At 66.5% G+C, this 108,622-nt stretch carries 119 protein-coding genes and 1 tRNA gene (2 of these 120 only partly in view); 68 read left to right on the top strand and 52 right to left on the bottom strand.

Annotated features, from left to right (window positions below; translation table 11 throughout):
• The 10 genes from dapC to DSM104443_RS05080 all read left to right on the top strand — a co-directional run.
• Nucleotides 1-830 carry the 3' portion of a succinyldiaminopimelate transaminase gene (gene dapC, locus DSM104443_RS05120; protein WP_171090094.1) on the top strand. Its footprint begins 391 nt before the window's first position, so the window shows 830 of its 1,221 coding nt (coding positions 392-1,221); the start codon falls outside the window, past its left edge; it ends in the stop codon at nt 828-830.
• Nucleotides 827-1,432, top strand: coding sequence for an adenylate/guanylate cyclase domain-containing protein (locus tag DSM104443_RS05115; protein ID WP_171090092.1), 606 nt, complete (start codon nt 827-829; stop codon nt 1,430-1,432). Before dapC ends, DSM104443_RS05115 begins: the two co-directional genes overlap by 4 nt.
• On the top strand, nt 1,429-2,250 hold the full coding sequence (dapD, locus tag DSM104443_RS05110) for a 2,3,4,5-tetrahydropyridine-2,6-dicarboxylate N-succinyltransferase (protein ID WP_171090089.1): 822 nt from the start codon (nt 1,429-1,431) through the stop codon (nt 2,248-2,250). Before DSM104443_RS05115 ends, dapD begins: the two co-directional genes overlap by 4 nt.
• Nucleotides 2,251-2,277: 27 nt before the next feature.
• Nucleotides 2,278-3,438, top strand: a complete 1,161-nt coding sequence (locus DSM104443_RS05105; protein ID WP_171090087.1) for a PilT/PilU family type 4a pilus ATPase — start codon at nt 2,278-2,280, stop codon at nt 3,436-3,438.
• Nucleotides 3,439-3,455: 17 nt separating this feature from the next.
• Nucleotides 3,456-4,382, top strand: coding sequence for an RDD family protein (locus DSM104443_RS05100; protein WP_171090085.1), 927 nt, complete (start codon nt 3,456-3,458; stop codon nt 4,380-4,382).
• 4 nt (nt 4,383-4,386) lie between these two features.
• Complete coding sequence (locus DSM104443_RS05095; protein ID WP_171090084.1) at nt 4,387-4,923, top strand: Mpo1 family 2-hydroxy fatty acid dioxygenase; 537 nt, start codon at nt 4,387-4,389, stop codon at nt 4,921-4,923.
• Between the two features lie 2 nt (nt 4,924-4,925).
• Nucleotides 4,926-5,267, top strand: a complete 342-nt coding sequence (locus DSM104443_RS05090; RefSeq protein WP_212756949.1) for an Mpo1-like protein — start codon at nt 4,926-4,928, stop codon at nt 5,265-5,267.
• Nucleotides 5,221-6,351 carry a succinyl-diaminopimelate desuccinylase gene (dapE, locus tag DSM104443_RS21820; protein WP_246232520.1) on the top strand — a complete coding sequence of 377 codons (1,131 nt, stop codon included), beginning with the start codon at nt 5,221-5,223 and terminating at the stop codon, nt 6,349-6,351. Before DSM104443_RS05090 ends, dapE begins: the two co-directional genes overlap by 47 nt.
• A complete protein-coding gene (prmB, locus tag DSM104443_RS05085; protein ID WP_246232514.1) occupies nt 6,348-7,235 on the top strand; it encodes a 50S ribosomal protein L3 N(5)-glutamine methyltransferase in 888 nt (295 codons plus the stop codon). Before dapE ends, prmB begins: the two co-directional genes overlap by 4 nt.
• Nucleotides 7,236-7,454: 219 nt before the next feature.
• On the top strand, nt 7,455-8,813 hold the full coding sequence (locus DSM104443_RS05080; RefSeq protein ID WP_171090077.1) for a di-heme oxidoredictase family protein: 1,359 nt from the start codon (nt 7,455-7,457) through the stop codon (nt 8,811-8,813).
• A gap of 62 nt (nt 8,814-8,875) precedes the next feature.
• Here DSM104443_RS05080 and DSM104443_RS05075 read toward each other — a convergent pair whose 3' ends face one another.
• Both DSM104443_RS05075 and DSM104443_RS05070 read right to left on the bottom strand, forming a co-directional pair.
• Entirely contained in the window at nt 8,876-9,577 is a 702-nt protein-coding gene (locus tag DSM104443_RS05075; RefSeq protein WP_171090075.1) for a ribonuclease activity regulator RraA, read from the bottom strand.
• A 194-nt stretch (nt 9,578-9,771) separates the two neighbouring features.
• Nucleotides 9,772-10,533, bottom strand: a complete 762-nt coding sequence (locus DSM104443_RS05070) for a class II aldolase/adducin family protein (RefSeq protein ID WP_171090073.1) — start codon at nt 10,531-10,533, stop codon at nt 9,772-9,774.
• Nucleotides 10,534-10,616: 83 nt separating this feature from the next.
• Here DSM104443_RS05070 and DSM104443_RS05065 point away from each other — a divergent pair, with 83 nt between their 5' ends.
• From DSM104443_RS05065 to DSM104443_RS05055, 3 genes are read left to right on the top strand one after another with little or no spacing between them, the layout of a single operon-like run.
• A complete protein-coding gene (locus DSM104443_RS05065; protein ID WP_171090071.1) occupies nt 10,617-11,000 on the top strand; it encodes a VOC family protein in 384 nt (127 codons plus the stop codon).
• Nucleotides 10,997-11,629 carry a pyridoxamine 5'-phosphate oxidase gene (gene pdxH, locus DSM104443_RS05060; protein WP_171090069.1) on the top strand — a complete coding sequence of 211 codons (633 nt, stop codon included), beginning with the start codon at nt 10,997-10,999 and terminating at the stop codon, nt 11,627-11,629. The genes DSM104443_RS05065 and pdxH overlap by 4 nt, the downstream gene beginning before the upstream one ends.
• The gene (locus DSM104443_RS05055) at nt 11,602-12,246 is read left to right on the top strand and encodes a gamma-glutamylcyclotransferase (protein ID WP_171090067.1); all 645 of its coding nucleotides are present in this window, start codon (nt 11,602-11,604) and stop codon (nt 12,244-12,246) included. Before pdxH ends, DSM104443_RS05055 begins: the two co-directional genes overlap by 28 nt.
• Nucleotides 12,247-12,308: 62 nt before the next feature.
• Here DSM104443_RS05055 and DSM104443_RS05050 read toward each other — a convergent pair whose 3' ends face one another.
• The 7 genes from DSM104443_RS05050 to DSM104443_RS05020 form a co-directional block, all read right to left on the bottom strand.
• Nucleotides 12,309-13,121 (bottom strand): hypothetical protein, encoded by an 813-nt coding sequence (locus tag DSM104443_RS05050; protein ID WP_171090065.1) that lies wholly within the window; start codon nt 13,119-13,121, stop codon nt 12,309-12,311.
• 128 nt (nt 13,122-13,249) lie between these two features.
• The gene (locus tag DSM104443_RS05045; RefSeq protein ID WP_246232891.1) at nt 13,250-14,107 is read right to left on the bottom strand and encodes an NAD(P)-dependent oxidoreductase; all 858 of its coding nucleotides are present in this window, start codon (nt 14,105-14,107) and stop codon (nt 13,250-13,252) included.
• Nucleotides 14,108-14,129: 22 nt separating this feature from the next.
• A complete protein-coding gene (locus DSM104443_RS05040; protein WP_171090061.1) occupies nt 14,130-14,432 on the bottom strand; it encodes an antibiotic biosynthesis monooxygenase family protein in 303 nt (100 codons plus the stop codon).
• Between the two features lie 4 nt (nt 14,433-14,436).
• The gene (locus DSM104443_RS05035; RefSeq protein WP_171090059.1) at nt 14,437-15,954 is read right to left on the bottom strand and encodes an amidohydrolase family protein; all 1,518 of its coding nucleotides are present in this window, start codon (nt 15,952-15,954) and stop codon (nt 14,437-14,439) included.
• A 39-nt stretch (nt 15,955-15,993) separates the two neighbouring features.
• A complete protein-coding gene (locus DSM104443_RS05030; RefSeq protein ID WP_171090057.1) occupies nt 15,994-16,566 on the bottom strand; it encodes a cysteine hydrolase family protein in 573 nt (190 codons plus the stop codon).
• Nucleotides 16,566-16,784: a DUF2917 domain-containing protein gene (locus tag DSM104443_RS05025; protein WP_171090056.1), complete on the bottom strand. Its 219-nt coding sequence runs from the start codon at nt 16,782-16,784 to the stop codon at nt 16,566-16,568. Before DSM104443_RS05025 ends, DSM104443_RS05030 begins: the two co-directional genes overlap by 1 nt.
• Nucleotides 16,781-16,969, bottom strand: coding sequence for a hypothetical protein (locus DSM104443_RS05020; protein WP_171090054.1), 189 nt, complete (start codon nt 16,967-16,969; stop codon nt 16,781-16,783). Before DSM104443_RS05020 ends, DSM104443_RS05025 begins: the two co-directional genes overlap by 4 nt.
• 94 nt (nt 16,970-17,063) lie before the next feature.
• On the opposite strand from DSM104443_RS05020, the gene gcvA (DSM104443_RS05015) reads away from it, so the two are divergent.
• Nucleotides 17,064-17,951, top strand: a complete 888-nt coding sequence (gcvA, locus tag DSM104443_RS05015) for a transcriptional regulator GcvA (RefSeq protein WP_171090052.1) — start codon at nt 17,064-17,066, stop codon at nt 17,949-17,951.
• Nucleotides 17,952-18,062: 111 nt separating this feature from the next.
• Here gcvA (DSM104443_RS05015) and DSM104443_RS05010 read toward each other — a convergent pair whose 3' ends face one another.
• From DSM104443_RS05010 to DSM104443_RS04965, 10 genes are all read right to left on the bottom strand, one after another.
• The gene (locus tag DSM104443_RS05010; protein WP_171090051.1) at nt 18,063-19,478 is read right to left on the bottom strand and encodes a PA domain-containing protein; all 1,416 of its coding nucleotides are present in this window, start codon (nt 19,476-19,478) and stop codon (nt 18,063-18,065) included.
• The gene (locus DSM104443_RS05005; RefSeq protein ID WP_171090049.1) at nt 19,468-19,926 is read right to left on the bottom strand and encodes a post-PEP-CTERM-1 domain-containing protein; all 459 of its coding nucleotides are present in this window, start codon (nt 19,924-19,926) and stop codon (nt 19,468-19,470) included. Before DSM104443_RS05005 ends, DSM104443_RS05010 begins: the two co-directional genes overlap by 11 nt.
• A gap of 234 nt (nt 19,927-20,160) precedes the next feature.
• Entirely contained in the window at nt 20,161-21,963 is a 1,803-nt protein-coding gene (locus DSM104443_RS05000) for a pseudouridine synthase (protein ID WP_171090047.1), read from the bottom strand.
• Nucleotides 21,953-22,684: an SMC-Scp complex subunit ScpB gene (gene scpB, locus DSM104443_RS04995; protein ID WP_171090045.1), complete on the bottom strand. Its 732-nt coding sequence runs from the start codon at nt 22,682-22,684 to the stop codon at nt 21,953-21,955. The genes DSM104443_RS05000 and scpB overlap by 11 nt, the downstream gene beginning before the upstream one ends.
• A gap of 4 nt (nt 22,685-22,688) precedes the next feature.
• On the bottom strand, nt 22,689-23,480 hold the full coding sequence (locus DSM104443_RS04990; RefSeq protein ID WP_246232885.1) for a segregation and condensation protein A: 792 nt from the start codon (nt 23,478-23,480) through the stop codon (nt 22,689-22,691).
• 77 nt (nt 23,481-23,557) lie between these two features.
• Complete coding sequence (locus tag DSM104443_RS04985; RefSeq protein ID WP_171090041.1) at nt 23,558-24,424, bottom strand: alpha/beta hydrolase family protein; 867 nt, start codon at nt 24,422-24,424, stop codon at nt 23,558-23,560.
• 46 nt (nt 24,425-24,470) lie between these two features.
• Complete coding sequence (locus DSM104443_RS04980; RefSeq protein WP_171090039.1) at nt 24,471-25,679, bottom strand: tryptophan--tRNA ligase; 1,209 nt, start codon at nt 25,677-25,679, stop codon at nt 24,471-24,473.
• Nucleotides 25,680-25,682: 3 nt separating this feature from the next.
• The gene (locus tag DSM104443_RS04975) at nt 25,683-26,348 is read right to left on the bottom strand and encodes a site-2 protease family protein (RefSeq protein WP_171090037.1); all 666 of its coding nucleotides are present in this window, start codon (nt 26,346-26,348) and stop codon (nt 25,683-25,685) included.
• Entirely contained in the window at nt 26,348-26,986 is a 639-nt protein-coding gene (locus DSM104443_RS04970; RefSeq protein WP_171090035.1) for an L-threonylcarbamoyladenylate synthase, read from the bottom strand. The genes DSM104443_RS04975 and DSM104443_RS04970 overlap by 1 nt, the downstream gene beginning before the upstream one ends.
• Before the next feature lie 41 nt (nt 26,987-27,027).
• Nucleotides 27,028-27,819, bottom strand: a complete 792-nt coding sequence (locus DSM104443_RS04965; RefSeq protein ID WP_425509621.1) for a PHP domain-containing protein — start codon at nt 27,817-27,819, stop codon at nt 27,028-27,030.
• Between the two features lie 109 nt (nt 27,820-27,928).
• On the opposite strand from DSM104443_RS04965, the gene DSM104443_RS04960 reads away from it, so the two are divergent.
• The 9 genes from DSM104443_RS04960 to DSM104443_RS04920 all read left to right on the top strand — a co-directional run bounded on the left by DSM104443_RS04960 (nt 27,929) and on the right by DSM104443_RS04920 (nt 33,821).
• Nucleotides 27,929-28,591, top strand: a complete 663-nt coding sequence (locus DSM104443_RS04960) for a hypothetical protein (RefSeq protein ID WP_171090031.1) — start codon at nt 27,929-27,931, stop codon at nt 28,589-28,591.
• Between the two features lie 48 nt (nt 28,592-28,639).
• Nucleotides 28,640-29,197 (top strand): septation protein A, encoded by a 558-nt coding sequence (locus DSM104443_RS04955; RefSeq protein ID WP_171090029.1) that lies wholly within the window; start codon nt 28,640-28,642, stop codon nt 29,195-29,197.
• Nucleotides 29,197-29,496 carry a YciI family protein gene (locus DSM104443_RS04950; RefSeq protein WP_171090027.1) on the top strand — a complete coding sequence of 100 codons (300 nt, stop codon included), beginning with the start codon at nt 29,197-29,199 and terminating at the stop codon, nt 29,494-29,496. Before DSM104443_RS04955 ends, DSM104443_RS04950 begins: the two co-directional genes overlap by 1 nt.
• On the top strand, nt 29,496-29,762 hold the full coding sequence (locus DSM104443_RS04945; protein WP_171090025.1) for a BolA family protein: 267 nt from the start codon (nt 29,496-29,498) through the stop codon (nt 29,760-29,762). The genes DSM104443_RS04950 and DSM104443_RS04945 overlap by 1 nt, the downstream gene beginning before the upstream one ends.
• A gap of 17 nt (nt 29,763-29,779) precedes the next feature.
• Nucleotides 29,780-30,628, top strand: a complete 849-nt coding sequence (locus DSM104443_RS04940; RefSeq protein ID WP_171090024.1) for a peptidylprolyl isomerase — start codon at nt 29,780-29,782, stop codon at nt 30,626-30,628.
• Nucleotides 30,629-30,927: 299 nt separating this feature from the next.
• Entirely contained in the window at nt 30,928-31,725 is a 798-nt protein-coding gene (locus tag DSM104443_RS04935) for a hypothetical protein (RefSeq protein WP_171090022.1), read from the top strand.
• Between the two features lie 20 nt (nt 31,726-31,745).
• Nucleotides 31,746-32,306: an RNA polymerase sigma factor gene (locus DSM104443_RS04930; protein WP_171090020.1), complete on the top strand. Its 561-nt coding sequence runs from the start codon at nt 31,746-31,748 to the stop codon at nt 32,304-32,306.
• Nucleotides 32,299-33,246, top strand: a complete 948-nt coding sequence (locus DSM104443_RS04925; RefSeq protein ID WP_171090018.1) for a hypothetical protein — start codon at nt 32,299-32,301, stop codon at nt 33,244-33,246. Before DSM104443_RS04930 ends, DSM104443_RS04925 begins: the two co-directional genes overlap by 8 nt.
• Nucleotides 33,243-33,821, top strand: a complete 579-nt coding sequence (locus DSM104443_RS04920) for a hypothetical protein (protein ID WP_171090016.1) — start codon at nt 33,243-33,245, stop codon at nt 33,819-33,821. The genes DSM104443_RS04925 and DSM104443_RS04920 overlap by 4 nt, the downstream gene beginning before the upstream one ends.
• 34 nt (nt 33,822-33,855) lie before the next feature.
• On the opposite strand, the gene DSM104443_RS04915 is transcribed toward DSM104443_RS04920, so the two are convergent.
• The 3 genes from DSM104443_RS04915 to pdxR form a co-directional block, all read right to left on the bottom strand.
• The gene (locus DSM104443_RS04915) at nt 33,856-36,558 is read right to left on the bottom strand and encodes a TonB-dependent receptor (RefSeq protein ID WP_171090014.1); all 2,703 of its coding nucleotides are present in this window, start codon (nt 36,556-36,558) and stop codon (nt 33,856-33,858) included.
• A 164-nt stretch (nt 36,559-36,722) separates the two neighbouring features.
• Nucleotides 36,723-37,445 (bottom strand): response regulator transcription factor, encoded by a 723-nt coding sequence (locus DSM104443_RS04910; protein ID WP_171090012.1) that lies wholly within the window; start codon nt 37,443-37,445, stop codon nt 36,723-36,725.
• Between the two features lie 189 nt (nt 37,446-37,634).
• Nucleotides 37,635-39,125: a MocR-like pyridoxine biosynthesis transcription factor PdxR gene (gene pdxR / locus DSM104443_RS04905; RefSeq protein ID WP_171090010.1), complete on the bottom strand. Its 1,491-nt coding sequence runs from the start codon at nt 39,123-39,125 to the stop codon at nt 37,635-37,637.
• Between the two features lie 166 nt (nt 39,126-39,291).
• Here pdxR and DSM104443_RS04900 point away from each other — a divergent pair, with 166 nt between their 5' ends.
• From DSM104443_RS04900 to DSM104443_RS04890, 3 genes are all read left to right on the top strand, one after another.
• Complete coding sequence (locus DSM104443_RS04900; RefSeq protein WP_171090009.1) at nt 39,292-39,690, top strand: LytR/AlgR family response regulator transcription factor; 399 nt, start codon at nt 39,292-39,294, stop codon at nt 39,688-39,690.
• Between the two features lie 6 nt (nt 39,691-39,696).
• Nucleotides 39,697-40,218, top strand: a complete 522-nt coding sequence (locus tag DSM104443_RS04895) for a hypothetical protein (protein WP_171090006.1) — start codon at nt 39,697-39,699, stop codon at nt 40,216-40,218.
• A 99-nt stretch (nt 40,219-40,317) separates the two neighbouring features.
• Nucleotides 40,318-40,794: a chemotaxis protein CheW gene (locus DSM104443_RS04890; protein ID WP_171090004.1), complete on the top strand. Its 477-nt coding sequence runs from the start codon at nt 40,318-40,320 to the stop codon at nt 40,792-40,794.
• A gap of 7 nt (nt 40,795-40,801) precedes the next feature.
• On the opposite strand, the gene purL is transcribed toward DSM104443_RS04890, so the two are convergent.
• Both purL and DSM104443_RS04880 read right to left on the bottom strand, forming a co-directional pair.
• Nucleotides 40,802-44,782, bottom strand: a complete 3,981-nt coding sequence (gene purL, locus DSM104443_RS04885) for a phosphoribosylformylglycinamidine synthase (protein ID WP_171090002.1) — start codon at nt 44,780-44,782, stop codon at nt 40,802-40,804.
• Nucleotides 44,783-44,858: 76 nt separating this feature from the next.
• Nucleotides 44,859-45,326, bottom strand: coding sequence for a protein YgfX (locus DSM104443_RS04880; RefSeq protein ID WP_171090000.1), 468 nt, complete (start codon nt 45,324-45,326; stop codon nt 44,859-44,861).
• A gap of 11 nt (nt 45,327-45,337) precedes the next feature.
• Here DSM104443_RS04880 and ygfZ point away from each other — a divergent pair, with 11 nt between their 5' ends.
• Nucleotides 45,338-46,282 (top strand): CAF17-like 4Fe-4S cluster assembly/insertion protein YgfZ, encoded by a 945-nt coding sequence (ygfZ, locus tag DSM104443_RS04875; protein WP_171089998.1) that lies wholly within the window; start codon nt 45,338-45,340, stop codon nt 46,280-46,282.
• 77 nt (nt 46,283-46,359) lie between these two features.
• Here the strand turns inward: ygfZ and DSM104443_RS04870 are convergent, their stop codons facing one another.
• Nucleotides 46,360-46,770 (bottom strand): GNAT family N-acetyltransferase, encoded by a 411-nt coding sequence (locus DSM104443_RS04870; RefSeq protein ID WP_171089996.1) that lies wholly within the window; start codon nt 46,768-46,770, stop codon nt 46,360-46,362.
• A 94-nt stretch (nt 46,771-46,864) separates the two neighbouring features.
• Between DSM104443_RS04870 and DSM104443_RS04865 the strand changes: the two genes are divergently transcribed.
• Both DSM104443_RS04865 and DSM104443_RS04860 read left to right on the top strand, forming a co-directional pair.
• On the top strand, nt 46,865-47,743 hold the full coding sequence (locus tag DSM104443_RS04865; protein WP_171089994.1) for a DMT family transporter: 879 nt from the start codon (nt 46,865-46,867) through the stop codon (nt 47,741-47,743).
• Nucleotides 47,740-48,150 (top strand): SET domain-containing protein, encoded by a 411-nt coding sequence (locus DSM104443_RS04860; protein WP_171089992.1) that lies wholly within the window; start codon nt 47,740-47,742, stop codon nt 48,148-48,150. The genes DSM104443_RS04865 and DSM104443_RS04860 overlap by 4 nt, the downstream gene beginning before the upstream one ends.
• Before the next feature lie 33 nt (nt 48,151-48,183).
• On the opposite strand, the gene ppa is transcribed toward DSM104443_RS04860, so the two are convergent.
• Nucleotides 48,184-48,732: an inorganic diphosphatase gene (ppa, locus tag DSM104443_RS04855; RefSeq protein ID WP_171089990.1), complete on the bottom strand. Its 549-nt coding sequence runs from the start codon at nt 48,730-48,732 to the stop codon at nt 48,184-48,186.
• An 87-nt stretch (nt 48,733-48,819) separates the two neighbouring features.
• On the opposite strand from ppa, the gene DSM104443_RS04850 reads away from it, so the two are divergent.
• Nucleotides 48,820-49,398 (top strand): HNH endonuclease, encoded by a 579-nt coding sequence (locus DSM104443_RS04850; protein ID WP_171089988.1) that lies wholly within the window; start codon nt 48,820-48,822, stop codon nt 49,396-49,398.
• Nucleotides 49,398-50,588 (top strand): DUF4861 family protein, encoded by a 1,191-nt coding sequence (locus DSM104443_RS04845; protein WP_171089985.1) that lies wholly within the window; start codon nt 49,398-49,400, stop codon nt 50,586-50,588. Before DSM104443_RS04850 ends, DSM104443_RS04845 begins: the two co-directional genes overlap by 1 nt.
• Nucleotides 50,589-50,655: 67 nt before the next feature.
• On the opposite strand, the gene gcvA (DSM104443_RS04840) is transcribed toward DSM104443_RS04845, so the two are convergent.
• On the bottom strand, nt 50,656-51,588 hold the full coding sequence (gene gcvA / locus DSM104443_RS04840; RefSeq protein WP_171089984.1) for a transcriptional regulator GcvA: 933 nt from the start codon (nt 51,586-51,588) through the stop codon (nt 50,656-50,658).
• 121 nt (nt 51,589-51,709) lie between these two features.
• Here gcvA (DSM104443_RS04840) and DSM104443_RS04835 point away from each other — a divergent pair, with 121 nt between their 5' ends.
• Together DSM104443_RS04835 and DSM104443_RS04830 are read left to right on the top strand one after the other, a co-directional pair.
• Nucleotides 51,710-51,952, top strand: a complete 243-nt coding sequence (locus DSM104443_RS04835) for a DUF2917 domain-containing protein (protein ID WP_171089981.1) — start codon at nt 51,710-51,712, stop codon at nt 51,950-51,952.
• Nucleotides 51,949-52,167: a hypothetical protein gene (locus DSM104443_RS04830; protein WP_171089978.1), complete on the top strand. Its 219-nt coding sequence runs from the start codon at nt 51,949-51,951 to the stop codon at nt 52,165-52,167. Before DSM104443_RS04835 ends, DSM104443_RS04830 begins: the two co-directional genes overlap by 4 nt.
• Here the strand turns inward: DSM104443_RS04830 and queA are convergent.
• Complete coding sequence (queA, locus tag DSM104443_RS04825) at nt 52,164-53,189, bottom strand: tRNA preQ1(34) S-adenosylmethionine ribosyltransferase-isomerase QueA (protein WP_171089976.1); 1,026 nt, start codon at nt 53,187-53,189, stop codon at nt 52,164-52,166. The genes DSM104443_RS04830 and queA overlap by 4 nt on opposite strands.
• A 57-nt stretch (nt 53,190-53,246) precedes the next feature.
• Here queA and DSM104443_RS04820 point away from each other — a divergent pair.
• Nucleotides 53,247-53,333 (top strand) — tRNA-Leu (locus DSM104443_RS04820).
• Between the two features lie 103 nt (nt 53,334-53,436).
• Here DSM104443_RS04820 and DSM104443_RS04815 read toward each other — a convergent pair.
• The 3 genes from DSM104443_RS04815 to DSM104443_RS04805 are packed head-to-tail and all read right to left on the bottom strand — an operon-like array spanning nt 53,437 to nt 55,088.
• Nucleotides 53,437-53,859, bottom strand: a complete 423-nt coding sequence (locus tag DSM104443_RS04815) for a hypothetical protein (RefSeq protein ID WP_171089974.1) — start codon at nt 53,857-53,859, stop codon at nt 53,437-53,439.
• Nucleotides 53,860-53,886: 27 nt separating this feature from the next.
• Nucleotides 53,887-54,702 carry a hypothetical protein gene (locus DSM104443_RS04810; protein WP_212756945.1) on the bottom strand — a complete coding sequence of 272 codons (816 nt, stop codon included), beginning with the start codon at nt 54,700-54,702 and terminating at the stop codon, nt 53,887-53,889.
• Between the two features lie 38 nt (nt 54,703-54,740).
• Nucleotides 54,741-55,088 carry a hypothetical protein gene (locus DSM104443_RS04805; protein WP_171089970.1) on the bottom strand — a complete coding sequence of 116 codons (348 nt, stop codon included), beginning with the start codon at nt 55,086-55,088 and terminating at the stop codon, nt 54,741-54,743.
• 157 nt (nt 55,089-55,245) lie between these two features.
• Between DSM104443_RS04805 and DSM104443_RS04800 the strand changes: the two genes are divergently transcribed.
• The gene (locus tag DSM104443_RS04800) at nt 55,246-55,635 is read left to right on the top strand and encodes a hypothetical protein (protein WP_171089968.1); all 390 of its coding nucleotides are present in this window, start codon (nt 55,246-55,248) and stop codon (nt 55,633-55,635) included.
• Between the two features lie 215 nt (nt 55,636-55,850).
• Complete coding sequence (locus DSM104443_RS04795) at nt 55,851-56,504, top strand: hypothetical protein (RefSeq protein ID WP_171089966.1); 654 nt, start codon at nt 55,851-55,853, stop codon at nt 56,502-56,504.
• Nucleotides 56,505-56,669: 165 nt separating this feature from the next.
• On the opposite strand, the gene DSM104443_RS04790 is transcribed toward DSM104443_RS04795, so the two are convergent.
• From DSM104443_RS04790 to DSM104443_RS04770, 5 genes are all read right to left on the bottom strand, one after another.
• Nucleotides 56,670-57,434, bottom strand: a complete 765-nt coding sequence (locus DSM104443_RS04790) for a S1 family peptidase (protein ID WP_171089964.1) — start codon at nt 57,432-57,434, stop codon at nt 56,670-56,672.
• 148 nt (nt 57,435-57,582) lie between these two features.
• Complete coding sequence (locus tag DSM104443_RS04785; protein ID WP_171089961.1) at nt 57,583-58,239, bottom strand: DUF3800 domain-containing protein; 657 nt, start codon at nt 58,237-58,239, stop codon at nt 57,583-57,585.
• 192 nt (nt 58,240-58,431) lie between these two features.
• A complete protein-coding gene (locus tag DSM104443_RS04780; protein ID WP_171089960.1) occupies nt 58,432-58,872 on the bottom strand; it encodes a hypothetical protein in 441 nt (146 codons plus the stop codon).
• Complete coding sequence (locus tag DSM104443_RS04775) at nt 58,869-59,564, bottom strand: hypothetical protein (protein ID WP_171089958.1); 696 nt, start codon at nt 59,562-59,564, stop codon at nt 58,869-58,871. The genes DSM104443_RS04780 and DSM104443_RS04775 overlap by 4 nt, the downstream gene beginning before the upstream one ends.
• A 186-nt stretch (nt 59,565-59,750) precedes the next feature.
• On the bottom strand, nt 59,751-60,002 hold the full coding sequence (locus DSM104443_RS04770) for a DUF3606 domain-containing protein (RefSeq protein ID WP_171089956.1): 252 nt from the start codon (nt 60,000-60,002) through the stop codon (nt 59,751-59,753).
• A gap of 186 nt (nt 60,003-60,188) precedes the next feature.
• Between DSM104443_RS04770 and DSM104443_RS04765 the strand changes: the two genes are divergently transcribed.
• From DSM104443_RS04765 to DSM104443_RS04745, 5 genes are read left to right on the top strand one after another with little or no spacing between them, the layout of a single operon-like run.
• On the top strand, nt 60,189-60,434 hold the full coding sequence (locus DSM104443_RS04765) for a hypothetical protein (protein WP_171089954.1): 246 nt from the start codon (nt 60,189-60,191) through the stop codon (nt 60,432-60,434).
• Nucleotides 60,435-60,476: 42 nt separating this feature from the next.
• Nucleotides 60,477-61,001 carry a cyclic nucleotide-binding domain-containing protein gene (locus DSM104443_RS04760; protein WP_171089952.1) on the top strand — a complete coding sequence of 175 codons (525 nt, stop codon included), beginning with the start codon at nt 60,477-60,479 and terminating at the stop codon, nt 60,999-61,001.
• Between the two features lie 4 nt (nt 61,002-61,005).
• A complete protein-coding gene (locus DSM104443_RS04755) occupies nt 61,006-61,182 on the top strand; it encodes a hypothetical protein (RefSeq protein WP_171089950.1) in 177 nt (58 codons plus the stop codon).
• Entirely contained in the window at nt 61,161-63,338 is a 2,178-nt protein-coding gene (locus DSM104443_RS04750; protein ID WP_171089947.1) for an NHLP family bacteriocin export ABC transporter peptidase/permease/ATPase subunit, read from the top strand. Before DSM104443_RS04755 ends, DSM104443_RS04750 begins: the two co-directional genes overlap by 22 nt.
• The gene (locus tag DSM104443_RS04745; RefSeq protein ID WP_171089946.1) at nt 63,335-65,494 is read left to right on the top strand and encodes an ATP-binding cassette domain-containing protein; all 2,160 of its coding nucleotides are present in this window, start codon (nt 63,335-63,337) and stop codon (nt 65,492-65,494) included. The genes DSM104443_RS04750 and DSM104443_RS04745 overlap by 4 nt, the downstream gene beginning before the upstream one ends.
• Before the next feature lie 13 nt (nt 65,495-65,507).
• Here DSM104443_RS04745 and DSM104443_RS04740 read toward each other — a convergent pair whose 3' ends face one another.
• A complete protein-coding gene (locus tag DSM104443_RS04740) occupies nt 65,508-65,741 on the bottom strand; it encodes a hypothetical protein (protein WP_171089945.1) in 234 nt (77 codons plus the stop codon).
• Between the two features lie 176 nt (nt 65,742-65,917).
• Between DSM104443_RS04740 and DSM104443_RS04735 the strand changes: the two genes are divergently transcribed.
• From DSM104443_RS04735 to DSM104443_RS04690, 10 genes are all read left to right on the top strand, one after another.
• Nucleotides 65,918-66,496, top strand: a complete 579-nt coding sequence (locus tag DSM104443_RS04735; RefSeq protein ID WP_171089943.1) for an ANTAR domain-containing response regulator — start codon at nt 65,918-65,920, stop codon at nt 66,494-66,496.
• Between the two features lie 289 nt (nt 66,497-66,785).
• A complete protein-coding gene (locus DSM104443_RS04730) occupies nt 66,786-68,036 on the top strand; it encodes a CmpA/NrtA family ABC transporter substrate-binding protein (protein ID WP_171089941.1) in 1,251 nt (416 codons plus the stop codon).
• A 10-nt stretch (nt 68,037-68,046) separates the two neighbouring features.
• Entirely contained in the window at nt 68,047-68,940 is an 894-nt protein-coding gene (gene ntrB, locus DSM104443_RS04725) for a nitrate ABC transporter permease (protein WP_171089939.1), read from the top strand.
• Complete coding sequence (locus tag DSM104443_RS04720; protein ID WP_171089937.1) at nt 68,937-69,734, top strand: ABC transporter ATP-binding protein; 798 nt, start codon at nt 68,937-68,939, stop codon at nt 69,732-69,734. The genes ntrB and DSM104443_RS04720 overlap by 4 nt, the downstream gene beginning before the upstream one ends.
• 1 nt (nt 69,735) lies before the next feature.
• The gene (locus DSM104443_RS04715) at nt 69,736-70,152 is read left to right on the top strand and encodes a globin family protein (protein ID WP_171089935.1); all 417 of its coding nucleotides are present in this window, start codon (nt 69,736-69,738) and stop codon (nt 70,150-70,152) included.
• On the top strand, nt 70,086-72,878 hold the full coding sequence (locus DSM104443_RS04710; RefSeq protein ID WP_171089933.1) for a nitrate reductase: 2,793 nt from the start codon (nt 70,086-70,088) through the stop codon (nt 72,876-72,878). Before DSM104443_RS04715 ends, DSM104443_RS04710 begins: the two co-directional genes overlap by 67 nt.
• Entirely contained in the window at nt 72,875-73,666 is a 792-nt protein-coding gene (gene cobA / locus DSM104443_RS04705) for a uroporphyrinogen-III C-methyltransferase (protein ID WP_171089931.1), read from the top strand. Before DSM104443_RS04710 ends, cobA begins: the two co-directional genes overlap by 4 nt.
• On the top strand, nt 73,663-74,868 hold the full coding sequence (locus DSM104443_RS04700; RefSeq protein ID WP_171089929.1) for an NAD(P)/FAD-dependent oxidoreductase: 1,206 nt from the start codon (nt 73,663-73,665) through the stop codon (nt 74,866-74,868). The genes cobA and DSM104443_RS04700 overlap by 4 nt, the downstream gene beginning before the upstream one ends.
• Nucleotides 74,865-76,625, top strand: coding sequence for a NirA family protein (locus tag DSM104443_RS04695; RefSeq protein ID WP_171089928.1), 1,761 nt, complete (start codon nt 74,865-74,867; stop codon nt 76,623-76,625). The genes DSM104443_RS04700 and DSM104443_RS04695 overlap by 4 nt, the downstream gene beginning before the upstream one ends.
• On the top strand, nt 76,622-78,181 hold the full coding sequence (locus tag DSM104443_RS04690; protein WP_171089926.1) for a sulfite reductase subunit alpha: 1,560 nt from the start codon (nt 76,622-76,624) through the stop codon (nt 78,179-78,181). The genes DSM104443_RS04695 and DSM104443_RS04690 overlap by 4 nt, the downstream gene beginning before the upstream one ends.
• Here DSM104443_RS04690 and DSM104443_RS04685 read toward each other — a convergent pair.
• The 5 genes from DSM104443_RS04685 to DSM104443_RS04665 are packed head-to-tail and all read right to left on the bottom strand — an operon-like array spanning nt 78,178 to nt 81,638.
• Nucleotides 78,178-78,474, bottom strand: a complete 297-nt coding sequence (locus tag DSM104443_RS04685; protein ID WP_171089924.1) for a GNAT family N-acetyltransferase — start codon at nt 78,472-78,474, stop codon at nt 78,178-78,180. The genes DSM104443_RS04690 and DSM104443_RS04685 overlap by 4 nt on opposite strands.
• Nucleotides 78,471-79,442, bottom strand: coding sequence for an SRPBCC family protein (locus tag DSM104443_RS04680; protein ID WP_171089922.1), 972 nt, complete (start codon nt 79,440-79,442; stop codon nt 78,471-78,473). The genes DSM104443_RS04685 and DSM104443_RS04680 overlap by 4 nt, the downstream gene beginning before the upstream one ends.
• A complete protein-coding gene (locus DSM104443_RS04675) occupies nt 79,423-80,409 on the bottom strand; it encodes an acyl-CoA desaturase (protein WP_171089919.1) in 987 nt (328 codons plus the stop codon). The genes DSM104443_RS04680 and DSM104443_RS04675 overlap by 20 nt, the downstream gene beginning before the upstream one ends.
• Entirely contained in the window at nt 80,378-81,307 is a 930-nt protein-coding gene (locus DSM104443_RS04670; RefSeq protein WP_212756943.1) for an acyl-CoA desaturase, read from the bottom strand. Before DSM104443_RS04670 ends, DSM104443_RS04675 begins: the two co-directional genes overlap by 32 nt.
• A 7-nt stretch (nt 81,308-81,314) precedes the next feature.
• A complete protein-coding gene (locus tag DSM104443_RS04665) occupies nt 81,315-81,638 on the bottom strand; it encodes a metalloregulator ArsR/SmtB family transcription factor (protein WP_246232511.1) in 324 nt (107 codons plus the stop codon).
• A gap of 77 nt (nt 81,639-81,715) precedes the next feature.
• On the opposite strand from DSM104443_RS04665, the gene DSM104443_RS04660 reads away from it, so the two are divergent.
• Complete coding sequence (locus DSM104443_RS04660) at nt 81,716-82,255, top strand: DsbA family protein (RefSeq protein WP_171089916.1); 540 nt, start codon at nt 81,716-81,718, stop codon at nt 82,253-82,255.
• 98 nt (nt 82,256-82,353) lie between these two features.
• Nucleotides 82,354-82,785, top strand: a complete 432-nt coding sequence (locus DSM104443_RS04655) for a globin family protein (RefSeq protein WP_171089913.1) — start codon at nt 82,354-82,356, stop codon at nt 82,783-82,785.
• Nucleotides 82,786-82,824: 39 nt separating this feature from the next.
• On the opposite strand, the gene DSM104443_RS04650 is transcribed toward DSM104443_RS04655, so the two are convergent.
• A complete protein-coding gene (locus DSM104443_RS04650; RefSeq protein ID WP_171089911.1) occupies nt 82,825-84,057 on the bottom strand; it encodes an allantoate amidohydrolase in 1,233 nt (410 codons plus the stop codon).
• Nucleotides 84,058-84,093: 36 nt separating this feature from the next.
• On the opposite strand from DSM104443_RS04650, the gene DSM104443_RS04645 reads away from it, so the two are divergent.
• The 6 genes from DSM104443_RS04645 to DSM104443_RS04620 are packed head-to-tail and all read left to right on the top strand — an operon-like array spanning nt 84,094 to nt 89,513.
• On the top strand, nt 84,094-84,750 hold the full coding sequence (locus tag DSM104443_RS04645; RefSeq protein ID WP_171089909.1) for a paraquat-inducible protein A: 657 nt from the start codon (nt 84,094-84,096) through the stop codon (nt 84,748-84,750).
• Entirely contained in the window at nt 84,747-85,370 is a 624-nt protein-coding gene (locus DSM104443_RS04640; RefSeq protein WP_171089907.1) for a paraquat-inducible protein A, read from the top strand. Before DSM104443_RS04645 ends, DSM104443_RS04640 begins: the two co-directional genes overlap by 4 nt.
• Nucleotides 85,363-87,021: a PqiB family protein gene (locus tag DSM104443_RS04635; RefSeq protein WP_171089905.1), complete on the top strand. Its 1,659-nt coding sequence runs from the start codon at nt 85,363-85,365 to the stop codon at nt 87,019-87,021. The genes DSM104443_RS04640 and DSM104443_RS04635 overlap by 8 nt, the downstream gene beginning before the upstream one ends.
• Nucleotides 87,018-87,605, top strand: a complete 588-nt coding sequence (locus DSM104443_RS04630; RefSeq protein WP_171089903.1) for a PqiC family protein — start codon at nt 87,018-87,020, stop codon at nt 87,603-87,605. The genes DSM104443_RS04635 and DSM104443_RS04630 overlap by 4 nt, the downstream gene beginning before the upstream one ends.
• 10 nt (nt 87,606-87,615) lie before the next feature.
• On the top strand, nt 87,616-88,422 hold the full coding sequence (locus DSM104443_RS04625; RefSeq protein ID WP_171089901.1) for an alpha/beta hydrolase: 807 nt from the start codon (nt 87,616-87,618) through the stop codon (nt 88,420-88,422).
• Nucleotides 88,419-89,513 carry a RuBisCO large subunit C-terminal-like domain-containing protein gene (locus tag DSM104443_RS04620; protein WP_171089899.1) on the top strand — a complete coding sequence of 365 codons (1,095 nt, stop codon included), beginning with the start codon at nt 88,419-88,421 and terminating at the stop codon, nt 89,511-89,513. The genes DSM104443_RS04625 and DSM104443_RS04620 overlap by 4 nt, the downstream gene beginning before the upstream one ends.
• Nucleotides 89,514-89,516: 3 nt before the next feature.
• On the opposite strand, the gene DSM104443_RS04615 is transcribed toward DSM104443_RS04620, so the two are convergent.
• Together DSM104443_RS04615 and DSM104443_RS04610 are read right to left on the bottom strand one after the other, a co-directional pair.
• A complete protein-coding gene (locus DSM104443_RS04615) occupies nt 89,517-91,796 on the bottom strand; it encodes a catalase (protein WP_171089898.1) in 2,280 nt (759 codons plus the stop codon).
• Nucleotides 91,797-91,900: 104 nt separating this feature from the next.
• On the bottom strand, nt 91,901-92,833 hold the full coding sequence (locus tag DSM104443_RS04610) for a hypothetical protein (RefSeq protein WP_171089896.1): 933 nt from the start codon (nt 92,831-92,833) through the stop codon (nt 91,901-91,903).
• Between the two features lie 150 nt (nt 92,834-92,983).
• Here DSM104443_RS04610 and DSM104443_RS04605 point away from each other — a divergent pair, with 150 nt between their 5' ends.
• On the top strand, nt 92,984-93,655 hold the full coding sequence (locus tag DSM104443_RS04605) for an extracellular catalytic domain type 1 short-chain-length polyhydroxyalkanoate depolymerase (protein ID WP_171089894.1): 672 nt from the start codon (nt 92,984-92,986) through the stop codon (nt 93,653-93,655).
• Between the two features lie 4 nt (nt 93,656-93,659).
• Nucleotides 93,660-94,073: a cupin domain-containing protein gene (locus DSM104443_RS04600; RefSeq protein ID WP_171089892.1), complete on the top strand. Its 414-nt coding sequence runs from the start codon at nt 93,660-93,662 to the stop codon at nt 94,071-94,073.
• Nucleotides 94,074-94,149: 76 nt separating this feature from the next.
• On the opposite strand, the gene DSM104443_RS04595 is transcribed toward DSM104443_RS04600, so the two are convergent.
• The 5 genes from DSM104443_RS04595 to DSM104443_RS04575 are packed head-to-tail and all read right to left on the bottom strand — an operon-like array spanning nt 94,150 to nt 98,840.
• Nucleotides 94,150-95,115 (bottom strand): Bug family tripartite tricarboxylate transporter substrate binding protein, encoded by a 966-nt coding sequence (locus tag DSM104443_RS04595; protein WP_171089890.1) that lies wholly within the window; start codon nt 95,113-95,115, stop codon nt 94,150-94,152.
• Entirely contained in the window at nt 95,112-95,876 is a 765-nt protein-coding gene (locus tag DSM104443_RS04590; protein WP_171089888.1) for an amidohydrolase family protein, read from the bottom strand. Before DSM104443_RS04590 ends, DSM104443_RS04595 begins: the two co-directional genes overlap by 4 nt.
• A complete protein-coding gene (locus tag DSM104443_RS04585; RefSeq protein ID WP_212756941.1) occupies nt 95,873-97,039 on the bottom strand; it encodes a CaiB/BaiF CoA transferase family protein in 1,167 nt (388 codons plus the stop codon). Before DSM104443_RS04585 ends, DSM104443_RS04590 begins: the two co-directional genes overlap by 4 nt.
• 2 nt (nt 97,040-97,041) lie before the next feature.
• Nucleotides 97,042-98,013, bottom strand: coding sequence for a tripartite tricarboxylate transporter substrate binding protein (locus DSM104443_RS04580; protein ID WP_171089884.1), 972 nt, complete (start codon nt 98,011-98,013; stop codon nt 97,042-97,044).
• A complete protein-coding gene (locus DSM104443_RS04575) occupies nt 98,010-98,840 on the bottom strand; it encodes an HpcH/HpaI aldolase/citrate lyase family protein (RefSeq protein WP_171089882.1) in 831 nt (276 codons plus the stop codon). Before DSM104443_RS04575 ends, DSM104443_RS04580 begins: the two co-directional genes overlap by 4 nt.
• A 351-nt stretch (nt 98,841-99,191) precedes the next feature.
• Between DSM104443_RS04575 and DSM104443_RS04570 the strand changes: the two genes are divergently transcribed.
• The gene (locus DSM104443_RS04570; RefSeq protein ID WP_171089881.1) at nt 99,192-99,776 is read left to right on the top strand and encodes a hypothetical protein; all 585 of its coding nucleotides are present in this window, start codon (nt 99,192-99,194) and stop codon (nt 99,774-99,776) included.
• A 26-nt stretch (nt 99,777-99,802) separates the two neighbouring features.
• Here the strand turns inward: DSM104443_RS04570 and DSM104443_RS04565 are convergent, their stop codons facing one another.
• On the bottom strand, nt 99,803-100,732 hold the full coding sequence (locus DSM104443_RS04565) for a dihydrodipicolinate synthase family protein (protein WP_212756939.1): 930 nt from the start codon (nt 100,730-100,732) through the stop codon (nt 99,803-99,805).
• A gap of 38 nt (nt 100,733-100,770) precedes the next feature.
• Here DSM104443_RS04565 and DSM104443_RS04560 point away from each other — a divergent pair, with 38 nt between their 5' ends.
• From DSM104443_RS04560 to DSM104443_RS04535, 6 genes are read left to right on the top strand one after another with little or no spacing between them, the layout of a single operon-like run.
• Entirely contained in the window at nt 100,771-101,952 is a 1,182-nt protein-coding gene (locus DSM104443_RS04560) for a CaiB/BaiF CoA transferase family protein (protein ID WP_212756937.1), read from the top strand.
• Nucleotides 101,952-102,737, top strand: coding sequence for an enoyl-CoA hydratase (locus DSM104443_RS04555; protein WP_171089875.1), 786 nt, complete (start codon nt 101,952-101,954; stop codon nt 102,735-102,737). Before DSM104443_RS04560 ends, DSM104443_RS04555 begins: the two co-directional genes overlap by 1 nt.
• Nucleotides 102,737-103,684 (top strand): Bug family tripartite tricarboxylate transporter substrate binding protein, encoded by a 948-nt coding sequence (locus DSM104443_RS04550; RefSeq protein WP_171089873.1) that lies wholly within the window; start codon nt 102,737-102,739, stop codon nt 103,682-103,684. Before DSM104443_RS04555 ends, DSM104443_RS04550 begins: the two co-directional genes overlap by 1 nt.
• A gap of 21 nt (nt 103,685-103,705) precedes the next feature.
• The gene (locus DSM104443_RS04545; RefSeq protein ID WP_171089871.1) at nt 103,706-104,761 is read left to right on the top strand and encodes an Ldh family oxidoreductase; all 1,056 of its coding nucleotides are present in this window, start codon (nt 103,706-103,708) and stop codon (nt 104,759-104,761) included.
• The gene (locus DSM104443_RS04540) at nt 104,758-105,738 is read left to right on the top strand and encodes a Bug family tripartite tricarboxylate transporter substrate binding protein (protein WP_171089869.1); all 981 of its coding nucleotides are present in this window, start codon (nt 104,758-104,760) and stop codon (nt 105,736-105,738) included. Before DSM104443_RS04545 ends, DSM104443_RS04540 begins: the two co-directional genes overlap by 4 nt.
• A gap of 28 nt (nt 105,739-105,766) precedes the next feature.
• Nucleotides 105,767-106,675 (top strand): acyl-CoA thioesterase domain-containing protein, encoded by a 909-nt coding sequence (locus DSM104443_RS04535; RefSeq protein ID WP_171089868.1) that lies wholly within the window; start codon nt 105,767-105,769, stop codon nt 106,673-106,675.
• Here the strand turns inward: DSM104443_RS04535 and DSM104443_RS04530 are convergent.
• On the bottom strand, nt 106,672-108,622 hold the 3' portion of the coding sequence (locus DSM104443_RS04530) for a TonB-dependent receptor plug domain-containing protein (RefSeq protein WP_171089867.1). Its footprint extends 425 nt past the window's final position; only the last 1,951 of its 2,376 coding nucleotides appear in the window; its start codon lies off the right edge, out of view — the gene reads right to left on this strand; its stop codon occupies nt 106,672-106,674. The two genes, DSM104443_RS04535 and DSM104443_RS04530, sit on opposite strands and share 4 nt — an antisense overlap.

Raw genomic sequence — 108,622 nt, 5'->3', positions numbered from 1 at the left:
AGGGCGCCACGCTGTTGGGCGGTGCCCAGCCGTATTTCGTGAACTCCCTCGCGGCGCAGAACCATGCCGCCGACTGGGACTCCGTGCCCGAAGACGTGTGGAAGCGCACGAAGCTGCTCTTCGCCTGCTCGCCGAACAATCCCAACGGCCGCGTGATGACCGCCGCCGAATGGAAGCGGCTCTTCGAGCTCTCCGACAAGCACGGCTTCGTGATCGTCTCCGACGAGTGCTACAGCGAGATCTACTTCGACGAGTCGAAGCCGCCGGTGGGCGCGCTCGCCGTGGCGAAGCAGCTCGGCCGCGAGGGCTACCCGCGCCTGGTCGCCATGGGCTCGCTGTCGAAGCGTTCCAATGCGCCGGGCCTCCGCTCGGGCTTCGCCGCGGGCGACGCCGCGATCCTCAAGGACTTCCTGCTCTATCGCACGTACCACGGCACCGCGATGTCGAACACGGTGCAGTCGGCCTCCGTCGCCGCGTGGGGCGACGAGGCGCACGTGCTGGAGAACCGCCGCCTTTATCGCGAGAAGTTCGCCGCCTTCCGCGACCTCGTGAATCCGGTGCTGCCCCTCACGATGCCCGACGCCGCGTTCTACTTCTGGGCGGACGTGCGCGGCGACGACGAAGCCTTCGCGCGCGACCTCTTCACCGAGGCGCACATCATGGTGCTGCCCGGCAGCTACCTCTCGCGCGACGCCCACGGCACCAACCCGGGCCGCGGCTTCATCCGCATCGCACTCGTCTCCACGGTCGAGGATGCCGTCGAATCCGGCAAGCGCATCGCGCAGTTCGTCCGCGCGCGCAAGCCCGCGGCGGTCGCCTCGCGCGGATGAGGGACGAGTTCTTCGCCCTCATCGACCGCCTGCCCAACGCGGGCGAGGCGGAGCGTCAATCGCTCGAGGCCCAGATCTGGGAGCGCTTCGGCGTGGAGCGCGCGGTGATGGCGCTCGACATGAGCCACTTCTCGCTCACCGTGCGCCGGAGCGGCATCCTGAGCTACCTCGGCTTGATCCGCCGCATGCAGGTGATCACCAAGCCCATCGTCGATGCACACGGCGGGGCCCTGGTCGAGTTCCACGCCGACAACCTCATGGCGGTGTTCCCGGACGTGCCGCAGGCCGTCGATGCGGGTATCGCCATGAACCGCGCCTTCGAGCTGCAGATGAAGCCCGACGGCGGCCAGATGATCGAGGTGGCCATCGGCATCGACTTCGGCCGCTTCCTCTTCGTGGACGGCTGCCGCTGCTTCGGCGACACCGTGAACACGGCCTTCAAGCTGGGCGAGGACCTCGCTCGCGCCGGCGAGATCCTCCTCACCCCGGGAGCGCGAGCGCGCCTCGGCGCCGCCTTCCCCCACCCGTTCTCCGAGCAGCAGTTCTCGATCTCGGGGCTCGAGCTCCAGACCTTCAACGTCCAGCACCGGAATCCGAAATGACCGACCTGCAGCAGGCCATCGATGGCGCGTGGGAAAAGCGCGCCGAGTTCAACCCCGACAACGCCCCCGCGGACCTGCGCAAGGCCGTGGAAGCCGTCATTGCGCAACTGGATGCCGGCAAGCTCCGCGTCTCCGAGAAGCAGGGCGGCGAGTGGATCACCCACCAGTGGGTGAAGAAGGCCGTGCTGCTCTCCTTCCGCCTGCGCGACAACGAGATCATGCAGGGCGGCTACGCCCACTATTTCGACAAGGTCGATTCGAAGTTCGCCCGCTACACGCAGGCCGACTTCGCCGCCGGCGGCTACCGCGTCGTGCCGCCCGCCGCGGTGCGCCACGGCGCCTTCATCGCGAAGAACGTGGTGCTCATGCCTTCGTACGTGAACATCGGCGCCTACGTGGACGAGGGCACGATGGTCGACACCTGGGCCACCGTGGGCTCGTGCGCCCAGATCGGCAAGGGCGTGCACCTTTCCGGGGGCGTGGGCATCGGCGGCGTGCTGGAGCCCCTCCAGGCCAACCCCACGATCATCGAGGACAACTGCTTCGTCGGCGCCCGCAGCGAGGTGGTCGAGGGCGTGATCGTCGGCGAGGGCTCGGTGATCTCGATGGGGGTCTACATCGGGCAGAGCACGAAGATCTACAACCGCGCGACGGGCGAGGTCAGCTACGGCAAAATCCCCCCCGGGAGCGTGGTGGTCTCCGGCAACCTCCCCGACCCCGAAGGACGGTATAGTTTGTATTGCGCGGTGATCGTGAAGCAGGTCGACGCCAAGACGCGAGCAAAAACAAGCATCAACGAGCTGCTGCGCGGCGACTAGAGGGGTCTACACGGAGGCACGTTTTCCATGTTCATCGAGAAGCTCCTGCAGCTGATGTCCGAGAAGAAGGCGTCGGACATCTTCATCTCCGCGGGTTCCCCGCTCAGCATCAAGATCAACGGCACGATCATGCCGGTCAACCCCGCGCCCATGGACGGGGAGCAGTGCAAGAAGATCGCGTACGAGATGCTCACCCCGCGCCAGATCGAGACCTTCGAGAAGGACCGGGAGCTCAACTTCGCGAAGCCCATGCCCGGCATCGGCAACTTCCGCGTCAACATGTTCTGGCAGAAGGGCGCCGTCTCCGTCGTGATCCGCTTCGTGACGGGCGACATCCCGAGCATGGCGAGCCTGAACCTGCCGCCGGTGCTCTCCTCGCTCATCATGGAAAAGCGCGGCCTGATCCTCGTGGTCGGCGCCACCGGGTCCGGCAAGTCGACCACGCTCGCCTCGATGCTCGACTTCCGCAACAACCAGGGGCCCGGCCACATCCTCACGATCGAGGACCCGATCGAATACGTCTTCACGCCCAAGAAGGCCATCTTCAACCAGCGTGAAGTCGGCAACGACACGCTCGCCTTCCACGAGGCGCTGCGCAATGCGATGCGCCAGGCGCCGGACATCATCCTGATCGGCGAGATCCGCGACCAGGAAACGATGCGCATGGCCCTCACGTACGCGCTCTCCGGCCACCTGTGCCTGTCCACGCTGCACGCGAACAACGCCTACCAGGCCATGAACCGCGTGATCAGCTTCTTCCCGCTGGAAGTACGCCCCATGCTGCTGCAGGATCTCGCCGTGTCGCTGAAGGCGATCATCTCGCAGCGCCTGGTGAAGACGATCGAGGGCGGCCGCACGCCGGCCGTCGAAGTGCTGCTCAACACCCGCAACATGCAGGAGCAGATCGAGAAAGGCGAAGTGGGCGAAGTGAAGGAGGCGATGGAGAAGTCCATGTCGCCCGGCTCGCAGACCTTCGAGCAGGATCTCTTCCGCCTGGTGCGCAGCGGCAAGATCTCCACCGAGGAAGCGCTCATGAACGCCGATTCGGCCACCAACCTCGGGCTGCTGCTCGGCAACTCCGGGATCATGCCGATGGCGAGCGAGAAGGCGAAGCAGCCTTCGATGACCTCCGCCGGCGGCTTCGGCGGCTTCAAGATCACCGAAGAGACCGAAGAGAAGTTCGGCTGAGGCCGGGCTCGCGCGCCGTGAGCACCACCACCGCATCGCCCTGGAATCCGCCGAAGGCCCGGCTCGCCGCCGAGGACTCGGGCGAAGCGATCTACGCCGGCTTCTGGCGGCGCTTCTCCGCCTACTGGCTCGACGCGGTGCTGGTGAACGTCATCTCGTTCGCGATCACGTTCGGCCTGGTGACGATGAAGCCGGGGTTCGACCTCCTGGCCACGCTCGTGGGCATCGCCCTCGCCTGGCTCTACTACTCGCTGATGCACAGCAGCAGCCGCCAGGCGACGCTCGGGAAGATGGCCTTCGGCATCAAGGTGACGGATCTCGAAGGCGAGCGCATCAGCTTCCTGCGCGCCACGGGCCGCCACTTCGCCGCCTGGGTCTCCGCGGTCCTGCTGCTGGTCGGCTTCGTCATGGCCGCCTTCACCGAGCGCAAGCAGGCCCTGCACGACATGATGGCCAGCACCCTGGTCGTCCGGAAGGATGCGTCGCCGGAGGAAGCCGCGGCCGGCAGCGGCACCATGAAGCTCACCTGGGGCGTGTGGGTGATGATCGTGCTGCTGGGCCCGCTTCCGATGTGGGGCGGCATCGTCGCGGCGATCTCGATTCCCGCCTACCAGGACTACTTGTCGCGTTCGAAGATGGTGGAAGTGGTCGCCACCGGCAACGCCGCGAAGTCCGCGGTGCAGCAGTTCCACGCGAAGAACGGCAAGCTCCCCGCCACCCTCGAGGAGGCGGGCTTCGTCCAACCCATGTCGCCTAACGTGGGCGCGACACGCCTCTCGGTGCAAGGCCCGAAGGTCGTCATCGGCGTGATGCCCAGGGGCATGCCGCCCTCCGTCGGCGAAGGCGAGGTGCTGTTCACCGCGGACGCGGCGAACCCCGTCACCTGGACCTGCTCGCCCGGCGGCATCAAATCGAGGTTCCTGCCGCCAAACTGCCGGAGCTGACGCCATGCAATCGATCCACGAGACCCTCACCCAATACGCCGCCTACCACCGCGACCGTCGCAATATCGCCACGCATTTCGTCGGCGTGCCGCTGATCGTGTTCTCGGTGGTGCTGGCGCTGAACACGGTGACCTTCCCGTTCGGCTCCATCGTCGTTCCGCTCGCGGTGTTGACGACCGCGGCGGCGATCGTCTACTACGTCGCGCTGGACAAGATGCTCGGCATCACGATGGCCGTCATCCTGCTCCTGATGTGCGCCGGGGCGAGCGAGATCACGGCGCGCGAGAGCATCCCGCAATCGCTCGGCTGGGCGCTCGGCATCTTCGTCGTCGGCTGGGCCCTGCAGTACTGGGGCCACTACTTCGAGGGCATGAAGCCCGCCTTCTACGATGACGTGAAGCAGCTCCTGATCGGACCGCTCTTCGTGCTCGCCGAAGCCTTCTTCCTCTTCGGCGCCAAGCCGGAGCTGCGCCGCTACATCGAAGACCGCGTGGGCCCCACCGTCGCGCGCCGCAGCGACGGCACCTCGCCGACCGCATGACCATGGCCTACGCCACCTTCCGGGAGTTCTACCCCTACTACCTCTCCGAGCACCGCAACCCCACGTGCCGCAAGCTCCACTTCGCCGGCAGCACGCTGGTGCTGGCGTTGATCGTGGCGGCGCTCTTCACCGGCAGGATGTGGATCTTCGCGCTGGTGCCGGTCGCGGGCTACGGCTTCGCCTGGGTCGGCCACTTCGCGTTCGAGAAGAACCGCCCCGCGACCTTCAAGTACCCCGGCTACAGCCTCTTGGGCGACTGGGTGATGTACTGGCAACTGCTGACCGGAAAAATCCCTTTTGAAGAACGAGACGCTAGAGCTGGCCAAGGCGCTGATCGCGCGTAAGTCCGTAACACCGGCCGACGAAGGCTGCCAGCAACTCCTGATCGACCGCCTCGCCCCCCTCGGCTTCAAGCCCGAGGTGATGGCGCATGGCGACGTCACGAACCTGTGGATCCGCCACGGAACCGCGAGGCCGCTCGTCGTGCTCGCCGGACACACAGACGTCGTGCCGTCCGGGCCGGTCGAGAAGTGGCACTCCGATCCGTTCGCGCCGACGATCCGCGAGGGCAAGCTCTACGGCCGCGGCGCCGCGGACATGAAGACCGCCATCGCCGCCTTCGTGACCGCCGCCGAGCGCTTCGTCCGCGACCATCCGGCGCATCCCGGCTCGGTGGCGCTGCTCATCACCTCCGACGAGGAAGGCCCGGCCGTCGATGGCACCGTGCGCGTCGTGGAGGAGCTGAAGCGCCGCGGCGAGACGATCGACTACTGCATCGTGGGCGAGCCTTCGTCCTCGCAAGTCTTCGGCGACACGATCAAGAACGGCCGGCGCGGCACGCTCACCGGCAAGCTCGCGGTGGAGGGGATCCAGGGCCACGTCGCCTATCCGCACCGCGCGAAGAATCCCGTCCACCTCGCCGCGCCCGCGATCGCGGAGCTCGTGGCCACGGAATGGGACAAGGGCAACGCGCACTTCCCGCCCACCACATTCCAGGTCTCCAACATCCACGCCGGCACCGGCGCGCAGAACATCATCCCGGGCCAGGTGCGCATCGACTTCAACTTCCGCTTCTCCACGGAGAGCACGCCGGAGGGCCTCCAGGCGCGCGTGAAGCAGATCCTCGACCGCCACGGCCTCGACTACGGCCTCGAGTGGATCTTGGGCGGCAAGCCCTTCCTCACCAAGCGCGGGCGCCTCGTGGACACGCTCACGAGCGTGGTGAAGCAGGTCTCGGGCGTGACGCCGGAGATCAACTGCACCGGCGGCACGTCCGACGGACGCTTCATCATCGACATCTGCCCGCAGGTGGTGGAGTTCGGCCCGGTGAACCGCTCGATCCACAAGGTGAACGAGGCGGTGGCGCTGGAAGAGATCGAGCCCCTCGCCGAGGTCTATCGCCGGTCCCTCGAAGGCCTGCTCCTGTGACGGTCAGCGAGCTCCTCGACGAGGCGGTCGCGCGCCTGGAGAAGGCGGACGTCTCCTTCGGCCACGGGACCACCAATGTCCTCGACGAGGCGGTGTGGCTGTTGCTGCATTCGCTTCGCCTGCCGCTCGACTCGCTGAACGAGCACCTGCCCGACACGCCGACGGTCGCGAAGGTGAAGTCCTTCCGCGCGCTCGTGGAGCGGCGCATCGCCACGCGCAAGCCCGCGGCGTACCTGCTGAAGGAGGCGTGGCTGGGCGAGCACCGCTTCTACGTGGACGAGCGCGTGATCGTGCCGCGCTCCTTCATCGCGGAGTGGATGCAGCCGCGCCGCTGGGACGAGCTGCCGACGTTCTTCGGCCACCCGAACCGCGAGTCGGTGGGCTCCGTGCTCGACCTCTGCACCGGCTCCGGCTGCCTCGCGATCCTCGCCGCGCTCATGTTCCCGGGCGCGAAGGTGGATGGGGCCGACCTCTCGCAGGACGCGCTCGACGTCGCCAAGCGCAACATCCTCGACTACGGGCTCGCGCGGCGCATCGGCCTCGTGCGTTCCGATCTTTTCGCGGCGCTGGGCGAGCGGACCTACGACCTCATCCTCTCGAACCCGCCGTACGTGAAGGCTTCTTCGATGAAGAAGCTGCCGGCCGAATACCGCGCGGAGCCCACGCTCGCACTGGCGAGCGGCCGCGACGGCCTCGACCACACGCGCACCATCCTGCGCGAGGCGGCGGCGCACCTGAATCCCGGCGGAATGCTGGTGGTCGAAATCGGACACAACCGCAAGGCGCTCGAGCGCGCTTTCCCGCGGCTGCCGTTCAAGTGGCCGGAAACGAGCAGCGGTGCGGGCTACGTGTTCACGCTGCGCAGGGAAGAACTCGCCCTTTAGCGTCACGTTCCAGCGACGCATTGTTCTCCACGTATTCAACGCCATAGCGCGCAGGCGATATTTCGCTGTCGCTCGCGCACGACGAATGGCATTGCCGTTCGCAATTCAACCCGTTGAATCCATGCGCAATGGCGAAGTGGCACGCGTGATGCGTGCTAACCCACCCACAAGAAACCGGAATCCACGGCGCACATACACCAGAAGAGGGAGCGCCACCTCATGAGGAAGCTATCGTTAGTCATCCCCGCGGTTGCAGTGCTCGGTACGGCGATGTTCTATTCCGACATCGCTTCTCCCCAAACGATCTCCAATACTTTCCGCGCGCGCGATCCCGGCGTGCGGAGCGGGCCCGCAGGCGCGGGAGCGCCTCTCACCGGACTCACGGCGAAGGAGATCGATTTCTTCAACTCAGGCAAGCTCGATTTCTCGGAAGTCGAGGAGATCGACGAAGGGCTCGGCCCCACGATGAACCTCGATGGCTGCGGCGGGTGCCACTCGCAACCAGCCATCGGAGGCACCAGTCCCGCGGTCAATCCGCAGGTTGCGTTTGCGAGCAGCCGCGGTATGACCAATCGCATTCCATCGTTCCTCAGCGCCAGCGGACCCATCCGTGAAGCGCGTTTCCTGAAGAACCCCGACGGATCGCCCGACGGCGGCGTGCATGCGCTGTTCACGATCGCGGGCAGTCCCGCCGCACCCGGTTGCCGCCTCGCACAACCGGACTTCGAGGCGGCGGTACGCAACCGCAACGTGAGCTTCCGGATTCCCACGCCGGTGTTCGGCGCCGGGTTGATGGAGCAGATTCCCGACTCGGCGATCCTCGCGAACCGGTCTTCAAACTCCGATGCGAAACGCTCGCGAGGCATCAGGGGGAAGGTGAATCGCAACGGCAACGACGGCACCATTTCGCGCTTCGGCTGGAAGGCGCAGAACCAGTCGCTCCTGCTGTTCGCGGGCGAGGCCTACAACGTCGAGATGGGCATCACCACCGAGCTCTTCCAGGTGGAGCGTGACCAGTCGGCGTCGTGCCAGTTCGCGACGGTGCCGAACGACATCATCAACACGGAGTCCGTCGTGCCACTCGATGCCGTCGGCGCGATCGAGAAGTTCGCGGTGTTCCAGCGGTTCCTGGCGCCCCCCACGCCCTCGGCCAGCACGCCGGGCGGGGCGGACTCCATCGGCCGCGGCCGCGATGCGTTCTCGAACGTCGGCTGCGCGCTGTGCCACACGGCGAGCCTGAAGACGGCCAATTCCGGCGTCGCGGCGCTGCGCAACAAGAACGCCAACCTGTTCTCCGACCTGCTGCTGCACGACATGGGGCCGGGGCTGGCGGATGGCGTTTCGCAAGGCGCGGCGACGGGGTCCGAGTTCCGTACCGCTCCGCTCTGGGGGCTGGGACAGCGGATCTTCTTCCTGCATGACGGCCGGACGAACGACCTGCTGGAAGCGGTCGCCGCGCACCGCAGCGGCAGCTCGCGCGACGGCAACGCCTCCGAAGCCAACCAGGTGGTGAACGACTTCAACGACATGCCGGAGCGCCTGAAGCAGGACGTGCTGAACTTCCTGCGGTCGCTGTAGCCGGGTCCCCGCCTTCGCGGGGACGACGAAGCGATGAACGTCACCCTCGCGAAAGCGGGGGCCTATTTCTTCTTCGTCGCTTCGTAGCGCGCCTTGGTCTCGGCGTTCATCGGATAGAGGCCGGGAAGGGCAACCCCCTTCCCGACTTCTTCCATGATCCAGCCTTCCATCCGCTCCTGCTCCGGAGCGTTGGCGACCATGTCGTCCACGAATGCCGCGGGGATCAGCACCGCGCCGTCGTCGTCGACCACCACGACGTCGTCCGGGAAAACCGCGACGCCGCCGCAGCCGATCGGCTCCTGCCAGTTCACGAACGTGAGGCCCGCCACGGAAGGCGGTGCCGCTGCGCCCTGGCACCACACCGGCAGGCCGGTCGAAAGGACGCCCGCCATGTCGCGCACCACGCCATCGGTGATGAGCCCGGCCACGCCCTTCTTCGCCATGCGCGCGCAGAGGATGTCGCCGAAGATGCCCGCATCCGTCGTGCCCATCGCGTCGGCCACCACGATGCAGCCCTCCGGCATCGCCTCGATCGCGCCGCGCGTGGAGATTGGTTTCGACCACGATTCCGGCGTCGCGAGGTCTTCCCGCGCGGGCACGAAGCGCAGCGTGAATGCCTTGCCCACGAGACGCGGCTGCCCCGCGCGAATGGGGCGCGTGCCGCGCATCCAGACATTGCGAAGGCCCTTCTTCAGCAGCAGCGTCGTGAGGGTGGCGGTGGTGACCTTGGAAAGCGTGGCGACGATTTTCGGATCGAGGGACATTCTGGATCTCTATGGAAGGTAGGACGTGAAAGAGAGACGCCGTTTTTATGGGGGAGGATGGGGAGGAAAAGCGGAGGGTGGAGAGGAAAAGATAGCGGGATCGCGAAGTGGAGAGAAGGCCAGTCACGGTGAAAGAAGGTTTCCTCCCTATCCTCCGCCTTTCCTCCCCCTCCTCGCCCTTCAATAACCCGCGTTCAATGCCTCCAGCCGGCGTTGTTGCGATCAAGCATCCGCAGTAACGCCGGCCAGGCAATCATCCCGCCTGACTGCTTCATGACGATATCCGCGCTCTTGCGGATGCCCTCGATGATCGGCGTGGGCACCGGAATCAAATCCCCGCCACCCGCCTGGGCCCGGATCTGCACCTCGCAAGCCTTCTGCAGGATGTACATGTTGAGGAACGCATCGGCGACGTTCGGCGCGCACGTGAGCAGGCCGTGGTTGCGCAGGATCATGAAGTGGTTGCGGCCGAGGTCGTTCACGAGGCGTACCTTCTCCTCGGGATTGAGCGCGAGTCCCTCGTAGCCGTGGTACGACAGGTTGGAGAGCGGGAAGAGCGACTGCTGCGAGATCGCGCGCAGCCCTTCCTTCTGGCACGACACCGCGACGCCGTCGACCGTGTGCAGGTGCATCACGCACTGCGCATCCTCGCGCGCCTCGTGCACCGCGGAGTGGATGGTGAAGCCCGCGGGGTTGATGTCGAACGGCGAGGCCATCACCTTCTTGCCGGCGAGGTCGATCTTCACCAGGCTCGAGGCCGTGATCTCCTCGAAGAGCATGCCGTACGGGTTGATGAGGAAATGGTGCTCGGGGCCGGGGATGCGCGCCGACAGGTGGGTGAAGACCAGGTCGTCCCATCCGAAGTGCGCCACCAGGCGGTAGGCGGCGGCGAGATCCGTCCGCACCGCCCATTCGGCGGCCGAAACCTGCTCCTTCACGCTGGGGATCGTATCCATCGAATTGCCTCCGATTGGGGTCTTGGGCCCGTTTTTCGTAGAATGACGGTTAGCTTAGCGAAAATCGGACCCAGGCCCACGCCATGTTCAGTATCGACCGCATCGACCATATCGTCCTCACGTGCCACGACGTGGAGCGCACGGTCGCGTTCTACCAGCAGGTCCTGGGCATGGAGCCCGTCACGTTCGCGGGCGGGCGCCGCGGGCTCGCGTTCGGGCGGCAGAAATTCAACCTCCACCAGGCGGGGCGCGAGTTCGAGCCCAAGGCGCTCAAGCCGGGTCCGGGCGCGATCGATCTCTGCCTCATCACGCTCACGCCGCTGGCCGACGTGCAAGCGCACCTGAAGGCCCAGGGTGTCGCGATCATCATGGGGCCGGTGGAGAAGACCGGCGCCACGGGACCGATCCAATCCGTCTACTTCCGCGACCCCGACGGCAACCTGGTCGAGGTCTCGAACTACCCATGAACCTCGCGGACCTTCGCAAGGACTATGCGCTGAAGACGCTCGACGAAGCCGCCGTCGAGCGCGATCCGCTCGCGCAATTCCTCGCGTGGCTCTCCGAAGCGCTCACCGCGCAACTCCCCGAGCCCACGGCGATGACGCTCTCCACCGTGGACGAGCGCGGGCGTCCCGCGGGTCGCATCGTGCTGCTGAAAGGTGCCGAGCCCGAGGGTCTCGCGTTCTTCACCAACTACCAAAGCCGCAAGGGCCACGACCTGGCGGCGCACCCGTACGCCGCGCTCACGTTCCTGTGGAAGGAGCTCGAGCGCCAGGTGCGCATCGAGGGGCAGGTCGTGAAAGTGAGCGCCGCGGATTCCGACGCGTACTTCAACAGGCGCCCGCTCGGCTCGCGCATCGGGGCGCTCGCAAGCCCGCAGAGCGAGGCCATCGAGAATCGCGCGTGGCTGGAGAAGCGCTGGAGCGAGCTCGAGGACGAGCACGGCCTCTCGCCGGAACGCCCGGCGCATTGGGGCGGCTATCGGGTCGTTCCCGATGCGTACGAGTTCTGGCAGGGTCGGCCCAGCCGGATGCACGACCGCGTCGCGTACACGCGCGAAGGAAGTGAATGGCGAATTCGCCGTCTCGCGCCGTAGCGCTGTCGTACGGGCCGAAGCCCGCCGACCCGCTCACGCCCACGGAGCTCCTCGCTTCGCTTCGCGAGGCGCTCGGCCCCTGGAAGCGCGGCACTCCCTTCTGGATCTTCGCGTACGGCTCGCTGATGTGGAATCCGAGCTTCTCGTGGGACGCGAGGCACGTCGCGACCATCCGCGGCTATCACCGCTCGTTCCGCGTGTGGTCGCGCCTGAACCGCGGCACTCCCGACAACCCCGGCCTCGTGCTCACGCTGGAGCGCGGCGGCAGTTGCAGGGGCCTGGTCTACGGCATCGCCCCGGATCGCGTGCAAGAGGAGATGCACGGCATCTGGAAGCGCGAGATGTCGTACGGCTCGTATTGCCCGAAGTGGCTCAACTGTGTCGTCGGCGCGGAGCGGGTGAATGCCCTCGCCTTCACGGTGAACCGCGAATGCTCGGGCTACTCCGGTGAGCTGCCGACCGACGTGATGGTCAACGCGCTTGCAAGTGCCAAGGGCCGTTACGGACCCGCGCACGACTATCTCTTCAAGACCACCGAGACGCTTCGCGAGCACGGCATCCGGGATTCCCGCGTGGAACAGCTCGCGAATCTCGTTCGCGCCCGGCTCGATCCGTAGGACTCCGCGAAGTCGCGCCGGCGGGCGCGTGGAACATCTTTCCGCCGGCGCGAAAATCCTTCTTAGTAGCGAACGGGCAGCGGGTCGTCGGCCATCTGGTCGGTGCGGTCGACGTTGGTCCGCGGCGCGATACTCGTCAGGAGCTGCTTGTTGCTGCGCGAGGCCTGCCTGGCCTTGCTGAGCTCCTTGCGCGTCGCGCGATCCAGCTCCGGGGTGATCGCCGTGGTGCCGGTCACCGTGGTCGGCGCGAGCATGGCGTTCGCCACGACCACCTGGCTGGGATCGACGCCGATCGTGGCCCCATCGAAGCCCACGCCCGCGGGCCCGACGCCGATCACGCTCACGCCATCGGTCAGCAGCGCACGGCCGTTGGCGTCCGTGAGCATGTTGCCGTTGGAGTCGAAGAGCCGCGCCTGCAGGTTCGCAACGCCCGAGGGCACGACGCCCGGGGAGGTGCTGCCATTCGAGGTGCCCGTCGTCGAGCCGTTCGAGGTGCCGGTCGTCGTTCCATTCGACGTGCCCGTGGTCTGGCCCTGGGTCAGGTTCGGCTGCGGATTCGTGCCGTTGCCGGTGTTGCTGCCCTGCGTGCCGTTCGCGGGAACGCCGAACACAACCTGGTTGCCGCCGCTCGTGTTGGCGACGATCCCGGTGGACGAGCCTTGCGTGCCCGTGTTTGCGTTCGTCGAGGCGTTTGCACTCGTCGATGCGTTTGCGTTCGTGGCCGCGTTGGCGGCTGCCCCGGGGGCGGCCACCGCTGCGGTCCCGCCTCCGACACGTGCTCCGCCGCCAGTGGTGGCGCGTTGCGCGAGCGCGGCATTCGCGAACAACGCGAGTGAGACTGCGAGAATGAGGGTCGTAGGCCGTTGCTGACGCATGGTGCACTCCTTCCGAAGGTGAATGATTTCCCTCCGGTAGAGCTGCAAGTGACGTGCCAAGAATTAGGGTCAGACCACCATTTCAATTTCACACGCCTGGAGAAATGGTGGTCTGACCCTAATTCCCGCTAATTTTCGTAGAGGTCCCGGTAACGCTTGAGGACGGCCGCGTCGTCTTCCTCGGCGTAACCGCGACGCACGGTGTCGAGGAAGATCTCGCGTGCGCAATCGGCCATCGGAGTTTCGAGGCCGAGGCTGCGTGCGACGTCGGTGAAGAGGCCGACGTCCTTGGTGAGCACTCGCGCGGCGGCGTGCGGCGTGAAGTCGCCCTCGAGCGCGCGGGCCATGCGGTCTGTGAAGATCCAGCTGCCACCCGAGCTGGCGTTGACGACGTCGCGCACCTGCTTCGCATCGAGGCCCAGCTTCTCGGCGAGCGCCATCGCCTCGCACCCCGCGGCGAGGTTCGCGGCCGCGAGCATGTTGTTGACGACTTTCATGCGCGAGCCATCGCCGGGCCGCATGCTCACCCGGAAGCACTTCGCCGACATCGCGGCCAGCACGGCCTCGCACGCTGCAAACGCGGGCTCGCTGCCGGCAGCCATCACGGAGAGTGTTCCGGCGTGCGCGCGTGCGGGGCCGCCGGAGATGGGAGCATCGAGCATCGGTGTGCCCGCCAGCTCCGCCGCGATCGATTCGGCATCCGCGGGGGCGATCGTGCTGCACATCATCACCACGGCGCCGGCCATGAGGCCCTCGCGCACGCCGCCCTTCCCGAAGAGCGCGTCGCGTGTTTGCGTGGCATCCACGACGAGCGTGATGACGACTGAAGACGAGCGCGCAGCCTCGGCAGCACTGGCACACCCAACCGCACCGAGCTCCACGGCCATCGCCTGCCGCGCGGCCACGATGTCGTGCGCGCGAACGGTGAAGCCCTTGCCGAGCAGCGCACGGACCACGCCGAGGCCCATCGCCCCGGTCCCGACGATGCCGACGGTCTTCAGGAGCGGCTCACGCCTTGGGGAAGCGCGTGTCGCGCAGCACCGTGCACACCTGCAGGTGGTACTCGCTGTAGTAGCTCTCGCGGCCCTTCTGCTTCGCCTGGATGTGCTCGGCGTGCGTGGACCACGCGCGCTGGTGCTCCTCGGTGTCGAACTCGACGATCGTGCAGCGCTCGCCGTCGCCCGCGATGTAGACCTTGTGCTGGATGTAGCCGGGCATCGACCGGACGATCTCGAGCATGCGTTCGAGCGTCGTGCCGTACTCCTCTCCGGCATCGGGACGCAGGCGGTTGCGGAAGACGGTGAGCACCATCGGGTCAGGCTCCTTTGCGGGTGTATCCGTACGCGAGGTTGGTCCGGGCGCCGCCCTCGCGCTCATAGACGTTGCGGAAGTACGCGACGCGGTCGTCGGCGAGCGCCGTGCGCTGCTTCGGCGTGAAGGCATAGAGCCGCGCGTTGGTGTCGCCGAGGATGGCGCGCTTCACCGGACCGTCGGCCGCACCCAGCGGCGCGAAGCCGTAGCGCTTGCGCATGTCTTCTGGAATCTCCAACCGGCGCAGCGCCTCGATCTGCCATTGCGGCGAGCCGGTCCAGATCGCGTCCGTGCCCCAGACGACGTGATCCGCGCCCAGCCCCTTCACCAGCGAGCCCATGAGGAAGGCGCACACGCGCGGATCGGCCATCGTGCTCTGCGCGAAGATCTGGCCCAGGTCCGCGTAGACGTTGCTCACGCCGTATTGCGCGGGGATGTCGGCCAAGTCGTTCACCCACTCGATGCGCCCGGTGCGCTGGAGCTGCGCCCACGCATCCTCCGCCGTGCCGCCGCCCGGGAAGCGATACGCCGAGTGGTAGATCATGAAGTTCAGCTGCGGCCAGTCCTTCGCGGCCTTGCCCACGTCCGCGACCGTGGCGTAGCCCAAGAGGTGCGGGTACTGCTTCTCGATCGACGGCGGGAAGAGCCCCTTGTGCACGCACACGTTGCGAAGGCCCGGGTTGTCCTTGCTCCACTTCACCAGGCGCTCGTAGAACGGGTAGAGGAGCTTCTCGTCGTCGAGGCGGAACGGATGCTTCGCGAGGTGCTTGTTGGTGTTGTCGCCGATCGTGTAGCACTTCCACGAATCGGGCTTGAGCGTTTCCATCTCGCGCTCGGCGCGCTCCAGCCAGCCGTCCTGCCCGGGCGTGAAGATGGCGTGCGAGAACATGCGCTTCGTGCCCGCCTCCTTGTTCACGCGGGCGCGCGCGTCGAACTTCATCTCGTTGGTGAGGAAGGAATCGCGGGGATCCTCCGAGTACGAGCCGCTGATGCACGCGACCTTCGTGTCGCTGTCGAGGAAGATCTCCTTGAAGTAGTTGGCGAACTTCAGGTCCTCGATCGTCTGCGGCTTGCCGGCCAGCGCCGGGTTCCAGCCGGCCTTGCCCACGGCCTCGCGCTGGCGCACGAAGGTCATGATGCGCGTGTCGTCGCGAAGGAAATGCGTGTGCATGTCCATCACGAACTGGTCCTTCAGTGTGTCGGCCCGCGCCTGCGCCATCTCGGGCGTGGCGGCCTCGGCGCGCGAGACCGCGTAGAACGGCCCGTGCGTGTCGTTCATCGCGACGAAGGCCGCCGCCATGCCGCCCGCGGTGGTGAAGAAGCGCCGGCGGCTCATGCCCTGGTGCTTCGCGAGCTCGGAGCCGATCGCCTTCACGCGCGCCTCGAACTCGCGCTGCTTGGCGCTTTGCCGCGACGGCTCGAACTCGTCGGAGGAAACGCTTTGCACCGGGATCGGCGAGCGGAACAGCGACGATTCCGCCGGGGCCAGCGCGTCGATCTCGTCCTGCGTGAGGAAACCCATGGGACCTCCCGGAAGTGTCGGGAGGATATTACTCCGCGCCTATGCGGCGAGCTTCGAGGCTTCCAGGGAGCGCTTCCATTCCTCGAGCGTCGTGACGCGGGCGTAGACGGTGAGCGCGGCCATGAACGACGCATGCACGTCGGCGGCGGGAACCGTGCGGCCGTTGAACGTGAGCGTCCGGGCGGCGCACGCATCGTGGATCACGGTGGACGGCAGGCCGAAGTCCACGGCATGCCGCGTGGCCGCGTCGATGCACATGTTGCTCATCGCACCGCAGATCACCAGCTCCCGCGCGTTGCACTGCCACAGCTCGTCGAAGAGCATGGTGTCGCGAAACGCATTGGGGAAATGCTTCATCACCACCGGCTCCTCGTCGGCGGGCTGCACGGACGGGTGGATCTCCACGCCGGCCGAGCCGGGCAGGAAGAACGTCGCGCCCGCCTTCGTGGACACGTGCTGGATGTGGAAGCGCGGCCAGTCGCGCGCGCGGAATTCCGCGAGGAGCTGCGCCGCCTTGTCCGCGGCCGCTTCCATGCCCTCCAGCGCCATCAGGCCGCCGGGGAAGTAGTCGTTCTGGATGTCGATCAGCAGCAGCGCGGGCGTCTTCTTCATCAATGGATCTCCACGCAGGACGCGCCGACGGATTCGATCACCGCGAGGCCGTCGCCGGAAAGATTGGCGTGCTGGCCGGCTTCGAGCCACACGTCGTCGTTGGAGGCCTCCTCCGTGATCCAGAGGCGGCCGGCGAGCACCGTGATCTCCCGGCCCCGCGCATGCGAAAGACTGAGGATCTCGCCGTCCCGAAGCGTCATCTCGCGGCAAGTGCTCACAGGGCCCTCCCGTTCGTCGGCACGACGCGCTGCTTCATGTCGCGCGCATCGGGTGTGGTGAGGGCGCTGGCGACCGTCGCCGCACCCAGGACCAGCGCGATGATCGCGACCGGTCCCCAGAGGGAGACGGGCGTTCGCGGCCGGTTGGCAAACGCGTGGGCTTCGGGGCAGCAGGGGCAATCCATGGGAAACCTCCATACAAGTGTGAGCATTATTGGCACTTGCCCCCCGGCGTGCCAAACGATATCTTTTGCGTTTCCTTGATAATTCGGCTCACATATGGCCCAACGCCTGCCGCCGCTGGCTACGCTCCGCCCCTTCGAGGCGGCCGCGCGCCTGGAGAGCTTCTCGAAGGCCGCCGACGAGCTTCACCTCACGCACGGGGCGGTGAGCCACCAGGTGCGCTCGCTCGAGGAGCACCTTGGCACCGCGCTGTTTCACCGCCATGGCAAGCGCGTGACGCTCACCCAGGAAGGCCGCGTGTTCGCCGAGCGCATCCGTGCGGCGCTCACCGAGATCGCGATGGCCGCCGATGTGGCGCGCGATGCCCGGCGCGGCAACAGCCTCACCGTGAGCGTCCTGCCCTCCTTCGCCTCGCGCTGGCTGATGCCGCGACTCTTCCGCTTCATGGAGGCGCATCCCGAGATCCAGGTGAACGTGTTCGCCAACAGCGCCATGGCCAACTTCGCGGCCGACGGCGTGGACGTGGGCATCCGCTTCGGCCCGGGCCCGTGGCCGCCGCTGGTCTGCGAGCGCGTGCTGGGCGACGAGTGCTTCCCGGTGGCGAGCCCGAAGTTCAACCGCGGCCGGCTGCCGAAGAAGGCGAAGGAGTTGCTGGGGCTGCGCATCATCCGCGAGGACCGCGACTACTGGAAGGAATGGTTCGAGGCCGCGGGCGTGGAGCTCGAGGCTCCGCTGGGCGGCCCGTCATTCAGCGATGCGAGCTATTCGCTGGTGGCCGCCATCCGCGGTGAAGGTGTCGCCCTCACGCGCCGCTCCCTGGTCGGCGACGACATCGAGCAGGGCCGCCTTGTGCAGCTCTTCCCGCTCGCCATCCCGACGAAGGAGTCCTACTGGATCGTCTATCCGAAGGAGCTCGCCGAGTCCGCGAAGATCAAGGCTTTCGCAGCCTGGATGAAGAGCGAGCTGAAAACCAAAGAGAAGTAGAAGGCCGCGTTGCCAAGGTGCTGCAAATGAATAAAGGGGTCAGGACAACTTATTCGTACGCTTCTTTTTTCGAATAAGTTGTCCTGACCCCTTTATTCATGAACTACGAAGTTACCAGCCGATATCCTTCAGCATCGGCAGCGTCAGGTCCTTCGGCGGCTTCACGGAGTGCGTGAGGTCGGCGTTGATGAAGGGTTCCATCAGCAGGTTGCGCTCGGCGCTCGTGTCCCAGTGCGAGATCGAAGACCCCGGCTGGAACGGCTTCGGGTTGAAGAGCATCGTGCGGCCGAGGCGATCGGCGCCGCGCAGCTGCAGCCAGTTCATCTCGAGCTGCACCTTCACGTCGTCTCCGCCGGCGAGCGCGCCCTTGATGGCGTTGCCCGTGGCGAGCGTCACGCGAACCGACGGGATCTTCACCGTCGCATCGACGCCCGCCATGTCGGCCGGAGGCGTCACGTCGACGTTCTCGACCACGATCATCGCCTTCGCGCCTGCGTCCTGCACGACCTTCGCCTTCACCGCGAAGCCGCACACGCCGCGATCCACCAGCGCGACCTTGCCTTTCACCGCCTTGGCGTTGGCCGTGCTGAGCGCCGTGCAAGCGAGCCCCGTACCGTTGGTCTGGTCGACGACCTGCCCGACCTTCTGCTCCACGCGCTTGTCATCGAGCTGCGCGCCGAACGCGGCTTCACCGACCTGGTAAAGACCGGCGATCGAGAACGGCTTGGTGATCTGCAGCTGCGGCGTGCCGAAGTCCAGCGTGAAGAGCGCCGAGACCCAGGTGTTGAGCCCGGTCCAGACGAGGCGGCGCGAGTTGAGCGCCGAAGCGGCGCGCTGCGCATCCGTCATCTGGTTCCACGCCTTGTTCGCGTCGTTGTCGTACGCGAACTTGTCGTAGATGCTCGGGAAGCCGCCGTTGTAGGCGCCCGTCGTGCCGTTGGTCGTCGTCGAGAACCCGAGGCCGTGGCCGAACTCGTGCAGCAGGACCGTCGAGAGGTCGATCAGCGTGCCCGCATTCCCGTCGATGCCCAGGTAGAACGGCGAGCCCGCGAGGCAGTTGGGCTTGCCCAGCTCGGAGTTGAAGCGCGCGCTGATGTGGACGAAGTCGGGAACGAAGTCCTCGCCGGCGAGCTTGTTGGCCAGGGCGATGTGGTACCAGTGACCGGCCACGACCGTGCCCTGCCCGGGAGCCGCGGGGAAATCGCGGTTCACGAACGTGGGACCGGCCGAGCCCAGCACCGCGGAGTTTGCGTCGCACGCGAGCGGATCCATGCGCGCACCGACGTAGATGTCCACCGTGCTCTGCAGGTTGGCACCCCAGATCGAGGCCGCGTACGCAAAGGCGTTCAGCCGCTGCTCGCCGAGCGTGGTGCCCGGGTTGCCGCCGACCGGCGCCGCGGGCGTCGGATCGTTGAAGCCTTCGCCGGGGCCATCGAAGTTCACGATGAAGATGTTGGCCGCGGAGGCGGGAAGCGCCGCCAGGCCGGCCGTGGCGAAGAGCGCCGCCATCAGTTTCTTAATGGTCATGGCGGTCCTCCTTCACGGTCTTGCGGGTGAGCACGTCGAGTGCCGCCTCGGTACCCGTCACGCACTGCATGACAGGGCGGCCGCTGGCATCGCGGGTGACCACGGAGTTGGACATCGCGCTGTCGTCGAGCGACATGATCACGCCGCCCTTCGGAGAAGTGAACGTGATCGGCGGCGCGGAACGCGCGGCCGCTTTGGACTGGGTGCCCGACGCCTTCAGGGCTTCTTCCGGAGACTGGTCGACCAGCACGCCGGAAACGGGATCCTTGTATGCGCGGAAAGCGGGAGCGGGCGCCTGCGAGTCCCAGCGGGACATCGCGGTGCGCTGCGCATCGCTCGGAGTGACGATACGGACGTTCGGCAACTGCAACGTGTCGGCGTGCGCAAGCGGCGCGCAGGCCAACAGGACTGCACCCAGCAACGGGTGGATTTGTTTTACTGCACTCATCAGTGACCCCCAATTGTGTCGAGAGCTGCGGATGGCTAGCCGGTGCGCACGGCCGTCGCCTGCGGATACCCGGGCACGTCTTCGCGTGACGCGGGCGACACATTTAGCGCTTGTCGGCGCAACGTGTCGATACCCGGCGAACAAAAAAAATCACCTCGCATCCCTGTCCTACAGCGGAATAGCGAGGTGATTCAGTCGTGACTTATGCAGGCCGCGATTTTCGCGGCTTGTGCGTTACCAGATGCGGCGATTCTCGTTCGTGAGCGGTTGCTCATCGCCGCGCTGGTTCTCCTGCGGCTCCTTGAACTTCGGTTGCTCGTCGCCGCGTTGGCCGCCACCGCCGCGCTTGCCACCGCCGCGCGGGCCGCCTTGCTTCTGCCCGCTTCCGGGCCGGCGATCCTGCTGGAAGGGACGCTCCTGCGCCATCGGCACCTCGTGTCCCGAGACGTACGCGCGCAGATGCTCGCGATCGACGGCCGCAACCGGCGGCGGTCCCTGGTTGCCCGCATCGTCGGAGATATCGCGACGCGCGTTGTTCGGCAGCGCGCGATTGCCCGGCTCGAGGCCGTCTCTCGCGCCGCCACCCGGGCCACCACCCTGGCCACCGCCTTGCCCGCCGCGTTGGCCACGTCCGTGGCGTTGTCCGCCCTGGCCGCCTTGGCCACCACCACCTTGGCCTTGCCCGCCTTGACCACCACCACCTTGGCCTTGTCCGCCCTGGCCGCCGTGCCCGCCCTGCGCACCCTGGCCCTGGCCGCCCTTGCCCTTGCGCTTGTTCTTGCCGAATTTCTTCTGCGCGTTCGGCCCGTTGCCCGGTTGTCCCTGTCCCTGGCCGCCGTGCTTGCGATGGCCTTGGCCCTGGCCGTGACCCTGCCCTTGTCCTTGCGGACGCGGACCGCGCTGGCGCTTGCCGCCGCCGCCGAGGTTTGCGATCGAAGAGTGGATGCCAGGCGCTTCGTGCGAGATGCCCGGGGGTTGGAGATCGTCCACTTCGTAGTCGTCCCCATCCGATGAAGAATCCGATGCCGATGCCGAGGCTGCGGCCGGGGGCGCCGACATCATCGGCGGCGGCGAATCCTGCTTCAAGCCGCAGAACTCCATCAGCTGCAGCGCTTCGCCCTCTTCCATCTCCTTCATCATTCCGCGCTTGAGGAAGGTGGGGAGCGTCACCGGGCCGAAGCGAACGCGCATCAGGCGGCTCACCATGAGGCTCACGGCCTCGAACATCCGGCGAACCTCGCGGTTCTTACCCTCGCGCAGCACGACGTGGTACCAGTGGTTCGAGCCCTCGTCGCTGCCGCCGCGGTCCTCGATCATGTCGAACTTGCAGTTCTCGCCCTCGATGTCGACGCCCTCGACGAGCAGCTTCTGGCGGATCTCGTCGGTGAGCTCGCCCATCAAACGCACGGCGTATTCGCGCTCGACTTCGAAGCGCGGGTGCGTGAGGCGGTTGGCCAGCTCGCCGCTCGTCGTGAAGATGAGCAGGCCGCCGGTGTTGAGGTCGAGCCTTCCGACGGAGACCCAGCGCCCGTTGTGCACGCGCGGCAGCTTCTCGAAGACGGTGGCGCGGCCTTCGGGATCGTCGCGCGTGACGATCTCGCCCTCGGGCTTGTGATAGAGGAGCACGCGCGGCGGCGGGTCGCCGAAGCGCAGCGTGATGAACTCGCCGTCCATCTTCACCTTGTCGCCGGGACCGACGAGATCGCCCAGCTTCGCGGCGACGCCGTTGATGGTGATGTGCCCCTGGGCGATGAGGATCTCGATGTTGCGCCGCGAGCCGTGGCCCGACTGCGCCATGATCTTCTGCAGGCGTTCGCGCTTCGACGGGCTGCTGCCGCCCTGGCGCTCCTGCCCACCGGGGCCACCCTTGCCCTTGCCGCCTTTGCCGCCGCGGCGGCGCTTGCCGCCACCGCCGCCGCCGGCACCGCCACCGCCACCGGCGTTGCCCTGGTTGGGTTTGGCCCATTCGGGCACGACGCCGCCCGGCCAATCGAGGCGCTGGGCGTTGCTGTTCTGGCGAGGAGGTCTATCCCGCATGGTCGGGCTCCGTATCTTCTTCGGGGAGGAGGGGTTGCTGCACACCCGCGGGCGCGGGGTCGGGTTCCGTGGCGGGAGCCACGGATTCAAGCGCGGACTGCAGCTCGTCCAGCGCCGGGAGCTCCTCGAGGGAGCGCAGGTTCAAATCGTCCAGGAAGCGGCGGGTCGTCGCGAAGAGCGCCGGGCGGCCCGGGGTCTCGCGGTTGCCGACCTCGTCCACCCAGCCGCGCTCGACGAGCGCGTTCAGCGTGGCGGGCGAGACGGCGACGCCGCGGATGTCCTCGATGTCGCCGCGCGTGACCGGCTGGCGGTACGCGACGATCGCGAGCGTCTCCAGCACGGCGCGCGAATAGCGCGGCGGCTTCTCGTTGGTGATGCGGTCGAGGAACGGCTGGTACTCCGGCTTCACGCGGAAGCGCCAGCCGGTGGACACGGTCGTGAGCTCGACCACGCGGTCGGCCCATTCGTCCTTCATCTCGTCCAGCACCTTGCGGATGTTGTCGGCCGCGACCTCGCCGCCGAACAGGCGCTTCAGCTGCTGCACGGTGAGCGGCTCGGGCGTGGAGAGCAACGCCGCCTCGAGCACGCGCTTCACCTGGGCGATGTCGAAGGTGTCGCTCGTGGCGGCGGCCTCTTCGGCCTCCTCCAGCGGCTGCGCTTCGGCGACGGGCGCGGTGTCTTCCGCGGGGATTTCTTCTTCGGGAGTGGCGTGATCGTTCATGGCTTCACGAGATGGCGAGCAAGGGGCGCTCGGACTTCAGCTTCACGTAGATGGGATCGAAGGGCGTCTGCTGCGTGATGTCGATGAGCAGCTCGCGCGCGAGCTCGAGCAAGGCGAGGAAGCTCACCACCAGGACCGGAACGCCGTGCTCCGGCTGGAAGAGCGTCGAGAACTCGACGAAGGTGCCGGGCTGCAGCTCGCGCAGGATGCGGCTCATGTGTGCGCGCACCGAAAGCTGCTCGCGCGTGATGCGGTGGTGCTTGGTCATCTTGGCGCGGGCGAGGATCGAGCGCCAGGCCTCGGAGAGATCGGCCACGTGCACGCCGGGCAGGCGCTCGGCGACCGTCTGGTCGATGTACACCTCGACCAGCGAAAAGTCGCGGCCCGCCACCGGCATCTCGGAGATCTGCGCGGCGGCCTTCTTCATCTGCTCGTACTCGAGCAGGCGGCGCACCAGCTCGGCACGCGGATCGTCCGGCTCGGCTTCGTTCTCGCGCTTCGGGCGCGGCAGCAGCATGCGGCTCTTGATCTCGATCAGCAGTGCCGCCATCAGCAGGTATTCCGCGGCGAGCTCGAGCTGGTTGGTGCGCATCATCTCGACGTAGCCCATGTACTGGCGCGTGAGCTCCGCCATGGGAATGTCGAGGATGTCGAGCGAGTGCTTGCGAATGAGGTAGAGCAGGAGGTCCAGCGGGCCTTCGAACGCGTCGAGGAACACCGACAGCGCCTCGGGCGGGATGTAGAGGTCCGCGGGCAGCTCGGTGAGCGGCTCGCCGCGGATCCTCGCCACCGGCATCGCGAGGTCGAGCACGGGCTGGCCCGCGTCGCCTTCGGTGGCGATGCGCGGATCGTTCGCAGCCTTGTGTTGCGTCGTCATCGCTTTCCGTAGAGTTGTGCGCCCAGCGCGTTGCTCATGCCCGTCGCGTCGTGGGCGACATCAGGCACTTCCACCAGCTCCCAGTTGAGCTTGGCGCCCACGTCGGCCGATACGCGCGTGGCGGCCTTGAAGAAGTTCTCGCCGCGCTCGACCCGGGTGGCGCCCTGCTTCATCGCGCCGTCGGTCTTCACGAGGTTCTCGTCGTCGGGATCCGTGTCCTTCTCGCCCAGCAGCAGGATGAACTTGCGGCTGAAGGCGTCGCGCACCTGCGCTTCGCCGGACTTCGAACCGATCAGCGAGAACGGGTAGCTCGTCTCGACGCCCTTGTCCTTGCGCCACTCGGGCAGCAGGTGCCAGCCGGGGTTGCCCGCGGCGTAGAGCGAGGCCTTGCTCTGCGGGCGCAGCAGCAGCATGCGCTCCACGAATTGCCCGCCCGCCGAGTGGCCGAAGATCCGGTAGTCGGCCTGGCCGTCGCGCATCTCCTCGAAGAGATGGTCGATCGCGGCGTAGGTCCACTTCTCGGGGTTGTCCGTCTCCGTGACGCCGCCCAGGTTGTACCAGGCCGCCTTCGGATAGTCCTTCTGCGCGAACTCGGGGGCGATCACGAGGAATTTGTAGCGGTCGGCGAGATCGACCCAGATGTCGCGGTAGTGCGAGGCGTTGCGCTTCACGCCGTGCATTACGAACCAGATCGGGCACGTCGAGTCGCAGGCCTTCGGCCGGTACGTATAGACGCGGATCGGACGGTCGGCGTTGCCCTTCCGGTCGGTGAACACGTAGCTCCACTTGCCTCCGGGCACGGGCGTCGCCGCAACGGCGGACGCCGTGACTCCCGCGAATGCAAGGGCGAGGACGATACGCATCAGGGTTTTCATCTGTGTTTATCCGTGTTGATCCGTGGACATCGCCTTAGCCGTAATTGAGACCCATCGCCTCGCGAACGTCGCGCAGCGTCTCGTCGGCCAGGTCCCGCGCCTTTTCGCATCCGTCCTGGATGATGTTGCGCACGAGCGTCGGGTCTTCCTCGTACTGCAGGGCCCGCTCGCGGATCGGCGCAATCTCCTTGTTGATGGCATCGATCACCGGCTGCTTGCACTCGAGGCAACCGATGCCCGCGGTGGTGCAGCCCTTCACGACCCATTCCTTCGTATTCGCGTCCGAGTACACCTGGTGCAGGTTCCACACCGGGCACTTCTCCGGATTGCCCGGATCCTGCCGGCGCACGCGCGCGGGGTCCGTGGGCATGGTGCGGATCTTCCTGGTGACGTCCTCGGGCTTCTCGCGCAGCATGATCGCGTTGCCGTAGCTCTTGGACATCTTGTCGCCGTCCAGGCCCAGCAGCTTGGGCGTCTCGGTGAGCAGCACGTCCGGCTCGACGAGGATCACGCGGCCGCCGCCTTCGAGGAAGCCGTAGAGCCGCTCCTTGTCGCCGAGGGTGAGGTTCTGCACGTCCTCCACCAGCTCGCGCGCCGCTTCGAGCGAGACATGGTCGCCTTGCTCCTGGAATTTCTTGCGCAGTTCGCGATAGACCTTGGCCTTCTTCGGGCCCATCTTCTTCACCGCGGCTTCCGCCTTCTCCTCGAAGCCCTTCTCCTTGCCGAAGAGGTGGTTGAAGCGCCGCGCGATCTCGCGCGTGATCTCGACGTGCGCCGTCTGGTCCTCGCCCACGGGGACCTTGTTGGCTCGGTAGATCATGATGTCGGCCGCCTGCATGAGCGGGTAGCCGAGGAAGCCGTAGGTGTGGAGGTCGTGGCCTCGCTCGCCCAGCTTCTCGATCTGGTCCTTGTACGTGGGCACGCGTTCCAGCCATGCGAGCGGCACGAAGAAGGACAGCAGCATCGTGAGCTCCGCGTGCTGCGGCACGCGGCTCTGGATGAAGAGCGTGGACTTGGAAGGGTCGATGCCCACCGCGAGCCAGTCGACGAACATGTCCCACACCGTCTGCTCGATGACGGACGGATCCTCGTAGTGCGTGGTGAGCGCGTGCCAGTCCGCGGCGAAGAAGTAGCACGGGTACTCGTTCTGGAGCTTGACCCAGTTCTTGAGCGCGCCGTGGTAGTGGCCGAGGTGCATCGCGCCCGTGGGGCGCATTCCGGAAAGTACGCGATCCTGGAACATGCGTTAGACGTTGAGCCCGAAGACGTTGATGGTGAAGTTGGTGAGTGCCAGGACCGGCGGCAGGAAGATCGCCTGGTTCACCGCGGGGATCATCACGAGCAGCAGGACGATGAAGAATCCGTAGCGCTCGATCTGCGCGAACTTGTACGACGCGGCGCCGGGCAGCAGCGCGACCACCATGCGCCCTCCGTCCAGCGGCGGGATGGGAAAGAGGTTGAGGATCGCGAAGACGACGTTCACCGTGACGCCGGCCATGGCGACGGAGAACCAGTAGTCCGCGACCAGCGAGCCCGAGGTTTCGAAGAACGTGAGCAGCAGCTTCGCGACAAGGGCCCAGATCACCATCTGGATCAGGTTCGACACGGGTCCCGCGGCGGCGACCCACAGCATGTCTCGCTTCGGGTCGCGGAGGTTACGCTCGTTCACCGGGACCGGCTTCGCCCAGCCGAACATGTAGCCGGACAGGATGACCGTGAGCAGCGGAAAGGCCACGGTGCCGATCGGATCGATGTGCTTGGCCGGGTTCAGCGTGACGCGGCCCAGCATGTACGCGGTGTTGTCGCCGAAGTGGCGCGCCACGTAGCCGTGCGCGGCCTCGTGCAGCGTGATCGCGAAGATGATGGGGATCGCGTAGATCGCGATCTTGATGAGGATGTTGTAGACGTCCATCAGTGCAGCGCGGCCTTCACGAACCCGAAGGGGCGGATGTCGCCCTTGCCCTCGCGCAGCAGGACCGGCGCGTCTCCCGAGAGGTCGATCACCGTGGTGGGCGCGATGCCGCACGGGCCCGCGTCGATCACGGCGTCCACCTGGTGCTCGAGGCGGGCGCGGATCTCCTCCGCGTCGTTCATCGGCTGGCCATGGTCGGGAAGAATCAGGGTCGAAGAGAGCAAGGGTTCTTTCAATTCGTCGAGCAGCGCGAGCGGCACGGGGTGGTCGGGGATGCGCACGCCGATCGTGTGGCGCGGGTGCAGGAGGCGGCGGGGCACGTCACGCGTCGCCCGCAGGATGAACGTGTAGCTGCCGGGCGTGTTGGCCTTGATCAGGCGGTACTGGATGTTGTCCACCTTCGCGAATACGCCGATCTCCGAGAGCTCGCGGCAAACCAGGGTCAAGTGATGCCTTTCGTCCACGTTGCGGATCTTGCGGATGCGTTCCATCGCGGCCTTGTCGCCGATGTGGCAGCCCAGCGCGTAGCAGGAATCGGTGGGATAGGCGATCACGCCCCCGGCCCGAACGATGTCCACTGCGGCCCGGATCAGCCGCGGTTGCGGGTTGTCCGGATGCACCGTGAAAAACTGCGCCATTGAAAACCGAGCTCCCCGGCTCGTGCCCGCCTAGCGGGCGGCTAATGCGTCCATTTGGACCACACCGGCTTGCACGTGACGGGAAGCATGGGCAGCTTTCCCGGCTCGTAGGGGCTTTCCCCCGGCCCGTGGTAATCGGCGCCGCGCGAGGCGAGGAAACCATGCTCCTCGGCTATCCGGCGCCACGTGGCGTATTGCTCGGGGCGGTGACTGCCTGTCACCACCTCGATCGCTTCGCCACCGAGGCTGCGAAACTCTTCCAGCATCGCGTTGCGGAACGCGGGCTTCAAATCGTAGCGGCCGGGGTGCGCCAGGACTGCGGTGCCGCCGGCGGCCTTGATCCAGTCGATCGCGTCCTTGAGGCTCGCCCATTCATGCGACACGTAGGCGGGCTTTCCCTTCGCGAGGTACTTGTCGAACGCGGCCTGGATGTTCTTCACCTTGCCGCTCGCCGCGAGATGTCGCGCGAAATGCGTGCGGCTCACCATCGATTCGTTCTTGGCCAGCGCGAGCGCTGGTGCCAGCGTATCCGGTATTCCCAGGTTGGCGAGCGCTTCCGCGATGCGGTGCGCCCGAGTCAACCGTCCCGCGCGGATCGCCTGCAAGCCCGCCGACAGCACCGGATTGTCCGGGTCGATCGCGAGGCCCACCACGTGGAGCGTCGTCTTGCCCCAGCTGACCGAGATCTCGACGCCGTTCACGAGCTTCACGCCGACCCTTTCCGCAGCCACTCGGGCTTCGGCCAGGCCATCCGTCGTATCGTGATCCGTCAGCGCTATCGCATCCACGCCGCACTTCGCGGCAAGCTCCATCAACTGCGTGGGGGACAGCAAACCATCCGAGCAGGTCGAATGGTTGTGGAGATCAAAGTTGTCCAAATGAGGCGACTTCGAGGAAACGGTTGATATTGTAGCAAAATCCGTCATTTTCCGAGGGAATTCGATGAGTCTGCAGCCGGTGCAGTTTGGCGATGAAGGGCAGGTCGCGACACGCGAGCTGGCGGTGCGCTACCGCGAGGCGTGCCTGCGCGACGCGAGGCTCGTGGCCCTGCGCCCGGGCTTCGACATGCTCGAGGCCATCGACCGCCAATACGGGGGCTCGCGCAGGCTCGAGCTGGAGGATACGGACGAGCTGGTGGCGGGCCTCCTGAACGACTTGGCGCGCCTGCGTGCGGAGCCCGAGCTGGCGCTCGGGGTGGCGCTCTGGGCCATGCGCCATGAGGTGGAAATGGGGGCGGTGGAGGTCGTCGTCAATGCCCTCGCGCAGCGCTCGAACAACGCGAAATCGCCGCAGGAGCTCTCGGCGGTGTTCGGCCTCATGCAGGGCCTGATCGCGAACGTGACGCCCCTGCTCTCGGCGGACCTGGAGCGCTCGAATCCCGAGCGCCCGTGGCGGATCCTGCACATCAATTTCGCGATCACGGCCATCCGCACCGAGGACCCGGCGATGATGGACTTCGCCTTCGACGCGCTGGACGAGGCGCTGCCCGGCGAGCGCGGCGGTTTCTATTCCGAGGCCCTCGCGCTGGTGCTCGCCCCGGGTGTCGCCCCGGCCGTGCGGGAACGAATCGAGGCCCGTCATCTCAAATGGACAGCAGGCCGTTAGGTCTGTCATAATTATCAGTTACTTAGACCCCGCGCTCGCGATCGCTCCTTGAAGTTTCTCTTCGACTTTTTCCCGGTCATCCTCTTCTTCGTCGCGTTCAAGTTTTCCGACATCTTTGTCGCGACGGGCGTAGCCATGGCCGCAGCGATCGCGCAGATCGCCTACATGGTGGTTCGGCACCGCAAGGTGACGCCCATGCAGTGGGCGAGCATCGGCATCATCGTGGTGTTCGGCGGCGCGACGCTGCTGCTGCACGACGAGACGTTCATCAAGTGGAAGCCCACGGTGCTCTACGGGCTCATGGGTCTCTCGTTCCTCGGCAGCCTCGCGTTCGGCAAGAACCTCATCAAGGCGGTGATGGCGGAAAACATGGAGCTCCCCGAGCCCGTGTGGTTCAAGCTCTGCGTCGCGTGGGGCGTGTTCTTCCTCTTCAAGGCCGCGTTGAACCTCTGGGTCGCCTACACCTTCTCCACCGACACCTGGGTCAACTTCAAGCTCTTCGGCGGCATGGGCCTCATCTTTGCGTTCGTGATCGCGCAGGCGTTCTGGATCTCGCGCTACCTGCCCGACGATCCGCCGGCGCCTCCGGTTGAAAAGGCTCCCTGATGCTCTACGCGATCATCGCCGAAGACGTGCCCGGCTCCCTCGAGAAACGCCTGCAGGTGCGCCCCGCGCACGTGGAGCGCCTGAAGGCGCTGCTCGCCGAAGGCCGGCTCATCCTCGCCGGCCCGCATCCGCTCATCGACAGCGAAGACCCGGGGCCCGCGGGCTTCAGCGGCTCGCTCATCGTCGCGGAGTTCGCGTCGCGCGAAGCGGCGATCGCCTGGGCGAGCGAGGATCCTTACGTGAAAGCCGGCGTCTACGGCGCCGTGACCGTGAAGCCCTTCAAGAAGGCGCTTCCGTGATGAATACCGAGCAGGCCATTCGGGAACGCCTCTCCGTGCTGCATCCCAGCGCGGTGGAGCTTCGCGACGATTCCGATTCGCACGCGGGCCACGCCGGCCATCGTCCGGGTGGCGGATCGCACTGGCAGCTCACGATTGTCTCCGAGGCGTTTCGCGGGCAGCCGCCCGTGGCACGCCATCGAATGGTTTATGAGGCCCTGGGCGACCTCATGAAACGGGATATCCACGCCCTTCAAATCGAGGCGTTCGCGCCCGAGCAACTCTGACCAAGCAAAGGAAGACCATGCAACCCACTTTCAGGAACCTCGCTGTCGCGCTCGCCGCGGGCACGATCGCCCTCGCGGCCGTCGCCCAGGACAAGGCCGAGAAAGCGCCCAAGAAATCCACCACCGCTGCCGCCGCTCCCGCTGCCGGGGGCCGCGTCGTCGTGAACGGCGTCGTGATCCCGCAGAGCCGCATCGACGCGATGAACAAGGAGCTCAGCGCCCAGGGCCAGCCGGATACACCGGAGCGCCTCGCCGCGGTGAAGGACGAGCTCGTCAACCGTGAAGTGCTCGCCCAGGCTGCCGTGAAGCGCGGCCTCGACAAGAACCCGGACGTGGCCGCGCAGATGGAAATGGCGCGCCAGGCCGTGCTCGTGCGCGCGCTCTTCGAGAACGAGATGAAGGCGAACCCGATCACCGACGCCGACCTCCAGAAGCAGTACGAGACCTTCAAGTCGCAGATGGGCACCAACGAGTACAAGGTGCGCCACATCCTCGTCGAGAAGGAAGACGACGCGAAAGCGATCATCGCCGACCTGAACAAGGGCGGCGACTTCTCGAAGATCGCGAAGGACAAGTCGAAGGATCCGGGCTCCAAGGACAACGGCGGTGACCTCGATTGGGGTCCGGCCGCGCGTTACGTGAAGCCGTTCGCCGACACCGTGATGAAGCTGCCGAAGGGCCAGACGACCACGGCCCCGGTGAAGACCGACTTCGGCTACCACGTGATTCGCGTCGACGACGTGCGTCCGCTCAAGGTGCCCGAGTTCGCCGAGCTGAAGGAGCAGTTCCGCCAGCGCGCCCAGCAGGCGCAAGTGCAGAAGCTGGTCGCGGACCTTCGTTCCAAGGCGAAGGTGGAGGAGCGGTAGTCGTCGCTTCGCTTTGCTGAAAAGGGCGCCTTCGGGCGCCCTTTTTGTTTCTTGGGACCCCTTGAACCACGGAGGCACGGAGACACGGAGGGCCACGGAGAAGTCTTGGAATTGCAGTGGCGACCGTCGTCCTAATTTTTCACTGCCCCACCCCTTCACGTTCATTCAAGTATTCCCTCCGTGGCCCTCCGTGTCTCCGTGCCTCCGTGGTTCAAGGGGTACCTCGGCGCAGCCGCTGGAAAACCCTTTCGGCCCTCCCATCCGTTTCATCTCCCAGGACCCCACCGAAAGGACATGAAATGAACCGCCTCCGCCTCCTCGCCGCCGCCCTCGCCGCGACCGCTGCAATCCCCGCCTTCGCCGTCGGCAACCTCGCCGATATCCGCGTCTACGACCGCGCCGCCGGCCGTGAGCTGCCCGTGTACATCCACGAGGGCAAGGCTTACGTGGTCGGCAAGCCCGGCAACGAGTACTCGCTGTCGGTGCGCAACCAGTCCGGCGACGACCTGCTCGCGGTAATGAGCGTCGACGGCGTGAACGTCCTCTCCGGAGAGACGGCGGCGTCGCGCCAGGGCGGCTATGTCATCAGCTCCTGGGATTCGCTCGACGTGAAGGGCTGGCGGAAGAGCCTCGAGCGCACCGCCGCGTTCTACTTCACGTCGCTCGGCGATTCGTATGCCGCGCGCACCGGGCGTCCCGACAACGTCGGCGTCATCGGCGTCGCGCTGTACCAGCGCCAGCGCACCCAGCCGCCGCCGATCGCGTACGACAAGCTGGAGGAAGCTCCGCGCTCGAAGGACTCGGGTGCCAACGGATACCGCGAGCGCCTGGATTCCGCACCGGCTCCCGAAGCGCAGGCGAAGCGTGCGGCCCCGAGCCTGCAACCGGGCGCGCCGCTCGGCACGGGCCACGGACGCCAGGAGGAATCGCAGGCCCGCTACGTCGACTTCCGCCGTGCGACGTCGTATCCCGTGGAAACCGTCACGATTTACTACGACAGCTATCGCAACCTCGTCGCGCGCGGGATCCTCGAACAACCCGTGGCGCGCCGCGATCCGCAGCCCTTCCCCGGCTTCGCGCCCGACCCCTGGCGCTAGGCGTATAGAATCCGGAGGCGATGCCGGACGCCTCCGACGAAGAACTCATGCTCGCCTATGCCGGTGGTGACGCCGGCGCTTTCGACATGCTCTACGCGCGCCACAAAGGCCCGGTGTTCCGCCTGATGCTGCGCTCGGTAAAGACGCGCGGCGAGGCCGAGGAGCTGGTCCAGGACATCTGGATGCGGGTGATCGAGGCCCGCGAGCGCTACGTCCGCACGGCCAAGTTCACGACGTGGCTCTACACCGTCGCGCACAACCGCCTCATCGACCACTGGCGCAAGAAGGGCCTCACGGTCGTCGCGCCGGACAACGAAGACGGCGAAAGCACTGTCGAAGAAGGACGGGCGGGGCCGTTCGACGAGCCGCACCGCATCGTCGAGGCGCGCGACACGCTGGCCACGCTCGAATCCGCGCTCGCCGCGCTGCCCGTGGCCCAACGCGAAGCGTTCCTGCTGCATCACGAAGGCGACATGACCGTGGCCCAGATCGCCGAGGCGACGGGCACCAACGAGGAGGCGGCGAAGAGCCGACTGCGATACGCGATGGACAAGCTGCGGAAGGCGGTGGGCGATGGCTGACCCGCGCGACGACGCGCTTCGGCAGCGCTATCGCGAGCTCGCGACCGAAGAACCTTCGGCCGCGCTCGACGACGCCATCCGCGCCGCGGCGCGCCGCGCCGTCTCGTCCGGCCCCGGCAAGGTTCGCAAGCCCGGTGTCGCGCGCTGGGCCGTGCCCGCGTCGGTGGCCGCTGTGCTTTTCCTGTCGTTCAGCGTGGTGATGCGCCTCGAGAAGGAGGCGCCGCCGATCGCCGAGCCCACGCCCTCATCGATCGTCGCCTCGAAGGAGTCCGCACCGTCGCTGGCGTTCGCACCCAAGGAGGCGCCCGCATCCTCTTCCGCCACCGCGCCTGTCGAGACTGCGAAGGAGCAGGCGCTCTCGCGCGACAAGCTTCGCGAGCAGCCCCGCATGGCCGCACCGCCCGCGCTGCAGAAGGAGAAGAAGGACGCCGTCGTGGTGGAGACGAAGCCTGCCGAGGTGCTCGCCGATTCCTTGGCGACCGCAAAGCCGGAGCCCGCCAGGCCCGCCGCTTCGGTCGCGCCGCCCTCCCCGGCACCCGCATCACCGCCGCCCGCCGTGGCATCCGTTCCTGCGACCGAATCGGCACGCGCCGCCGGGACAACAGCCAATAGCGCGCCGCAAGCGGCGATGGTCCCCGCACCCGCGAGGGTCCAGGAGGAACAACGCAGCGCCCTTTCAGGCCGCCGCGACGAAGCGGCCGGTGCACTGGGCGCCACGCAGCAGCCACGCGCCAAGGCGGAGAGCTACGCGGAGAAGCGAGTCGCCGAAGACGTCGCCGCGCCCTGGCCCGACACGCCCGAGAAGAAGCTCGAGCGCATCGAGGCGCTGCGCAAGGCAAATCGCGACAAGGAAGCCGACGACGCGATAGCACGCTTCCGCCGCGAGCACCCGGACTACCGCATTCCCGACGCGACGTGGGAACGCATTCGCCCGAGATGAGGCGCGACGTCAATACGACCGGGGCCGCGGCCAGGGCCCTGAGCGCTCGCAACCCCGCGGCCTTCGACTGCGTTCACTCGCTGGAAGAGTCGATTCGCCTCCTTGCCGCCATCACCGATCCCCCGAAAGGCCTCGATATCCTTCGGGGCCGCGGACCTTCGTTCGGAGAACGCCTCGACGTACCGATGGTGCCGCTTCCGAAGAGGCCCAACGGTACCGTCGATGCGAACGCCGTTCGTCTCGATTGGGACGATGCGGTGCGCTTCGAGGGCCGATGGACCGCATCGCTCGACCGCGTGAAGCTGGAAGGGACGATGGCCTCGCAAGGCCTGCGCTTGCCCGCGCTCGTTCCGCTCGGCTTCGTCGTCTTCGCCGCGGCGATGGCCCTCGTGAATGGCGCCTACTGGTTGCTGGCGATCCTCGGCCTGCTCGTCGTCGTCGGCATGCCGCTGCTCGTGGCCGCCCTCGGGTCCGCGCGCGTGGCGGCCGAGATCGAGCTCGAGCGCATCATCGGCCAGGCCATCGGCGACCCGGAGAAGTACGCCTCGCGCTGGCGCCGGTGGCAAGACGAGTAGCCGTCACGCCACCAGCGCAAGCGTCAATCACCGCTCAGCGGAACGCCCACGTCACGCTGCCGTAGACGAAGCGGCCGCGCGGATCGTAGTACGACGGATCGAAGCCCACCTGGAAGGAGTTCGGCTGGTTGGTCACCGGCGGATCCGTGTCCATCAGGTTCTTCACGCCGAGCACGAACGTCCAGTTCTTGAAGCCCTTGTACGCGCCCTGCAGGTCCCACAGCGTGAGGGTGCTGACGCGCCGCGTCGTACCTTCGTCGTCGATTGCCGCGGCATCAATGTACGAGGACTGATAAGAGGTACCCAGCGTCGCCTGCCACGGACCGTTGTCGAGCGACAGCGACGCGTAGTGCTTCCACCGTGGCACCACGCCCGTGGTGCGCGCCCCGAACGTGTTCGAGACGAAGCCCGTGTACGACCCGTCGAGGTTCTGCGCATCCTGGCGGCGGTAGTACGTGCCCGTGATATCGAACTTCACGCGCCCGAAGCGAGTCGCCGGCCATGTGGCATGCGCTTCGAGGTCGAAACCTTCGATGTGCACCGCGCCCAGGTTGAGGTACACCTGCGTGATCTGCGAGATGTGGCCGGGCAGGTTCGGATACGCCGCGTCCGGCGGGTCGCGCGCGATGAGGTAGCCGAACTGGTCCTGGTCGCCGAGGATCGTCGTGAACGGAATGCCGTTGGTGATCACGTCGTTCAGCCGGATCTTGAAGTAGTCCGCGCCGACCGAGAACTGCGTCGACGGTGAATACACCACGCCCAGCGTCGTCTGCTCGCTGGTCTCGGGCTTGAGGTCCTTCGTCCCGCCGAACAACACGCCGAACTGCGTGCTGCAGTCCAGGCCCGTGTCGTTGGTGACCGGGCAGCGCACCGGGTCCGTCTGCCCGGCGGGCGTCACGCCGTTGATGCGCGGCGTGTTGAGCTGGTAGAGCGACGGCGCGAGGAAGCCCTTGCCGTACGACGCCCGCAGCAGCACGTCGGGGGTGGCGTTGTAGCGGATGCTCGCCTTCGGATTGGTCGTGCTGCCGAAGTCGCTGTAGTGGTCGTTGCGGACCGCGACGTTCACCTCCAGGTCCTTCAACACCGGGATGTTCAGCTCGCCGTAGAACGCCGTGACATCGCGCGAGCTGCTGACGGGCAGCACGTTGCCGCCGAACCCCGCGATCGTGCCCCCGGCCAGCACCGGCGCGGGGTTCTGGTCGAGCGATTCCTTCCGATACTCCGCGCCGAACGCGAGCGAGATCGGGCCATTCTTCATCTGGTAGATCTCACCCGACATGCGACCCTGTATCCCCTGGTTCTTCGAAGTCGCGTTGAAGGTCTCGCCGTTGTAGTTGGTGGCGAGGATCTCCCGCGAGATCTCGGGCGTGTTGGGCCCGAAGAGGTTCACGCGGCCGCTGCGCAGCAACGGCAGCAACAGGTCGAGGTTCGGGAAGCCGCCGTTCAGTTTCTGCTTGGTGTGGCCCTCGGCATACGTATAGGACGCATCCCAGTCCCACGTGCGCCACGCGCCCTTGAGGCCCACGTTCATCTGCGCGTTCTCGTTGGTGTCGGTCGTGTCGCGCAGGCCGTTCTCGTAGGCGCGCCACCGGACATCGAGCGGCTGGCCATCCACGCCCGCCTCCGCGGCGAGGCCATGCGGATAGAACGGGCTCGTCGGCTGCAGCGTGATCGCCGAGGAGATGTTGAGCCGCGGTCCGTAGGGGAAAAGGCTCGAGATCGGCACCGGCTGGATGCGGTACTGGTTCTCCAGGCGCGAGAAGATCCCGGTCGCGTAGGCCTGCAGCCCGCTGCCCAACTCCACGCGCCCCGAGGCGAAGACGTTCCACTGCGTGTTGTCGGTGATCATCTGCACGCCGGGCTGCGCGGACGGATCGTAGAAGCAGCCGCCCAGCAGCTCGAGGTATGTCGAGGGCGCGCAGTTGTTCGGCGAGCCCGGCACGCCGATCCCGCCGGTGGTGATCAAGCCCGGAAAGGTATTGCTCGAGATCGCCGCCAGGTTGATCTCGGGGCGGAAGGACGTGTTGGAGAAGTTGCGCTTGTTCTGGTCCAGCGGCTTCTGGATGTCGTTCGAGACGGTGAGGAGGACGTTGTAGCGGTCCTTGGACAGGTTGCCGAAGCCGGCGGCCGCATTCACGCGCGTGATCTCGCCGCCACCGCCGCGCGTGGGTGCTCCGTAGTACGCCATCACCTCGGCGCCCTGGTAGTCCTGGCGCAGGATGAAGTTGATCACGCCCGCGATCGCATCCGAGCCGTACACGGCCGAGGCGCCGTCCTTCAGGATCTCCACGCGCTCGATCGCCGAGAACGGGATCGACGAGAGGTTCACGCCCTGCACGCCCTGGATCTCGCCGGCAAAGCTGTCCATGCGCTTGCCGTTGACCAGCACGAGCGTGCGTCCGCCGCCCAGGCCGCGCAGCGACGCCGTCTGCGCCGAGAACGACAGCGAGCCGATCACGTTGGCGAGCGAGACGTTGCCCGCGCTGTTGTTGGCGGAGACGAGGTTCAGCAGCTCGATCGGCGTGGTGGCGCCCGAGCGGTCGATCTCCTCGCGCGTGATGACGGTGACGGGCAGCGCGCCTTCGCCTTCGCTGCGCTTGATGTTGGAGCCCGTGACCTCGATCTTCTCGACCTTCTGCGCCTGCTGCGCCTGGACGTCGCCCACGGCGAGCAATGCGCACCCCATCCCGAACGCGTTCGCGGTGGCGATCGCGAGGGCTTTTCTCCGAACCATCATGTTCAACACTCCCCAGTTAGATAGGTGGACTCGCTATCCATGGGGCGGACGCATCGGTGGCGATCTAATCACGTCCGCGGCGGAGTTTCTTGACGTTGCGTTACCGCCGACGCTTCGTCCCGCGCCCCGCTCGCTTCATCCCGGAATCGGCGCCGCGACTGTGTTCAACGCGCAACAGGGGTCAGCAGGTAGCCGAAGGGACGAACGCTCTTGATGCGGTTGGCATCGGGATCGACGGCGCCGAGCTTCCTGCGCAGGCGGAAGATCTGCGTGTCGACGGCGCGCGATCCCGGCTCCGCGGCCGCCGCGCTCCCGGAGCCCAGCGCCTCGCGCAGCTCCGCGCGGCTCACGACCGTGCCCGCGCGCTCCACGAGCAGCCACAGGCAGCCGAACTCCGTCGGCGTGAGCGCGACCCGCTGCTGCTGGACGCGCATCTCGAGCGAGCGGCGATCGAGGATGAAGTCTCCGTGGCGCAGCGTATGCGCGTTGCCGGTGCCCTGGCCCGGAGGCATCGCGCGGCGGAGCGCGATCTTGAGCCGCGCCCACAGCAGGCGCCACGGCGCGTGCGTGGCCACGTAATCGTCCGCGCCCATCTCGAGGCACAGCACCTGGTCGAGCGGATCGTCGCTGCGGCCCATCACGACGATAGCGAGGCCGAGCCCCGCCTCGCGCGCGGCGCGGCAGAACTCGCGGCCGGCCATGTGTTGCGCCCCGTCATCGATGAGCACGGCATCCGGCTCGTGCCGGCGCAGCGACGCGAAGGCCTCGTCGCCGCGCGGCTCGCAGGTGATGCCCACCTGCTGCTGCGCGAGGTAGGCGGCGAGCGATGCGGCGCGTCCTGCGTCCGCGGTGACGATCAGGATCTCGGGCTTGCCTTCGGCATCCATGCGGCGGCTCCTTCGGAATCGGTGCCGGCCGCATCGCGCCGATGCATCTCGCCCGAATGGATGAACCATGGAAAAGAAAACGCGACGGGCCGGCACGCGAACGATAGACGCGTGGAACCGCCGCGCCACGATATGTGACGTTCCGTCGCATTCGCGGGAGCAGCCGTCCGCGGCGAGGACGAAACCGCGCTAGCGCCGGCGGTGCTCGGCCTCGATGAAGCGAGCGAGCCGTCGCGCGCCCGCGCGGATCTCGCGCTCCGACAGCGCCGCGTAGCCGAGGAAGAGCCCGTTCAGGCCGCCCTGCGTCGGGGCGTGGCGCGAGAGCGGCGCGAGGTGCAGGCCCGCCTTCCATCCACGTTCGCAGAGCGGCGCATCGCGCATCGCCTTGGGCAGGTGCATCGCGACGTTCATGCCGCCGTGCGCCGGTCCGAGGGGATACTCGTCTCGCAGCGTCGCATGCAGCTCGCCCAGCAGCGTGTCGCGGCGGGATTTATAGATGGAGCGCATCCGGCGCATGTGCGAGCTCAGGTGCCCGCCGTCGATGAAGTCGGCGAGCACCGCCTGCTGGATGCCGTGCGTGTGGTCGTCGAGCTGGGAGCGCACGGCCTCGAAGACGGCGCACAACGGCGGCGGGATCACCATGTACGCGAGCCGCAGCGACGGGAACACGGCATTCGTATAGGTGCCGAGGTGGATCACGCGCGAGGCCCGGTCGAGCGCCTGCAGCGGTTCGATATTGCGCGCCTCGTAGTTGAAGTCGCCCTGGTAGTCGTCCTCGACGATCCACGCCCCCGAGCGGTTGGCCCATTCGAGCAGCGCCAGGCGCCGCTGGAGCGACATGCGCGTTCCGCTCGGATACTGGAATGCCGGCGTGACATGCACGAGCGCCGGCTTGGGCGCCAGTTCCTGCCCGGCGGCCACGTCGAGACCCTCCTCATCCATCGGGACCGGGACCAGCCGCGCTCCGGACATCGAGAGGGCCGTGCGCACATTGGGATAGCCCGCCTCTTCCACCCACACGGCGTCGTCGCGCTCCAAGAGCACGCGCGAGAGCAGCTCCACGCCCTGGATGAGGCTGTTGAGGATCATCACCTGTTCGGGCGCGCAGGTGACACCGCGCGAGATGGCGAGGTGGCGCGCGGTCGCCTCGCGCAATGCCGGCAAACCCATCGAAGGCATGTAGCCGAGCAGGTCGCGGCCTCCGGTGCGATAGCGGCGCGTGGTGAGCCGCTGCCAGAGATCGAGCGGAAAGAACTCGAGCGCCGGGAAGCCGGCGAAGAACGCGCGCGGTTGCGGCGAACCGCCGGGCAGGCGCGAATGCAAGGCGCGCTGCGCCCACGCCGAGTAGCTCGCCTGCGCGGCGCGGCTGGCCGGGCGCATCGCGGCGGGCTTGCGGGAAGCGGTGGACGGGAGATCGCGCGAGACGTACGTGCCGTCGCCGACCCGCCGCTCGAGGAAGCCGTCGGCCTGGAGCTGCAGCAGCGCTTCGTCGATGGTGTTGCGCGAGATGCGCCAGTCGCGCGCCAGCTCGCGGGCCGACGGCAGGCGGGACCCGCGTGCCAGGCGCCCGTCGAGGATGGCCTTGAGGCAGCTCTTGTAGACCTGAGAGCGGCGCGTGTGGCCGGCGCTCTCCGGTCCTTCCAGCAGCGTGAAGAGCTGCCCGCCCGCGGCCTTGGCCATCGTCACCGTCTTTCACGCAAAGAAGCCGTCACATTTCGCGACATTCCGGGGCCACGGCGCCCGCCGCCGCTTTTCCCTCTGGAAAACCGCCCTTGCCCCGGTAATGGCCCTGGCAATTCCACCAAATTGGCCCGGTGGCGGTGCCATTATCCCGCATGATGCGTCCATGGAAAGCGCCATCGGATGGGAAGCCGCGCACCGCGGACCGGAAAGCACCTCGAAGCGCCGCCGGCTCGCGTTGAAGTCGGGCTCGCGCACGTTCCTCGTGGACGTGGAGCAGGTCGATTGGGTGGAGGCCGCGGGCAACTACCTCGTCTTCCATGCCGGCCGCGAGCGCTACACGGTGCGTCTCACGATGCGCGAGATGGAACCTCGCCTCGCCGCGGCCAACATCGTGCGCATCCACAAGTCCACGTTCGTGAACCTCGACCGCGTGAAGTCGATCGAGCCCATCCACGCGGGCGACCATCTCGTGACGCTGCAGGACGGCACGGAGCTCGTGATGTCGCGAACCTACCGGCCGCGCGTGAATGCCGCACTCTTCCTCGACGACTCCCCACGGTGACCCCCCATGAAGAAAACGATCGCCTTGCTGTTCGCCCTCCTCGGTGCCGCGACCGCCGCCGCTCAAACGCCTGCGCCCTCGCCCGCGCCCGCTCCGAAACCCTGCACCGCCCCTGAGGCGAAGCAGTTCGACTTCTGGCTCGGCTCCTGGAACGTGTTCCAGCCCGACGGCAAGCAGGCGGGCACCAACGACATCACCGCCGTCTACGGCTGCGTGCTGCACGAATCGTGGAAGGGCCGCGGCGGCTACGAGGGCCAGAGCTTCAACCGCTACGACGCCGAGCGCGGCGTGTGGCACCAGACCTGGGTCGATTCCTCGGGCGGCATCCTCATGATCGAGGGCGCGTTCAAGGACGGCGTGATGACGCTCTCGGACGCGACGTTGCCCGGCAAGAAGGACCCGAAGAAGGTGAACGAGATCGCCTGGTCGAAGAATGCCGATGGCTCCGTTCGCCAGCTCTGGCGCACGTCCGAGGACGGCGGCAAGACGTGGAAAGTTTCATTCGACGGTAAATACGTCCGGAAGTAGCCCCGTCGCCGCGGGACTCTTGCAGATGCAATAGTCCGCGAGCCCACCCTATGTGAAAGGTCACAAGGGCCGCCGGCTGCCGCAACCGACAATGGCGCCATGACTGCCAACACGATCGAGCAGGCTTCCCTGCACGAGTACCTCGCCTATTCGCTCGGCGAGGAAGGCTTCGCCGTGGACATCCTCAAGGTGCGCGAAATCCGCGGCTACGAGCCGCCCACGCGCATCGCCGGGGCTCCGGCCCACATCCGCGGCGTGATCGACTTGCGCGGCACCATCGTGCCCATCGTCGACATGCGCATCCATGCCGGGTTCGCCAATCCAAAGCTGGACGACTCGACGGTCGTGATCATCCTGGACCTCGGACAACGCATGGTCGGCATGGTGGTGGACGGCGTCTCCGACGTGATGCGCATCGGCGCGAAAGACATACGGCCGGTACCCGAGATGAACGGGTTCGACGCGGACTACCTCACGGGCCTCGCCACGCACGACGGCGCGATGCTGATGGTGGTGGACGTGGCCGCGCTCTTCAGGACGATGGCCGGCACCGCCGCGGTGGCGGAAGCCGCCTAGCGGCGCGCTAGCCGATCCACTTCCGCGCGTTGCGGAACATCCGCATCCACGGGGATTCCTCGGGCCAACCTTCGGGCTTCCACGAAAACAGCACCGAGCGGAACACGCGCTCCGGATGCGGCATGAAGATCGTGAAGCGGCCGTCCGGCGTGGTGATGCCGGTGATGCCCTGCGGCGAGCCGTTCGCGTTGTACGGGTAGGTCTCGGTGACCTTGCCGCGGTTGTCGACGAATCGCAGGCTCACCAGGTACTGCGCCGCATCCATCTGCGCCTTGTCCGCGAACACGGCTTGGCCTTCGCCGTGCGCGATCACGATCGGCAGGCGGCTGCCTTCCATCCCGGCGAAGAACACCGACGGCGACTTCTGCACCTCGACCATCGCGAGGCGCGCCTCGTATTGCTCGGAGACGTTGCGCTCGAAGTGCGGCCAGTTCTGCGCGCCCGGGATGATCTCCTTCAGGTTGGACATCATCTGGCAGCCGTTGCAGGCGCCGATGGCGAAGGAGTCGCCGCGCTTGAAGAACGCCTCGAACTCGTCGCGGGCCCGTGAATTGAAGAGGATCGATTTCGCCCAGCCCTCGCCGGCGCCGAGCACGTCGCCATAGCTGAAGCCGCCGCACGCCGCGAAGCCCTTGAAGTCGGAGAGCTTCACGCGCCCGGCGATGATGTCGCTCATGTGCACGTCGAAGGGCGCGAAGCCGGCGCGGTCGAAGGCGGCGGCCATCTCCATCTGGCCGTTCACGCCCTGCTCGCGCAAGACCGCGACCTTGGGCCGCGCGCCGGTCTTGATGAACGGAGCCGCGATGTCTTCCGCGGGCTCGAACGTGAGCTTGGCGTGCAGGCCCGGATCGCTGCCGTCCAACAGGCGGTCGTATTCCTGGTCCGCGCACACCGGGTTGTCTCGCAGGCGCTGGATGTGGTGCGTGACCTCCGACCAGGCGCGATGGAGGTCGATGCGCGACTCGTCGAGCAGAGCCTTGCCGTTCACGACGACGCGGACCTTCGAATCGCGATTGGGATGGCCGATCACGTGCGTGTCGCGAGAGAGGCCCGCTTCGCGGAGCGCGTGCATCACCGTCGCGCGGTCGTCCTTGCGAACCTGGATCACCGCACCGAGCTCCTCGCTGAAGAGGATGCCCAGCAGGCGCTCCTGCAGGTTGCCCGCGAGCACATCGGACTGGCGCTCGTGGCCGTCGACGTCGAGGCCGGCTTGATCCATCGCGAGCGCATCGAGATACATCGTGACGCCGCCGCGCGAGGTGAAGGCCATCTCGCACACCGTGGCGAAGAGGCCGCCATCGGAGCGGTCGTGGTAGGCGAGGATGCGATCGGCGGCGTTGAGCTTCTGGATCGCGTCGAAGAAGCCCTTCAACTTGGCCGGATGGTCGAGGTCGGGCGCTTCATGGCCGATCTCGCCGAACACCTGCGCGAGAGCGGAGGCACCGAGGCGATTCCGGCCGCCGCCGAGATCGATGAGGATCAGCTCCGTCTCGCCGAGGTCGTAGCGAAGCTGCGGCGTGAGCGAGCCGCGCACGTCGGTGACCGGTGCGAAGGCGGAGATCACGAGCGAGAGCGGCGCGGTGACGGATTTGTCCTCGCCGCTCGCCGAATCGCGCCACGCGGTCTTCATGGACATCGAGTCCTTGCCGACCGGGATCGCGATGCCGAGCTGCGGGCAAAGCTCCATGCCCACGGCGCGCACCGTCTCGAAGAGCGCGGCGTCTTCACCCGGGTGGCCAGCGGCGCACATCCAGTTGGCGGAGAGCTTCACGTCGCCCAGCTCGTGGATCGGCGCGGCGGCGATGTTGGTGATGGCCTCGCCCACGGCCATGCGCCCGGAGGCGGGACCGTCGATGAGTGCCACGGGCGTGCGCTCGCCGATCGCCATGGCTTCGCCGCGGAACGTCGTGTAGCCCATCGCGGTGACGGCGCAATCCGCCACCGGGACCTGCCACGGGCCGACCATCTGGTCGCGCACGCTGAAGCCACCGACGGTGCGGTCGCCGATGCTGATGAGGAACGTCTTGTCCGCGACGGTCGGAAGGCGAAGCACGCGGTACGCCGCGTCCTTGAGATCGATCTTGCCGATCGAGACCGCCGTGCCCTTGCGTTCAATGCTCGCCACATCCCGATGCATGCGCGGCGGCTTGCCGAGAAGCACCTCGAGCTGCATATCCACCGGCCGCGAGGACTGCAACGGATCGTCGACGATGAGCTGGTGCTCCTGCGTCGCTTGCCCGACCACCTCGAAAGGGCAGCGCTCGCGCTCGCACATGCGCTTGAAGTCGGCGAGGCGGGACTGGTCGATCGCGAGGACGTAGCGTTCCTGCGCCTCGTTCGACCAGATCTGCATCGGCGTCATGCCCGGCTCTTCGATCGGCACGGTGCGCAGGTTGAACTTGGCACCCACGCCGCCGCCGTGCGCGAGCTCGGGGAACGCGTTCGAGAGACCACCCGCACCGACGTCGTGCACCGCGAGGATCGGATTGGCGTCGCCCATCTGCCAGCAGGCGTCGATCACTTCCTGGCAACGGCGTTCGAGCTCCGCGTTGGCGCGCTGCACGGAATCGAAGTCGAGCGCCTCCGTGTTCTGGCCGCTCGCCATCGAGGACGCCGCGCCTCCGCCCAGCCCGATGAGGAAGCCGGGACCACCCAGCTGGATGAAGAGGGTGTTGCCGTTCAGCGCGTGCTTGGCCGTGTGCTTCGCCGAGATGTTGCCGTAGCCGCCCGCCAGCATGATGGGCTTGTGATAGCCCCGCACTTCGTTGCCGACGCGCTGCTCGTACGTTCGGAAGTAACCGGCGAGCGCGGGGCGGCCGAACTCGTTGTTGTACGACGCGCCGCCGATGGGCCCGTCGATCATGATCTGCAGCGCCGAGGCGATACGCCCGGGCTTGCCGTAGTCCACTTCCCAGGGCTGCACGGCACCGGGGATGCGCAGGTTCGACACGGAGAAGCCGACCAGCCCCGCCTTCGGCTTGCCGCCGATGCCGGTCGCGCCCTCGTCGCGAATCTCCCCGCCCGCGCCCGTGCCCGCGCCGGGGTGGGGCGCGATCGCCGTCGGGTGGTTGTGCGTCTCCACCTTCATGAGGATGTGCGTGGTGTCGGTGTTGTACTTCCACGCGCCGCTCGCATCGGGGTAGTAGCGGTCGATCTCCGCGCCTTCCATCACCGCGGAGTTGTCCGAGTACGCGATCACCGTGCCGCGCGGGCTTTCCTGGTGCGTGTTGCGGATCATCTGGAAGAGCGACTTGTCCTTCGCTTCCCCGTCGACGGTCCACGACGCGTTGAAGATCTTGTGGCGGCAGTGCTCGCTGTTGGCCTGCGCGAACATCATCAGCTCGACGTCGGTGGGATTGCGGCCCATCGCCGTGAAGTTGTCGACGAGGTAGTCGATCTCGTCCGGGGCGAGCGCGAGGCCCATCTCGGCGTTGGCGCGCTCGAGGGCCGCGTAGCCGCCGCCGACGATATCCACCGTGGCCATGGGCTGCGGGGCGTGCTGCTCGAAGAGGCGCTGCGCGTCCTCGAGATGCTCGACGACGGTCTCCGTCATGCGGTCGTGGATCGCGGGGATGAGGCCTTCGAATGCCTTGTCGCGAAGAGGCTTGCCGTCCTTGGCGCGGAAGTAGTACGCCACGCCTCGCTCGATGCGCTCGATCTTGGAGAGGGCGCAGTTGCGCGCGATGTCCGTGGCCTTCGACGACCACGGCGAGACGGTGCCGAAGCGCGGGAGGACCAGGCGGAGTTCGCCCTTGGGCTCGGCCTTCGCGGCGGTGCCGTAGACGAGCAGGCGCTGGAGCACGCGCATTTCGGCGGCATCCAGGGCAGCGTTGCAGGAGACGAAGTGGATGAAGCGCGTGTCGAGCTCGACGGCGGCGCCGAGGCGCGGATCGAGGGAGGCGAGGAGCTTCTCGACGCGGAAGGGGCTGAGCGCGACAGCGCCCGGCAGCGTAACGACTGGCCGCAGGGGCGCGTCATGCGGATTCATGGGTGCAATTATACGGAAAGAAAGAATTAGGGTCAGACCACCATTTCTTCCGCACCCGTGAAATGGTGGTCTGACCCTAATTCTTTCTAGCTCCGGTCTCCCCCCATTTCAGGAGCACCCTCACCCGGCGAAAGCCTTCGGCATCCGCCATGTCGGGGAGCACGACGAAGGTGCGGTCGAAGCGCGCTCCCTCCGGACGCCAGCGCACGATGGTGAGCCAAGGGGCCACGAACGAGCGCGGCTGCACGAGGCCGCTTCGGAAAGTGCCGCCGGCACGCACCGTGATGGCGCCCCAACGGTCGAGACGCATCCCGTGAACGCCCCAGCGGCTCCGGCGTGCGGCGACCGTGAGCAGCGCCTCGCCAGTGAGCCCCAGGACACCGGCCAGGGCGGCCCAATGCCACACGGGTGAAAGGGGCAATTGGAGGAGGACCGCGATCGTGCCGGTACCTGCGAGAACCAGCCCCAGGGCGGCAATGCGAGACGGTACGAGGCGAAGCTCGACCGCGTCGCTATACTTGAAGGAACCGGAAGCCGCATCCATCTCCATATCCCATGCCCGACACTCCACACCGCGCCACGATCACGGCCGAACTCACGCATAACGCGCTGCTCCGCGTTACGGGTGACGACGCGGCCGCGTTCCTGCACGGCCAGTTCACGAACGACGTGGAGGCGCTGCCCGTCGACGCGGCGCAGTGGAGCGGCTGGCTGACCGCGAAGGGCCGCATGCTCGCGAGCTTCCTGCTGGTGCGGCGCGCGGAGGATTTCCTGCTGATGCTTCCCACCGAGATCGTCGAGCCCGTGGCGAAGCGGTTGCGCATGTTCGTGCTGCGCTCGAAGGTGAAGATCGAGGACGTGACGGCGGCTCATGTGCGTTTCGGTGTTGCCGGAGAGGCTGCTCGCCCGGCGATCGCGTCATTCTTCGAAAGCGTGCCCGAGCCCATGCGCGTGACCCGGCGTGACGATGCGATCTGCGTCGCCCTCGAGGCGGAACGCTTCGTGGTGTTCGCTCCCGTTGCGATGGCCGATCGCGTTCGCGAAGCCCTCACGCAGGGCGGCGCCGCCGCTGGTGCCGAAGCGTGGGAGGCGGCGAACATCCGCGCCGGCGTACCGACCATCGTTGCCGCCACGCAGGAGGCGTTCGTCCCGCAGATGGTCAACTACGAGCTGATCGGCGGCGTGAGCTTCAAGAAGGGCTGCTATCCGGGGCAGGAGATCGTCGCCCGGATGCACTATCGCGGTGGACTGAAGCGGCGCATGGCGCTGGCGCACTTTGCTGCCGGCGAGGCACCGAAGCCCGGCGACGCACTCTTCAGCACCGCTTTTGGCGAGCAAGCCGCGGGCGAGATCGCGAACGTCGCCGCGGTACCCGAAGGTGGCTTCGACGCGCTGGTCGTCGCGCAACTGGAGAGCCTCGCCACCAACGATCTCCACTGGAAATCGCTCGACGGCCCGGCGGTAGAACTGAAGCCACTGCCATACGACGTCCCCAAATAAAGGGGTCAGACCACTTTATTCGATCGGTTCAACCGGGCTGTGGCCCGGCGACGATTGAATAAAGTGGTCTGACCCCTTTATTTGGTCGTTGCCCGCATGGCGATGTGCGGGATGCCGGCCTCCATGTACTCCTCGCCCTCGACGGCAAAGCCATGCCGCTCGTAGAAGGCTTTCGCATGGGACTGGGAGTGGAGGTAGACCTCCGGCATGCCGCGACGCTTCGCCTCCGCCATCAGCTCGGTCAGCATCGCGCCGCCGACGCCCGAGCCGCGCCAATCCTTCAGTACCGCCATGCGGCCGATGCGGCCGTCGGGCATGAGGCGGCCCGCACCGATGGGCTGGCCATCGAGGTCGCGTGCGAGGACGTGGACGCATTCCGCGTCGCGTCCGTCCCGCTCGATCTCCACGGGCACGGACTGCTCGTCGACGAAGACGGTGGTGCGGACGTCGGAGAGCATCACGCCCGAGTCGCTCCACGGGACGATCATGACGAAGTAGTCTGGATTCCCGCCCCCCGATTGAGACTCTCGGGGGCGGGCTCCGCGGGAAGGACGGGGGCGAGTGGCCATGTAGAATTCTAGCGTGACGCCTTCCCGCTCGACCCCGGTGGCCGCGCTCGTCGCGATGGTGCTGATCTGGGGCTACTCGTGGGTGGTCATGAAGATCGCCCTTCGCCACGCGCACCCCTTCGACTTCGCCGCCTGGCGCGTGGGCCTCGGCTCCGCGTTCCTGTTCCTCCTCGTGAAGCTCACCGGCCGCAAGCTCTTGCTGCCTCGCTACCGCATGGCGGTGCTGCTCGGCTGCACGCAGGTCGCGCTCTTCGTGGCGCTCTCGCACTTCGCTCTCCTCAAGGCCGGCCCGGGCAAGACCTCCGTGCTGGTCTTCACGATGCCGTTCTGGATGATCGTGTTCGCGCATTTCCTGATCGGCGAGCGGATGCGGGGCACGCAGTGGATCGCCGTAGCGATCGCCTTCGCGGGCCTCACGCTGATCGTCGCGCCGTGGGATCTCACCAGCGTGTACGGAAGCCTGCTTGCGGTCGCGGGGGGCGCGGTCTGGGCGATCTCGGCCGTGATGTCGAAACGCTGGCCCACGCCGGGGACCGATCCGCTCACGTTCACGGCCTGGCAATTGCTCTTCGGGGCGATCGTCCTCGCCGCGCTCGCCGCCACGACATCGGATCGGCCCATCGAGTGGACGCATGAATACATCTACGCCCTCGCCTTCTCGACGATCGCCGCAACGGCCATCGGCTGGTGGCTCTGGACCTACATCCTGCAGAACACCCCGGCCGGCATCGCGGGCCTCAACTCGCTCGGCATTCCGGTTGTCGCGGTCATGTCGTCGTGGGTGCAGCTCGGCGAGCGCCCGCCCGGGCTCGAGCTGGCGGGCATGCTGCTGATCGGTTTCGCGCTCGCCCTTCTCGCCTGGCTCAATCTCAGGAACGCCGCACGAACATGAACTGGAAGAAGACCTACGAAGCGATGTACGTCGCCCCGAGCCGCATCGTCGGCCAGGGGCTCTATGCCGGAACGTCCATCAAGGCGAAGGCGAAGATCGGCGAGTTCGAAGGCGAGCAGGTGAGCATCCGCGAGGCCCGGCGGCGCGCGAAGACGAAGGAGGTCATCGCCATCGTCGAATGCGGCCTCTACGCGCTGGACGCCACGGATTCGAAGCGCGGCTTCCGCTTCATCAACCACTCCTGCGATCCCAACACGTTCACGCGGGTCACCGACACGCGAGCCGAGTTCTACGCCCTGCGCGACATCCGCAAGGGCGAGGAGCTCACGGTGGACTACGAAGAGAGCCACCACAACGGGCAGCTCCCCTGCCAATGCGGCGCGAAGAACTGTCGCGGGAAGATCTGACTGGATTCCCGCCTTCGCGGGAATGACAACGCGTTAGAACGCCGGCTTCTTCTTCTGCGCCTTGTAGCGTTTCACGCCGTTCGTGATTTCCTTCTTCGCCTCCTCGGGCCCCAGCCAGCCTTCGACCTTCACCCACTTGCCGGGCTCGAGGTCCTTGTAGTGCGCGAAGAAGTGCTGGATCTGCGCCAGGGTCTCGGGCGCCAGGTCGCGGGGCGTCTCGACGCCCCGGTAGAGGGGCGTGAGCTTGTCGACCGGCACCGCGAGCAGCTTCGTGTCCACGCCCGCCTCGTCCGTCATCGCGAGCATGCCGACCGGCCGGCAGCGCACCACCACGCCCGGGTGCAGGGGAAACGGAGTGACCACCAACACGTCGACCGGATCGCCATCATCCGAGAGGGTGTGGGGGATGTACCCGTAGTTGCACGGGTAGTGCATGGCCGTGGAGACAAAGCGGTCCACGAACAGGGCCCCGCTCTCCTTGTCGACCTCGTACTTGATCGGATCGGCCTGGGCCGGGATCTCGATGATGACGTTGAAGTCGTTGGGGAGCTTCTTCCCGGAGGAAACGCGGTCGAGGGCCATGGGATTTTTTCCGTGTAATATTGGATCCAGCTTCTGAGGAGCATTATCCAAGTTCTCGATTTGACTGGCAAAAACAGTCTTTCACCCATGAACCGGACGCTTCCCCTCATCCTCACGCTGGACACCCACGGCGTGCCGCACCGCTGGATCACCTGGCAGCAAGCGGTTTGGTACTACGCAAAGGAACGCGTCGCCTGGGAGCTGGGCCAGCATGCCTTCACCGTGTATGGCGGACGCTCGCACATCACCGGTGAACGCTCCAGCATCACCTCCAATTCGATCATCGCGATCAAGGGCAAGGCGCTCGCCTTCAAGGGCTTCAACGCCATCCCGCCGCTGAACAATCGCGAGCTCTTCCATCGCGACCGTTCCATCTGCGGCTTCTGCGGCGGCCATTTCTCGCATTTCAAGCTGACCTGCGACCACATCCTGCCGATGTCGCGCGGCGGCCGCGACACGTGGATGAACGTCGTCACTGCGTGCCGCAACTGCAACCAGAAGAAGGGCAGCCGCACGCCGGAGGAAGCGCACATGCAGCTCCTCTACGCGCCCTACATCCCGAACCGCGCGGAATTCCTCATCCTGGCCAACCGCCGCATCCTCGTGGACCAGATGGAATTCCTGAAGCAGCACGTCTCGGCGAACTCGCGCCTGCACGGCCAATAGTGGCTCGCCCGGCCGCGGCCCGGGCGGCGCTCGGCCTCGTTCTCTCCGCAATCCTCCTGCCCGCGTGGGCGCAATTGCCCACGAGCCTCGGGCGCATCGTCGTGCGCAACGACAGCACCATCGCGCGGCGGGGCGAGGTCATCGAGATCTCGCTCGCGTCGCTGGGCCCCGCGATCAAGTCCGCGGACCTCGAGCGCGTGCATGTCATCGATGCATCGGGCAAGGACCTCCTCGTGCAGCCGATGGATCTCACCGGCGATCACCGCGATGACGCGATCGCCTTCCAGGCCGACGTCGCGGCGAAGGGAACGACCGAATACAGGATCACCCTGGGCGAGAAGCGCGCGTTCAAGCCGGAGGATTTCAGGGTCTACGGCCGCTTCGTGCGCGAGCGCTTCGACGACTTCGCCTGGGAGAACGACAAGGTCGCCTTCCGCATGTACGGCGAGGCGCTCGAGACCTGGGAGCAGGAGCCCCTCACCAGCAGCACCGTCGACGCGTGGGTGAAGAAGACGCCGCGGCTGGTGGTGGACCGCTGGTATCTCGCCGACGACTATCACCGCGACCATGGCGAGGGCGGCGACTTCTACTCGGCGGGCAAGTCACGCGGGTGCGGCGGCAGCGGCCTCTACGCGGGCGGGCGTCTCTACACCTCGAAGAACTTCCGCCGCTCGCGCGTCCTCTCGCGCGGACCGATCCGCCTGCTCTTCGAGCTGGACTACGAAGCATGGGATGTCGGCGGCGTGAAGGTGCGCGAGACCAAGCGGGTCAGCCTCGACGCGGGATCCAATTTCGTGAAGTTCGAAAGTCTCTACGCCACGCAGGATGGTGCTCCCCTGGCCGCCTCCGTCCAGTACGCCGCGGGTATCAAGAAGGCGAAGAGCGGAGCTTTCAGGATCGACGTCGCGGGCGGCGTGGTTCGCAGTTGGGAGACGCTCGACAGTTACGCTCAGGACGGCCACCTGGGCTGCGCGATCGTGATCGACCCTTCGCGCCTCGTTGCCACGCCCGAGGCGGACGGCAACGTGCTGCTCACCTTTCGCGGACCGTCGGCCTATTACGTCGGCACGGGCTGGGACCGCAGCGGCGACTTCCCCGGCGTCGCCGATTTCGACGCGTACGTGAACACGTTCGCGAAGAAGCTCGCGGCGCCGTTGCGAGTGGAAGTCATCGGCAATGAGAGGCAATAAAGCGGTCAGGACAACTTATTCGAAAAAAGAGGCGTACGAATAAGTTGTCCTGACCCGTTTATTGCTCCTAGTTTCCGTCCTTGGCGATTTCCTGCTTGATCCACTGCACGAATTCCTTCGCCTCGGGACGCGAGGCCGCGCCTTTCGAATAGATGGCGTGGAAGGCGCGCGAGATGCGCTGGCTCTTGCCGAAAAGGGCGACCAACCGCTTGTCGCGAAGGTCCTGCTGCAGCAACGACATTCGTCCCAGCGCCACGCCCTGCCCGTGCATTGCCGCGTGGATCACCTGGTCGTACTGGCCGAAGACGAGCGAGCCTTCGTGGGCGAGATCGGCGAGGCCGTGCGCCTCGAGCCAGCTCGGCCAGGAGATGAAGGGGAAGCGGCCGTTGGGGTCGTGCATGTGGAGCAGCACGTGGTGGCGCAGGTCCTCGGGCTTCGCGAGCGGCTGCTTCGCCGCACGATGCTCCTTGAGGTAAGCCGCACTGCAGACAGGCGCCACGTGATCGCCCATGAGCACGATCGCTCCCGGTGGCGCCGCTTCCGGCCGGCAGTCGCGTATCGCGAGGTCGATGCCCTCCCGCTCGATATCCACGACGTCCGTGCTCGCCGCCACGCGCACATCCACGTGCGGATGATCCTTCCGGAAGCGCGCCAGCCGCGGCACCAGCCACATCGACGCGAACGAGATCGTGGTGGTGACCGTGAGCAGGCGTCCCGACCGCGATTCACGGAGGCGCCGCGTCGAATCGCGAAGCTGCTCGAGGATCGGGCCCACCGTCCGGAAGTACGCCTGCCCCGCTTCCGTGAGCGCGAGCGCTTTATGCCGCCGCTCGAACAACGGCACGCCCAGGAACTCCTCCAGCGCGAGGATCTGCCGGCTCACGGCGGACTGCGTGAGGAAAAGCTCCGCCGCGGCCCGCGTGAACGACAGGTGGCGCGCGGCCGCCTCGAAGCCCACGAGGAGGTCCAGCGGAGGCAGCGCCCGGCCGTTTTTAGCCATTCCTAATCCTCATGCAGGGAATGCACCGAATTCGTTTGTCCCTATCCCGGTGCCTATGGAGAATGGCGTCCTGGGAGCGCCCCATTTTGCATGCGCCCCAGGAATCCCACAAGGAGCACCCATGGATCTCAGGACCGAATCGGCCGTACTGGAGCTGCAACCCGGGCAGGTGATCGCCCTCGACGACGCGCAAGGCACCAGCGTGCGTGCGCGCTGCGGCGCCCTCTGGCTCACCGAGGAAGGACAGACGCAGGACTTCGTCCTCGGCGCCGGCGAGCGACGCGTCATCGCCAGCCGCGGCCGCACCCTGATCCAGGCCATGCAGACCTCCTGGGTTTCCATCCGCCCCACGCAGTTCGCTTGAAGAAGAGGAACACCATGTACTACGCCAACACCCCCGAATACCGCACCTGGCGCGCCGAAGGGCTGCGCTGGATCGCGGGCCTGCTCCAGGACGCCGCCGACTCGATCGAACGCTCGCAGAGCGCGCACTATCTCGCCGACGAACGGGCTCCCGAGTACAAGCCCGTCGAGGAATTCCTGTACGACGCGCGCTTCCGCGTCCAGAACGGCTACTAGCCCCGCTCCAGCAGCATCGCGTCGCCGTAGCTGAAGAACCGATAGCGCTCGCGCACCGCGTGCGAGTAGGCGGCGCGAACGTTGTCCAGGCCCGCGAATGCGGACACCAGCATGAGCAGCGTCGACTTCGGCAGGTGGAAATTCGTGAGCAGCCGGTCGACGACCTTGAACTCGAAGCCGGGCGTGATGAAGATTCGCGTCTCGCTCCCCCCTCCGCGTAGCGGGCCTTCGGAGGCCCGCGCTTCGAGTGCTCGCAGCGTCGTGGTGCCCACCGCGATCACGCGACCGTTGTTCGCCCTGGCCTTCGCGATGGCCGTGACCGTCGCCTCCGGAATGCTGTACCACTCCGAATGCATCACGTGTGTCGCGACATCGTCGCCGCGCACCGGCTGGAACGTGCCCGCACCCACGTGCAGCGTCACGTGGCAGAGCGGGATGCCGCGCGATTTCAATCCCTCCAGTGTCGCCGTGTCGAAGTGCAGCCCCGCCGTCGGCGCGGCCACTGCGCCCGGCTCCCTCGCATACACCGTCTGGTAGCGCGATTCGTCCGCGGCATCGGGCTTGTGCGTGATGTACGGCGGCAGCGGCACTTCACCGTGCGCCGCGAGCTGATCGAGCACCGTCGCGCCGCCTTCGAAGCGCAGCTCGTAGAGATCGTCCTTCCGCCCCAGCACCTCCGCTTCGATGCCGCCGGTGAGCACGAGCTTGCGTCCCGCCTTGGGTGTCTTGCTCGCCCGCACGTGGGCCAGGGCGCGATGCTCATCCAGAACGCGCTCGACCAGCACCTCCACCTCGCCACCCGTGTCCTTGTGGCCGCGAAGGCGCGCCTTGATCACCTTGGTGTCGTTGAAGACGAGGATGTCCTGCGGCCCGACGAGGCGCGAGAAATCGTGGAAAGCGAGGTCTTCGAGCGTGCCGGTACGGCCGTCGAGGTGCAGCAAGCGGCTCGCGGAACGATCCGCGGCCGGATGCTGGGCGATCAATTCGGAGGGAAGGTCGTAATCGAAGTCGGCGAGGCGCACCGAACGATTATAATTTGACCTCTTCGCCTGCCCCTCGTCCTGAGGGGCAAGCCCAAAGCCGGGATGGCGGAATTGGTAGACGCACGGGACTCAAAATCCCGCGGTGGCAACATCGTGCGGGTTCGATTCCCGCTCCCGGCACCACATCAAACGCAGGCGACCTGCGTCGGCTGGACGGTGAGAGCGCCCAGGCATTCGAGAGACAGGCTGCCCAGCTTGGAGACTTCATCCGCATCGGCGGCTAAGGCTACTGGGGTTCGATGCGATCGTGCGACTCGCCCGCAGGCGCTATTCCTAAGGGAGTCTGTTGCCTAAACACATTGGAGGCGATCTCTTGGAAAACCTCCGACCGCCTCCTTTCGAAAGCGCGCCGAGAGCGCACCAGATCGACGGTGCAGATGGTCAGGGCGAGTGCCGAAATCATCTGAGCCATTGCCTCCGGTACATCTGCCCTGTCCGCGAGGTAACTGATCGCGAGTTGGGGGAGAAAAAGTAGCAGGCCCAACACCAGAATGACGGTGCCGAGCATGATAAAAGCCAGGCTCACGGCAAAGGCCGTTCCAATTGGCACCAGCAGCGCCAGCTGCACGTAGTGCCAGATCAGTTGCTTTCGTGTTGCAGCCTTTGGTGGAGACCACCAGTCCAGAAGGTCTTCCTCCGTGTGCTCCATGTTGGGTGCCTTCTCCATTGTTCGGCGCTACTTGAACAGGAGAAGCACCAGGACTGCCGCGATGGCCCACAATGCGTTCCGCGCACTTGCGAGGTCCTCGCCGTAGTTGTGCGGTGGCGTGAATGGCTCGGTCACTGCGGCCCCGTCATTCCGCTTGGAATCGCTGGCAAGAGGAGGCGGTGGGTTCCATATGGCGGTCGAATAGCTGAGGTTCCCGGTGGTCGCGGTCGTCGATACGTCGGCCTTCCCGTCTTCGCTTGGCCTCAAGTAGGAAATGATCCCTTTCGCGCTGGGAGCAGCGTAAGGGTCATTCGTGTAGAAACTAACGGAACTCAGGCTCAGAAACATCGAGCGAAGACGTTCGCTCTCGATGGTGGTGGCCAACTTCTCGAACTCCTCCGGAGTCACGAGCACTGTGGCCCACCATTCGTCCTTGTAGCCGATCTCCCAATCATGGACGCTGAATCCAATATTCACATTAAGTGGCTTAGCTCCGCCAAGAAGTGTACGCGGCTGCTCTTGCTCGGGCAGCTTCCGATTCCGTTGCTCCTCGACATCTCGCTCAAACTCTCCGCTATCGATAGCCAGGAAAGACACGTCGATACTCATGCCCGCACTCCACTCGTGCCCGATGACCTGGAATGCCCCTCCGTCTTCGAAAGCGAATGTTCCGCGAATGTAAGCAGTCGTCACGGGGAGAATCTTCTCGCCCAGGCCGGAATATCCTTGGACAACCCTAAGGTCTTGAGCCACCAAATAGGCGGACCGATACGTTCGCTCGAACTTGGTTTCCTTACCGTTTGGCTCCATTAGGAGGAGAGCGCCGCGCGAGTCGCAGTTCACCTTAACGATGCGATCCGAGTTCTCCATTCTGCGAGGCACTAAAACTTCTGCGCGCTGCGCTTGCAACTACCCTGCATCGCGCGGGGGTTTTGCTGCGTTCCAATCGCGACGGCACCACTCACGCGACTGATCAGAACCGTGTACCCCTTGCGATTGCTAGGGAACTCAATTGCTGCCGCGTTAATCTTCGCGGGCTGCGGTGCAGCCCCGTCGATTGAGATGGTCTGGGTTGCCTCATCGAAGATGAGGGTGAACTTCTCTACTTTGATTCCCTTAAAGCTGTACGCCGTCCCCATCTGGTAGCTGCAAGCCAATGCAACCTGGGCTTCAGCCTCAACGGCGCCGATTGCCAAGAGAGCAAACAGAGTCGCGCTGCCAATCTTCATGCGCACCTCCCGTCGGTTTCGCCGATCTGTGGCAGAAGAATACGCCTCTGAGGGCGCAGCCGTTGTGGCGCCAATCCTACCTGCGTATGTAGGGGCAGCGCGCACGCGTTGATCGAGGTGTATCCTGATCCGACAACAAGCCGTCAAGGAGCCCGCCATGCGCACACGCACTCTCATTGCCGCCTTCGGCCTGGCGCTTGCCGCCGGCGCCTCCCAAGCGCAGACCTGCCAGGTGATCGGACAGATCACGTACTGCAACAACCCGGACGGCACCTCAAGCACCAGCCAGAGGATCGGCAACCAGGTGTACACGAACCGCTCTGACGGCTCGAGCTCCACCGCTCAGCAAATCGGCAACCAGACTTACATCAACCGATCGGATGGTTCCTCCGCGACGGTTCAGCGCATCGGCAACCAGACGTACCAGAACAACTCCAATGGCACCCAAGTCACGGGCCAGCGGATCGGCAACCAGACCTACTACACGATGCCCGACGGCCGTCAGGTGACCTGCCAAACGATCGGGAGCCAGCGCTACTGCAACTAGGTGCGTTGACTGGATTTGGCAGAACAGGGGCGCTTCGGCGCCCCTGTTCTTTCGGGGTCTCGATCAGTTGGCGTCGTCGCTTGCGCGCGGGGGCTGACTCCGAGACCGGCCTGCAAGCGGGAGTGGCACTGCGCGTTCAGCGGCCCTTTGCTGTTCGAGCCATCAGTTACCACGGAGTAGGATTTGCCACACAAGTCGGGCAATGGAGGCAAATTGTGACGATGGGCGACGGCTTATTTCTCTCCACTGTCGTTGTGGCGATCTTGCTTTTGTATAGGTGGACGCGTGACCGCTGGCGCTGGCGTCGCATCGCCGCATGGTTCGCGGCGAGCCTTGTCCTCATTGCCGGGACCCTGACGATTACTCTCATTGGATACGAGAAATTCAAGGACCGCCCGACGCCGCAAACCATGTATAGCGGCCTGTCTCCGGGGATGTCGCCCAAGGAAGTGCTCTACATCAAGGGCTATCCTGACAACGTTTATCTCACCGGGACCGACAATTGGACGGAGGTCATCCGTACCGACGCAATCCCGAAGGACAAGACGATTCACAACTATGCGGAATGGTCATTCTCAGAGAATCCTCGCATTGAGGTGGACTTCGCCGGAGAGCCCAAGATAGTTACTAGGATCAGGTGCTATTCCGGCGATCGTCTTTGTCCGCCGGTGGTAGGCCTTTCAACCGGCGTTTCAGAGGAGACAGTGATAGCGCACTTGGGAGCGCCGGCGACGGCGAGCATCGAAGGCGCTACAAAGACGCTGGACTATCCCGATTTGAACCTACAGCTCTGGTTCACCAAGCAACGCCTCTACATGGTCGCTGTAAAAGCGCCTCCCGCCCGGAGTGCAAGACGTCCTAACGGTTGACCGACGGCGGGTATCGAAGCCCACAAGGGGTAGATTTGGGGGTATGCGTGCCAACCCTTCGTCCGAGGGAAGCGGCGCGGTGCTGTGGTTCCCGCTCCCGGCACCACTTACGACGCTTGCGGACTGAGCAGCAGTCTGCACCGAAACTCCCAGCAGGTATGCGCTTCAGCTCGGACCTTCGGCGCTAGAGAGCCTTTCGGTAAGGTCGATCCCAATCAATTTGCCCGCAACGAATACCCGATCAATGCCTTCGATGCTTGCGTTGTCTCTGGGCATCACGTCAATGAGACGGCTGCTATCTGACGTCGTGTCGGCTCGCAACAGTTCCACGTTTGCTCCAAGTATCGGCCAGAGAAGGCTGACCAGTGAGCTGTGCTCCTCGCCCTCCTGGGCTGGAGGGAGGTTAGCGCAGATCACCCCGCATAAGCGGCCGCCCTCCGTAAACACAGGCCCGCCGCTCATCGCATCATCGAATCTGTTGTTTGTTCTGAAGCACGGGAACGGCGCCAGTAGACGATCTCGCCCACCGAGATGGTGTTCCTTGACCTCTCCCACACTCGTACGGGCGTCTCTCGTTATTAGGGTGTTGCCGTCGACGTCCTGAGTCGCAATGCCGGCATAGCCGAAGGCAAACACTCGCTCTCCTATTTTCGGTGGAAGCAGCGTCCATCGCGGAAATCCCGTCGGAAGCCACTCCGCCTCTCCAAGTCGAAGGCGAAGTACGGCCACGTCGGTCTGTTCCTGGGCAAAAAACATGTCAATCAGAAACTGTCTGACCTCTCCTCCAACGTGCTGGCACCCGTAAAGACGAAAGTCGCCCTCGACTTCGCCTTCGCCGGTCGTTCGCAAACCATAGGCCTGCTTGCATGCCGCCATCACGTGCCCAGCAGTGAGCGCCAAGCCTCGACCAATGAGTGTGGCCGTGCCCATGCAATGGGCGACACCCTCATGAATAGTCACAAGCTGGAGGACGAACGGGCCAATGCTTTGAGTCGGATCAGTTGGGTGGAATCCCGGTGGATCGTCTCTAGCCACTCTTGGCCCCACTCTCTCTTGAGCACGCGTTGGCGATCAAGAACTACCAAAACAGCCGGTTGAGGTGCAATCTGGTTCCAAGCAGCTGAACTAGCGAGGCATCATTGTCTTCGAATCGACTCTGGACAACCCCCGCCAGAAAGTCCGCGAATTGCACCCCTTTTGAGTTTTGACTATCGCATGGCTGCGTGTTGAGCTTTGTATTCGCCTTTTTCGTGAACCAAAGCTCCGTCTGCAAATAGTCATGCAGACTGTTGCCGCTTTCAACCTTGATTGATCGCGGATCAGGAACAAGGGTCACAACATCATTGGTTGCCATTCGGTCTAGCAGCGCCAACTTGATCATGTAGTTATAGAGTTTGTTCGAGTCTTTACGGATGTGTTCGAGCACGTTCTGTTTGTTGACTACGATCGCGTGAAGCCCAATCTCCGGATATGCATCACACATCGCACGCGTTTGCTCGACAAAGTAGCGTCGATCATTGGGGGCAAGATCTACCCATTTCAGCTCTTTGCTGGCGGGCCGTTTGGCGTGTTCATAGACCTTCTTGACCACGCGCTTTGGCCGATGTTTGTGTTCTACCGGCGTACAAAGGGCTGAAATGGTCAGAAAGCGGCTAGAACCTCCGTTTCGATAGGGCGCAGAGAACGTCCATCCCAGGTCACCGCTTTCATCGAGATAGATTATTGACGAAGGCATATGTCAGCTTCCCAAGGAAAAGGGGCCCCACATGGGGGCCCCTTTGAATGACTGGATGGACCCTAGGGCCGGCACGCTTACAGCGTGCTTACGATACCCTTTCAGGCGTCGCGGATTGCCTAGGAGTTACCCATCCACCGACATTATGGAGGCAATCCAACGCGCCTTCAATAGCAGCTCTCCTACAAACCGCTACCGCCGCTGAAACTCAAGCAACTCGTCCAATCGCTCGGACGGAATTGCCATCAGAACAGAGTCATTCTCGTCGAGGCGTTCAACCAGCCTCCGGCAGCTATCGGTCATGCTCCGATCGCCAATGCCACCCGCAACCCCTGACACAAAGAAATCATGCAGTGCCATCCGCAGCCCGACTAGGCGAACTATTGCGGCCTCTCGCGATATGGCAAACCGGGACATGACCTCGGCGACAATATCGTTCTTCATTGGCTCTTCATCGCTTCCCGTGCCAACAATGAAGCCGAGATTTAGGCTCACGTTACCTGTTGCCGTGTCATTGAGGGCGTCGGATTTAACGCCGGACAGAATCGTCCGGGCGTGTTTCGGGATTACCGGCCCGGCGACCATGCCCTGGATTCTGTCGATGGCCAGATCCGTGGGGCGCACTTTTTTCATGTCATATCCTTCGCTTTTGTGGGGATCCGAACGGCTCTGCGCGTGCGCGCGGCCGGCATGGGGCCACCCGAATCAAAGGCCACCCACAAACTTCTCAGCCGCTTAGCAACGGCCTTGGTTTTCAGCTCATCCCATTTGGGACATTCGACTGGCGCACGATCCTCACCTTCGAGGCCCAGCCTTTGGGCCAAGAGCGCCAACTCCTCATTTCTATTTTCTACACTACGCAGCCAATCCACGAAACGGCTTATCTGAATTAGCGCAAGTTCCTTGCCTGTACTTTCGTTTTGATCCACCACGCGCGCGACCAGGGCATCGTGAACATCAGTACCTTCGCTCAGCGAACAAGGTGCATCTAATTCGATCTTTCCTTTTCGAACCCTCGAACGAACGACGCTCTTCGCCCTATTGTCAGCAACTCGAAAGGACCAGCGGAAAAGACCCTCACCAATCGATAAGCCGAGGCGCGTCGGAGCATTCCACTGCTCTAACCGATCTCTCAGAAAGTCCGCCAGTTCGCTAGTCTCTATTCCTGACAAGCGATACCGAAGGGCGATTCGCTTGGCGACATCCTCTAGGGGAGCAAATAGATCAGGTAGGGAGGCGCGGACTAGGTCGCCCAAGAGAACCTTGGCGAGACGATCCCATCGTTCATAGGTCACTGCGCGCTCCCGCCGGGTTAGCTGGCTCATGGTCATATGAGACTAACGCCGGAGAGGGTACCGGAGCGACGTAAGGCAGGTAAATTTAGTCGCCAACGCCCGGCGTACCGTTTCCGGCGTTGGACTCTTCAGGGAATGCCCAGCAGGCCCAGCCCCTCCCAAGTCGGATCAGCGGGGCGAAACGGACAAGGCCATGGCTCCCTGTCTTGACATCACTTACGACGCGAGCGCGGACTTCCGTTTCGGCAGGCCCAGGTGCGCGGCGACATCGGCCGAGTTCGAGCCGACGATCGCGACGGCTTGCTGGAGCACTTCGAGCGTGACGCCCCAGCGCGTGGTCCAGTACAGCGCCGTGCCGGGCAAGCTGAGGTCCAGAAAGATCGGGGAATCGTTGCGGCCTTTGGGGGCACGCGCGGCGCGGTCGGGCGTAATCGCCACCGCAGGGGTGGTCAGTTCGGCAGCAGTCATGTCGGTCCTCTGTTGTTTGGGGACTCCTGCGAACGGCCGGAGGGCCGAGCGCAAGGGAAGCGTGACACCCCTTCGCAAACAAGGATGTAGGTGCGCACCTACGAAGGTTACGGTTGCAAGATGGCCCGTGAACCACCTGTGAACCACCTCACAGGCCGTGCGGACGTCGCCCCCTACGATCCGCAGATGGCCAAATTCAACGTCCTTGCTTCCGTCGTCCCCACTCGCCTGGGCGGCTATCTCGTCATGGTCGCGACGGCGCCGCGCACGGCCTGGCCGTTGAGCGGAGAGCTCGACGAGGTGACCGCGGCGAAGAAGGACGAAGCCGAGTCCGTCTGCCGCACGATGATCGACACGGCCATCGCGAAGATCGAAGGCCGCGGCGACGAGGTGTCCGGGATCATCGGCCCGTACTGGCCCGTGCACGACTGAGGTCTCCCGTACACTAGCGGCCATCCTTAAAGGGGAGGCCGCATGCGCAAGGTCCTGCTCATCTTCAGCGAGCTCACCGACGGCGACGTCGAGTGGCTCTCGACTGCCGGCGACCGGATCCACCTCGAGAAGGGTGCGGTGCTGATCGGCAACAACGTGCGCGTCGACAGCATCTACTTCGTGCTCGACGGCCGGCTCGCGATCAAGACCGCGAAGGGCGACGTGATCCGCCTGCTCGAATCCGGCGAGGTGATCGGCGAGATGTCGCTCGTCGATCCGGCGCCCACCGTCGTCTCCGTGGAGATCGACGCCGATGCGACGCTGCTGCGCATTCCCGATTCGAAAGTGCGCGCCAAGCTCGCGTCCGATACGGCTTTCGCCGCGCGCTTCTATCGCGCGCTCTGCGTGTTCCTCGCCGACCGCATGCGCAACACGACGCTGCGCATGGGCTACGGCACGGGCGCCCTCGACAAGCACTCCGCGGACGAGCTGAACGACGACCTGCTCGACACCGTCCACCTGGCGGGTGCGCGCTTCGACCGCATGCTGAAGCGCCTCGCGGGCTAGAGCCATGGCCCGCGACAAGAGCCCCCTGTACCGCGACGCGGCGCTGGCGCGCCTCGCATCCCCCGAGAAGCTCGATGCACGCCTGCAGCTCCTCGGTTATCCGCGCAGCGTGTTGCTCGCCCTCGCGGTGCTGCTCGCCGGCACCGCCGCCTTTGCCGCATGGCTGCTGACGGCTCGCTGAACACCGCGATCCGTCGCGTCCCGGCGGTTCTCCAGCTCGAAAGCGTCGAATGCGGCGCGGCCGCGCTGGCCATGGTGCTTGCGCATCACGGCCGCTGGGTGCCGCTCGAAGTGCTGCGCGTGGCCTGCGGTGTTTCTCGCGACGGCAGCAAGGCGGGCAACATCCTGCGCGCGGCTCGCACGTTCGGATTGATCGCGCGCGGCTTCAAGAAGGAACCGAGGGATCTCGCCGAGCTGCCCTTCCCGTCGATCCTGTTCTGGAACTTCAACCACTTCGTCGTGCTCGAGGGCTTCGAGGACGGCCAGGCGTGGATCAGCGACCCGGCGCTCGGCCGCCGCAAGGTTGGTTCCGAGGAGTTCGACTCCGCGTTCACGGGCGTCGTGCTCACGTTCGAGCGCGGACCCGAGTTCCAGCCGGGCGGGGACAAGCCCTCCATCATGCGATCCCTCGCGCAGTACCTCGAGGGCATGCACCCGTCCATCGCATTCGCGATCGTGCTGGGCGTGCTGCTGGTCCCTCCCGGATTGCTGTTGCCGTGGTTCATGGGCCGCTTCGTCGACGAGGTGCTGGTCGGGAAGATGGGCGGCGTTGCGGGGCCGCTCCTGATCGGCCTCGGGTTGGCAGCCCTCGCCCGCTCCGCGCTGCTCTGGATCCAGGCGCACTTGTTGATGGATACGTACGGGCGCGCCGCGGCGCAGGCCTCGCGCCGCTTCGTGGGCCACGCGCTCTCGCTGCCGATGGAGTTCTTCGTGCAGCGCTCGCCGGGCGAGATCGCCTCGCGCGTGGATCTCAACGAGCGCGTGGCCGAGACGATCTCCAACGACCTCGCTCACCTGGCGCTGAGCCTGCTCACCGCGAGCTTCTATCTCATCCTCATGGTGCAGCTCGAGGCCGGTCTCGCGATCATCGTCGTGGCATGCCTCGCGCTCGAGCTCTTCGTCTGGCGCGTGCTCGCCGAGCGCACCGCGGAGATCTCGCGGCAGCTCTCCACGCGCGCGGGCAAGCTTGCGGGCGCGGCCTCGGGTGCGCTCGCCAACATCGAGGGCATCAAGGCCGCCGGACTCGAGCCCGTGCTCTTCGCCCGCTGGATGGGCTTGCAGGTGCAGCTCTCGAATGCCACGGTGCAGGCTCAGCGGCTGTCGCTCACGCTGGGCCAGGTGCCGGGACTGCTCTCGCTCGTCGCGTACCTCGCGGTGCTGGGGCTCGGATCGCTGCGCATCATCGAAGGGACGTTCACGGTCGGCAACCTCGTGGCCTTCCAGGTCCTGCTCGCGGGTTTCACGGCGCCGGTGCACGCGCTCTTCGCGGCCACGCAGCACATGCAGACGCTGACCGGCGACCTCGCGCGCCTGGACGACGTGCTGCACTACAAGGGCGACGCGAAGGTCACGATGACGCGGCCAAAGCAGGAGGCGCCCCTGGAGAAAGCCGCGACGCTCGAATTCCGCGGCGTCACCTTCGGCTACAACCGTGGGGAGCCGCCGCTGGTCGAGGATTTCTCGCTCACGCTGAAGGCCGGGCAGCGGGTCGCACTGGTGGGCGCTTCCGGATGCGGCAAGTCGACGCTGGGTCGCCTCGCCGTCGGCCTCTACTCACCGTGGCAAGGGGAAGTCCTCTTCGACGGCAAACCTCGCTCGGAATGGGACCGCGTCGCGCTCGCCCGCTCGGTTGCGTACGTGGACCAGGACGTCGTTCTCTTCCAGGGCAGCGTGCGGGACAACCTCGCGCTGTGGGATCCGCGCATCGGCGAGGACGCGATCCGCGAAGCGCTTCGCGACGCAGCCCTGGAACAGGAAATCCTCGGACGCCCCGGTGCGCTCGAGGCTCCGCTGCAGGAAGGCGCGCGCAATCTCAGCGGCGGCCAACGCCAGCGGCTGGAGATCGCTCGCGCCCTCGCCGCCTCGCCCTCCATCCTCATCCTCGATGAAGCGACGAGTGCCCTCGACCCGCTGACCGAAGCCACGGTCGACGCGAGCCTCAAGCGCCGCGGCATCGCCTGCCTCGTGATCGCTCACCGCCTCTCGACCGTGCGAGCCGCCGACGAGATCGTCGTGCTCGACACGGGCCGCGTCGTGGAACGCGGCCGCCACGAGGACCTCGTGAAGATTCCCGACGGGCGCTATGCCGCACTGGTGGCGATGGACGCCGTGTCATGAGCCACGATCCCGGGCTCTCGCTTCGCTCGACGACGCTGCCCGCGGCGCTGCGCCTGCTGGAGACGGCGATCGGCATCCGCTTCGAAGCGTCGCCCGAGCTCTCCAGCGCGGTCGATCCCTGGGATGCGGTCGAAGAGACCGCGGCCGGCGCGGGCCTGCTCGCGCGGCGCGTGATCCTCGACGGCCGCTGGTGGGAGGGCGCGGGCCTGCCGATGCTGGCTCGCGTGGCCGAGCGCCGCAGCAAGGCGCGCGCCACCGACCCCGATGTGACGCGCTCACCCGCAGGCACGGGCTGGGTCGCGCTCGTTCCGCATCCGGTCTCCGGCTACCGGATGTATGCGGCCGACTCGAAAGATGAAGTGGAGTGGGTGGTCGATGAAGCGACGGCCGCGCGCCTCTCGCCCTTCGCGTACACGTTCCATCGCCGCTTCGAGCGCCGCGCCCTCGGCACGATCGACGTGCTGCGCTTCGCGTGGCGCCACAACCGCGCCGACGCGAGCACGGTGATCGCCACGGGCGTCGCCGCCGCGCTGGTGGGGCTTCTCACGCCGATCGCGACCGGCTTCCTCATCGACCGCGCGATTCCCACAGCGGCGCTCGGCCTGGTGGGCCAGCTCATCGCCGGGCTCGCGGGCGCGGGTCTCGCGCTCGTCGGGCTCGAGGTGTTGCGTTCGCTCGCGGTGCAGCGCTTCGAAGCGCGCACGACCATCGCCGTGCAGGCCGCGATGCTCGATCGCGTGATCGCCGCGCCGGCCACGTTCTTCCGCGCCTTCGCGAGCGGGGACCTGGCGCTGCGCATGTCCGCGGCCAACGCGGTGCAGCGCTCCATCGCGGGTGCGGCGATCGGCACGATCGTCACCGGGCTCTTCCTGCTCGCCAACACCGCGCTGCTCTTCAAGTACAGCGGCACGCTCGCGGCCGCGTCGGTCGTGCTCATCCTCGCGGCGATCGCGATTCCCGCCGCGGTCGGGCTCCTGCGCCTGAGGTTGGGACGCACGATCGAGGCCCTCGATGGAAAGCTCAATGGCCTCAGCGTCGAATACCTCACCGGCGTTGCGAAGCTGCGCGCCGCGGCGGCGGAATCGCGCGCCTACGACAACTACTTCGTGGACTACGAGACGCTGCGGGCGCTGAACCGGCGCAGCACCAAGCTCGCGAACCTCGAGATGGTGGCGTTGAGCCTGCTCTTTCCGGCCTCGGCGATCCTCCTCTACGACCTCGCGTGGCGCCTCGACATCGGAGCGTTGCGCGGGACCGCGCTGACGACAGGGCAGTTCATCGCATTCCAGGCCGCGCTCTTCGCGGTGCTGGGCGCCGTGCATTCGCTCGTCGGTACCTGGATGGCGGTGCTGCGCCTGAAGCCCTTGTGGGAACGCGCGCGCCCGATCCTCGCGACCGTGCCCGAGAACGACACGGCACGCGGACAGCGCCACGAGCCGCAGGGCCACATCCACCTGCAGGGGATTTCGTTCGCCTATCCCGGCGGCGCGGAAGTGCTGCGCGGCGTCGACCTCGAGATCCGGCCCGGCGAGTTCGTCGCGATCGTCGGCGCGAGCGGATCGGGCAAATCCACGCTGATCCGGCTGCTGCTGGGGTTCGAAGCGCCGGCGCAAGGCCGCGTGCTCTACGACGGGAAAGATCTCGCGACGCTGGACGTGCGCAGGCTTCGCCGCGGCATCGGCACCGTCCTGCAAAGCGGCACGCTGTGGGCCGGCGACCTCTTCACCAACATCGCGGGTGCGGCGAACCTCGACGTGGAGAGCGCGTGGGAAGCGGCGCGCCTCGCCGGCATCGCCGCCGAGATCGAGGCGATGCCGATGGGTCTCTATACGCTGGTGGGCGAGGGACTCTCGACCATCTCCGGCGGGCAACGCCAGCGCGTGATGCTGGCGCGCGCGCTGGCGACGAAGCCGCGCGTGCTGCTGCTGGACGAAGCGACGAGCGCGCTCGACAACGTGGCGCAGGCCGCGGTGCTGGAATCGCTACGGGGATTGGCGGCGACCCGGATCGTCGTCGCGCATCGGCTGAACACCGTGCGCAATGCCGACCGCATCGTGGTGCTCGACGGCGGGCGGATCGCCCAGTCCGGGACTTACGCGGAGCTGGCCGCGGTTCCCGGACACTTCCAGTCGATGCTCTCCACGCAAGGGGCCTGAGCGGCCCCCACGCTCACTTCTTGGTGTCGGCTTGCGCGACCTGGGCGCCGGCGATGCCTGCCGGGTCCTTGTCGTCGCGGCGCGCGCTGACGACGATCTTGTCCATCTTCACCACTTGCTGGGGGTTCACGTCGCTGCGCTTCGCGGTGACGACGATCTTCTCCATCTTGCGGATCTCCTGGCCGCCCGACACCTGGTCGAGTTGCTGGTCGGAGAGTTCGCCGGGCTTCTGCTCTTTGGTCGACATTTTTCGCTGCTCCTTGGGGAATGCGTTGTGATCGTACACCGGCATCTTGCCGCAGGGCAGGCCCCGGCATGAGGGGCGCAGTGGACGGGGGCTTGTCGAATATTCACGCATCCGGCCGCCCGTGGGCGTGGCACGGATGTTGCATTGCAACATAAGTCTCGTGCAAGAAAGCCCCCATGCTCAAGGTGCTGGTCGTCGACAACACTCCCGGGCGGGCCTCCTCCCTCCGCCAGGCGCTGTCGTCGATGCCGGGCGTGGAGGTCGCATGCACGCTCGAATCGCCGCTCGAGCTCTTCGACCGGGTGGCCGAGCACCGGCCCGACATCGTCCTGATCGACACGGATTCGCCCAGCCGCGACGTGCTGGAACAGCTCGCCGCCGTCTCCTCGAGTGCGCCGCGCCCGGTCGTGCTCTTCTCCGACGACTCGCAGAACGACTCCATCCGCGCCGCGATCAAGGCGGGCGTCTCGGCCTATGTCGTTGAAGGCGTGAGCGCCAGCCGCCTGGAGCCCGTGATGCGCGTGGCGATCGAGCGCTTCGAGGCCGACCAGAAGCTGCTCGCGGAGCTCTCCGACGCCAAGTCGCAGCTCGCCGACCGCAAGGTGATCGAGCGCGCGAAGGGCATCATCATGAAACAGCGTGGCTTCACCGAAGAGGAGGCCTTCCGGGCGCTGCGCAACCTCGCGATGGAAAAGAACCAGAAGCTCGGCGACATCGCTCGCCAGGTCATCTCCATCTCCTCACTCCTCGGATGAATAAAGGGGTCAGACCACTTCATTGCCCGGAGCAATGAAGTGGTCTGACCCCTTTATTCATCTTGGTGCATGGCCGCGCCGTTTTGGCGCAGGAAATTGTCACCCCGACTTCGTCCGCAATCCCCTTCCCGTTTCCGGTCAGCGACTTAGTGCATTTGGCACGCCCATTGCGATAAGTAGGCCGAAGCCCGAGCCAACGGCGGCACGGGCACACGACAAAGGCGTCCGTCCCGCGACCATTCGCGGCGACCGACGCCTTTTTGTTTTGCGGTGACACGGGAGACGACGCATGAAGAAGAAGGGGATGAACCATGGCGCACGACGCAAGTTCCTCGCGCAGGGCGGAGCGGCCCTGATGGCCACGCTCACGCCGCAGCTGCGCGCCTCGGTCTGGGCCGCGGGCTCCGACGCGCCCGAGAAGACGGACCTCAAGATCGGCTTCATCCCCCTCACCGATTGCGCCTCCGTCGTGATGGCCAACGTGAAGGGCTTCGACAAGAAGTACGGCATCACCATCACGCCGACCAAGGAAGCCTCGTGGGCCGCGGTGCGCGACAAGCTCGTGAACGGCGAGATCGACGCGGCGCACGTCCTCTACGGCCTCATCTACGGCGTGCAGATGGGCATCGGCGGCCCGAAGAAGGACATGGCCGTGATGATGAACCTCAACAACAACGGCCAGGCCATCACGCTCTCCCAGCAGCTGAAGGAGAAGGGCGCGATCGACGGCGCCTCGCTCGCCGCGCTCATCGCGAAGGAGAAGCGCGAGTACACGTTCGCGCAGACCTTCCCCACCGGCACGCACGCCATGTGGATCTACTACTGGCTCGCCGCGGCCGGCATCAACCCGATGAAGGACGTGAAGACCATCACCGTCCCACCGCCGCAGATGGTGGCCAACATGCGCGTCGGCAACATGGACGGCTTCTGCGTGGGCGAGCCCTGGGGCGCGCGCGCCATCGCCGACAAGATCGGCTTCACCAGCATCACCACGCAGGCGATCTGGAAGGACCACCCCGAGAAGACGCTCGGCACCACGGCCGAGTTCGTCCAGAAGTATCCCAACACCGCGCGCGCCATGACGGCCGCCGTCCTCGAAGCCGGCAAGTGGATCGACGCCTCGCCCGCCAACCGCAAGGAGACGGCGGAGGTGATCGCACAGAAGTCCTACGTGAACACCGACACCGACGTGATCCTCGGCCGCTTCCTCGGCGCGTACGAGGACGGCAACGGCAAGAAGTGGCAGGACCCCGACTACATGAAGTTCTGCAACGACGGTGCGGTGAACTTCCCCTACCTCTCCGACGGCATGTGGTTCATGACGCAGCACCGGCGCTGGGGCCTGCTGAAGGAAGACCCCGATTACGTCGCCGTCGCGAAGAAGGTGAACCAGATCGAGATCTACAAGCAGGCGGCTGCCGCGGCGAAGGTCCCGGTGCCGAAGGACGTGATGCGCACCTCCAAGCTGATGGATGGCGTCGTGTGGGATGGCAAGGACCCGGTGAAGTACGCGGGCGGATTCAAGGTGAAGGTCGCTTGAGGAGGTCCCGATGAGCGCAGTGAGCCGAGTGGTCGTCGCACACCCGTCCGCTTTGAAAGTGAAGGTCACGGTGCCCGGCCCGGGACCGATCGCGCGAGCCGACGCGATCCCCCTGCCGGCGCCGCGGAAGCCCCCGCCTGCTTGGGTGGTGCAAGTGATCGCGATGACCACCGGCCTCGTGGTCTTCGTGGCGCTCTGGGCGTTCGTCGCGAAGTTCGGCCGTATCCCCGATCCGTTGTCGGTGTTCAAGGAAGCCGTCGTGCTCTTCTCGAACCCGTTCTACAAGAACGGGCCGAACGACCAGGGCATCGGCTGGAACATCCTCACCTCGTTGGGACGCGTGGCCATCGGCTTCGGGGCCGCGGCGGCCGTGGGCATTCCGCTCGGCTTCGCCATCGGACGCTTCCGTTTCCTCTCCGACATGGCCGCCCCGATCATCGCGCTGCTGAAGCCCGTGTCGCCGCTCGCGTGGCTGCCCATCGGCCTGCTGCTCTTCAAGAAGGCCGACCCCGCGGCGATCTACGTGATCTTCATCTGCTCGCTCTGGCCGATGATCGTGAACACCGCCGTGGGCGTGCGCCAGATCCCGCAGGACTACCTCAACGTCGCGCGCGTGCTGAACCTCTCCGAGTGGAAGATCTTCACGAAGATCCTCTTCCCCGCGGTGCTGCCATACATGCTCACCGGCGTGCGCCTCTCGATTGGCGTCGCTTGGCTGGTGATCGTCGCCGCGGAGATGCTCACCGGCGGTGTCGGTATCGGCTTCTGGGTGTGGGACGAGTGGAACAACCTCAAGGTCGACCACATCCTCATCGCCATCTTCGTCATCGGCATCGTCGGGCTCGCGCTCGAGCAGATGCTGGTCTTCATCGCGAAACGCTTCAGCCACGGGGTGAACGCATGAGCGCGGACAAATACCTGCAGGTCGAGCAAGTCGGCATGGCCTTCGAGAAGCGCGGCGTGCGCTTCGAGGCGCTGCGCGAGATCGACCTCGTCGTGCGCCAGGGCGAGTTCGTCTCGCTGATCGGGCATTCCGGTTGCGGGAAGTCCACGCTGCTGAACCTGGTGGCCGGCCTCCTGATGCCGACGCAGGGTCACCTCATCCTCGCCAACAAGGAGATCGGCGGCCCGGGTCCCGAGCGCGGCGTGGTGTTCCAGAACCACTCGCTGCTGCCGTGGCTCACCTGCGCGGGCAACGTGTACCTCGCGGTCGAGCGCGTGTTCGGCGGCAAGGAGCCGAAGGCGAAGCTGCAGGAACGCACGATGAAGGCGCTCGAGCTCGTGCACCTCGAGCATGCGGCGCAGAAGCATCCCGAGGAGATCTCCGGCGGCATGAAACAGCGCGTGGGCATCGCGCGCGCGCTGGCGATGGAGCCGAAGATGCTGCTCCTCGACGAACCGTTCGGCGCGCTCGATGCGTTGACGCGTGCCCACCTGCAGGACGAGCTGATGGGCATCGTCGCCACGACCGGCAGCACGGTCGTGATGGTCACGCACGACGTGGACGAAGCGGTGCTCCTCTCCGATCGCATCGTGATGATGACCAACGGACCGGCGGCGACTATCGGCGGCATCCTCGAGGTTGGTCTTCCGCGTCCGCGCGAGCGCCTCGCCCTCGCCACGAATCCCCGCTACATCGAGTGCCGCCGCGAGGTGCTCGAATTCCTCTACGACCGCCAAGCCAGGAGGGCTGCCTGACATGACTCCGAGCCAAGTCGCGTTGGTGCAGACCACGTGGGCGAAGGTGGTTCCGATCGCGCCCACCGCCGCCGCGCTCTTCTACGGCAAGCTCTTCGAGCTGGACCCGGAACTGCGCCCGCTCTTCAAGGCCGATATCGCTTCGCAGGGCGAGAAGCTGATGAAGATGATCGGCGTCGCGGTCGGCGGCCTCGAGGATCTCGGTGCGCTCATCCCCGCGGTAGAAGACCTCGGCCGCCGCCACGTTGGCTATGGTGTCGAGGACAAGGACTACGACACCGTGGCCACGGCCCTCCTCTGGACACTCGAGCAGGGCCTGGGCACCGCGTTCACGCCGGAGGTGAAGCAGGCATGGACCGAGACGTACGTCACGCTGGCCGGCGTGATGAAGTCGGCCGCGGCGAAAGCGGCCGCCTGATCACCTTGGGCGCGAGCGACGCCGGCGAGGTTCGCAGCACCTGCCCGTATTGCGGTGTGGGATGCGGCGTTCGCATCTCGCATGCGGCGGGCCACATCACCGCCGTCGCGGGAGATGAGACGCATCCCGCCAACTTCGGCAAGCTCTGCAGCAAGGGCCTCGCTCTGCCGAAGACGCTCTCGCGCTCCTCGCGTCTGCTGCAACCGCAAGTGCGCGCTTCGCGCGGCGAGCCTCGCGTCCCCGTCTCCTGGGACGTAGCCCTCGACCACATCGCCGACCGTTTCGCGGGCTCGATCGAGCGGCATGGCCCGGACAGCGTCGCCTTCTACATTTCGGGCCAGCTCCTCACCGAGGACTACTACGTCTTCAACAAGCTCGCGAAGGGCCTGATCGGCACCAACAACGTCGACACGAACTCGCGGCTTTGCATGTCGTCGGCGGTCGCGGGCTACAAGGCCACGCTCGGCGCCGACGCGCCGCCCGCTTGCTACGAGGATCTCGACCACGCGGCCTGCCTCTTCATCGCGGGCTCCAACATGGCGTTCGCGCATCCGGTCCTCTACCGCCGCATCGAGGAAGCCCGCCGCAAGCGCCCGGACCTGAAGACCATCGTCGTCGACCCGCGGCGTACGGATACGGCCGCCGAAGCCGATCTCCATCTCGCGATCGCGCCCGGCACCGACGTCGCGCTCTTCAACGCAATGCTGCACGTGCTGCTTGCCGAGAAGCGCGTCGATCGCGGCTACATCGAGGCGCACACCGAAGGATTCGAACCGCTCGAGCGCGAGCTCTCCGCATGCACGCCGGAATGGGCCGCGGGAGTCTGCGAGATTTCGGCCGACGACATTCGTCTCGCGGCCCGCTGGTTCGCCGAGGGACCGACGCTTTCGCTCTACTGCCAGGGCCTGAACCAGTCCACCTCCGGCACCGACAAGAACGCGACGCTCGTGAACCTCCATCTCGCCACCGGGCAGATTGGCCGGCCGGGCGCGGGGCCGTTCTCGCTCACGGGCCAGCCCAATGCGATGGGCGGACGCGAAGTGGGTGGCATGGCGAACCTGCTCTCCGCGCATCGCGATCTCTCCAATGCGGCTCATCGCGAAGAGGTCGCGAAGCTCTGGGGCGTGAAGTCCGTTCCCGACAAGCGCGGGAAGACGGCGGTGGAGCTCTTCGAGGCGCTGAACGAAGGCACGGTGCGCTGCGTGTGGATCGCGTGCACCAACCCCGCCCAGTCGATGCCGGACCAGGCGCTCGTGCGCGCGGCCCTCGCCCGGGCCGAACTGGTGGTGCTGCAGGATTGCTACGCCGACATCGAGACCGCGCGCTTCGCCGACGTGCTGCTGCCCGCGGCCACGTGGGGTGAGAAGGAAGGCACGGTCACCAATTCCGAGCGGCGCATCTCGCGCGTGCGTGCCGCGGTGGCGCCCCCCGGCGAGGCGCGCGCCGACTGGGAGATCGCGTGCGATTTCGCGCACCGTCTCGGCCACCAGCTCGGCCGCGACGGTGAACGGCTGTTCCCGTACACGAGCGCCGAGGAGGTCTTCGCCGAGCATTGCGAGACCACGCGCGGCCGCGATCTCGACATCACGGGACTCTCGTATGCCGTGATCGAGGAGCGCGGCCCGCAGCAATGGCCGTTTCCCGAAGGCGCTGCCGAGGGTCTGGCCCGCCTCTACACCGAAGGTCGTTTCCCGACGGCGAGCGGCCGCGCCCGCTTCCACGTCGCCGGCTACACCGCGCCCGCCGAAGTGCCGACCGAGCTCTTTCCGCTGCGCCTCACGACCGGGCGGCTGCGCGACCAGTGGCACGGCATGACCCGCACCGGCCGCGCCGCGTCGCTGCACGATCACGAGCCCGAGCCGCGCGTCACGATGCATCCCGAGGACCTCGCCACGCGGGGCGTCGAGGACGGCGCGCTGGTGAGGGTTCGCGGCCCGCGGGGCACGCTCACGCTCCGCGCGCGCTCGAGCGACGAGGTGCGGCGCGGCGATCTCTTCATCCCGATGCACTGGGGCGGGCGGTTCCTCGCGGGCGGCGGCGTCAACGCGCTCACCATCTCCCGCTACGACCCGCATTCGTTTCAACCGGAGCTGAAGCACGCGATCGCCGAGGTCGAAGGCGTCGTGCTTCCGCATGCGCTGCTCGCGATGGGCGTCGTCGCGGATCCGGACCGGGCCCTCGCCGCGCTGGCACCGCTGCTCGATCGCTTCGCCTACGCGAGTTGCGGGCTCGCGGGCGGTGAGTATCCCGCGGTGATCCTGCGCGCCGCGTGCGCGAACGCGATCCCGGAGCATCTCGTGGCGCAGGTCGATCGCGTGTTCGGATTCCCCGCGACCCGGGGCGGTCTCTCGTACGACGATCGCAGCGCCGGCTTCTCTCGCGTCGCACGCCGCCTGGGCACGCGCCTCGCGGCCGTGCGCCTGCTGGGTGAAAGCACGGGCAGCGAGTGGCTCGTCGATCTCATCACGCAGGGCACCAACGTCGCGGGGCTCGGCTATCAACTCCTCGCGCCGAGCGCCGTGGCACCCGAGGGCGCCGCCTCTCGCGGTCGCATCCTCTGCACCTGCCACGACGTTCCCGAAGCGCGCGTTGCCGAGGGCATCGAAGCAGGCCTCGACCTCGCCGCGCTCCAGTCCACGCTCAAGTGCGGCACCGGGTGCGGCTCGTGCGTGCCCGCGCTGAAGCGCCTCTGCTCGGCACGCAAGCGCGAGGCGGTCGCCGCATGAAGCGCCCCGGCAAAGCCTGGCTGATCGGCGCCGGCCCGGGCGATCCCGAGCTGCTCACGCTGAAGGCGGTGCGCGCGCTCGGGGAATGCGACGTGCTGTTCGTGGACGACCTCGCGAATCCCGCCGTTCTTGCGCACGCGCGCCCCGATGCGCGGTTCATCGCGGTGGGCAAGCGCGCGCGTTGCAAGTCGACGCCACAAGAATTCATCGAGCGCGCGATGATCCGCTACGCACGAGCCGGCGCGATTGTCGGCCGCGTGAAGGGCGGCGATCCCTTCGTCTTCGGCCGCGGTGGCGAGGAGGTGCTGGCCCTGCGCGCTGCAGGAATCGACGTCGAAGTGGTCTCCGGCATCACCGCGGGCTGCGCCGTGCCCGCCGCCCTCGGCATTCCGGTCACGCATCGCGAGGTCTCCCGCAGCGTGACCTTCGTGACAGCCCACACGCGCGACGGAAGCGGCCCCGACTACGCGGCGCTCGCCCGCGTCGGCGGCACGCTCGTCTTCTACATGGGCTTGAACGCCGTCGACGCGATCTCGAAAGGCCTCGTCGCTGGCGGCCTCTCGCCCAATACGCCCGCGTGCGCGATCGCGAACGGGACGTTGCCGTCGCAGGTCTCGGTCGTCACCACGTTGGATCGGCTTCCGATCGACACCGAGGGTCTCTCGGCACCGGCGTTGATCGTCGTCGGTGAGGTTGTGAGCATGGGAATAAAGGGGTCAGACCACCTTATTGCCCAATACCAAGCAATAAAGTGGTCTGACCCCTTTATTCCCCGGAGCGCCGCATGAAGCCGCGCCTCGTCGTCGTCGGGCACGGCATGGCGGCCGCGAGGACGCTGGAGCACCTCATGGCGATCGCGCCTGGGCGACACGACGTGACGGTGATCGGCGCGGAGCCGGTGCCGGGCTACAACCGCATTCTCCTGTCGCCGGTGCTTGCCGGCGAGATGACGAAGGAAGAGCTGCAGCTCCAGGGCGCGGAGTGGTACACGCGCCACGGCATCCGGCTCAAGCTCGGGCGCAAGGCGACCGCGATCCTGCGCGGGCCGCGCGAGATCGTGACGGATGACGGCGTGCGTACGCCGTACGACACCCTGCTCCTCGCAACCGGATCGCGTCCTGTTCGATTGCCCATCCCCGGTGCGGAGCTCGAGGGCGTGGCCACGTATCGCGACCTCGCCGACACCGAGGCGATGATCCGTGCCTCGGAGGTCTATCCACGTGCGGTCGTGATCGGGGGTGGGCTCCTCGGCCTCGAAGCGGCGAGCGGCCTGCGCACGCGCGGCATGGAAGTCGACGTCGTCCACGTGATGCCGTGGGTGATGGAGCGCCAGCTCGACGAAGCCGCCGCAGCCGTCGTGCAGCGCAAGCTCGAGTCGCGCGGCATCCGTTTCCATCTCGGTGCGCAGACGCTCGCCATCGAGGGCGACCGCAGCGCGCGCAGCGTCACCATCCAGCGTACCGGTGCCGATCCCATCAGCCTCCCCGCGGACCTCGTGGTGATGGCCGTGGGAATCCGCCCCGACACCGCGCTCGCCGGCGCAGCAGGCCTACGCGTCGATCGCGGCATCGTCGTCGACGACACGCTGCTCACCTACGACCCACGCATCTACGCGGTGGGCGAGTGCGTGCGCCATCGCGGCACCTGCTACGGCCTGGTGCAACCGCTCTACGACATGGCCAAGGTATGCGCCACGCACCTGGCCGGCGTGGGCAGCCACTACTATTCCGGCTCCACGCAATCCACGCACCTCAAAGTCACCGGCATCGACGTCTTCTCCGCCGGCGACCTCTCCGACGCCCCGCGCCGCCAGAGCCAGGTGCTGCGCGATCCCGTGAACGGCATCTACCGCCGCCTCGTTCTCGAAGACGACCGCCTCGTGGGCGGCATCCTCGTCGGCGACAGCGCAGGAGCCAGCCGCTACGCCGACCTGATCCGCACCAAGGCGAGCCTCGGACCGCTGCGCAAAGAGCTCATGTTCCTGCGATGACCGACGACTTCACGCCCGAGCAGAAACGCTACCTCGAGGGCTTCGCGGCCGGCCAGGGCATCGCGCGCCTCAACCTGGGTGGCGCCAAGCCGGTGGCGCCCGCCGCAACAGGCCCCGATCGCATCCACGACGAAGCCCGCGCCCGAACCGTGGCCGCGGGCGGAAAGCTCGTCGCCGAAGAGGACGCGAAGGCGAAGAAGAACGGCCTCGACATCTGGGACGAGATCCGCAAGCTGGCGGACGAAGGCAAGTTCCCCAAGGGCACGGACGTCTTCCTGTGGAAATTCCACGGCCTCTTCTACGTGGCGCCCGCGCAGGACAGCTTCATGTGCCGCCTGCGCATTCCCGGCGGCCAGCTCTCGCCGCACCAGATGTCCGGCCTCGCCGATCTCGCCGACCTGCACGCGGGCGGCTACTCGCACGTCACCACGCGCGCCAACCTGCAACTGCGCGAGATCACGGCGAGCCAGACGCCGGGCCTGCTGATGGGCTTGGCCGAGCTGGGCCTCACGTCGAAGGGCTCCGGCGCCGACAACATCCGCAACGTCACCGGCTCGCCCACGTCGGGCATCGACGCGCAGGAGTTGATCGACACGCAGCCGCTGTGCCGCGAGATGCACCACCATATCCTCAACCACCGCGAAATGTACGGCCTGCCCCGCAAGTTCAACATCGCCTTCGACGGCGGCGGGCGCGTGTCGAGCGTGGACGACACCAACGACATCGGCTTCTACGCGGTGCGCGTTCCCGAGGGCAAGTCCGTTCCCGCCGGCGTCTACTACCGCATGCGACTCGGCGGCATCACGGGCCACCACGACTTCGCGCGCGACGAAGGCGTGGTCATCCCGCCCGCCGAATGCGTGAAGGTCGCCGAGGCCGTCGTGAAGGTCTTCGTCGAGCACGGCGACCGCACCAACCGCCTCAAGGCCCGCATGAAGTACGTGATCGACAAGGTCGGGCACGAGCAGTACATGGCCTGGGTCGAGGAGAAGCTCGGCCGCAAGCTCGCCCGCCTGCCCGAGGAAGATTGCGAGGCCCGCCCGCGCGTCGCGCGCGAAGGCCACATCGGTTTCCACGCGCAGAAGCAGCCGGACCGTTTCTATGTCGGCCTCTCGCTGCCCGTGGGCAAGCTCACCTCCGCGCAAATGCGTTCCATCGCCACGCTCGCAGCGCGCTACGACGGATCGATCCGCCTCACCGTCTGGCAGAACCTGCTGATCACCAACATTCCCCGCGAGTCGATCGATGCGGTGAAGCGCGACATCCTGTCCATGGGTCTCGACTGGCAGGCCACGCCGATCCGCGCGGGGCTCGTCGCCTGCACCGGCAATCGCGGCTGCAAGTTCTCGGCTTCGGACACCAAGGGCCACGCGATGACGATCGCGAACTACCTCGAGCCGCGCGTCGCGATGGATACGCCCGTCAACATCCACCTCACCGGCTGCCACCACTCGTGCGCTCAGCACTACATCGGCGACATCGGCCTGCTCGCCGCGAAGGTGGACACCGGCGGCGAGGAGGCGATCGAGGGTTATCACCTGTATGTCGGCGGCGGCAGTGGCGAGGACCAGGCGCTCGCCCGCGAGGTCTATCGCGACGTGCCCGCCGGCGAGGCGCCCGAAACGATTCGCAGGATGCTCGCCGCGTATCTCGCCAATCGCCTCACGCCCGACGAGACGTTCCAATCATTCGCGAACCGCCACGATGCCGAGGCGCTGCGCAACCTGTTCAACCTCAAGATCAGCGCCGCCGCATGATTCCCGTCCTGCCCGACACCGCCCCCTTTTCGCCCGAGCAGCGTGCGTGGCTGAACGGTTTCTTCGCCGGCATGCTCGGCATGGCGGCAGGCAACGGAGCGGCCGCCACGAGCGCCCCCGCCCCGGAAGACGATGGCGAGCTTCCGTGGCATGATCCGGTCCTGGAGTTGCCCCAGCGCCTGGAGTTGTCGAAGGGCAAGCCGCTCCGCCTGAAGCTGATGTCCGCCATGGGCCAGCTCGATTGCGGGCAGTGCGGCTACCTGTGCAAGAGCTACGCGCAGTCCATTGCCGAAGGGGCCGAGAAGGACGTCGGCAAGTGCGTCCCCGGCGGCAAGCAGACGACGAAGGCACTGAAACGGTTACTGGAGGAGGAACCGGCCGGGACGGCGGCGTTGGCCCACGAGGCCCCGACCGCCGTCTTGCCCGACTTTCCCCCCGGACCTTCCCGAGATCGCCCCGCCCGTGCCCGGTTGATCGTGAGCTATCCGCTCACGAAGGGAGACCGCGACACGCGAGCGGTGAGCGTCGCGACGGCCGGCCTGGGCCTCGAGCACGAGCCCGGCGACTCCCTCGGCATCTGGGCGGGCAACGACCCGCAGGTGGTCGAGCTGATCCTGTCGATCCTCAAAACCAAGGGCAACAAGGCCGTGATGCTCGAAGGCGCGACGTGGACCGCGCGCGAAGCGCTCACGTCACGCGTGAGCCTGCGCGAGCCGACGGCGGAGCTCTTCGCGCTGATGGCCGACCACGCCAAGCTGGAGTTCGAAGCACAGCGCCTCGCCCTTCTCGCCGAGGATGACGAGCGAGCGCCGAGCTACGGCATCCGCGACGTCTTCGACACGCTCGTGAAATTCCGCTCGGCTCGTCCGCCCGTGGGTGCCTTCATCCAGTCGCTCTCGCGCATGCAGCCGCGGCTCTACTCCATTGCCTCGTCGGCGAAACGCTACCCGGGCGAGATCCATCTCACCGTGGGCGTCGTCCGCTACGACGAGGGTGGCCGGGGTTACCTCGGCCTGGGTTCTGGCTACTTCGCCGAGCACCTCTCGCCGGGCCGCCCGGTGCCGGTCTTCCTGCAGAAGTCGCACGGCTTCCGCTTGCCGACGAATGCCGCCACGCCGATCGTGATGGTCGGCCCCGGCACCGGCATCGCGCCGTTCCGCGCCTTCCTCCAGGAACGCGAAGCCGCGGGGGCCACCGGCCGCAACTGGCTCTTCTTTGGCGCGCAGCACGAGGCGACGGATTTCCTCTATCGCGACGAGATGGAAGCCTGGCGCGACAAGGGGCTGCTCACGCGCCTCTCGACGGCCTTCTCGCGCGACCAGTCGCAGAAGATCTACGTCCAGCACCGCATGGCCGAGCAGGCCGCGGAGCTCTGGCAGTGGCTGAAGGACGGTGCGTATTTCTATGTGTGCGGCGATGCGAAGCACATGGCTGCTGATGTCGAGCATGCGCTGGTCAGCGTAGCGACCACACAGGGTGGGCTCGACGCGGCGGGTGCCAAGGCGTGGCTTGCGGGGCTGGCGAAGGAAGGCCGCTACCTGCGCGACGTGTACTAGAGCGGGTAGCCGGGCCGCAGGACGTCGTGGTATTCGGGATGCTTCCGCATGAATCCCGCCGCGTAGGGGCAGATCGGGATGACCTTGCGGCCGCACGCGCGCGCTTCCTCCAGCACGTGACGGAGCAGCGCCCCCGCGAAACCCTGGCCTTCCTCGTGCGCTTCGGTGTGCTTGATGAGCAGGGAATCGGTGCCGATGCGGTCCGCTTCGATGAAGGCGACCTCCCGCGCATCCTGGCTGGCGCGATAGCGCTTCGCGGATTCGTCGAAGGAGAACACGAGATTCGTCGTCACGTTGCACGCTCCGCCCGCCCCCGGTAGTAGCCGAGGTTCGAGTCGCCAAGGTCTTCCATCAGGAACCGCGCCACCGGCGCAGCGTACCAGTTGAACCGCGTGCTCACCCGATACCCGATCCGCACCGTCAGTTCCGTGCCGCCCGCGACGGGCCTCAGCACATAGGACGTGTCCCGGACGTCGAAGTAGTGGCCGCCGATCACGACATGCTCATCGAGCGCGTAGGGCGGAAAGGATTCCGGCGTGAAGCGGTACGTCCATCGCAAGTAGCGGTTCTCCACGGAATGCGTGATGACCTCGTCGAACGAAATGTCCTTACCCATCGTGACGTGGCGCACGCGTCCCTCGGGCGTTTCGCTTGTCGCTCCACTTTGTGGAACGGGCACGCCAATCCGGTAGATCCAGGCGCGTTCGACCTCCTCGGGCCGGATGTCGCGCGCATTGAGCAGCTCATTCCACACTCGCTCGGGTGAGGCGTGAATGACGATCGTGCGCTCGACGTTCGCCAGTTCCACCGGGAGCGGCACCTGGGACTCCATGGGCGTGGCAAGGAACGGGAGCATGGCGATCGCGTAGAGCGTCTCTTTCGATTTCGTCACCCTCCGGCAGATGGCGCCCATCGCAAGGCCCGACAGGCCGCCGATGACCGCGAAGAGAGGAACGATGATGATGGCGCAAACGAATCCTTCGATCAGGATCAGCAACGTTCCGATGACGAAGAACACGTTCGCCAGCGCGCCGATGTTGAAATGCCATCCCGAGGCCGTTGGAGACAGCCTTTCCGAGACGTAGACCGCTACGGCTCCAACCACGACCGGGACGAAGTAGATGAACCCGGCCGTCATGGCATGGGTCATGCTGTCCGGGTAGCCCGAGAAGACGAACCGCATCGCTATGCCTACCACCGCGCCCGCGAGGAGCGGCGCGCCCCAGCGCAGCCAACGGCGCTTAGCGGGTTTGTCGTCCATGGATCCTCTCCACCGAGTGCGCCGCGATCGGCGTGATACCGGGCCGCGCCGGCAAACGGTCCGGCGTCTGGATATCCCACGCGAGCCCGCATCGCTCGAGCAGGAGGACGAACTCATAGCCGAGATCGACTTGCCCCGGATAGAGACCGTGGCGCGCCGATGCCGGAAAGGCGTGATGGTTGTTGTGCCAGCTTTCACCCATCGACGGAATCGCCGCCCAAGGGACGTCGTGGGCCTGTACGGCCCCCTTGTCGACGAGCCAGCTCTGCGGGCCGTGCGTGTGGCACAGGTAGCCCACGAACCAGTGCATCGTGACTCCGACCGTCACGCGGACGCACACGCCCCAGATCACCCACGGAACGCCGCCGATCGCGAAGAGCACGAGCGCGACGGGGATCTGCTGCAGCATCCACGTGCGCTGGAGGAAGCGATAGAAGGGATCGTCACCGATGCCGGGGCCGGGATCGAAACCCGGTGGACGATCGAGGTACAGCCGGCAATGCAGGTTCCACCACGCGTCCATCCAGGGGCCGCGTCCATGCTTCAGGAAGTCATGGCAATCGGGCTGGCGCTGGGCCCAGTCGCGAATGTCGTGCGACTGGATCACCCAGAGGGGACCTTGCATGCCGACCAGCGTGCCCGACCACACCATCGCGCGTTCGAGCCACTTGGGACACTTGAATGTGCGATGGATCAAGCGGCGGTGGAAACCGACCGAGTGTCCGGCGCACATGGTCAGCGCGAGCAGCACCACGAATGCGGTAAAGGCGCCCCACGTGAAGTAGAGCGGACCGAGCGCTATCGCAGCGAGGAGCATTCCGCCGTTCCAGGCCGATCGTGCCGGATCCCAGCGCGCGCGTCCCGCCACGGGATCCACGTTCGCGTCGAGAATGAGGGAATTGACCCGATAAGGATCGAGCGAGGCGAGGGCCGCCTCAGGCCGCGGACGAGATGCGCTCTGTTCCATGGATGTACTCAACGGGGTGGATGTCGTCTTGCAGCATCTCGGCGCGCGGCGCACCGACGTTCCATGCGAGGCCCGCGCGCTGGAGGCGTTCGATGACCCAATAGCCCGGATCCAGCTCGTGGGGCTCCAGGCCCATGCGAGCGGATTCCGGAAACGCGTGGTGGTTGTTGTGCCAGCATTCGCCGAGCGTGAGCAGACCCCACCCAGGCAGGTTGGCCGCTTGCACTCCCGCGCCCTCGACCCACCAGCGGCCGGGGCCGGGGTTGTGGCAGTAGTACGTCACGATCCAATGGCCCGCGACGCTCACCGAGACTCGCGCGAAGACGCCCCACGCGACCCAGCCCCATCCTCCGGCCAGGTAGAGGGCAATCGCGAGCGGGACCTGATGAAGCATCCATGTCCTTTCCATGGCTTTGAGCCACGGGTCGGCGAGAAGGTCGGCCTCGATTCGGAACGCCGGCGGCCGATCGAACGCAAAGCGGCAATGAAGTTGCCAGAGCGCATCGACGAGCAAGCCGCGTCTGTGCGAAAAGAAATCGTGGCAATCGAGCTGCCTTTGCGCCCAGTCGCGCGTGTCGTGGATGCGCAGGATGCCGTACGGTCCCGCCATGCCCACGAGCACTCCGAGATAGATGAGCAGCCGCGCGAGCCACGGATTCGTCTCGAAGGTTCGGTGGATGAGATAGCGATGCATCCCGACCGAGTGCCCCAGCAACAGGGTGGTGTAGGTCAGTACGGCAAAGACGAGGATCGCAGCGGGGGTCGCCGTGAGGGGTGCGAGGACGAGCGCCGCGGCGAGCATCGACGTGTTCCAGATCGACTTGGCGGGAGACCACTCGACACGGCCGGCGCTGGCATCGGCCTCGGTTCCATCGACACGCCAGACGTGGTGCCGCACGGTCGCGTCAGCCTTTGGCCGTGCGCTTCTTGAGCGCTCGGGCTTCCTGCTTGAGGGGCCGCCCCACCGGACACACCTCGAAGGCATAGCCAGTCAGGGTGTTCACGAGGTTGTCGCCGTTCAGCTTGTAGAACACGAACTGCCCGCGGCGCTCGCTGGTCACGAGCCCGGCCTTCTCGAGCACGGAGAGGTGCCGCGAAATGGCCGGTGCCGTCATCGCGAAACGTTCTGCGAGATCCGAGGTGGAGAGCTCCACTTCGGAGAGATACGCGAGGATCTGCCGGCGCGGCCGGGAAGCGAGGGCGTCGAAGACGAGGTCGAGTTGCATCATTCATTAATTAGCACATTTGTTAATAATTAAATCCCTGGCGTCCCCCGTTGTCAATGGGGTCGGGTATCCTTTCCGGAATGAAGCGTGTCCTACGCACACCGGTCGGCGCTTCCGACCATGTCATCGGTGAGGCCAGCGCCGCGGTCACCGTGGTCGAGTACGGCGACTTCGAGTGCCCGTACTGCGCGGAAGCCTCCTCGGGGATTCATTTGATGTTGCTGCGCTACCCCGGCAGCGTGCGCTTCGCGTTCCGCCACTTCCCGCAGGAAGACGTCCATCCCCACGCCGTACTCGCCGCCGAGGCTTCCGAGGCCGCGGCCATCCAGGGGAAGTTCTGGCCGATGCACGACCGGCTCTTCCGCCGCCAGCGCAACCTCACGCGCAGCGATCTCAACGCCGTGGCCCGGGAGATCAAGCTCGACCTGGCCGCCTTCTCGCTCGCGATGGACGGCCACGTGAGCCTCACGCGGATCAAGGCGATGGCCGCCGACGGCCGGAAGAGCGGCGTCCGGTCGACGCCGACGATCTTCATCAACGGCAAGCCGTTCGACGTGGCATTCGACCTCCAGCACCTCTACGACGAGATCGACAAAGAGCTGGCGGCGTTGGGGAAATAGGCAGTCTTTCTGCCGAATATTCCGCAATCCGGAACACGGGGGTGGGCGTATCCAAGGGTGGCGGCGATGTTGCCGCTGCATCCGAACCCACCAAGAAAATGACGCCCCAACAGATCGCACTCGTGCAGGACAGCTGGAAGAAGATCGTCCCCATCCGCGACATGGCCGCCCTGCTCTTCTACGCGCGCCTCTTCGAGCTGGATCCCTCGCTTCGCCCGCATTTCCGCAAGCCCCTCGACCAGCAGGGCCGCAAGCTGATGGGCATGCTCGGCACCGCCGTCGGCTGCCTCGGCCGCATGGGCGAGATCACCGCCACCGCCGGGGACCTGGGCCGCCGCCATGCCGCCTATGGCGTGAAGGACGAGCACTACGATTCCGTCGCCGAAGCGTTCCTGTGGACGCTCGAGCAGGCGCTCGACACCGACTTCACGCCCGAGCTGCGCGAGGCTTGGACCGTCGCGTACACGACGCTCGCCAACGTGATGAAGGATGCGGCGAACGATCCCGCGTTCTCGCAGGCCGTTGCCTGACCGTCATTCCCGCGAAGGCGGGAATCCATGGGTCCCCGCCTACGCGGGGACGACGGTGCCGAACCGCCGCATGAATTCGAGGACGGCCCGCCGGGCGAGGTCGACGTCCTCGGCGGTCACGGTCTCGGCGGGGTTGTGGCTTACGCCGCCCGCGCCGCAGCGCACGAACATCATCCCGACGTCGCAGATGCGCGCGAACATCATCGCGTCGTGACCGGCGCCGCTGGGTAGCCGCAGCGGCTCGAGACCCACGGCGGCGATGCTCGCGGCCACGAGGTCCTGCATCCGGTCGGCGCAGCGGATCACGGTCGACTCGCTGTGGCGCTTCATCTCGACGCGCACGCCGCGGCGCTTCGCGATCGCCTCGAGCTCCGCGAAGATGTCGTCCTCGGCGGCGATGCGCGTCGCGTCGTCGCCCGCGCGGATGTCGAGCGAGAACTCGATGCGTCCCGGGATCACGTTGCTCGAGCCGTCGACAACCTTGAGGATGCCGACGGTTCCGACCAGGCGCGAGCCTTCGACGGTCACGCCGCAGCGCCGCTCGATCGCCAGCACCATCTCCGAAGCCGCCGTGAGTGCGTCGTGCCGCCGCTGCATCGGCACCGTGCCCGCGTGCCCCGCCTCGCCGATCACCACCACCGAGTGGCGATTGCCGCCCGAGATCGTCGTGACCACGCCGAGCGCCAGCCCCGCATCCAGGAGCACCGGCCCCTGCTCGATGTGCAACTCCAGGTAGCCCGCGAGCGCCTTGCGGTTCAGCGGATCGGACCCCGCCGCCTCGGGATCGAGCTCCGCGTCGCGCATCGCCTCGCGCATGGAAACGCCATCGGCATCGCGCCGGTCGAGCCACGTGCGGTCGAAGTCGCCGATCATCGCCCGGCTGGAGAGGAAGCCCGTCGCGAAGCGAGCGCCCTCCTCGTCCGCGAAGGCGGCCACTTCGATGGCGCAGGGCAACCGCTCACCGCGGCGATGCAGCTCCGCCACGCAGGCCATGGGAACGAGAATTCCGAGCACGCCGTCGTACTTGCCGCCATTCCTCACCGAATCGAAATGCGAGCCGAGCAGCAACGTCTTCGCATCCCGCGTCGCGCCGTCGTAGCGGCCGATCACGTTGCCGACCGAATCGACGCGCACACGCAGGCCGCTTTCTACCATCCACGATTGCAATTCTTTCGCCGCCGCGCGGTGCGCGGAGGTGAGATAGAGACGCGTGTAGTGGTCGGCGGAGTCGCTGTGGCGGGCCAGCGAAGCGGCAAGATGTAGGACATCCATGGAACGACCGAGTCTAGCACCGGACTAATGGGGGTCATGGAATTACAAACCCGCGATCTCACCGCATGCCCGGAATGCGACGCCCTGCAGCGGATCCCGCAGCTGCGCCGCAGCGCGGCCGCGCATTGCTTCCGGTGCGGCGCCGAGCTGCATCGCTTCCAGCCGGCCAGCCTCGACCGCACGCTGGCCCTGCTCACCGGCGCCGCGGTGCTTTTCATCGGAGCCAACGCCCACGACCTGATTCGCCTGGACTCCAACGGCATCGAGACCTCGGCCAACATCTTCCAGACCATCGCGGCGCTCCGCGACCACGGCATGGCGAGCCTCGCCCTGATCACGCTCTTCTCCGCGCTCCTCCTGCCGGCCGCCGAGCTGGTCGTGATGCTGGCGATGCTCCTGCCGCTCCGCCTGGGAACCGTGCCGCCGTGGCTCGCCGTGACCTTCCGCAGTGCCGAATGGGTTCGGGCCTGGGTGATGCTGGACGTCTACCTCCTCGCGACGATCATCGCGACATCGCGCCTGTCGCAGCTCGCCACGGCCGAGGTCGGGAACGGGCTGTATGCGCTGGGCGGCTATGTCCTGCTGCGTGCGATGGCGATGCAGGCCTATGAACCGAACGAGGTGTGGCGCCGCGTGGCGGAGATCGAATCCGCGCGCGCGACCGATCGCGAACCGGCGGAAGCCCGGCCGTGACCGCCCTCGCCGCCGACCAGGGCCTGTGGTCCTGCCTGACGTGTGAGCAACTCCAGCGCGTGGAGCCCGGGACGGCGCGCGCCTTCTGCTCGCGTTGCGGTGCCGCGATCCACGAGCGCAAGCCCAGCAGCCTCACGCGTTCGGCCGCCTTCCTCGCCGCGGCCGCCGTGCTCTACATTCCCGCGAACCTGGTGCCCGTGGTCACGACGGGGCAGCTCTTCGTCGCGCAGTCCGACACGATCATGAGCGGCGTGATGCACCTGTGGCGCACGGAAGCGAAGCTCCTCGCGGGGATCCTCTTCATTGCGAGCATCGTCGTGCCCGCGTTCAAGATCGCGACGCTGGCCCTGCTCATCGCGATGGCGAAGCGCGGTTCCCTCTGGCAACCTCGCACGCGTGCCATGATCTACCGTGCAACGGCCTACATCAGCCGCTGGTCGATGGTCGACATCTACGTGGGCGCCGTCCTCGTGGCGCTGGTCCAGTTCAAGGTATTCGCATCCGTCGAGCCCGCACCGGGCGCGGTGGCCTTCTGCGCGGTGGTGGTCCTCACGATGCTGGCCTCGATGAGCTTCGACCCGCGGCTTACGTGGGATCCCGTGGAGCATCGCAATGGCTGAGGGCACGACGAACGAACCCGCAATCCCGAGCAGTGAGTCGGCGATTCCGCGCGCGGTCTCCAAGCGGGGCGGGCCGCGCACGCCGCAACTGGTGTGGATCGTCCCGGTCCTGGCCCTCCTGATCGGCGGCTGGCTCGCGATCGAGCACTTCCTCAATCGCGGCCCCGACGTGACGATCACCTTCAAGTCGGCCGAGGGCATCGAGCCCGGGAAGACACGCATCCGCCACAAGGCCGTGGACATCGGCATCGTGAAGTCGGTACGCCTGTCCGAGGACGGGAAGTCCGTCGTGGTGAGCGCCGAGGTGGATCGCCAGACCGCGAGCCTCTTCCTGGTCGAGGACACGAAGTTCTGGGTGGTGCGCCCGCGCATCGCCGGCGGACAGGTCTCGGGCCTGGGCACGTTGCTCGCCGGCTCGTACATCGGTGCCGAGCCGGGAACCTCGAAGTCCTCGAAGAAGGAGTTCGTCGGCCTCGAGACGCCGCCCGTGCTGGTCGCGGATCAAGCGGGGCGCATCTTCACGGTCCGTACCGACGACCTCGGATCGCTCGACATCAACTCGCCGATCTACTTCCGCGGCGTCGTGGTGGGCAAGGTCGTCTCGACCGAAGTTCCGGGCCACGGCGAGGAGGTGCGCGTCGGCATTTTCGTCGAGGCGCCCTACGACAAGCTCGTGAACGACGACACGCGCTTCTGGAACGCGAGCGGCGCGGAGCTTTCGCTCGACTCCAACGGCGTGCGCGTGCAGGTGCAGTCGCTGATCACGGTGCTGCTGGGCGGCATCGCGTTCGAGACGCCGACCGAATCCGTGACGCGTCCCGAGGCGGCGGCGAAGGCGGAGTACTGGCTCTTCGACAACCGCACCAAGGCGATGGCGCCGCGCGAGACGGTGGTCGAGAAGTTCGTCGTGCGCTTCACGAAATCGGTGAAGGGCCTGCAGGTGGGCTCGCCGGTCGACTTCCGCGGCATCACCGTGGGCGAGGTGAAGCGCATCGACCTCGACTTCGAGTCGCAGCAGTCGCGCTTCCTCATGCTGGTGGAGATCGACCTCTACCCCGAGCGGCTGCGCTCGCGCTTCCGCGATCCCGCGCGTGCACCGCTCCCGAACCTCACGCCCCAGCAGCGCATCGGCCGCTTCGTCGATCGCGGCATGCGCGCGCAGCTGAAGAGCTCCAACCTGCTGACGGGCGCGCTCTACGTGAACCTCGAGTTCTTCCCGCAGGCACCGAAGGCCACGGTCGACTTCACGAAGACCCCGCCCGAGATCCCGGTGATGGGCGGCGGGCCCGGCGAGCTGCAGGACTCGGTCGCCGCGATCGCCGCGAACCTCGAGAAGGTGCCCTTCGACAAGATCGCGGCGGACCTGCGCGCCTCGATGGCGGCACTGCAGACCTCGCTCAAGAATGCCGACGCGGTGATGGCGAAGCTCTCCAACGAAGTCGCGCCGGAGCTGCGCATGACGCTCGAGTCCGCCCGCAAGACGCTCGGTACCGCGGAGCAGACGCTGTCGTCGGATTCCCCGATCGGAGGCGACCTCCGCGGCGCCCTGGACGAAGTGCGTCGCGCCGCGGACTCGGTGCGCCAACTCACGGACTACCTCGAACGCCATCCCGAATCGCTGATCCGCGGCAAGCGGACGGAGTCGAAATGAAGCGCGCACTCACGCTGCTGGTCGCTCCCCTCGTGCTCTCCGGCTGCTTCGGCGGCTCGGCGGTGAAGGAGAGCTACTTCAACCTCTCGGCCGCGCCGGGCAACGCACCGTCGCCCGCGACCAGCTCCGGCCCTGCCATCCACGTAGGCGTCGCCACCGTTCCGGAAGCCGTCGACCGCAACGCCATGGTGATTCGTACCGGCCCCAACCGTGTCGAGATCGACGATGCGAACCGGTGGGTCGAGCCCCTGAAAGCGGCCATCCCGCGCGTGCTGGCGGAAGACCTTCGCGCGGAGCTCGGGACGAGTCGCGTCACCTCGGGCCGCTTCGGCCCGTACGCCCCGGACTTCGCCGTGACCGTCGACGTGCAGCGTTTCGATTCGTCGTTGGACGCGGGCGCCACGCTGGAAGCCATGTGGACCGTAACGCCCACGGGCGCGAACGCTTCGGCGGGCGCGCGCAAGTCCGGGCGCACGGCGGTCACGGAGCCGCTGCCCTCGCGCGACGCGGCCGGCATCGCCGCGGCGCACAGCCGAGCGCTCGCGCGCATGGCCGCGGAGATCGCCGCCACGATCCGGCGGTAAACTGCGGGGCATGACCCCCGAGCAGATCGAACGCGAGTACAACAACCGCCAGGCCGTCCCGGACCATCCGAAGTACTTCGCGCGCTGGGACCGCGATTCCGACTACGCCCGCAAGACGCTGGAAGGCCGGCTCGACCTGGCCTACGGCCCGCACGCGCGGCATCGCATCGACTACTTTCCCGCCAGGAACGAGCGCGGCCTGCTCGTCTTCATCCACGGTGGCTATTGGCGCGCCCTGCACAAGGACTCGCACGCGTGGATCGCGCCGCCGTTCGTCGCCTCGGGCCTGGGTGTCGCGAACATCGGCTACCGGCTTTGCCCCGAGGTGCGAATCGCCGACATCATCGACGACGTGGTGGCGGCCACCAACTGGCTCTTCGCGCAGGGCATCGCGAAGGACCGCGTAGTGGTGAGCGGACATTCGGCCGGCGGCCACCTCGCCGCGGCGATCTTCGCTTCGAAGAAGCTGGCGTTCGACCCGAAGCGCGTGATCGGTGGCGTGCCGATCAGCGGCGTCTACGACCTGACCCCGTTGCCGCACTACAGCGCGAACGCCGACCTTCGCCTCGACGACGCCGAGGCGCGCAGCGTCGGCATGATGGACGTCGAGCGCACCATCCAGGCGCCGCTCTTCGTGTGTGCCGGCGGGGATGAGACGTCCGAGTTCCAGCGCCAATCGCGCGACTTCGCCACCGCGTGGGCGCCCCAGGCTCGCGATTGCCATATTCCCGCGGGCTACAACCACTTCTCGATCCTCGACGCTTTCACCGAACGAGGGCAACGGCTCCACGACGCGACGCTGGAGTTGTTCGAATGAGCGATCGGATCCTGGCAACGTATCGCATCAATGCGCCTGAGACGGAGAGCAAGGTGCGCGCCGAGGCGCTGGCCACGGAGCAGAGCGTGGAGATGCCGCTGGCCGCTGTCACCGACCCGCGCGTGCTGCAGGAGATCGTCGCTCGCGTCGAAGCGATCCGCCCGCATGGCGACGGGTTCGAGGTCGTTCTTGGAATAGCACCGGTGACGACGGGCCACGAAGCGTCGCAGCTCGTGAACATGCTCTTCGGCAACTGCTCGATGCAGCCCGAGGTCGAGCTGGTGGATGTGCAATTCCCCACCGGATACGCGAAGGCCTTTCCCGGCCCGCGCTTCGGCATCGAGGGCATCCGCAAGCTGGTCGGCGCGCCATCGCGGCCGCTCACCTGCACGGCGCTGAAGCCGCAGGGCTCGACCATCGAGCACCTCGCCAAGCTCGCGCGCACTTTTGCCAGCGCCGGCATCGACGTGATCAAGGACGACCACGGCCTTGCGAACCAGGCGTTCTCGCCGTTCGCGGAACGCGTGCCCGCCGTGCAGCGCGCCGTGGACGAGGCGAATCTCGAGCACGGCAACCGAACGATCTATGCGCCCACCTTCTCGGGCGGCCCCGCGGCGCTCGCCGAGCAAGTGCGCATCGCCAAGGCGAGCGGCGTGCGCATGGCGCTCGTCGCCCCGATGCTGGTCGGCCTTCCGGTCTTCGCGGAGCTCGTGTGCGACCAGCTCGACATTCCCGTGATGGCGCACCCTGCCTTCGCCGGTGCGAACCGTGTCGCGCCCTCCGTGCTGCTGGGCACGCTCTTCCGGCTCCTCGGCGCCGACGCCACGATCTTCCCGAATCATGGTGGCCGCTTCAGCTACAGCCGCGCGACGTGCCTCGACATCGCCGCGGCGGCGCGCCGTCCCTTCTCCGAGCTCGCGCCGTCGCTGCCCGTCCCCGCGGGCGGGATGACCGTGGACCGCGTGGATGAAATGGTCGCGGGTTACGGAGCGGACACCATGCTGCTCATCGGCGGCGGGCTGCTCTCCGCGGGCGACCGCCTGGGCGATCGCGCGCGAGAGTTCGTGAAGAAGGTCGCCGCCGCGCGATAGGCTTCAGATCGGCGGGGGATCGATCTGCCGGTCCCAGTGGCGGTGCTTGCGCAGCGCGTCGATGAAGGACGCGGCCTGCGAGGCGATCGCCCAATCGGTGTCGTCATCCACCGGAATGCCCGCCTCCTCGAGAACCGCACGGCCCGCGCCGAGCATGAGGATCGGCTTCGCGTGGCGGTACTGGTCCTTCAGGAACTCGAGCGCCTGGCCGAGCGAGCCCAGCTCGTCCGCGCCCTCTTCTCCATCCGGAACGACGACGCCGTCGTGAAGCACCGAGGGCATCGTCTCGAGCGTGCCGTCGGGCGTGATCGTCCCGCCTTTGCCCGCAACGTCACCCAGGCGGGCGGCGAGCGTGTGCACCACGACGCCTTCCTTCTGCAAGGCGGTTGTCGTGGCTTTCACGGATTTCGCATCGACGCCGGGCGCGACGAGGATCGCGACGTGCCTGCCCCGCAGGTCGCCATTGCCGGGGCGCGCGGTGAGCGAGAGCGCCGGAGACTCCTGGACCTCCACTTTCACCGAAGCGACCAGCTTCGGCATCGCCCTCGGCAGCGCCATGCCGAGCCCTTCGGCCACCTGGCCCGCCAGCTCGTCGGTGACGTTGCGAAGCATCGAGAGCGTCCGCTCGCGAATGGCCGGCACCGTCACCTTGGTGAGCTCGAATCGGAACGCGCGGACGATGTGGGCCTTCTCGTACTCCGTCTGGCTGTTCCAGAAGAGCGTCGCCTGCGAGTAGTGGTCGGCGAAGCGCTCGGGCTTGCCGCGCACCTTGTCGCCCTCCATCGGCTGCGGGAAGGACCGAAAGCCCGCAGCGCCCGCCTGGAACGGGCAACCGCCGCCGAGCGAGTTCGGCTCGTACGCCACGCGGCCACGATTCACCGCGTGCCGGTGGATGCCGTCGCGCTGGTTGTTGTTCGCCGGCGCGACCGGGGCGTTGATCGGGATCTCGTGGAAGTTCGGACCGCCCAGGCGCGAGAGCTGCGTGTCGAAATACGAATGGATGCGCCCGGCCAGCAGCGGGTCGTTCGAGAAGTCGATCCCGGGCACGAGGTTCTGCACGCCGAAGGCCACCTGCTCGGTCTCGGCGAAGAAGTTGTCGGGATTGCGGTCGAGCACCATGCGCCCGACCGGCACCACCGGCACCAGCTCCTCCGGGACGATCTTCGTGGCGTCGAGCACGTCGAAGCTGTACTTCTCGGCCTGCGCCTCGGTGAACACTTGCACGCCCAGCTCCCACTCGGGGAACACCCCGGCCTCGATGGATTCCCAGAGGTCGCGCCGGTGGAAATCCGAGTCGGCGCCGGAGATCTTGATGCACTCGTCCCAGTCGAGGGAGTGCGTTCCCGCGACCGGATTCCAGTGGAATTTCACGAAGCGCGACTCGTCCTTCGCGTTCACGAACCGGAACGTGTGCACGCCGAAGCCCTGCATGGTCTTGAGGCTGCGCGGCAGAGCGCGATCCGACATCACCCACATCAGCATGTGGGTCGTCTCCGGCATGAGTGAAACGAAGTCCCAGAACGTGTCGTGGGCGCTGGCCGCCTGCGGCATGCCGTTGTGCGGCTCGGGCTTCACGGCGTGGACCAGGTCCGGAAACTTCATCGCGTCCTGGATGAAGAATACGGGGATGTTGTTGCCGACGATGTCGAAGTTGCCCTCGCCGGTGTAGAACTTGGTCGCGAAGCCGCGCACGTCGCGCGGCGTGTCGGTGGAGCCGCGTTCGCCGGCCACCGTGGAGAAGCGCACGAAGACGGGCGTGCGCTTGCCCTTCGCCGACAGGAACTCCGCGCGCGTGAAGCGGGCGAGCGAGTCGTAGCACTCGAAGTAGCCGTGCGCGCCGGAGCCACGTGCGTGCACGATGCGCTCCGGGATGCGCTCGTGGTCGAAGTGCGTGATCTTCTCGCGGAGGATGAAGTCCTCCAGGAGCGTCGGGCCGCGCAGACCCGCCTTGAGCGAATTCTGGTTGTCCGCGACCGGAGCTCCGAAGTTCGTGGTCAGCACGGCGCCTTCGGCGTCGATGCGTGCGGCTTCGAGCTGCGGCTTGCCGGTCGAGTTGCCCTCCATGAGCGTGCTGGCACCCACCGACGGATCGGGCAGCGGCGCATGGACACCCGCCTTCGGCTTCTGCTCGCCGATCTCGTTCGGCTTGTTCGCGTTGAAGGGAAAGGCGGCGGCAAGCTTCTGCGTTGCGGCCGCTTTGCGGGCTGCGGCGTCGCCGGGCGGCGTTGCGCCGCGAGCGGGGCCGCCCGCGGTCGTCTTACCTGCGGCTTTCTTCGTGGCCATGATCAGTGCGAGAACAGCGCGATGAGGATGATGATCGGGAGGGGAACGCCCAGCAACAGCAAGAGGATCGAACGCATGTATGTCTCCTGAACGAATGAGAAGGGTCAGTCGTCGCGGCGGCGGCCGCCGAACGTGGCGGAAAGGCTCGCGACGAACGCGCCCGCCAGCAGCGAGATGAAGAGCCAGAGCGCGGTGTAGGCCGAGGCCTTGCGTGCCTTGTCAGCCGCTTCCTTGGCGGTGGCTTCGGCTTCGCGGAGCTTGGTCTGCAGGCGGGCGAACGTATCGGCGACCCGCTTCTCGGCATCCGCCGGGGCAAGACCCGTGCGTTGCGCGACGAGTTGCCCCAGGTAGCGCTGGTCATCCTGCGGCAGCGAGCCGGTACGAATCGCATTGGCGAAGATGCGAGTCGTCTCCGAAGCCGAGGCGGCGTTTTCCTGCGGAGAGGTGGTTGTCGTGGGGGCGGCGGCTCCGTCACGACGGAACAGCGAGTCGACGAAGTAGGCGGACGGGTCGAGCGACGGCTTGGCGTCCGTAGCCTGCGTTGCGCCCGTGGCGGCACCGGCGGCACCCGCGGCAGCGGTCGTGGCAACACCGCCGGCAACTGCGGCCGTGGCCTTCGCACCCGCGCCGATCATCGAGCCGATCGCCGAGGTCAGCAGTGCGGCGGTGAGGAGCGTTGCGGCAGCCCAGGCGAGGAAGCCGTGCGCGGTGTCGCGGAAGTACACCTCGTCGGTATTGACCGACACCCACTTCGTGCGAAGCCGGCCCGCGAGATAGCCGCCGACGGCGGATGCCGCCAGGCTCATGAATGTGACCCACAGGATGCTGGATACGCCGAAGGTCGTGGCACTCACGCCGTCGTACGCCCAGGGCGAGACAGAAGAGAGTCCGAGGCCGACACCGAGGAGCAGCAGGATCAACGACAGGGCCGCGGCGGCAGCGGCACCTGCAAAGATCGCGCCCCAGGAAACGGCGCTGGCGCTGGGACGAACCGAGTCGACGACGAGGTCGGGGGCACTGTAGGCGGGAGAGCTCATGGCGCGGGAATTTTCCGTATTTGAGAGGCGATGGACGATGCTAGGCGCGTGCATGCCACGGCCAAGTAGGCGTTTGAGCTGCAGGCTTGTAGGAAATCGCCTCGACTTGCGCGGGCTGAACCAAGCGAGCGCGAAGCGTCCTAACTTCCCATGCGTTCCTTCCGCCGCCTCATGCGCCAGGGCATCGCCCTGCAACGCGCGTGGGTCGATGCGGCTACGTACGTTCCGGCCGTTAATCGCCCACCGCGGAGTGGCGAACGATTCGCGGCGGGGACGCACGCGTATCGCTCGAAGGGACATCGCTACAAGCTCTACATCCCGCCGGCAGCTGCGGAGAGCGGTGCCCCCCTGCTCGTGATGCTGCATGGATGCACGCAGGATCCGGACACCTTCGCCACGAGCACGCGCATGAACGCGCTGGCTCGCGAGCGGGGCTTGTACGTGCTGTATCCGGCGCAGTCGCGAAAGGCGAACGCCATGGGGTGCTGGAACTGGTTTCAATCGCGGCACCAGGAACGGGGCCGCGGCGAGCCCGCGATGCTGGCCAGCATGACGAAGGCGATCGTCGAGCGCTACGGCATCGATCGGAAGCGCGTCTTCGTCGCCGGCTTCTCGGCGGGTGGCGCGATGGCGGCGATTCTCGCCGCTGCGTATCCGGATCTCTTCGCGGGCGCCGCCATTCATTCCTCACCGACCGTCGCATCCCTTCGCGGAGCCGATCGGGGGGTGCCGACGATCACCTTCAAGGGCGGTGCCCACGTCTGGTCCCGCAAGCCCGATCCCACGGAGGCGCTGGTCCGGTTCTTCCTCGGCGTAAAATAGCGCCATGGACCTGGTTCGAAAGCACAGCGGCGACTTCCACTGGAAGGACGTGGACGTCCTCGAGTACAAGGACGAAGGCAGCGCGCCCTTCAGGGACGTGACGCGCCAGGTGCTCTTCGGCGATCCCATGTTCCCGGCGCAGCTTCGCTACTTCGAGGTGCAGCCTGGGGGATGGACGACGTTGGAGCGCCACGAGCACACCCATGCCGTGATGGTGATCCGCGGACACGGACGCTGCGTGATCGAGGGCAAGGACCACGACATCGGGCAGAACGATCTCGTGAGCGTGCCTCCGATGACGTGGCATCAATTCCGTGCGGCAGCGGACGAACCGCTCGGATTTCTTTGCATGGTGTCGACGGAGAGGGACAGGCCTCAACTGCCGACAGCGGAGCAAAAGGTCGCGCTGGAAAAATAATTGGGGTCAGACTCCCATTTGCAGTCCCGTGAATCGGACAGAAACGCAAATGGGAGTCTGACCCCAATTATTTTTCCTAGTCGGTCTTGACGTTCGCTTCCTTCACGACCTTCGTCCAGCGCGCGATCTCGGCGCGGATGAATTCCGTGAACTCGGCGCGCGAACCGCCGGCGGTCACGAACGACGCGGCGGTGAGCTTCTCCTTCACGTCGGGCTGCTCGAGCGCCTTGCGGATCTCCGCGTTCAGGCGATCGAGGATCGGCGCGGGCACCTTCGCCGGCGCCGCGATGCCGATCCAGCCCACGACCTCGAAGCCCGGGTAGCCCTGCTCCGCGACGGTCGGAACGTCGGGCAAGTACGGCGAGCGTTGCAGGGAAGCGACGCCGAGTGCCACGAGCTTCCCGCCCTTCACCTGCGGCACGGCGCCCGGCACCGCGTCGGAGATGATCGGAATCTGCCCGCCCATCACTTGCGCGAACGCGTCCGAGTTGCCCTTGAAGGGGACGTGCGTGAGCTTGATGCCCGCGGCGAGCTGCAGCGATTCCATCGCGAGGTGGCTCGCCGACCCGTTGCCCGACGATGCGAAGAAGAGCTCGCCCGGCTTGGCCTTGGCTTTCGCCACGAGATCCTTGATCGACGTGATGCCCGCCTTCGGGTTCGCCATGATCACTTGCGGCGTGAGGCCGATGTTGGCGATCGGCGCGAAGTCCTTCAGCGGGTCGTACGGCAGCTTGGGCTGCAGCGCCACGTTGATCGCGAACGACGAGATCGGCGCCATCACGAGCGTGTAGCCGTCGGGAGCCGAGTTCTTCGCGACCTCGGTGCCGAGCACGCCGCCCGCGCCGGGACGGTTGTCGATGATGAAGGGTTGGCCGAGCGCGGTCGTGAGCTTCTCGGCGACGAGGCGCGCGAGCGTGTCCGTCGCCTGGCCCGGCGGGAACGGGACGATGATCTTCACCGGCTTCGAGGGCCAGTCCTGCGCCGCGGCGGAAGCGGCGAGCGACACGAGCAGGAACGCGAGCAGCGAGCGGGCGGTCTTCATCCGAAGTAGAGCTCCGAGGGGTTTTCGACCAGTATGCGCGCTCGCGTCGCCGCGTCCGGCGCCCAGTCGTCGAGCAGGTCGATCAGCTCGCGGCCTTTCGGTTTCGGATCCTGCGCGAGGGGATGCGGCCAGTCGCTGCCCCACACGAGCCGGTGCGGAGCGGCGGCGATCCACGCCTTCGCGACCGGCACGGCGCCGGCGAATCGCGGGCGGCCTTCGGGCTCGTCGAGGTAAGGGCCGGAGAGCTTCACCCACGTGCGGCCGCGGTCGATGAGGCCGCGGATCACGCCGAAGGCCGGGTGCTTCGCGCCTTCACCGGCCGGCAGGCGGCCCATGTGGTCGAAGACGATCGCCGAAGGCAAGCGCTCCAGCATCGCGGCGTTGTCGACGACCTGGTCGGCACGCATGTGGAGTTGCACGTGCCATCCGAGCGGCGCGATGCGCTTCGAGAGCGGCTCGATCATGTCGATGCTGACCACCTGCCCCACCGGCTGGTACACGGTGAAGCGGATGCCGCGGATACCCGCCGCGTCCATCTCGCGCAACTTCGCGTCGGTCACGTCGGGTCTCACCACGCCGACGCCCCGCGCTTTGCGGATGCCGAGCGTGGCGATCGCATTCATCGTGACGGTGTTGTCGGTGACGTGCACGCGCGGCGTCACGATCACCACGCGCGAGGTGCATTGCACGGCCTGCACGCGGCGGTAGGCCTCGACCGCAGCGGCGTCGTTGATGTGGATGTGCGAATCGCACGCGCTCACGGGATGGCCCCACCGCTCTTCAGCTTGCTGATCTCGTCGCTCGAGTAACCGGCTTCGGCCAGGATCTCGGAAGAGTGCTCGCCGAAAGCCGGCGCGGCGCGCGGACGCTCGGAGGCCGCCGCCGAAAAATGGATGGGATCGCGAATGCCGCGGAAGCGCCCCGCCGTCGGATGCTCGTACGTGTCGATGAGGCCCTCGGCCACGACCTGCGGATGGTCGAACATGTCCTCGACCGGACGTGCCGCCGCGCAGGGAACCCGCTCGCCGAAGACCGTTTCCCATTCGAGCGCCGTCTTCGCCGCGAGCGCCGCGCGGATCGCCGGGACGATCACCGCGGCTTCCTGGTTGCGCTTGCGCACCGAGTCGTAGCGGGGATCGGCGGCCAGGTGCGGAAGTCCCACCAGCTCGCAGAGATCCTTCCAGAAGTGCGGCGTGTTGGCGGAAATGTAGAGGCTGCCCTGCTTCGTGGGATGCAGGCCCGTGATGCCGCCGGAGCGCATGTCGCGGCCGACGTCGCGGCCTTCGCCTTCGGCCCAGATGAATCGTGCCGACTGCATGGCCAAGGCGCTGCGCAGCAGCGAGACGCCCACGTATTGGCCCTCGCCGGTGCGCTCGCGTTGGTAGAGCGCCGAAGAAACGCCGTAAGCGACCATCGAAGCGGCGTAGTAGTCGACGACCGACCCGTAGGCGATCTGCGGCGCGTTCTCGGTGCCCTGCATGACGCAGATGCCGGTCATCGCTTGCAGCACCTGGTCGTAGCCGGCCTTGTCCTTCAACGGGCCGGTTTCGCCGTAGCCCGTCATCGCGCAATAGACGAGGCGCGGGTTCACGGCCTTCAGCGTTTCGTAGTCGACGCCGAGGCGCGGCGGCACCGAAGGACGGAAGTTGTGGACCAGCACGTCGGCGTCTTTCACCAGGCGCTTCAGCACCTCGAGGCCCTCGGGTTTCTTGAGGTCGAGCGCCAGGCCGCGCTTGCCGCGGTTCACGCCGAGGAAGGCGCGGCTCTCGGCGGCGAGCGTCGAGGGGTACTTGCGCAGCGTGTCGCCGCCGGGCGCTTCGATCTTGATCACGTCGGCGCCAAGATCGGCGAGCAGCGTGCAGCCGTACGGGCCCGCGATATAGCTGGAGAGGTCGAGGACCGTGATGCCCGAGAGCGGACCCATGCCTACTCCGGCTTGATGCCCGCTTTCACGGCCACCTTCCTCCATTGGTCGATCTCGGAGGTGATGGTGCGAGTGAAGTCCGCCGGCGCCATCAGCACAGCCTCCGCCCCTTCGCGCAGGAAGATCTCCTTCATGTCCGCGGAGACGAGGATCTTCTGGAGGTCGGCATTGATCTTCGCGACGATCTCCGGCGGGAGGCCCGGCGGGCCCCACACGCCCCACCAGTTGTCGAACTGGAAGCCGGGCGCTCCGTTCTGCGCGAGCGCGGGCAGCTCGGGCGCTGCGGAGAACGGCGTGAGGGACGTGACGCCCAGCGCGCGTGCCTTGCCCGCTTTCGTGTGCGCGTACACCGACGGCAGGCTCGCGAAGAGCACGTCCACGTGGCCACCGACGAGATCGGTGACGGCGGGAGCCATGCCTTTGTACGGAACATGCGTCATCTGCACGCCGGCGGCGGCCATCCACAGCTCGGTGGCGAATTGGTTGGTGCTGCCCGCGCCGGAGGAGCCGAAGTTGAGCTTGCCCGGCTGCGACTTCGCGAGCGCGATCAGCTCGGCGATCGTCTTCGGCGCCATCCGGTTCGCGACGGCGAGGATCATCGGGCCGCGCGCGACCATCGTGACGGGCGTGAAGTCCTTCACCGCGTCGAACGGCAGGTTGGGCTGGATCGCGGCGTTCGTGGTGAACGAGTTCGACATCAGGATCAGCGTGTAGCCGTCGGCCGCCTGCTTCGAGAGGTAGGCCGCGCCGATGCTGCCGCCGGCGCCGCCGCGGTTCTCGATGATGACGGGCTGGCCCCACACATCGCCGAGCTTCTTGCCGATCGAGCGCGCGAACGTGTCGTTCGAGCCACCGGGCGGATAGGGAACGATGATCGTGACGGCCTTGGCCGGATACTTCGCCTGCGCGATCACGGCCATCGGGGTCGCCACCAGCAGCAGCGCGGCAAGCGCCGAGAGAAGGATGTTTTTCATAGGAGCTTCAGCCTCCGGGCTGTCGTGAGTATGTTTTCCGCGCGCACGACGAACGGCGCGTCGATCATCCTGCCGTCGACCATCCAGGCGCCGACGCCTTTCGCCACGTTGTCCTTCGCGCTCTCCACGACCTTCAATGAATGCGCGATCTCCTCCTCGGTCGGGCGGAAGACCTGGTTGATCACCGGCACCTGGCTCGGATGGATCGCCGACTTGCCGAGGAAGCCCAGGCGCCGGGCCTGCTCCGCCTCGCGCTTGAGGAGATCCATGTCCTTCACGTTGGCGAGCGCCGAGTCGTACGCGAAGACGCCCGCCTCGCCCGCCGCGAGCCGCACGCCGAGCTGGAAGTGCAGGATCACCGCGAGGTTGTAGCGCTCGATGCCCAGCGGCTCGAGCAGGTCGCCGAAGCCGAGCTGCAGGCCTTTCACGCACGGATCCGCCGCGGCGATCTCGGCCGCGTTGCGAAAGCCCTTCGCGGTCTCGATGTTCGCCATGAGGGCGAGGTCCTTCGTGACCTCCACGGCGCGTTGCACGTCGCCGGCGGACTCGATCATCGGGAGATTCACGATGTCGAGGCCGGAGCCGCGGATCGCCTCGATGTCCGCCTCGAAGTGCGGCGTGTCGATGCCGTTCACGCGGACGATGATCGTCTTGTCCTTGTTCGCGGGCAGCGAGCGGAGGAAATCGCGCACGGCGAGGCGCGCTTCGTCCTTGCGCTTCTCGTCGACGGCGTCCTCGAGGTCGATCGAAAGGGCGTCGGCTTCACCGGCCATGGCCTTGGCGAAGAGCTCCGGCCGGGATCCCGGCACGAAGAGTTTCGTTCTCATGGTTCCTTCCTCCAGCTGGCAGTGTGACGCCGTCCCGGCAAAAAAAACAGGCCGGCGAAATTGCAAGTTTCTGGATCGAAATCTGCCAGCCCGGGAGCACAAACGTCCGTTAGTTTCCGTACAAATGCGGCGCCTGCTCACCCAGTTGCTGCGGTGCCCACCCAGTTGCGGCCGTGCCCACCAGTTGCGGCCGTGCCCATCCTGTCGAGTGCTGGCGCGGTCGCGGGCGCGCCCTATCGAGTCCCGGAGCGGTTGCACCAGTACGCGTCTATCAAGCCCTATTGAGAACATGCAACTTCATGGACTTAAGCGACTTAAGTCCATGAAGTTCCATTCCCGCGAAGGTGAGACATGCCCCGCACCCGGCGCTATCCGTCGAAGATGGTTTTCCTCGAGGAGGATGTGTACTGGTACCTCCTCTCTCGCGCGACGGCTTTCGAGGACGAGCCGTCGGCGATCCTGCGCCGGTTGCTGCGCATCGGCGCCCGCGAGTCGCGAGTGGCTCGAGTCGCGCGTGTCGCGGGTGCCGCGGGTGTCGCGGGTGTGGCCAGCCCCCGGAAGAGGGTCGAGCACCGCCATGAGCTTGCGGCCGCGATCGGTGGCGCGCCGTGGTATCCGTTCGACGTCCAGCGCTACCTCTTCCTGCTGCGCTGCATTCGCGACGCGAGACCCAAGGACTTCGGCCGGGTGCTGCAGGTCGGCGGCAAAAGCCGCCGCTACTTCGCGAAGTCTGCTCGCGAGATCGAAGCCTCGGGCAACGCAACGCATCCCCAAGCCATCGCCGGCACCGGCTATTGGACGCTCACGAACCTTCCCACGCGCGACAAGGAGCGAGTCCTGCGCAACGTGATGACGATCCTGGACTTCGAGGAGGAGGCCATGCTGGCCGCTCGCGAATACCTCCTGCGAGGGCGGATCCCGGCCGCGACTCTCTAGCCGAGCTCCTTCAACCGCTTCTCCTGCTAGCCGAGCTCCTTCAGCCGCTTCTCCTGGCGCGCGATCAACCGATCGATGTCGGCGATGTCCGCGGGCGAGAGCTTGGGGCCGGGCTTGCGGATGGCCATCGTGGCGATGGCGCCGCGTTTCATCAGCATGTACTTGCGCACGGCGAGGCCGAGCGCCGTCTGCTGCTCGTAGCGAGCGAGCGGGAGATACGCATCGAAGAGGTCGTGCGCGCGTTCGACGTTGCCGGCCGAGTGGGCCTTCCACACGTCCACCATCATCTCGGGATAGCCGAAGCCCGTCATGGCGCCGTCGCAGCCGCGTGAGAGCTCCTCGGGAAGGAACAAACCGCCTCCGTTCCCTGAAAGAATCGAGATCCTGCGCTTCAGGCCGGCGCGAATGGCCGCGACCTTGTTCAACCCCGGCCCCGGCCAGTCCTCGTGCTTCAGCATCACGGCGGTGGGGATGTTGTCGAAGATCTTCTTCATCACGGGGACCGGCAGCTGCACGCCGCCGTACGCCAGCGGATGGTCCTGCACGCAGAAGGGAATGCCCGGGCCGAGCGTTTCCGCGACCATCTCGTAGTAGGCGTAGGCCTGGTCGTCGGTCTTGACCGTCGTCGCGGGCCCGGCCATCACGCCGGCGGCGCCCATGTCCATCACGCTCTTCGAGAGCTCGCCGATGGCCGCGAAGCCCGGCGCGGAGACGCCGACGATCGTGGGAATGCGGCCCTTCACGCGGGCGAGCACGCGTTTCACGTACTGCTGCGATTCGGCGGCCGTGAGCTTGGGCGCCTCGCCCATCACGCCGAGGACGGTCAATCCGGTGGCGCCCTTCTCAAGGTAGAAGTCGATCACGCGGTCGGTGCTGGCGTCGTCCAGCGAGCCGTCGTCCTTGAAGGGCGTCACCGTGATGACGAATACCCCTTTAGCTTTTTCGTCGAGTTTCATGCCCGTCATTATGCGATAACCTTGCCGGCATGCCCCACATGCCCGCATCTCAAGCGCTTTCCGCGTTTCGCGTGATAGACCTGACCCAGGTCCGCGCCGGTCCCACCGCCGCACGCCAGCTCGCCGATTGGGGCGCGGACGTGATCCAGGTCCAGATGCCCGAGCACATGCGCGGCGACGACACGCTCGGCGGCCAGGAGGGCTCGGACTATCAATACACGCACCGCAACAAGCGCTCGATCACGCTGAACCTGAAGGAACCCGACGGCGTCACCGTACTGAAGAAGCTCGTCGAGAAAGCCGACGTGCTCCTCGAGAATTTCCGGCCCGACGTGAAGTCGCGCCTCGGCATCGACTACGAATCGCTCTCGAAGATCAACCCGCGCCTCGTGTACGCGAGCATCTCCGGCTTCGGCCAGACCGGCCCGTACGCGACGCGCCCCGGCTTCGACCAGATCGCGCAGGGCATGGGCGGCCTCATGTCCGTCACCGGCGCGCAGGGCGACGGACCGATGCGAGTGGGCATCCCGATCGCGGATCTGTGCGGCGGCATCTTCGCCGCGTACGGCGTCACGGTCGCGCTTCTGGAACGCGAACGTTCGGGCCGCGGCCAGTGGGTCCACACGTCGCTGCTCGAAGCGATGCTCTACATGATGGATTTCCAGACCTCGCGCTGGACCCTCGACGGCGACGTGCCCACGCAGGCGGGCAACTTCCACCCGACGAGCATCCCGACCGGCGTCTACAAGACGAAGGACGGCTTCATCAACATCGCGGTCTTCGGCGGCAAGATCTGGGAGCGCTTCTGCGAGGCGCTCGGCTCGCCGGACTGGATCACCGACGATCGCTCGAAGTCGAAGTCCAACCGCTCCGTGCATCGCGACTGGCTGAATGCCGAGATCGAGAAGAAGCTCGCCGCGCAGGGCAGCGACTACTGGATCGAGAAGCTCAACGCCGCGGGTGTCGCCTGCGGCCGCATCAACAACATGCAGGAAGCCTTCGCCGAGCCGCAGGTGCAGCACCTCGGCATGCTGAAGAAGGTCACGTCGAAGTGGTTCGGCGAGCAGACCCTGATGGGCCAGCCCATCACGCTCGAGCGCACGCCGCACACGCTCGCCCGCGCGGCTCCGCGCCGCGGCGAGCACACCGAAGAAATTCTTTCCGAGATTGGATTCTCCCCTGAAGATTTGTCTCGGATGAAGACGGCAGGAGTTTATTGATGACCGAGAAAGTGAAATCCTGGATCGATGCCGGCGTGATGCACATTCGATTCAACAACCCTGCCAAACACAATGCGCTTTCAGTGGAAATGTGGGAGGCCATTCCCAGGCTTCTCGCACAAGCGGAATCCGACGACGCCGTCCGAATGATCGTGTTCTCCGGAGAGGGCGGGAAGTCCTTCATCTCCGGCGCCGACATCTCGCAGTTCGAGGACCAGCGCGCGCAGAAGGAGGCCGTGAAGCACTACGAGCTGATGGCCGAGGGCGCGCTCACCGGCATCAACGAGTTCAGCAAGCCCACCGTCGCCTCGATCCAGGGCTATTGCGTGGGGGGCGGCGTGAACGTCGCCATCGCCTGCGACATCCGCATCGCCACACCCGAGTCCACGTTCTTCGTGCCCGCCACGCGGCTGGGCCTCGGCTACCGCTTCTCCGCGCTGAAGAACCTGGTCGACCTCGTCGGCCCCGGTTTCGCGAAGGACATCTTCTTCACGGCTCGCCGCCTCGACTCGGCCGAAGCGCTCTCGTGCGGCCTCATCAATCGCGTGTCGGCGCCTGGCGGGCTGGAGGCACTCCTCGCCGAGTACACGCAGTCGATCACGACCGGCGCTCCACTCACCATCAAGGCGGGCAAGCGGATCATGCAGGAGATCCTCAAGGCCGACGCCGACGTCGACATGGCGTTGTGCAAGAAGCTGATCCTCGATTGCTTCGAGAGCGAGGACTATGCCGAGGGCCGCAAGGCGTTCATGGAGAAGCGCAAACCCACCTTCAGGGGCAAATGATGTTTCGAATTCTCGGCCTCGTTGCTTCCCTCTTCATCTGCTCGGCCCAATCGGCCTGGCCCGAGAAGCCCATCAAGGTCCTCATCGGCTATGCGCCCGGGGGTTCCACGGATGTCGTAGGCCGCCTCATTGCACCGCACCTGCAGCAGAAGCTCGGTCAGCCGATCGTGATCGAGAACAAGCCCGGCGGCGCCGGCGACTTCGCGGCCGAGATGATGCTTCAGCAGCCCGCGGACGGCTACACGCTCATGCTGACCACGGTCGCGGTGCATGCGATCAACCCGGGCCTCTACAAGTCGCAGAAATTCCACCCGATCGCGGACTTCACGCCCGTGGCGCTCGTCTGCTCGTATCCGATGATCCTCATCGGCTCGCCGCAGACCACGTTCAAGACGATGGCGGAGCTGAAGGATCTCGCGGCGAAACAGCCTACGTTCTATTCGTCGTCGGGCGTGGGCTCGCCGGGCCACCTCTCGGGCGAGCTGCTGGTGCGCGGCATCAACGCCAACATCACGCACGTGCCGTACAAGGGCGGATCGCCCTCGGTGCTCGCCGTGATGTCCGGCGAGGCGCAGCTCAACTTCGCGACCCTCCCCGCCGTCACGCCGCAGATCCGTGGCAACAAGGTCCGCGCCATCGGCCTCGCCTCTAAGGAGCGCAACCCCGCCGTGCCCGACGTGCCGACGATGATCGAGCTGGGCCTCCCCGAGTTCGACGTCGGCACCTGGACCGGCTTCGTCGGTCCCAAGGGCCTGCCGCAGGAAGTGGTGACGAAGCTGAACGCCGCCGTCGCCGCCGTGCTGGCCGATCCCGTCGTCCGCCAGCGCCTCGTCGACGAAGGCGCGGAAATCCGCACCATGTCGCCCGCCGACTTCGGTGCCTTCATGCGCGCCGAGAACGTGCGCTGGGTGAAGGTCGTCCGCGACGCCGGCATCACTCCCCAATAAATAGGGTCAGACCCTAATTAGATGCACGTCACGCGAGATGAGCTTCGCGATTTCGCCGCCCGCGCTTTCGTTCGCGTAGGCCTGCCCGAGTCTGACGCCTGCATCATCGGCGAGTTGATGGCCGAAGCCGAATTCCAGGGCTCCGAAGGCCACGGAATCATGCGGATGAACCACTACATCCGCCGCATCCAGGCCGGGGGCGTGAATCCGAAGCCGAACATCCGCGTCGTCGAGGAGCGCGCCGCGATGGCACTCGTGGACGGCGACAACGGCATGGGCCACCTCGTGATGAAGCGCGCGACCGGGATCGCGATCGAGAAGGCCCGCACCTGCGGCGTCGCGTGGGTCGGCTCTCAACACAGCAACCACGCAGGCCCCGCCTCGCTCTATCCGCGCATGGCGCTCGAGCACGGAATGGTCGCGCTCTACTTCGCGGTCGGCAACGCGAACCATCTCCCGCCGTGGGGCGGCCTCGACATGCTGCTCTCCACCAACCCGATCGCCGTTGCCATTCCCACGCACGAGGAACCGCCGGTCGTGCTCGACATGGCGACCACCGTCGCGGCCTACGGCAAGGTGAAGACGAAGGCCCAGCGCGGCGAGACGATGCCCGTCGGCTGGATGATCGACCGCCAGGGCAACCCGCTGACGGATCCGAAGCGTTCTGCCGAAGGATTGCTGCTTCCGATCGGCGGCTACAAGGGCTACGGTCTTGCCCTCGTATTCGGCCTGCTCGCCGGAACGCTGAACGGCGCCGCGATGGGCAAGGACGTCATCGACTTCAACGCCGACGACGTGACGCCGACCAACACCGGGCAGGCGATCTGCGTGATCGATCCCGCCGCATTCGGCGATCCGCTCGAGTTCAAGAAGCGCGTGGACGTGGTCGTGCGCGACCTGCGCGCCAGCGAACGCATGCCGGGCGTCGAACGAATCTGGCTGCCCGGCGAGCAGAGCCACCTGAAGAAGCTCGAAGCCCAACGCAACGGCACGCCCATCGCACCGGCGCTGCAGAAGAGCCTCGACACGCTCGCCGATTCGCTCGGCATCCTGCGCCTTTCCGGAGGAACACCATGACAATGAAATGGATTCCCGCCTTCGCGGGAATGACGTTGGCCGCCCTTCTCGTCTCCTCCGCGCACGCGGAGGCCCAGGACTATCCCAACAAACCGATCCGGATGATCATCCCGCTCGCCGCAGCGAGCGCGGTCGACAACGCGGCCCGCATCGTCACGCAGAAGATGTCGGAGAACATGGGCCAGCAATTCGTGATCGAGAACATGCCGGGAGCCGCGGGCATGATCGGCACGGAGCGCATCGCGAAGGCCGCGCCGGACGGCTACACGATCGGCGGCTTCAATGACTCGATCATGACGATGCTGCCGAACCTCAACGACAAGCTGTCGTGGGACATCGTGCGCGACTTCGAGCCGGTGTCGCTCGTGGGCGTGATCGAATGGGGCCTCATCACCGGCCTCGACACACCGTACAAGACCGCGGCCGACGTGATCGCCGACGCCAAGGCGCGCCCGGGCAAGGTGGACTACGGCTCGGGTGGCAACGGCAGCCCGCAACACATCGCGATGGCGCTCTTTGCCTCGCAGGCCGGCGTCACCATGATGCACGTGCCGTACAAGGGCGCGACGCAGGCCGCCGTGGGAGTCGCCGCGAATGAAGTCCCTCTCGCCTTCCAGGGCCTCGGCACCGCGGCTTCGCTGATCCACTCGAAGAAGGTGCGCTTGCTCGGTGTATCGACGCCCGGCAAGCTCGCGTCCTTTCCCGACGCGCCGACCCTCTCCGACTCCGGCCTGCCCGGCTTCGAGTTCAACTCGTGGTTCGCCGTGATGGCGCCCGCGGGAACGCCGAAGGCCATCGTGAACAAGCTCAATGCCGAGATCAGGAAAGCCCTCGCCGATCCGGGCGTGCGCGAAAAGTTGGTCGCACAGGGCTTCACGATCCGCGGCTCGTCGCCCGAGGAGCTGGGAACGGCGACGAAGAACCAGCTCGCCAAATACCAGAAGGTGATGAAGGCTGCCGGCATCAAAGCGGAGTAAATAGGGTAAGACCCTATTGACGTCGACCATGTCTTCCACACGCGACCGAGTCCTCCGCGCCATCGCGATGGCCCGCATTCCGGGCTTCCACTTCGCCGCGCATTTCCTCGACGTCCGGTTCGACCGTGTCGTGCCTCACAACGCCCTCGTGTCACTCGAAGCGGGCGAGACGTTGCTCGATGCGGATGGCTCGGCACACCCGGGCGCGATCGCCTTCCTCGCCGACATCGGGCTTTCCGCGAGCATCCGTTCGGGCCTCGATCCTGCCGTTCGCCTCGCTACCGTCAGCATGCACCTGCAGTTCACGGGGGAACGCGCGAGCGGACACATCGAAGCCGAAGGCGAATTCCAGGGCGATCTCGCCGGCATTTCCGCCCGGCAGGCGCTGAGTCGCGTCACGGTGCGAAGCGGCGGGAAGATCGTCGCGTTCGGCAGCGGTGCCTTCATCGTGCTCGAACCGCTGCCCGGCACGAAGATGCATCCGGTGCAACAGGACCGCTCGAATGTCCCGATGCTCTCCGAGAAGGAGCTCACCAAGCCGGAGCTCGCCATCCTGCGGACCGCCGAAACCGCGGAGAAGGAAGCGACGCCCAAGTCGCCCTTCATCCGCCACTTCTGGGGCTACGACTCGCATGCGACTGCGACGGGGGCGTCCTGCACGATGAAGAACGGCAGCCAGGTCGGCAACCGCGTCGGTCACGTGCAGGGCGGAATTCTCGTGGGGCTCGCGGCGGCGACGGCGAATGCGGCGCTGCCGGACACCTGGCGCCTCTCGGCGATCCAGACTCAATTCGTGAGCCCGGGCGAGGGGCGGATGTTGAAGGCGCGCGCGAAAGTCGTGCACCAGGGCCGGCAGACCGGCGTGGTCCGCACCGAGGTCACGGGCGCCGAGGGGCGCCGTGTCCTCGATGTCACTTCAACCCACGCGAAGAACTAGAACCGCTTGAAGAGGCGCGCGAAGTAGGACGTGCCGTTCAGGCCGAACTGCACGCTCTCGTACTTGAAACCGTTGTCCGTCTCGTTGGGATCCTGCTCGGTGGGCTTCACGTTGAAGATGTTGGCCGCGCCGACCGTGAGGCGGGTGTTGGGATCGAAGCTCCACGTGAACGCGAGATCCGCCGAGGTCTTCGCCTTGTATTGCTGGTTCGGCACGCCGGCTTCCGTTCCCGAAAACGTGCCCAGCGTCTGCTTGCCGAAATAGATCACCTTCAGGTTCGTCTCGAGCTTCCCGGAGATGAGGTCGAAGCCGAGGATGGCCTTGTTGCGCGGCGCGCCCTGCTCCAGGAACAGGCGCTCGCGCTCGGAGAGCAGCACGTCCTCGAAGCCCGTGAGCGCGTCCGGCGTGTGGATCTGCTTCACGTCGGTCTTGCTGTAGTTGTAGGCGAAGAAGGTGTTCAGCCGGCCCCAGCCGGTCTCGGCCTTGTGCGAGACCGTGAGGTCGAAGCCCTGCGTCTGGGTGTCCACCGAGTTCACGAAGAATTGCGCCTGCCCCACGCCCAGGGCCTGGAGGGTGGCGCCGAGCGCCGGGTAGTTGTCGGCGTCGAAGCGTCCCGAGAGCACGATGCGGTCGTCGATGTCGATGCGGTAGAAGTCGATCGTGGCGGCGACGGCCGGCGTGGGGTTCCAGGTCGCGCCGAACGTGAAGTTCTTGGATTTCTCCTCGGTGAGCTTCGGGATGCCCGCGGCATTCGCGATGGCGCCGCCGTTCGGGGCCAGCACCACGTCGAGCGGCACGCCGCTGATGAAGTCCGTGAAGGTGGACGAGAAATAGACCTGCTGGAGCGACGGGGCGCGGAAGCCCGTGCTCACGGAGCCGCGGAAGGCGATGTCGTCGGTGGCCTTGAAGAGGCCGGCCACCTTGCCCGTGGTGGTCGAGCCGAAGTCGCTGTAGTGCTCGAAGCGCAGCGCCCCCTGGAGCTTGAAGCGGCTGGTGACGTCCATTTCGACGTCGGCGTAGGCCGCGTAGCTGTTGCGCTTGCGGTCCGTCTCGTCGCTGGGCTGGAAGCCCGGGAAGCCCTGGCTCCCCGCATTGCCGCCCATGCCCACGCCGTCGACGTCGTTGTACGAGCCGGGCTCGCCCGCGAAGATCTTGTACTCCTCGTGGCGGTACTCGGCGCCGAACGCGATGTTGGTGCTCCACTGCGGGAAGAACTTCGAGAAATCCAGGTTCGTCGTGTACTGCGCGAACGAGAAGCCGCCCGCGTCGAAGCCCGTGGGGCTGATGCCGTTCGAGCTCGAGTTCGCGATGGAGGCGTTGAGCGTATTGGTGATGTCGTACTTGAGGCGGTTGTAGCCGTACGTCTGCGAGAGGTCCATCGCCCAGCCGTCGCCCACGGTCATCCGGTAGCCGCCGATCGCGGAGCGATCCGTGATGTCGCCGTTGATGAAGGGCACGAAGCCGTCCGGGTACATGGCCGCGGAGTTTCGCGACGGGATGTCGTCCGAGCCAATGCCGCCCCGCCCGAAGGCGCCGGAGGAGGCGTCGCGCTTCTGGCCGCCCAGCGTGTAGTAGAAGGCACCGGGCCCCGCCGGGAGCTCGCCGTTCACGAACAGCGTGTAGTTCTCCATCGCGGTGTCGCCGATGGTGCGGCGGGGCTCGCCCGGATCCGCGCGGTTGGAGCGGCCGCGGTCGAGGTATTCGAACGTCACGCCCGTCGTCCCGCCGCCCAGCTTGAACCCGCAGTAGGCCGAGGCGAGGTAGTTCTTGCCGTCGCCCGCGGAATCGTACTGGCCGTAGCCGAGGATGCCCTCGCACCCCGCTCGCTTCTTGAGGTCGATGCTGAGGACGCCGGCAATGGCGTCCGAGCCGTACTGGGACGCCGCGCCGTCGCGCAGCACCTGGACGTTGTCGATGGCGAGCATCGGCAGCGTGTTGAGGTCCGTG

Source organism: Usitatibacter rugosus (assembly GCF_013003965.1).
Classification (GTDB): Bacteria; Pseudomonadota; Gammaproteobacteria; order Burkholderiales; family Usitatibacteraceae; genus Usitatibacter; species Usitatibacter rugosus.
Note: the sequence above shows the minus strand (reverse complement) of the source record. Positions and strands in the feature narration are given on the sequence as shown.

What these genes read in the sequence shown, in the direction of transcription:
- DSM104443_RS05115 (WP_171090092.1), top strand. Translation starts at nt 827, where the DNA reads ATGAGGGACGAGTTCTTCGCCCTCATCGACCGCCTGCCCAACGCGGGC.
- dapD (WP_171090089.1), top strand. Translation starts at nt 1,429, where the DNA reads ATGACCGACCTGCAGCAGGCCATCGATGGCGCGTGGGAAAAGCGCGCC.
- DSM104443_RS05105 (WP_171090087.1), top strand. Translation starts at nt 2,278, where the DNA reads ATGTTCATCGAGAAGCTCCTGCAGCTGATGTCCGAGAAGAAGGCGTCG.
- DSM104443_RS05095 (WP_171090084.1), top strand. Translation starts at nt 4,387, where the DNA reads ATGCAATCGATCCACGAGACCCTCACCCAATACGCCGCCTACCACCGC.
- DSM104443_RS05090 (WP_212756949.1), top strand. Translation starts at nt 4,926, where the DNA reads ATGGCCTACGCCACCTTCCGGGAGTTCTACCCCTACTACCTCTCCGAG.
- DSM104443_RS05080 (WP_171090077.1), top strand. Translation starts at nt 7,455, where the DNA reads ATGAGGAAGCTATCGTTAGTCATCCCCGCGGTTGCAGTGCTCGGTACG.
- DSM104443_RS05075 (WP_171090075.1), bottom strand. Translation starts at nt 9,577, where the DNA reads ATGTCCCTCGATCCGAAAATCGTCGCCACGCTTTCCAAGGTCACCACC.
- DSM104443_RS05070 (WP_171090073.1), bottom strand. Translation starts at nt 10,533, where the DNA reads ATGGATACGATCCCCAGCGTGAAGGAGCAGGTTTCGGCCGCCGAATGG.
- DSM104443_RS05065 (WP_171090071.1), top strand. Translation starts at nt 10,617, where the DNA reads ATGTTCAGTATCGACCGCATCGACCATATCGTCCTCACGTGCCACGAC.
- pdxH (WP_171090069.1), top strand. Translation starts at nt 10,997, where the DNA reads ATGAACCTCGCGGACCTTCGCAAGGACTATGCGCTGAAGACGCTCGAC.
- DSM104443_RS05055 (WP_171090067.1), top strand. Translation starts at nt 11,602, where the DNA reads ATGGCGAATTCGCCGTCTCGCGCCGTAGCGCTGTCGTACGGGCCGAAG.
- DSM104443_RS05050 (WP_171090065.1), bottom strand. Translation starts at nt 13,121, where the DNA reads ATGCGTCAGCAACGGCCTACGACCCTCATTCTCGCAGTCTCACTCGCG.
- DSM104443_RS05040 (WP_171090061.1), bottom strand. Translation starts at nt 14,432, where the DNA reads ATGGTGCTCACCGTCTTCCGCAACCGCCTGCGTCCCGATGCCGGAGAG.
- DSM104443_RS05035 (WP_171090059.1), bottom strand. Translation starts at nt 15,954, where the DNA reads ATGGGTTTCCTCACGCAGGACGAGATCGACGCGCTGGCCCCGGCGGAA.
- DSM104443_RS05030 (WP_171090057.1), bottom strand. Translation starts at nt 16,566, where the DNA reads ATGAAGAAGACGCCCGCGCTGCTGCTGATCGACATCCAGAACGACTAC.
- DSM104443_RS05020 (WP_171090054.1), bottom strand. Translation starts at nt 16,969, where the DNA reads ATGGATTGCCCCTGCTGCCCCGAAGCCCACGCGTTTGCCAACCGGCCG.
- gcvA (WP_171090052.1), top strand. Translation starts at nt 17,064, where the DNA reads ATGGCCCAACGCCTGCCGCCGCTGGCTACGCTCCGCCCCTTCGAGGCG.
- DSM104443_RS05010 (WP_171090051.1), bottom strand. Translation starts at nt 19,478, where the DNA reads ATGACCATTAAGAAACTGATGGCGGCGCTCTTCGCCACGGCCGGCCTG.
- DSM104443_RS05005 (WP_171090049.1), bottom strand. Translation starts at nt 19,926, where the DNA reads ATGAGTGCAGTAAAACAAATCCACCCGTTGCTGGGTGCAGTCCTGTTG.
- DSM104443_RS05000 (WP_171090047.1), bottom strand. Translation starts at nt 21,963, where the DNA reads ATGCGGGATAGACCTCCTCGCCAGAACAGCAACGCCCAGCGCCTCGAT.
- scpB (WP_171090045.1), bottom strand. Translation starts at nt 22,684, where the DNA reads ATGAACGATCACGCCACTCCCGAAGAAGAAATCCCCGCGGAAGACACC.
- DSM104443_RS04990 (WP_246232885.1), bottom strand. Translation starts at nt 23,480, where the DNA reads ATGCCGGTGGCGAGGATCCGCGGCGAGCCGCTCACCGAGCTGCCCGCG.
- DSM104443_RS04985 (WP_171090041.1), bottom strand. Translation starts at nt 24,424, where the DNA reads ATGCGTATCGTCCTCGCCCTTGCATTCGCGGGAGTCACGGCGTCCGCC.
- DSM104443_RS04980 (WP_171090039.1), bottom strand. Translation starts at nt 25,679, where the DNA reads ATGTTCCAGGATCGCGTACTTTCCGGAATGCGCCCCACGGGCGCGATG.
- DSM104443_RS04975 (WP_171090037.1), bottom strand. Translation starts at nt 26,348, where the DNA reads ATGGACGTCTACAACATCCTCATCAAGATCGCGATCTACGCGATCCCC.
- DSM104443_RS04970 (WP_171090035.1), bottom strand. Translation starts at nt 26,986, where the DNA reads ATGGCGCAGTTTTTCACGGTGCATCCGGACAACCCGCAACCGCGGCTG.
- DSM104443_RS04960 (WP_171090031.1), top strand. Translation starts at nt 27,929, where the DNA reads ATGAGTCTGCAGCCGGTGCAGTTTGGCGATGAAGGGCAGGTCGCGACA.
- DSM104443_RS04950 (WP_171090027.1), top strand. Translation starts at nt 29,197, where the DNA reads ATGCTCTACGCGATCATCGCCGAAGACGTGCCCGGCTCCCTCGAGAAA.
- DSM104443_RS04945 (WP_171090025.1), top strand. Translation starts at nt 29,496, where the DNA reads ATGAATACCGAGCAGGCCATTCGGGAACGCCTCTCCGTGCTGCATCCC.
- DSM104443_RS04940 (WP_171090024.1), top strand. Translation starts at nt 29,780, where the DNA reads ATGCAACCCACTTTCAGGAACCTCGCTGTCGCGCTCGCCGCGGGCACG.
- DSM104443_RS04935 (WP_171090022.1), top strand. Translation starts at nt 30,928, where the DNA reads ATGAACCGCCTCCGCCTCCTCGCCGCCGCCCTCGCCGCGACCGCTGCA.
- DSM104443_RS04930 (WP_171090020.1), top strand. Translation starts at nt 31,746, where the DNA reads ATGCCGGACGCCTCCGACGAAGAACTCATGCTCGCCTATGCCGGTGGT.
- DSM104443_RS04925 (WP_171090018.1), top strand. Translation starts at nt 32,299, where the DNA reads ATGGCTGACCCGCGCGACGACGCGCTTCGGCAGCGCTATCGCGAGCTC.
- DSM104443_RS04920 (WP_171090016.1), top strand. Translation starts at nt 33,243, where the DNA reads ATGAGGCGCGACGTCAATACGACCGGGGCCGCGGCCAGGGCCCTGAGC.
- DSM104443_RS04915 (WP_171090014.1), bottom strand. Translation starts at nt 36,558, where the DNA reads ATGATGGTTCGGAGAAAAGCCCTCGCGATCGCCACCGCGAACGCGTTC.
- DSM104443_RS04910 (WP_171090012.1), bottom strand. Translation starts at nt 37,445, where the DNA reads ATGGATGCCGAAGGCAAGCCCGAGATCCTGATCGTCACCGCGGACGCA.
- pdxR (WP_171090010.1), bottom strand. Translation starts at nt 39,125, where the DNA reads ATGGCCAAGGCCGCGGGCGGGCAGCTCTTCACGCTGCTGGAAGGACCG.
- DSM104443_RS04900 (WP_171090009.1), top strand. Translation starts at nt 39,292, where the DNA reads ATGGAAAGCGCCATCGGATGGGAAGCCGCGCACCGCGGACCGGAAAGC.
- DSM104443_RS04895 (WP_171090006.1), top strand. Translation starts at nt 39,697, where the DNA reads ATGAAGAAAACGATCGCCTTGCTGTTCGCCCTCCTCGGTGCCGCGACC.
- DSM104443_RS04890 (WP_171090004.1), top strand. Translation starts at nt 40,318, where the DNA reads ATGACTGCCAACACGATCGAGCAGGCTTCCCTGCACGAGTACCTCGCC.
- purL (WP_171090002.1), bottom strand. Translation starts at nt 44,782, where the DNA reads ATGAATCCGCATGACGCGCCCCTGCGGCCAGTCGTTACGCTGCCGGGC.
- DSM104443_RS04880 (WP_171090000.1), bottom strand. Translation starts at nt 45,326, where the DNA reads ATGGATGCGGCTTCCGGTTCCTTCAAGTATAGCGACGCGGTCGAGCTT.
- ygfZ (WP_171089998.1), top strand. Translation starts at nt 45,338, where the DNA reads ATGCCCGACACTCCACACCGCGCCACGATCACGGCCGAACTCACGCAT.
- DSM104443_RS04870 (WP_171089996.1), bottom strand. Translation starts at nt 46,770, where the DNA reads ATGATCGTCCCGTGGAGCGACTCGGGCGTGATGCTCTCCGACGTCCGC.
- DSM104443_RS04860 (WP_171089992.1), top strand. Translation starts at nt 47,740, where the DNA reads ATGAACTGGAAGAAGACCTACGAAGCGATGTACGTCGCCCCGAGCCGC.
- ppa (WP_171089990.1), bottom strand. Translation starts at nt 48,732, where the DNA reads ATGGCCCTCGACCGCGTTTCCTCCGGGAAGAAGCTCCCCAACGACTTC.
- DSM104443_RS04850 (WP_171089988.1), top strand. Translation starts at nt 48,820, where the DNA reads ATGAACCGGACGCTTCCCCTCATCCTCACGCTGGACACCCACGGCGTG.
- gcvA (WP_171089984.1), bottom strand. Translation starts at nt 51,588, where the DNA reads ATGGCTAAAAACGGCCGGGCGCTGCCTCCGCTGGACCTCCTCGTGGGC.
- DSM104443_RS04835 (WP_171089981.1), top strand. Translation starts at nt 51,710, where the DNA reads ATGGATCTCAGGACCGAATCGGCCGTACTGGAGCTGCAACCCGGGCAG.
- DSM104443_RS04815 (WP_171089974.1), bottom strand. Translation starts at nt 53,859, where the DNA reads ATGGAGCACACGGAGGAAGACCTTCTGGACTGGTGGTCTCCACCAAAG.
- DSM104443_RS04805 (WP_171089970.1), bottom strand. Translation starts at nt 55,088, where the DNA reads ATGAAGATTGGCAGCGCGACTCTGTTTGCTCTCTTGGCAATCGGCGCC.
- DSM104443_RS04800 (WP_171089968.1), top strand. Translation starts at nt 55,246, where the DNA reads ATGCGCACACGCACTCTCATTGCCGCCTTCGGCCTGGCGCTTGCCGCC.
- DSM104443_RS04790 (WP_171089964.1), bottom strand. Translation starts at nt 57,434, where the DNA reads ATGGGCACGGCCACACTCATTGGTCGAGGCTTGGCGCTCACTGCTGGG.
- DSM104443_RS04785 (WP_171089961.1), bottom strand. Translation starts at nt 58,239, where the DNA reads ATGCCTTCGTCAATAATCTATCTCGATGAAAGCGGTGACCTGGGATGG.
- DSM104443_RS04780 (WP_171089960.1), bottom strand. Translation starts at nt 58,872, where the DNA reads ATGAAAAAAGTGCGCCCCACGGATCTGGCCATCGACAGAATCCAGGGC.
- DSM104443_RS04775 (WP_171089958.1), bottom strand. Translation starts at nt 59,564, where the DNA reads ATGAGCCAGCTAACCCGGCGGGAGCGCGCAGTGACCTATGAACGATGG.
- DSM104443_RS04770 (WP_171089956.1), bottom strand. Translation starts at nt 60,002, where the DNA reads ATGACTGCTGCCGAACTGACCACCCCTGCGGTGGCGATTACGCCCGAC.
- DSM104443_RS04765 (WP_171089954.1), top strand. Translation starts at nt 60,189, where the DNA reads ATGGCCAAATTCAACGTCCTTGCTTCCGTCGTCCCCACTCGCCTGGGC.
- DSM104443_RS04760 (WP_171089952.1), top strand. Translation starts at nt 60,477, where the DNA reads ATGCGCAAGGTCCTGCTCATCTTCAGCGAGCTCACCGACGGCGACGTC.
- DSM104443_RS04755 (WP_171089950.1), top strand. Translation starts at nt 61,006, where the DNA reads ATGGCCCGCGACAAGAGCCCCCTGTACCGCGACGCGGCGCTGGCGCGC.
- DSM104443_RS04750 (WP_171089947.1), top strand. Translation starts at nt 61,161, where the DNA reads ATGGCTGCTGACGGCTCGCTGAACACCGCGATCCGTCGCGTCCCGGCG.
- DSM104443_RS04745 (WP_171089946.1), top strand. Translation starts at nt 63,335, where the DNA reads ATGAGCCACGATCCCGGGCTCTCGCTTCGCTCGACGACGCTGCCCGCG.
- DSM104443_RS04740 (WP_171089945.1), bottom strand. Translation starts at nt 65,741, where the DNA reads ATGTCGACCAAAGAGCAGAAGCCCGGCGAACTCTCCGACCAGCAACTC.
- DSM104443_RS04735 (WP_171089943.1), top strand. Translation starts at nt 65,918, where the DNA reads ATGCTCAAGGTGCTGGTCGTCGACAACACTCCCGGGCGGGCCTCCTCC.
- DSM104443_RS04730 (WP_171089941.1), top strand. Translation starts at nt 66,786, where the DNA reads ATGAAGAAGAAGGGGATGAACCATGGCGCACGACGCAAGTTCCTCGCG.
- ntrB (WP_171089939.1), top strand. Translation starts at nt 68,047, where the DNA reads ATGAGCGCAGTGAGCCGAGTGGTCGTCGCACACCCGTCCGCTTTGAAA.
- DSM104443_RS04720 (WP_171089937.1), top strand. Translation starts at nt 68,937, where the DNA reads ATGAGCGCGGACAAATACCTGCAGGTCGAGCAAGTCGGCATGGCCTTC.
- DSM104443_RS04715 (WP_171089935.1), top strand. Translation starts at nt 69,736, where the DNA reads ATGACTCCGAGCCAAGTCGCGTTGGTGCAGACCACGTGGGCGAAGGTG.
- DSM104443_RS04710 (WP_171089933.1), top strand. Translation starts at nt 70,086, where the DNA reads ATGGACCGAGACGTACGTCACGCTGGCCGGCGTGATGAAGTCGGCCGC.
- cobA (WP_171089931.1), top strand. Translation starts at nt 72,875, where the DNA reads ATGAAGCGCCCCGGCAAAGCCTGGCTGATCGGCGCCGGCCCGGGCGAT.
- DSM104443_RS04700 (WP_171089929.1), top strand. Translation starts at nt 73,663, where the DNA reads ATGAAGCCGCGCCTCGTCGTCGTCGGGCACGGCATGGCGGCCGCGAGG.
- DSM104443_RS04695 (WP_171089928.1), top strand. Translation starts at nt 74,865, where the DNA reads ATGACCGACGACTTCACGCCCGAGCAGAAACGCTACCTCGAGGGCTTC.
- DSM104443_RS04690 (WP_171089926.1), top strand. Translation starts at nt 76,622, where the DNA reads ATGATTCCCGTCCTGCCCGACACCGCCCCCTTTTCGCCCGAGCAGCGT.
- DSM104443_RS04680 (WP_171089922.1), bottom strand. Translation starts at nt 79,442, where the DNA reads ATGGACGACAAACCCGCTAAGCGCCGTTGGCTGCGCTGGGGCGCGCCG.
- DSM104443_RS04675 (WP_171089919.1), bottom strand. Translation starts at nt 80,409, where the DNA reads ATGGAACAGAGCGCATCTCGTCCGCGGCCTGAGGCGGCCCTCGCCTCG.
- DSM104443_RS04665 (WP_246232511.1), bottom strand. Translation starts at nt 81,638, where the DNA reads ATGATGCAACTCGACCTCGTCTTCGACGCCCTCGCTTCCCGGCCGCGC.
- DSM104443_RS04660 (WP_171089916.1), top strand. Translation starts at nt 81,716, where the DNA reads ATGAAGCGTGTCCTACGCACACCGGTCGGCGCTTCCGACCATGTCATC.
- DSM104443_RS04655 (WP_171089913.1), top strand. Translation starts at nt 82,354, where the DNA reads ATGACGCCCCAACAGATCGCACTCGTGCAGGACAGCTGGAAGAAGATC.
- DSM104443_RS04650 (WP_171089911.1), bottom strand. Translation starts at nt 84,057, where the DNA reads ATGGATGTCCTACATCTTGCCGCTTCGCTGGCCCGCCACAGCGACTCC.
- DSM104443_RS04645 (WP_171089909.1), top strand. Translation starts at nt 84,094, where the DNA reads ATGGAATTACAAACCCGCGATCTCACCGCATGCCCGGAATGCGACGCC.
- DSM104443_RS04635 (WP_171089905.1), top strand. Translation starts at nt 85,363, where the DNA reads ATGGCTGAGGGCACGACGAACGAACCCGCAATCCCGAGCAGTGAGTCG.
- DSM104443_RS04630 (WP_171089903.1), top strand. Translation starts at nt 87,018, where the DNA reads ATGAAGCGCGCACTCACGCTGCTGGTCGCTCCCCTCGTGCTCTCCGGC.
- DSM104443_RS04625 (WP_171089901.1), top strand. Translation starts at nt 87,616, where the DNA reads ATGACCCCCGAGCAGATCGAACGCGAGTACAACAACCGCCAGGCCGTC.
- DSM104443_RS04620 (WP_171089899.1), top strand. Translation starts at nt 88,419, where the DNA reads ATGAGCGATCGGATCCTGGCAACGTATCGCATCAATGCGCCTGAGACG.
- DSM104443_RS04615 (WP_171089898.1), bottom strand. Translation starts at nt 91,796, where the DNA reads ATGGCCACGAAGAAAGCCGCAGGTAAGACGACCGCGGGCGGCCCCGCT.
- DSM104443_RS04610 (WP_171089896.1), bottom strand. Translation starts at nt 92,833, where the DNA reads ATGAGCTCTCCCGCCTACAGTGCCCCCGACCTCGTCGTCGACTCGGTT.
- DSM104443_RS04605 (WP_171089894.1), top strand. Translation starts at nt 92,984, where the DNA reads ATGCGTTCCTTCCGCCGCCTCATGCGCCAGGGCATCGCCCTGCAACGC.
- DSM104443_RS04600 (WP_171089892.1), top strand. Translation starts at nt 93,660, where the DNA reads ATGGACCTGGTTCGAAAGCACAGCGGCGACTTCCACTGGAAGGACGTG.
- DSM104443_RS04595 (WP_171089890.1), bottom strand. Translation starts at nt 95,115, where the DNA reads ATGAAGACCGCCCGCTCGCTGCTCGCGTTCCTGCTCGTGTCGCTCGCC.
- DSM104443_RS04585 (WP_212756941.1), bottom strand. Translation starts at nt 97,039, where the DNA reads ATGGGTCCGCTCTCGGGCATCACGGTCCTCGACCTCTCCAGCTATATC.
- DSM104443_RS04580 (WP_171089884.1), bottom strand. Translation starts at nt 98,013, where the DNA reads ATGAAAAACATCCTTCTCTCGGCGCTTGCCGCGCTGCTGCTGGTGGCG.
- DSM104443_RS04575 (WP_171089882.1), bottom strand. Translation starts at nt 98,840, where the DNA reads ATGAGAACGAAACTCTTCGTGCCGGGATCCCGGCCGGAGCTCTTCGCC.
- DSM104443_RS04570 (WP_171089881.1), top strand. Translation starts at nt 99,192, where the DNA reads ATGCCCCGCACCCGGCGCTATCCGTCGAAGATGGTTTTCCTCGAGGAG.
- DSM104443_RS04565 (WP_212756939.1), bottom strand. Translation starts at nt 100,732, where the DNA reads ATGAAACTCGACGAAAAAGCTAAAGGGGTATTCGTCATCACGGTGACG.
- DSM104443_RS04560 (WP_212756937.1), top strand. Translation starts at nt 100,771, where the DNA reads ATGCCCGCATCTCAAGCGCTTTCCGCGTTTCGCGTGATAGACCTGACC.
- DSM104443_RS04555 (WP_171089875.1), top strand. Translation starts at nt 101,952, where the DNA reads ATGACCGAGAAAGTGAAATCCTGGATCGATGCCGGCGTGATGCACATT.
- DSM104443_RS04550 (WP_171089873.1), top strand. Translation starts at nt 102,737, where the DNA reads ATGTTTCGAATTCTCGGCCTCGTTGCTTCCCTCTTCATCTGCTCGGCC.
- DSM104443_RS04545 (WP_171089871.1), top strand. Translation starts at nt 103,706, where the DNA reads ATGCACGTCACGCGAGATGAGCTTCGCGATTTCGCCGCCCGCGCTTTC.
- DSM104443_RS04540 (WP_171089869.1), top strand. Translation starts at nt 104,758, where the DNA reads ATGACAATGAAATGGATTCCCGCCTTCGCGGGAATGACGTTGGCCGCC.
- DSM104443_RS04535 (WP_171089868.1), top strand. Translation starts at nt 105,767, where the DNA reads ATGTCTTCCACACGCGACCGAGTCCTCCGCGCCATCGCGATGGCCCGC.